The organism is Niveibacterium umoris (genome assembly GCF_014197015.1).
Classification (GTDB): domain Bacteria; phylum Pseudomonadota; class Gammaproteobacteria; order Burkholderiales; family Rhodocyclaceae; genus Niveibacterium; species Niveibacterium umoris.
In genome coordinates this window covers 682,492-794,432 of the sequence record NZ_JACIET010000002.1, presented here as the reverse complement: position 1 = coordinate 794,432, position 111,941 = coordinate 682,492, and the positions used below count along the sequence as shown (strand labels likewise).

Annotated in this window: 107 protein-coding genes and 1 tRNA gene (2 of these 108 only partly in view); 43 read left to right on the top strand and 65 right to left on the bottom strand. The window is 67.0% G+C overall.

Going from position 1 to position 111,941, the window contains the following annotated elements:
• Positions 1-419 carry the 5' end (the start) of a DUF3422 family protein gene (locus tag GGR36_RS15615; RefSeq protein ID WP_183635717.1) on the bottom strand. 880 nt of this gene lie to the left of the window's left edge, so 419 of the gene's 1,299 nt are visible here — the first part of the coding sequence; the start codon lies at positions 417-419; its stop codon lies off the left edge, out of view.
• Between the two features lie 225 nt (positions 420-644).
• Between GGR36_RS15615 and GGR36_RS15610 the strand changes: the two genes are divergently transcribed.
• Together GGR36_RS15610 and GGR36_RS15605 are read left to right on the top strand one after the other, a co-directional pair.
• Positions 645-1,199 (top strand): hypothetical protein, encoded by a 555-nt coding sequence (locus tag GGR36_RS15610; RefSeq protein WP_183635716.1) that lies wholly within the window; start codon positions 645-647, stop codon positions 1,197-1,199.
• Between the two features lie 81 nt (positions 1,200-1,280).
• Positions 1,281-1,706 (top strand): flagellar basal body-associated FliL family protein, encoded by a 426-nt coding sequence (locus GGR36_RS15605; RefSeq protein ID WP_183635715.1) that lies wholly within the window; start codon positions 1,281-1,283, stop codon positions 1,704-1,706.
• Positions 1,707-1,716: 10 nt separating this feature from the next.
• Here GGR36_RS15605 and GGR36_RS15600 read toward each other — a convergent pair whose 3' ends face one another.
• From GGR36_RS15600 to GGR36_RS15590, 3 genes are all read right to left on the bottom strand, one after another.
• A complete protein-coding gene (locus GGR36_RS15600; protein WP_183635714.1) occupies positions 1,717-3,000 on the bottom strand; it encodes a sensor domain-containing protein in 1,284 nt (427 codons plus the stop codon).
• A 63-nt stretch (positions 3,001-3,063) separates the two neighbouring features.
• The gene (locus GGR36_RS15595) at positions 3,064-3,600 is read right to left on the bottom strand and encodes a M48 family metallopeptidase (RefSeq protein WP_183635713.1); all 537 of its coding nucleotides are present in this window, start codon (positions 3,598-3,600) and stop codon (positions 3,064-3,066) included.
• A gap of 9 nt (positions 3,601-3,609) precedes the next feature.
• Positions 3,610-4,296: a DNA alkylation repair protein gene (locus GGR36_RS15590; protein WP_183635712.1), complete on the bottom strand. Its 687-nt coding sequence runs from the start codon at positions 4,294-4,296 to the stop codon at positions 3,610-3,612.
• Between the two features lie 191 nt (positions 4,297-4,487).
• On the opposite strand from GGR36_RS15590, the gene GGR36_RS15585 reads away from it, so the two are divergent.
• The 4 genes from GGR36_RS15585 to sbcB all read left to right on the top strand — a co-directional run bounded on the left by GGR36_RS15585 (position 4,488) and on the right by sbcB (position 9,032).
• On the top strand, positions 4,488-5,240 hold the full coding sequence (locus tag GGR36_RS15585; RefSeq protein WP_183635711.1) for a ParA family protein: 753 nt from the start codon (positions 4,488-4,490) through the stop codon (positions 5,238-5,240).
• Between the two features lie 117 nt (positions 5,241-5,357).
• On the top strand, positions 5,358-6,479 hold the full coding sequence (locus tag GGR36_RS15580; protein WP_183635710.1) for a metallophosphoesterase: 1,122 nt from the start codon (positions 5,358-5,360) through the stop codon (positions 6,477-6,479).
• Between the two features lie 170 nt (positions 6,480-6,649).
• Positions 6,650-7,549, top strand: a complete 900-nt coding sequence (locus tag GGR36_RS15575; protein ID WP_276510019.1) for an alpha/beta hydrolase — start codon at positions 6,650-6,652, stop codon at positions 7,547-7,549.
• A gap of 49 nt (positions 7,550-7,598) precedes the next feature.
• Complete coding sequence (sbcB, locus tag GGR36_RS15570; protein WP_183635708.1) at positions 7,599-9,032, top strand: exodeoxyribonuclease I; 1,434 nt, start codon at positions 7,599-7,601, stop codon at positions 9,030-9,032.
• A gap of 3 nt (positions 9,033-9,035) precedes the next feature.
• On the opposite strand, the gene GGR36_RS15565 is transcribed toward sbcB, so the two are convergent.
• The 4 genes from GGR36_RS15565 to GGR36_RS15550 all read right to left on the bottom strand — a co-directional run bounded on the left by GGR36_RS15565 (position 9,036) and on the right by GGR36_RS15550 (position 10,600).
• Positions 9,036-9,377, bottom strand: a complete 342-nt coding sequence (locus GGR36_RS15565; protein WP_183635707.1) for a hypothetical protein — start codon at positions 9,375-9,377, stop codon at positions 9,036-9,038.
• 165 nt (positions 9,378-9,542) lie between these two features.
• Positions 9,543-9,833 (bottom strand): hypothetical protein, encoded by a 291-nt coding sequence (locus GGR36_RS15560; RefSeq protein ID WP_183635706.1) that lies wholly within the window; start codon positions 9,831-9,833, stop codon positions 9,543-9,545.
• A 166-nt stretch (positions 9,834-9,999) separates the two neighbouring features.
• A complete protein-coding gene (infA, locus tag GGR36_RS15555) occupies positions 10,000-10,254 on the bottom strand; it encodes a translation initiation factor IF-1 (RefSeq protein ID WP_183635705.1) in 255 nt (84 codons plus the stop codon).
• A 142-nt stretch (positions 10,255-10,396) separates the two neighbouring features.
• Positions 10,397-10,600: a cold-shock protein gene (locus GGR36_RS15550; RefSeq protein ID WP_172202366.1), complete on the bottom strand. Its 204-nt coding sequence runs from the start codon at positions 10,598-10,600 to the stop codon at positions 10,397-10,399.
• A gap of 240 nt (positions 10,601-10,840) precedes the next feature.
• Between GGR36_RS15550 and dbpA the strand changes: the two genes are divergently transcribed.
• The 6 genes from dbpA to GGR36_RS15520 all read left to right on the top strand — a co-directional run bounded on the left by dbpA (position 10,841) and on the right by GGR36_RS15520 (position 17,215).
• Positions 10,841-12,256 carry an ATP-dependent RNA helicase DbpA gene (gene dbpA, locus GGR36_RS15545; protein WP_183635704.1) on the top strand — a complete coding sequence of 472 codons (1,416 nt, stop codon included), beginning with the start codon at positions 10,841-10,843 and terminating at the stop codon, positions 12,254-12,256.
• Between the two features lie 36 nt (positions 12,257-12,292).
• On the top strand, positions 12,293-13,180 hold the full coding sequence (locus GGR36_RS15540; protein WP_183635703.1) for a spermine/spermidine synthase domain-containing protein: 888 nt from the start codon (positions 12,293-12,295) through the stop codon (positions 13,178-13,180).
• A 113-nt stretch (positions 13,181-13,293) separates the two neighbouring features.
• Complete coding sequence (locus tag GGR36_RS15535) at positions 13,294-14,400, top strand: OmpA family protein (protein WP_183635702.1); 1,107 nt, start codon at positions 13,294-13,296, stop codon at positions 14,398-14,400.
• 126 nt (positions 14,401-14,526) lie between these two features.
• On the top strand, positions 14,527-15,558 hold the full coding sequence (locus GGR36_RS15530) for a M14 family zinc carboxypeptidase (protein ID WP_183635701.1): 1,032 nt from the start codon (positions 14,527-14,529) through the stop codon (positions 15,556-15,558).
• Positions 15,555-16,322 carry an alpha/beta fold hydrolase gene (locus tag GGR36_RS15525; protein WP_183635700.1) on the top strand — a complete coding sequence of 256 codons (768 nt, stop codon included), beginning with the start codon at positions 15,555-15,557 and terminating at the stop codon, positions 16,320-16,322. The genes GGR36_RS15530 and GGR36_RS15525 overlap by 4 nt, the downstream gene beginning before the upstream one ends.
• 83 nt (positions 16,323-16,405) lie before the next feature.
• Positions 16,406-17,215 carry a substrate-binding periplasmic protein gene (locus GGR36_RS15520; RefSeq protein WP_183635699.1) on the top strand — a complete coding sequence of 270 codons (810 nt, stop codon included), beginning with the start codon at positions 16,406-16,408 and terminating at the stop codon, positions 17,213-17,215.
• Between the two features lie 18 nt (positions 17,216-17,233).
• On the opposite strand, the gene GGR36_RS15515 is transcribed toward GGR36_RS15520, so the two are convergent.
• Positions 17,234-18,844: a protein adenylyltransferase SelO gene (locus GGR36_RS15515; RefSeq protein ID WP_183635698.1), complete on the bottom strand. Its 1,611-nt coding sequence runs from the start codon at positions 18,842-18,844 to the stop codon at positions 17,234-17,236.
• 211 nt (positions 18,845-19,055) lie between these two features.
• Here GGR36_RS15515 and GGR36_RS15510 point away from each other — a divergent pair, with 211 nt between their 5' ends.
• Entirely contained in the window at positions 19,056-19,331 is a 276-nt protein-coding gene (locus GGR36_RS15510) for a DUF1653 domain-containing protein (protein ID WP_242533274.1), read from the top strand.
• Here the strand turns inward: GGR36_RS15510 and GGR36_RS15505 are convergent.
• Together GGR36_RS15505 and GGR36_RS15500 are read right to left on the bottom strand one after the other, a co-directional pair.
• Positions 19,282-20,778, bottom strand: a complete 1,497-nt coding sequence (locus tag GGR36_RS15505) for a sensor histidine kinase (RefSeq protein ID WP_183635697.1) — start codon at positions 20,776-20,778, stop codon at positions 19,282-19,284. The two genes, GGR36_RS15510 and GGR36_RS15505, sit on opposite strands and share 50 nt — an antisense overlap.
• Before the next feature lie 144 nt (positions 20,779-20,922).
• The gene (locus GGR36_RS15500; protein WP_183635696.1) at positions 20,923-21,423 is read right to left on the bottom strand and encodes a flavin reductase family protein; all 501 of its coding nucleotides are present in this window, start codon (positions 21,421-21,423) and stop codon (positions 20,923-20,925) included.
• A gap of 330 nt (positions 21,424-21,753) precedes the next feature.
• Here GGR36_RS15500 and GGR36_RS15495 point away from each other — a divergent pair, with 330 nt between their 5' ends.
• Entirely contained in the window at positions 21,754-22,467 is a 714-nt protein-coding gene (locus GGR36_RS15495; protein WP_183635695.1) for a pirin family protein, read from the top strand.
• A 50-nt stretch (positions 22,468-22,517) separates the two neighbouring features.
• On the opposite strand, the gene GGR36_RS15490 is transcribed toward GGR36_RS15495, so the two are convergent.
• A complete protein-coding gene (locus tag GGR36_RS15490; protein WP_183635694.1) occupies positions 22,518-22,946 on the bottom strand; it encodes a c-type cytochrome in 429 nt (142 codons plus the stop codon).
• A 139-nt stretch (positions 22,947-23,085) separates the two neighbouring features.
• Between GGR36_RS15490 and GGR36_RS15485 the strand changes: the two genes are divergently transcribed.
• A tRNA-Arg gene (locus GGR36_RS15485) sits at positions 23,086-23,162 on the top strand.
• A 92-nt stretch (positions 23,163-23,254) separates the two neighbouring features.
• On the opposite strand, the gene GGR36_RS15480 is transcribed toward GGR36_RS15485, so the two are convergent.
• Positions 23,255-25,456, bottom strand: coding sequence for a putative bifunctional diguanylate cyclase/phosphodiesterase (locus GGR36_RS15480; protein ID WP_183635693.1), 2,202 nt, complete (start codon positions 25,454-25,456; stop codon positions 23,255-23,257).
• 238 nt (positions 25,457-25,694) lie between these two features.
• Between GGR36_RS15480 and GGR36_RS15475 the strand changes: the two genes are divergently transcribed.
• Positions 25,695-26,333 carry an MBL fold metallo-hydrolase gene (locus GGR36_RS15475; RefSeq protein ID WP_183635692.1) on the top strand — a complete coding sequence of 213 codons (639 nt, stop codon included), beginning with the start codon at positions 25,695-25,697 and terminating at the stop codon, positions 26,331-26,333.
• A gap of 9 nt (positions 26,334-26,342) precedes the next feature.
• Complete coding sequence (locus GGR36_RS15470) at positions 26,343-27,032, top strand: response regulator transcription factor (RefSeq protein ID WP_207064462.1); 690 nt, start codon at positions 26,343-26,345, stop codon at positions 27,030-27,032.
• 59 nt (positions 27,033-27,091) lie between these two features.
• Here GGR36_RS15470 and mscL read toward each other — a convergent pair whose 3' ends face one another.
• Positions 27,092-27,511, bottom strand: coding sequence for a large conductance mechanosensitive channel protein MscL (gene mscL / locus GGR36_RS15465; protein ID WP_183635691.1), 420 nt, complete (start codon positions 27,509-27,511; stop codon positions 27,092-27,094).
• Positions 27,512-27,565: 54 nt separating this feature from the next.
• On the opposite strand from mscL, the gene GGR36_RS15460 reads away from it, so the two are divergent.
• Entirely contained in the window at positions 27,566-28,534 is a 969-nt protein-coding gene (locus GGR36_RS15460) for a sensor histidine kinase (protein WP_183635690.1), read from the top strand.
• 16 nt (positions 28,535-28,550) lie between these two features.
• Positions 28,551-30,722: an AsmA family protein gene (locus GGR36_RS15455; RefSeq protein WP_207064461.1), complete on the top strand. Its 2,172-nt coding sequence runs from the start codon at positions 28,551-28,553 to the stop codon at positions 30,720-30,722.
• Positions 30,723-30,766: 44 nt separating this feature from the next.
• On the opposite strand, the gene GGR36_RS15450 is transcribed toward GGR36_RS15455, so the two are convergent.
• Positions 30,767-32,506 (bottom strand): ABC transporter transmembrane domain-containing protein, encoded by a 1,740-nt coding sequence (locus GGR36_RS15450; protein ID WP_207064460.1) that lies wholly within the window; start codon positions 32,504-32,506, stop codon positions 30,767-30,769.
• Positions 32,507-32,585: 79 nt separating this feature from the next.
• A complete protein-coding gene (locus GGR36_RS15445; protein ID WP_183635688.1) occupies positions 32,586-33,125 on the bottom strand; it encodes a hypothetical protein in 540 nt (179 codons plus the stop codon).
• Positions 33,126-33,250: 125 nt separating this feature from the next.
• On the opposite strand from GGR36_RS15445, the gene GGR36_RS15440 reads away from it, so the two are divergent.
• The 5 genes from GGR36_RS15440 to GGR36_RS15420 all read left to right on the top strand — a co-directional run bounded on the left by GGR36_RS15440 (position 33,251) and on the right by GGR36_RS15420 (position 38,126).
• Positions 33,251-34,753 carry a YifB family Mg chelatase-like AAA ATPase gene (locus GGR36_RS15440; protein ID WP_183635687.1) on the top strand — a complete coding sequence of 501 codons (1,503 nt, stop codon included), beginning with the start codon at positions 33,251-33,253 and terminating at the stop codon, positions 34,751-34,753.
• Positions 34,754-34,809: 56 nt separating this feature from the next.
• The gene (locus tag GGR36_RS15435) at positions 34,810-35,211 is read left to right on the top strand and encodes a hypothetical protein (RefSeq protein ID WP_207064459.1); all 402 of its coding nucleotides are present in this window, start codon (positions 34,810-34,812) and stop codon (positions 35,209-35,211) included.
• A 100-nt stretch (positions 35,212-35,311) separates the two neighbouring features.
• A complete protein-coding gene (locus tag GGR36_RS15430; RefSeq protein ID WP_183635686.1) occupies positions 35,312-35,929 on the top strand; it encodes a DJ-1/PfpI family protein in 618 nt (205 codons plus the stop codon).
• Positions 35,930-35,964: 35 nt separating this feature from the next.
• Positions 35,965-37,137 carry a class I SAM-dependent methyltransferase gene (locus GGR36_RS15425; protein WP_183635685.1) on the top strand — a complete coding sequence of 391 codons (1,173 nt, stop codon included), beginning with the start codon at positions 35,965-35,967 and terminating at the stop codon, positions 37,135-37,137.
• 8 nt (positions 37,138-37,145) lie between these two features.
• Positions 37,146-38,126 (top strand): DUF2804 family protein, encoded by a 981-nt coding sequence (locus tag GGR36_RS15420; protein WP_183635684.1) that lies wholly within the window; start codon positions 37,146-37,148, stop codon positions 38,124-38,126.
• A gap of 7 nt (positions 38,127-38,133) precedes the next feature.
• Here GGR36_RS15420 and GGR36_RS15415 read toward each other — a convergent pair whose 3' ends face one another.
• The 4 genes from GGR36_RS15415 to GGR36_RS15400 form a co-directional block, all read right to left on the bottom strand.
• Positions 38,134-38,475 (bottom strand): hypothetical protein, encoded by a 342-nt coding sequence (locus GGR36_RS15415; protein WP_183635683.1) that lies wholly within the window; start codon positions 38,473-38,475, stop codon positions 38,134-38,136.
• 33 nt (positions 38,476-38,508) lie between these two features.
• On the bottom strand, positions 38,509-38,706 hold the full coding sequence (locus GGR36_RS15410) for a hypothetical protein (protein ID WP_183635682.1): 198 nt from the start codon (positions 38,704-38,706) through the stop codon (positions 38,509-38,511).
• A gap of 286 nt (positions 38,707-38,992) precedes the next feature.
• Complete coding sequence (locus tag GGR36_RS15405) at positions 38,993-39,796, bottom strand: alpha/beta hydrolase (protein ID WP_183635681.1); 804 nt, start codon at positions 39,794-39,796, stop codon at positions 38,993-38,995.
• Positions 39,793-40,413 (bottom strand): glutathione S-transferase family protein, encoded by a 621-nt coding sequence (locus tag GGR36_RS15400; protein ID WP_183635680.1) that lies wholly within the window; start codon positions 40,411-40,413, stop codon positions 39,793-39,795. The genes GGR36_RS15405 and GGR36_RS15400 overlap by 4 nt, the downstream gene beginning before the upstream one ends.
• A gap of 57 nt (positions 40,414-40,470) precedes the next feature.
• On the opposite strand from GGR36_RS15400, the gene GGR36_RS15395 reads away from it, so the two are divergent.
• The 3 genes from GGR36_RS15395 to hemE all read left to right on the top strand — a co-directional run bounded on the left by GGR36_RS15395 (position 40,471) and on the right by hemE (position 42,236).
• Positions 40,471-40,686 (top strand): DUF2905 family protein, encoded by a 216-nt coding sequence (locus tag GGR36_RS15395; protein ID WP_338086709.1) that lies wholly within the window; start codon positions 40,471-40,473, stop codon positions 40,684-40,686.
• Positions 40,686-41,093 carry an STY0301 family protein gene (locus GGR36_RS15390; RefSeq protein WP_183635679.1) on the top strand — a complete coding sequence of 136 codons (408 nt, stop codon included), beginning with the start codon at positions 40,686-40,688 and terminating at the stop codon, positions 41,091-41,093. Before GGR36_RS15395 ends, GGR36_RS15390 begins: the two co-directional genes overlap by 1 nt.
• 75 nt (positions 41,094-41,168) lie before the next feature.
• Positions 41,169-42,236: a uroporphyrinogen decarboxylase gene (hemE, locus tag GGR36_RS15385; RefSeq protein ID WP_183635678.1), complete on the top strand. Its 1,068-nt coding sequence runs from the start codon at positions 41,169-41,171 to the stop codon at positions 42,234-42,236.
• A 67-nt stretch (positions 42,237-42,303) separates the two neighbouring features.
• Here hemE and GGR36_RS15380 read toward each other — a convergent pair whose 3' ends face one another.
• The 16 genes from GGR36_RS15380 to GGR36_RS15305 form a co-directional block, all read right to left on the bottom strand.
• Positions 42,304-43,203, bottom strand: coding sequence for an adenylate/guanylate cyclase domain-containing protein (locus GGR36_RS15380; protein ID WP_207064458.1), 900 nt, complete (start codon positions 43,201-43,203; stop codon positions 42,304-42,306).
• A 42-nt stretch (positions 43,204-43,245) separates the two neighbouring features.
• On the bottom strand, positions 43,246-44,211 hold the full coding sequence (gene ttcA / locus GGR36_RS15375; RefSeq protein WP_183635676.1) for a tRNA 2-thiocytidine(32) synthetase TtcA: 966 nt from the start codon (positions 44,209-44,211) through the stop codon (positions 43,246-43,248).
• A 247-nt stretch (positions 44,212-44,458) separates the two neighbouring features.
• Positions 44,459-45,199: a pteridine reductase gene (locus GGR36_RS15370; protein ID WP_183635675.1), complete on the bottom strand. Its 741-nt coding sequence runs from the start codon at positions 45,197-45,199 to the stop codon at positions 44,459-44,461.
• Between the two features lie 23 nt (positions 45,200-45,222).
• Positions 45,223-46,239 (bottom strand): tRNA dihydrouridine(20/20a) synthase DusA, encoded by a 1,017-nt coding sequence (gene dusA, locus GGR36_RS15365; RefSeq protein ID WP_183635674.1) that lies wholly within the window; start codon positions 46,237-46,239, stop codon positions 45,223-45,225.
• A 37-nt stretch (positions 46,240-46,276) separates the two neighbouring features.
• The gene (locus GGR36_RS15360) at positions 46,277-47,059 is read right to left on the bottom strand and encodes a DUF2145 domain-containing protein (protein ID WP_207064457.1); all 783 of its coding nucleotides are present in this window, start codon (positions 47,057-47,059) and stop codon (positions 46,277-46,279) included.
• Entirely contained in the window at positions 47,056-47,496 is a 441-nt protein-coding gene (locus GGR36_RS22135; RefSeq protein WP_183635673.1) for a hypothetical protein, read from the bottom strand. Before GGR36_RS22135 ends, GGR36_RS15360 begins: the two co-directional genes overlap by 4 nt.
• A gap of 310 nt (positions 47,497-47,806) precedes the next feature.
• On the bottom strand, positions 47,807-50,227 hold the full coding sequence (locus GGR36_RS15350) for a two-component system response regulator (RefSeq protein WP_183635672.1): 2,421 nt from the start codon (positions 50,225-50,227) through the stop codon (positions 47,807-47,809).
• Positions 50,224-51,645, bottom strand: coding sequence for a sensor histidine kinase (locus tag GGR36_RS15345; RefSeq protein ID WP_183635671.1), 1,422 nt, complete (start codon positions 51,643-51,645; stop codon positions 50,224-50,226). The genes GGR36_RS15350 and GGR36_RS15345 overlap by 4 nt, the downstream gene beginning before the upstream one ends.
• 130 nt (positions 51,646-51,775) lie before the next feature.
• Entirely contained in the window at positions 51,776-52,216 is a 441-nt protein-coding gene (locus GGR36_RS15340) for a hypothetical protein (RefSeq protein WP_183635670.1), read from the bottom strand.
• Positions 52,216-53,385, bottom strand: coding sequence for a hypothetical protein (locus tag GGR36_RS15335; RefSeq protein ID WP_183635669.1), 1,170 nt, complete (start codon positions 53,383-53,385; stop codon positions 52,216-52,218). Before GGR36_RS15335 ends, GGR36_RS15340 begins: the two co-directional genes overlap by 1 nt.
• A 301-nt stretch (positions 53,386-53,686) precedes the next feature.
• Positions 53,687-54,520, bottom strand: a complete 834-nt coding sequence (locus GGR36_RS15330; protein ID WP_183635668.1) for an ABC transporter ATP-binding protein — start codon at positions 54,518-54,520, stop codon at positions 53,687-53,689.
• Positions 54,521-54,584: 64 nt separating this feature from the next.
• The gene (locus GGR36_RS15325; RefSeq protein WP_183635667.1) at positions 54,585-55,904 is read right to left on the bottom strand and encodes an ABC transporter substrate-binding protein; all 1,320 of its coding nucleotides are present in this window, start codon (positions 55,902-55,904) and stop codon (positions 54,585-54,587) included.
• A 57-nt stretch (positions 55,905-55,961) separates the two neighbouring features.
• Positions 55,962-57,038, bottom strand: a complete 1,077-nt coding sequence (locus GGR36_RS15320) for a branched-chain amino acid ABC transporter permease (RefSeq protein WP_183635666.1) — start codon at positions 57,036-57,038, stop codon at positions 55,962-55,964.
• Positions 57,039-57,171: 133 nt separating this feature from the next.
• Positions 57,172-58,086, bottom strand: a complete 915-nt coding sequence (locus GGR36_RS15315; RefSeq protein ID WP_183635665.1) for a branched-chain amino acid ABC transporter permease — start codon at positions 58,084-58,086, stop codon at positions 57,172-57,174.
• A 12-nt stretch (positions 58,087-58,098) separates the two neighbouring features.
• Positions 58,099-58,932: an ABC transporter ATP-binding protein gene (locus tag GGR36_RS15310; RefSeq protein ID WP_183635664.1), complete on the bottom strand. Its 834-nt coding sequence runs from the start codon at positions 58,930-58,932 to the stop codon at positions 58,099-58,101.
• Positions 58,932-60,905, bottom strand: a complete 1,974-nt coding sequence (locus tag GGR36_RS15305) for an AMP-binding protein (RefSeq protein WP_183635663.1) — start codon at positions 60,903-60,905, stop codon at positions 58,932-58,934. Before GGR36_RS15305 ends, GGR36_RS15310 begins: the two co-directional genes overlap by 1 nt.
• 296 nt (positions 60,906-61,201) lie before the next feature.
• Between GGR36_RS15305 and GGR36_RS15300 the strand changes: the two genes are divergently transcribed.
• Positions 61,202-61,876: a Crp/Fnr family transcriptional regulator gene (locus GGR36_RS15300; protein ID WP_183635662.1), complete on the top strand. Its 675-nt coding sequence runs from the start codon at positions 61,202-61,204 to the stop codon at positions 61,874-61,876.
• A 60-nt stretch (positions 61,877-61,936) separates the two neighbouring features.
• Here the strand turns inward: GGR36_RS15300 and GGR36_RS22295 are convergent, their stop codons facing one another.
• A complete protein-coding gene (locus tag GGR36_RS22295) occupies positions 61,937-62,977 on the bottom strand; it encodes an OmpA family protein (RefSeq protein WP_183635661.1) in 1,041 nt (346 codons plus the stop codon).
• A gap of 280 nt (positions 62,978-63,257) precedes the next feature.
• On the opposite strand from GGR36_RS22295, the gene GGR36_RS15290 reads away from it, so the two are divergent.
• From GGR36_RS15290 to GGR36_RS15275, 4 genes are all read left to right on the top strand, one after another.
• Complete coding sequence (locus GGR36_RS15290; protein WP_183635660.1) at positions 63,258-63,779, top strand: PEP-CTERM sorting domain-containing protein; 522 nt, start codon at positions 63,258-63,260, stop codon at positions 63,777-63,779.
• A gap of 10 nt (positions 63,780-63,789) precedes the next feature.
• Entirely contained in the window at positions 63,790-65,784 is a 1,995-nt protein-coding gene (locus GGR36_RS15285; protein ID WP_183635659.1) for a bifunctional metallophosphatase/5'-nucleotidase, read from the top strand.
• A 14-nt stretch (positions 65,785-65,798) separates the two neighbouring features.
• Positions 65,799-66,212, top strand: coding sequence for a hypothetical protein (locus tag GGR36_RS15280; protein ID WP_183635658.1), 414 nt, complete (start codon positions 65,799-65,801; stop codon positions 66,210-66,212).
• A 115-nt stretch (positions 66,213-66,327) separates the two neighbouring features.
• Entirely contained in the window at positions 66,328-66,513 is a 186-nt protein-coding gene (locus GGR36_RS15275; protein ID WP_183635657.1) for a hypothetical protein, read from the top strand.
• Here the strand turns inward: GGR36_RS15275 and GGR36_RS15270 are convergent.
• Positions 66,510-67,565, bottom strand: coding sequence for a Leu/Phe/Val dehydrogenase (locus GGR36_RS15270; protein ID WP_183635656.1), 1,056 nt, complete (start codon positions 67,563-67,565; stop codon positions 66,510-66,512). The two genes, GGR36_RS15275 and GGR36_RS15270, sit on opposite strands and share 4 nt — an antisense overlap.
• Positions 67,566-67,789: 224 nt before the next feature.
• Here GGR36_RS15270 and GGR36_RS15265 point away from each other — a divergent pair, with 224 nt between their 5' ends.
• Together GGR36_RS15265 and GGR36_RS15260 are read left to right on the top strand one after the other, a co-directional pair.
• Positions 67,790-68,218 carry a hypothetical protein gene (locus tag GGR36_RS15265; protein ID WP_183635655.1) on the top strand — a complete coding sequence of 143 codons (429 nt, stop codon included), beginning with the start codon at positions 67,790-67,792 and terminating at the stop codon, positions 68,216-68,218.
• Between the two features lie 97 nt (positions 68,219-68,315).
• The gene (locus GGR36_RS15260; RefSeq protein ID WP_183635654.1) at positions 68,316-68,867 is read left to right on the top strand and encodes a flavodoxin family protein; all 552 of its coding nucleotides are present in this window, start codon (positions 68,316-68,318) and stop codon (positions 68,865-68,867) included.
• A 61-nt stretch (positions 68,868-68,928) separates the two neighbouring features.
• Here the strand turns inward: GGR36_RS15260 and GGR36_RS15255 are convergent, their stop codons facing one another.
• On the bottom strand, positions 68,929-69,366 hold the full coding sequence (locus GGR36_RS15255; protein WP_183635653.1) for a MaoC family dehydratase: 438 nt from the start codon (positions 69,364-69,366) through the stop codon (positions 68,929-68,931).
• 41 nt (positions 69,367-69,407) lie between these two features.
• Positions 69,408-70,403, bottom strand: a complete 996-nt coding sequence (locus GGR36_RS15250) for an Lnb N-terminal periplasmic domain-containing protein (protein WP_183635652.1) — start codon at positions 70,401-70,403, stop codon at positions 69,408-69,410.
• A 139-nt stretch (positions 70,404-70,542) separates the two neighbouring features.
• Between GGR36_RS15250 and GGR36_RS15245 the strand changes: the two genes are divergently transcribed.
• Positions 70,543-73,008, top strand: coding sequence for a mechanosensitive ion channel domain-containing protein (locus tag GGR36_RS15245; protein ID WP_183635651.1), 2,466 nt, complete (start codon positions 70,543-70,545; stop codon positions 73,006-73,008).
• A 147-nt stretch (positions 73,009-73,155) separates the two neighbouring features.
• The gene (locus tag GGR36_RS15240) at positions 73,156-75,276 is read left to right on the top strand and encodes an acetyl-CoA hydrolase/transferase C-terminal domain-containing protein (protein ID WP_183635650.1); all 2,121 of its coding nucleotides are present in this window, start codon (positions 73,156-73,158) and stop codon (positions 75,274-75,276) included.
• Between the two features lie 899 nt (positions 75,277-76,175).
• Here the strand turns inward: GGR36_RS15240 and GGR36_RS15235 are convergent.
• From GGR36_RS15235 to GGR36_RS15225, 3 genes are all read right to left on the bottom strand, one after another.
• A complete protein-coding gene (locus tag GGR36_RS15235; protein ID WP_183635649.1) occupies positions 76,176-76,814 on the bottom strand; it encodes a hypothetical protein in 639 nt (212 codons plus the stop codon).
• 174 nt (positions 76,815-76,988) lie between these two features.
• Complete coding sequence (locus tag GGR36_RS15230) at positions 76,989-77,852, bottom strand: N-acetylmuramoyl-L-alanine amidase (RefSeq protein ID WP_183635648.1); 864 nt, start codon at positions 77,850-77,852, stop codon at positions 76,989-76,991.
• Between the two features lie 149 nt (positions 77,853-78,001).
• A complete protein-coding gene (locus GGR36_RS15225) occupies positions 78,002-79,519 on the bottom strand; it encodes a DegQ family serine endoprotease (protein WP_183635647.1) in 1,518 nt (505 codons plus the stop codon).
• A gap of 169 nt (positions 79,520-79,688) precedes the next feature.
• Between GGR36_RS15225 and GGR36_RS15220 the strand changes: the two genes are divergently transcribed.
• A complete protein-coding gene (locus GGR36_RS15220) occupies positions 79,689-80,612 on the top strand; it encodes a LysR substrate-binding domain-containing protein (protein ID WP_183635646.1) in 924 nt (307 codons plus the stop codon).
• Between the two features lie 24 nt (positions 80,613-80,636).
• On the opposite strand, the gene GGR36_RS15215 is transcribed toward GGR36_RS15220, so the two are convergent.
• From GGR36_RS15215 to GGR36_RS15165, 11 genes are all read right to left on the bottom strand, one after another.
• Positions 80,637-85,370 (bottom strand): PAS domain S-box protein, encoded by a 4,734-nt coding sequence (locus tag GGR36_RS15215; protein WP_183635645.1) that lies wholly within the window; start codon positions 85,368-85,370, stop codon positions 80,637-80,639.
• A gap of 27 nt (positions 85,371-85,397) precedes the next feature.
• The gene (locus tag GGR36_RS15210; RefSeq protein WP_183635644.1) at positions 85,398-86,444 is read right to left on the bottom strand and encodes an HD-GYP domain-containing protein; all 1,047 of its coding nucleotides are present in this window, start codon (positions 86,442-86,444) and stop codon (positions 85,398-85,400) included.
• 16 nt (positions 86,445-86,460) lie between these two features.
• Complete coding sequence (locus GGR36_RS15205) at positions 86,461-87,600, bottom strand: response regulator transcription factor (RefSeq protein WP_183635643.1); 1,140 nt, start codon at positions 87,598-87,600, stop codon at positions 86,461-86,463.
• Positions 87,601-87,864: 264 nt separating this feature from the next.
• On the bottom strand, positions 87,865-89,820 hold the full coding sequence (locus GGR36_RS15200; RefSeq protein WP_207064456.1) for a S9 family peptidase: 1,956 nt from the start codon (positions 89,818-89,820) through the stop codon (positions 87,865-87,867).
• A gap of 156 nt (positions 89,821-89,976) precedes the next feature.
• The gene (locus tag GGR36_RS15195; RefSeq protein WP_183635642.1) at positions 89,977-90,432 is read right to left on the bottom strand and encodes a bactofilin family protein; all 456 of its coding nucleotides are present in this window, start codon (positions 90,430-90,432) and stop codon (positions 89,977-89,979) included.
• Positions 90,433-90,533: 101 nt separating this feature from the next.
• Positions 90,534-90,899, bottom strand: a complete 366-nt coding sequence (locus GGR36_RS15190; protein ID WP_183635641.1) for a guided entry of tail-anchored proteins factor 1 — start codon at positions 90,897-90,899, stop codon at positions 90,534-90,536.
• Between the two features lies 1 nt (position 90,900).
• Complete coding sequence (locus GGR36_RS15185; RefSeq protein WP_183635640.1) at positions 90,901-91,752, bottom strand: M23 family metallopeptidase; 852 nt, start codon at positions 91,750-91,752, stop codon at positions 90,901-90,903.
• A gap of 276 nt (positions 91,753-92,028) precedes the next feature.
• On the bottom strand, positions 92,029-92,631 hold the full coding sequence (locus GGR36_RS15180; RefSeq protein ID WP_183635639.1) for a ubiquinone biosynthesis accessory factor UbiJ: 603 nt from the start codon (positions 92,629-92,631) through the stop codon (positions 92,029-92,031).
• A 5-nt stretch (positions 92,632-92,636) separates the two neighbouring features.
• Positions 92,637-93,530, bottom strand: coding sequence for a Tim44 domain-containing protein (locus GGR36_RS15175; RefSeq protein WP_183635638.1), 894 nt, complete (start codon positions 93,528-93,530; stop codon positions 92,637-92,639).
• A 110-nt stretch (positions 93,531-93,640) separates the two neighbouring features.
• Positions 93,641-94,378, bottom strand: a complete 738-nt coding sequence (gene ubiE / locus GGR36_RS15170; RefSeq protein ID WP_183635637.1) for a bifunctional demethylmenaquinone methyltransferase/2-methoxy-6-polyprenyl-1,4-benzoquinol methylase UbiE — start codon at positions 94,376-94,378, stop codon at positions 93,641-93,643.
• Between the two features lie 9 nt (positions 94,379-94,387).
• On the bottom strand, positions 94,388-94,816 hold the full coding sequence (locus tag GGR36_RS15165) for a gamma-butyrobetaine hydroxylase family protein (protein WP_183635636.1): 429 nt from the start codon (positions 94,814-94,816) through the stop codon (positions 94,388-94,390).
• Positions 94,817-94,988: 172 nt separating this feature from the next.
• Here GGR36_RS15165 and GGR36_RS15160 point away from each other — a divergent pair, with 172 nt between their 5' ends.
• From GGR36_RS15160 to GGR36_RS15150, 3 genes are all read left to right on the top strand, one after another.
• A complete protein-coding gene (locus GGR36_RS15160; protein ID WP_183635635.1) occupies positions 94,989-96,293 on the top strand; it encodes a ferredoxin reductase family protein in 1,305 nt (434 codons plus the stop codon).
• Between the two features lie 93 nt (positions 96,294-96,386).
• Complete coding sequence (locus GGR36_RS15155; protein ID WP_183635634.1) at positions 96,387-98,738, top strand: fatty acid cis/trans isomerase; 2,352 nt, start codon at positions 96,387-96,389, stop codon at positions 98,736-98,738.
• A 75-nt stretch (positions 98,739-98,813) separates the two neighbouring features.
• Positions 98,814-100,040 carry an MFS transporter gene (locus tag GGR36_RS15150; RefSeq protein WP_207064455.1) on the top strand — a complete coding sequence of 409 codons (1,227 nt, stop codon included), beginning with the start codon at positions 98,814-98,816 and terminating at the stop codon, positions 100,038-100,040.
• A gap of 10 nt (positions 100,041-100,050) precedes the next feature.
• Here GGR36_RS15150 and GGR36_RS15145 read toward each other — a convergent pair whose 3' ends face one another.
• A complete protein-coding gene (locus GGR36_RS15145; RefSeq protein WP_183635633.1) occupies positions 100,051-101,664 on the bottom strand; it encodes a GGDEF domain-containing protein in 1,614 nt (537 codons plus the stop codon).
• Between the two features lie 264 nt (positions 101,665-101,928).
• Between GGR36_RS15145 and GGR36_RS15140 the strand changes: the two genes are divergently transcribed.
• The gene (locus GGR36_RS15140; protein ID WP_183635632.1) at positions 101,929-102,261 is read left to right on the top strand and encodes a hypothetical protein; all 333 of its coding nucleotides are present in this window, start codon (positions 101,929-101,931) and stop codon (positions 102,259-102,261) included.
• Positions 102,262-102,277: 16 nt separating this feature from the next.
• Here GGR36_RS15140 and GGR36_RS15135 read toward each other — a convergent pair whose 3' ends face one another.
• The 7 genes from GGR36_RS15135 to GGR36_RS15105 all read right to left on the bottom strand — a co-directional run bounded on the left by GGR36_RS15135 (position 102,278) and on the right by GGR36_RS15105 (position 107,775).
• Positions 102,278-103,051: a metal ABC transporter permease gene (locus GGR36_RS15135; protein ID WP_183635631.1), complete on the bottom strand. Its 774-nt coding sequence runs from the start codon at positions 103,049-103,051 to the stop codon at positions 102,278-102,280.
• The gene (locus GGR36_RS15130; protein ID WP_183635630.1) at positions 103,051-103,962 is read right to left on the bottom strand and encodes a metal ABC transporter substrate-binding protein; all 912 of its coding nucleotides are present in this window, start codon (positions 103,960-103,962) and stop codon (positions 103,051-103,053) included. Before GGR36_RS15130 ends, GGR36_RS15135 begins: the two co-directional genes overlap by 1 nt.
• Positions 103,963-104,016: 54 nt before the next feature.
• Positions 104,017-105,438: a TonB-dependent receptor gene (locus tag GGR36_RS15125; RefSeq protein ID WP_183635629.1), complete on the bottom strand. Its 1,422-nt coding sequence runs from the start codon at positions 105,436-105,438 to the stop codon at positions 104,017-104,019.
• 66 nt (positions 105,439-105,504) lie between these two features.
• A complete protein-coding gene (locus tag GGR36_RS15120; RefSeq protein ID WP_183635628.1) occupies positions 105,505-105,903 on the bottom strand; it encodes a hypothetical protein in 399 nt (132 codons plus the stop codon).
• A gap of 37 nt (positions 105,904-105,940) precedes the next feature.
• Positions 105,941-106,360 (bottom strand): MerC domain-containing protein, encoded by a 420-nt coding sequence (locus GGR36_RS15115; RefSeq protein WP_183635627.1) that lies wholly within the window; start codon positions 106,358-106,360, stop codon positions 105,941-105,943.
• On the bottom strand, positions 106,357-106,797 hold the full coding sequence (locus GGR36_RS15110) for a Fur family transcriptional regulator (protein ID WP_183635626.1): 441 nt from the start codon (positions 106,795-106,797) through the stop codon (positions 106,357-106,359). Before GGR36_RS15110 ends, GGR36_RS15115 begins: the two co-directional genes overlap by 4 nt.
• A 114-nt stretch (positions 106,798-106,911) precedes the next feature.
• A complete protein-coding gene (locus tag GGR36_RS15105; RefSeq protein ID WP_183635625.1) occupies positions 106,912-107,775 on the bottom strand; it encodes an SDR family oxidoreductase in 864 nt (287 codons plus the stop codon).
• Positions 107,776-107,911: 136 nt separating this feature from the next.
• On the opposite strand from GGR36_RS15105, the gene GGR36_RS15100 reads away from it, so the two are divergent.
• Positions 107,912-108,820 (top strand): LysR family transcriptional regulator, encoded by a 909-nt coding sequence (locus GGR36_RS15100; protein ID WP_183635624.1) that lies wholly within the window; start codon positions 107,912-107,914, stop codon positions 108,818-108,820.
• 11 nt (positions 108,821-108,831) lie between these two features.
• Here the strand turns inward: GGR36_RS15100 and GGR36_RS15095 are convergent, their stop codons facing one another.
• Positions 108,832-109,113 carry a hypothetical protein gene (locus GGR36_RS15095; RefSeq protein WP_183635623.1) on the bottom strand — a complete coding sequence of 94 codons (282 nt, stop codon included), beginning with the start codon at positions 109,111-109,113 and terminating at the stop codon, positions 108,832-108,834.
• Positions 109,114-109,624: 511 nt separating this feature from the next.
• A complete protein-coding gene (locus GGR36_RS15090; protein WP_183635622.1) occupies positions 109,625-109,900 on the bottom strand; it encodes a hypothetical protein in 276 nt (91 codons plus the stop codon).
• Positions 109,901-109,995: 95 nt separating this feature from the next.
• Here GGR36_RS15090 and GGR36_RS15085 point away from each other — a divergent pair, with 95 nt between their 5' ends.
• Positions 109,996-110,676, top strand: a complete 681-nt coding sequence (locus GGR36_RS15085) for an Lcl C-terminal domain-containing protein (RefSeq protein WP_183635621.1) — start codon at positions 109,996-109,998, stop codon at positions 110,674-110,676.
• Between the two features lie 501 nt (positions 110,677-111,177).
• Here GGR36_RS15085 and GGR36_RS15080 read toward each other — a convergent pair.
• Positions 111,178-111,941: the 3' portion of an AraC family transcriptional regulator gene (locus tag GGR36_RS15080; RefSeq protein ID WP_183635620.1), read on the bottom strand. 304 nt of this gene lie beyond the right edge of the window; only the last 764 of its 1,068 coding nucleotides appear in the window; its start codon lies beyond the right edge, outside the window; the stop codon is at positions 111,178-111,180.

The window sequence follows — 111,941 nt, the reverse complement described above, 5'->3', positions numbered from 1 at the left end:
GAGTTATCCACCGGATCATCGCGCAACAGCACTGCATGCAGCGCCACCAGCAACTGGCCAGGCAGGCTGCGCAGCCAGTCGGCCGGGATGCGGTCGAGCACCGTGCGCGAGAAGTCGGGTTCGTCTTCAGCGGGCTCGATGAAGGTGTAGCGCACGAACTCGGTATGCAGGGACCAGCGGATCATCAGATCGCCGGCGACACCGGTGTAGTAGGCACGCGCGGCCTCCGGTTCCGGGCTGCCCATCAGGCGCGCGAGGCGGATCAGCGCATCGAGCTGGCCGTTGCTGTCGCGCTCGAAGAACAGCGTCAGCGAACTGAGCCGCGCGGGTGCCGCGATCGGCGCCGGCGGGCGCGCATGGGCCTCGTCGTTGAGCAGTTGTCGAAGCGGGTGAGCCAGTAGCAATTCGGTGTTGTGCATGACCAGAGCGATCCTGTCGCGCCGCATTCCGCGGCCTCGTTGCCATACTGCACCGTATGTCGAAGAAGCCCGCATCCGGATTAACCCGCATCGAATCGGACGCGGGCAGGGCGGCAGCGCCGGACTTGACCAGGCTCATACGCTGCACGCAAGGCCCGGCGAGGAACTGGCGGAGTCGGGCAAGATCGCCTCTCTTCCGCACACTTTCCGTTCTCCACGCGCCCCATGTCAGACACCTTCAATCCCTATTCCCCGCCCCGGTCCGCAATCGAGGAGACCCTCGGCCATGACAACGACGTCGTCTGGCGGCAAGGCAAGGTCGTGATCCTCCGCCAACGCGAGCACCTTCCCCATCGCTGCATCAAGTGCAATGCGGACGCCCCGCTCGGCGCCAAACCGGTACGCCTGTACTGGCATGCGCCGGGCTGGTACGTGTTGTTGCTGATAAACGTGCTGATCTATCTCGTTGCTGCGATGCTCGTCCGCAAGCGCGCAAGCGTGCACATCGCCCTGTGCGAGCGCCATCTCAAGCGCCGGTTTGTTGGCCGCCTGATCGGCTGGGGCGGGTCACTGTCCATGCTGCTCGGCATGGTGCTCGGCATCAGCGAGGATGTGCCCTCGGCTATCGTCGTCTGCGCGATTGGCTTCTTTGCCAGCCTCGTCGCGGGCGTGACCCTGGCGCGCACCGTTTACCCGGTGCGCATCAATGACCTGTATGTGAAGGTGAAGGGTTGCGGCAGCGCATTTGTCGCGAGCCTGCCCGCCTTCCCGGACGCGTAGCACAACGGGGGGCTGGCAGGCGCCGCGCCGGCGCGTATCATCGTGTTCCCCGTCAGCCCCTGTACGCCTCCGGGAGCCGCCATGTCCTGCACGACCCGCCTTTCGTCGCTTTCCGCCATGGCCTTGGTTGCCGTGGTCCTGCTTCTGCCGGTGACCGGGGCAGACGCCAACGATCACGGTGGCGGTGGCGCCGCCGGCCCGGCACCGATGCCCTTTGTCGTTAACGTCGGCAAGACCGGCCGCGGCGGCACGGTGCTGCAGACGCAGATCGTGCTCGAAGGCGCCAACGCCGAGGCGAACCACGCGATCGACGCCTACAAGCCCCAGCTGCAGCACGACATCATCAAGATCATCGCCGGGCAGGAACCGGAGAAGCTGCGCACCGCGGAAGGCAAGACCGAACTGGCCGAGCAGATCCTCGCCTCGGTCAACAAGACGCTCGGCACCACCCGCAAGAACGGCGTGAAGGAAGTGTTCTTCACCCAGTTCATGCTGCAGCAGCCCTGAACCGGCTGCGCTAGACCCCGCGCACCCCGGGCGGCGCCGCGACCGCGTGCATCACGCGGTTCTTGCCCATGCGCTTGGCGGCGTACATCGCTTCGTCGGCGCGTTGCAGCAGGCGCATCGGCTGGGTGGCGTCGGCGGGCGCCAGCGCATAGCCGATGCTGGCGCTGACGCGGCCGGCGAGGGGGCCCAAGGCGGTCGCGTCTCGGATCGCCGCGAGCAGATGTTGCGCGAGCTGCTCCGCCCCGGCGGCGTCGCGCACTTCGGCGAGCACCAGGAATTCGTCACCACCAAAGCGGCCGACCGCGTCGACCGCGCGCACGCCGGCCTGCAAGGCCGCGCCCACGCGCACCAGCAGTTCGTCGCCGACGCCGTGGCCAAACTCGTCGTTCACCGACTTGAAGCCGTCGAGGTCGACGAAGAACAGCGCGACCGGCACCGTTGAAGGCGCCGCCAGCGCGAGATCGATGCGCGCCATCATCGTGCGGCGGCTCAGCACGTCGGTCAGCGCGTCGCGCTCGACACTGCGGCGTAGCTGTTCCTGCGCGACGGTGAGGTCGTGCACGTCGATCGTCACGGTGTAGAGCCCAAGTACCGTGCCGTCATGGTCAAAGTCCGGCACGAAGCTGGTACGCAGCCAGCGCGGGCCGTGCGTCAACCCTTCGACCAGGCGCGAGTAGTGAACCGTCTCGCCCGACAGGGCGCGTTCGATGTACGGCCGGTGTTCAAGCCAGACTGCCTCGCCGCGCACGGTACGCAGGTGATGGTCGATGATCGCCTCGGCCGGTTTGCCGCAGGCCTCGCGGTAGGCCTTGTTGGCGAAGCGCAGCACACCTTCGCGGTCGAGGTAGATGAGCGGATTCGGGATGTTCTCGGTGAAGCGGTCGAGCCGCACCCGCGCAGCGATCAGCGCCTCGCGCGCGATCACGTCTTCATGGATGTCGGTGGCGATCGTGAACACCGATACCACCACGCCGTCTTCGATATCCGGAAAGACCTGCATGCGTGCCCAGCGCGGCGTGTGCGGCGCATGCGTCAGGAGGCGTTCGTAGCTGGTCGTCTCGCCACGCGCGAAGGCGCGCTCGAACGCCGGCCTCGCGGCGTTCCAGGCAACTTCGCCGAAGAGCTCGGCCAGCGTATGGCCAAGCAGCACTTCGCGCGGCCGGCCGGCCCACTGCACATAGGGCGTGTTGCAGAACACCAGACGCCCGGAGGCATCCCAACGCCCGATCGGCAACGCGACCACCTCGGCGAGGCGTTCGATGTGCGTGGTGTGGGGCGAGGCGTTATCCGACATGGCGCCGATTGTAGGGGCGGCGCTTTATCAAAGTAAGACGCCCCTGCTTGGGCCGCCTCGCGCTCAGGGCGCCCCGTCGGCTGGTGCCCACGGCCGCTCACCGGTCGCTTCGAGCAAGACGAGGTAGCTGCGCAGGTCGAATTCGAGCTGGTGATAGGCCGGCTCCATATGCGTGCACAGCTGGTAGAAGGCCTTGTCGTGACCGCGTTCCTTCAGGTGGGCCAGTTCGTGCACCACGATCATGCGCAGGAAGGCCTCCGGCGCTTCGCGGAACAGCGCGGCGATGCGGATCTCCCGCTTGGCCTTGAGCTTCTGACCCTGCACCCGCGACACCGCGGTGTGCATGCCCAGGGCGTGCTGGATCACATGCAGGCGATTGTCGTAGGCGACCTTGCTCAGAGGCTCGGCACTGCGCAGGTAGCGCGCCTTGAGCGCACCGACGTAGTCGTACAGCGCGCGGTCGGTGCGCACGGTATGGGCGGTCGGATAGCGCGCCAGCAGGCGTGCGCCGAGCGTGCCGGCGGCAATCATCTCGCGCAGCGGCGCTGTGAGCCGTTCCGGGTAACCGGCGAGGTAACGGTAGGGGGAGCGCGGCTGCATGGCGCGATGCTAGCCGATGTGCTTGGTCGCCTCGCGGCGGCTCAGTGGCGACAGCGCCGTGCCCATCGATGCGACGAACGCGCGCACCGGCGCCGGGTCGTGCCACGCGTAATCGCGCAGCGCCCAGCCGATCGCCTTGCGGATGAAGAACTCGGATTCCGGCGCAAGCCGGCGCGCGTAAGCAAACAGCCGATCGCGATCGGTGTCGGCACGCCAGCCGAGCTGGTGCAGCATGGCGATGCGGCGCACCCAGAAGTCTGCGTCGGCCACGGCATCGTCCATGCAGGCCTGCGGGTCCGGCGCATCGCGCCGCGCCGCACGGACTACATCGCCGACCACCCCGGCAAGGCCATCCACCGAATCCCACCAGGTCTTCTCGCGCGCCAGCGCGAGCAGGGCGGGCACATCCGCGCGCCCGAGGCGCCTGTGATGCCGCGCCAGCAGGTCGACCGCGACATACTGGAATTCGCGCGCTGGCATCTGCCACAGCGCTCCAGCAGTCGCGAGCAGATCGGCGGCGGTGGGTGCCTTAAGGGCGCGGATCAGCGGCATCGTCGCGGCGCGGCGTGCCGGCGTCGCGACCCCGAGGAAGGCAAAACGGTCCTTCATGTAGGCCTGCATCGGCGCTTGCCGCTCGGGCGATGCAAGCGGCAGCAGGGCTTCAGAAACGCTCGAACAGAAGCGGGTCGTATCCATGGCGGGGGTGTGACTGACGGCGTAGCCTCTTTCTACACTGGCGCGTGACCTTGCGCACGAACCACGCAGCGCCGCGAGGCTGAACTACACTGTCCAGTATCAGCTTCTCGAATCTGACGGATGACGGCACTTTCCGTTCGCACGCCACGCGCCGCGTGGCTCCGGTTTGCCAACGCGCACTGGCGACAGCGATGAGCGTGATCGCCATCGTCAACCGCAAGGGCGGTTCGGGCAAATCGACGCTCGCGACGCATGTCGCGGGTTACCTCGCTTCGCTCGGATACAGCGTGATGCTGGGCGATGTGGACCGCCAACAATCCTCGCGATACTGGCTCGGCCTGCGCGCCGCCGAACGCACGCCGATCCGCGGCTGGACCATCGACGAACGCAATTTCGCGCGACCACCCGCCGGCACCCAGCATGTGGTGCTCGACACCCCCGGCGGCTTCCACGGGGTCGGGCTGATGAAGGTCTCTCTGTACGCCGATGCGGTGCTGCTGCCGGCGACCAACTCCGTTTTCGATCGCATTGCGGCGGAAGAATCCCTCGCCGAATTGCGCACCCAACCGCGCATCGCCGGGGGCAAGTGCCGCATCGCCTGCCTCGGCATGCGCATCGACGCGCGCACCCGCAATGCCGCCGCACTGGCGGAGTGGGCGGCGGCGCATGCGGTGGACTACCTCGGCACGATCCGCGCGACGCAGACCTATTGCCGCCTGCTCGAACAAGGGCTGTCCTTGTTCGACTTCGCACCGGAACGCGTGACGGCTTACCGCCCCGATTGGGATGGCGTCACGCGCTGGCTCGACTCGGTGCTGCACGGCGAGATCGCCGCCCCGCGGCTGGTGCGGCCGGTGGACGCGCTGCATGAGGCCGCGGAGCCCGGCAGCGTTCCCGGCTTCCTCCGTCGCGATGCGCCCGCAGGCGGGCCGTTGCAAGGCTGAGCGACCGCGCTTACAGCTTGCAACATCTGCGCGCTTGAACCACGGATGCACTGCCCGATCTAAGGGCAGACGAGGGGCGCATCCGCCTCGCCTCGACCGCCACGCACCGGGAACCCAATGCCGCTCTTCCTGCTCATCGCCACCAGCCTGCTCGGGCTGCTGCACCTGTACATCGGCCAGCGCCTGTTTCCGGTGCTCGCACTTGGCGACTTGGGACTCGCGCTCGCATGGAGCCTGATGGCGCTGTCGGTCGTGTTGATTCCGGCGACGCTGGTGGCACGCCGGGTCGCGCGCCCGCCGCTGGCAGACCGCCTCGCCTGGGCCGGCTCGATCGCGATGGGGCTGTTTTCGTCATTGCTGGTCGCGACCGTCTTGCGCGACCTCACACTCTTACTCGCCGGTGACCGCTGGGCGGGCTTCGCAACCCTCACCGCGCAGGCTGCGCTGTTGCTCGCCGTGCTGGTGACGCTGGTCGGCTTCATCAATGCGCGTCGCACCGCACAGGTGGTGACGGTCGACGTGCCGCTGCGCGATCTGCCCGAAGCCCTGCACGGTTTCACGATTGCACAGATCAGCGACATCCATGTCGGCCCGACGATCAAACGGGGCTACCTCGACCGTATCGTTGACCGGGTCAATACCCTGCAGCCGGATCTGATCGCCGTCACCGGTGATCTCGTCGACGGCAGCGTGCACGACCTTGCCGCCCACACCGACCCGCTCAAACGACTGGCGGCGCGCTACGGCGCCTACTTCGTCACCGGCAACCATGAGTACTACTCCAACGCCCATGCATGGATCGCCGAGGTGGAACGCCTGGGGGTGAAGGTGCTGATGAACGAGCATGTGGTGCTCGACCACGGCGGCGCGAAACTCGTCGTTGCGGGTGTCACCGACTACACCGCGCACCACTTCGACCCACGCCACCGCAGCGATCCGCTCGCCGCGCTCGCCGGCGCACCTGCCAACGCCGCCGCAAAGGTGCTGCTCGCGCACCAGCCCCGCAGCGCCGAAGCCGCTGCCGACGCTGGCTTCGATCTGCAGCTCTCCGGCCACACCCACGGCGGCCAGTTTTTCCCCTGGAACCTTTTCGTCCCCCTGCAGCAACCCTTCACCGCCGGCCTGCACAAGCTGCGCGACCTGTGGGTCTACACCAGCCGCGGCACCGGCTACTGGGGCCCACCCAAGCGCTTCGGCGCACCGTCCGAGATCACCCGGCTGCGGCTGGTGCGCGCCTGAGCCAAACAAGCCGCAACAATTCGTTGCACCCCCGATGGCATGCAAGCGGCATGATGGCGTCCACCTGATAAGCGGGACGAGACTTCATGAACCAGGCAAAACTGGCATCGGCACTTCTCTTGTTCGCGTTGACGGCCTGTGGCGGTGGAGGTGATGGCGGCGGCGCGCCCATGCCACCCCCCAGGCCAACCCCGCTGCCGCCGCCCGAAACCGGGATGTACGTCAGCCCACAGTATGCGGATGCGCAGATCACGCCGTCGCTGAACGTTGTGTACTCGCGCCGCCCCAACGAAGGGGGCATCCAGTACACCTCGAATCTCACCAAGGCGAGCGAAATCGGCACCAGTGAACTGGTGCTCAAGCTCGATGTCGCGGTGCCGCCGAATGCGACGGCGGGCACCCCGCAGCCCCTTGTGATCTGGATCCACGGCGGCAGCTTCGTCGGCGGCAGCAAGGAAGACCACCGCGAGGATGCGATGACGTACGCCCGCGCCGGCTATGTCGCGGCGACGATCAACTACCGCCTGACCCCCGACAATGAAGCCAATCCCGCGATCCGCGTGCGCGCGATCCAGCAGGCTACGGAAGACGCGATGAACGCGATCCGCTACCTGCGCGCGAACGCGGCGACCTACCACATCGACCCGAACCGCGTTGCGACGATCGGCACTTCGGCTGGCGGAGGGATTTCGCTGATCAACGCGATCGAGGCCGATACGCTCGCCGGCTCTGTCTCTGACTTCCCCGGCGTCAGCGCACATGTGCAGGGCGCCATCGCCACCGGGGCCACACTGGTCGAAGCCGGCATCGACACCAGCAGCCTGTTTCACTTTGACGCGACCGACAGCCCGGTGCTGATGTTCAACGCCAACCCGACCGACAGCAATACCGGCGCAACCTGGAACGACAACGTGCTGCCGACGCAGAAGGCGATCACCGATGCAGGCGGCCGCTGCACGGTGGTTGCCCAACCGGATATGACCCACACCGTCAACCTCGCGCTGGGCGGCCGTTGGTGGCCCCAGCTCAAGCCCTTCCTGTGGGAGACGCTGAAACTCGGGTCGAAGTAGTCGGCGCGGCCCGTGCGAAAATCCGGTACCGCACCCGGAACCTGCACCCATGGCCGACCACAGCTTCTACTGGCACGACTACGAGACCTTTGGCGTGATGCCGCGGCGCGACCGCCCGGCGCAATTTGCCGGTGTGCGCACCGATGCCGAACTGAACGAGATTGGCGCGCCGCAGATGATCTACTGCCAGCCGGCGCCGGATTACCTGCCGGATCCGGAGAGCTGCCTGCTCACTGGCATCCTGCCGCAGACCTGCCTTGAACGCGGCCTGCCGGAACACGCATTCGCTGCGGCGATCGAGCACGAGCTGGCGCGCTCGGGCACCGTCGGTGTCGGCTACAACACGCTGCGCTTCGACGACGAAGTCACCCGCCACCTGTTCTGGCGCAACCTCATCGACCCCTACGCCCGCGAGTGGCAGAACGACTGCGGCCGATGGGATCTGCTCGACGTGGTGCGCTGCATGTACGCACTGCGGCCGGAGGGCATCGAATGGCCGCGCCATGAAGATGGCCGTCCCTCGTTCAAGCTCGAACACCTGACCGCCGCGAACGGGCTGGCACATGAGGCGGCGCATGATGCGCTCTCCGACGTGCGTGCCACGATCGCGCTGGCGCGACTGATCCGCGGCCTGCAGCCGCGCCTGTGGGAGTTCTGCCTGAAACTGCGCAAAAAAGACGCGGTGCTGGCCGAGATCGACCTCGCCCACCCGCGCCCCTTCCTGCATGTGTCCGGGATGTTCGGCCCGGAGCGCGGCTGCATCGCGGTCGTCTGGCCGCTCGGCCCGCACCCGACGAACAAGAACGAAATCATCGTGTGGGACCTCGCGCAGGATCCGCGCGAACTCGCCACCCTTGACGCAGCCACCGTGCGCGAACGCATGTTCACCCGCGCCGACGCACTGCCCGACGGCGTGACGCGGCTGCCGATCAAGACCATCCACATCAACAAATCACCGGTGGTGATCGGCAACCTGAAGACCTTGAGCCCGGCGATGGCCGACAAATGGGCAATCGATCTGGGGCAGGCGCTGCGACACGCCGAGGCTGCGCAAACCCTGCCGCCTCTGGCCGGGCTGTGGCGCGACGTGTTCGCGCGGCCCGAAACCGACACGCCGGTCGATGTCGATGAGGACCTCTACGGCGGCTTTGTCGGCAATGGCGACCGACGCCTGCTGAACCAGTTGCGCGTACTCGACCCTTCCGCGCTGGCCAGCGAAACAGTGAGCTTCGCCGACCACCGGCTGGAGGAATTGCTGTTCCGCTACCGCGCGCGCAATTTCCCCGACAGCCTCAACGAGGGCGAGCTGGCACGTTGGGAAATGCACCGCGTCGCGCAGTTGCATCAGGGCGCCGGCGGAGCGCGATCGCTGCCGGCCTTCTTCGACCGCATCGACGCACTCAGCGAAACCGCCGACGAGCGTGGCGAAGCGATTCTTGGCGCGCTCTACGACTACGCGGAAGCGATCGCACCGCCAGCGTAAGGCTCAGTGCAGCGGAATCACGATCGGCGGGATGCCGATGGTGATGGCGGCGCGGGGATACACCGGCACCGGAACGGGAACCGGGTAGTAGGGGCGATACGCCGGCGCATACACCGGATACCAGCCGCGATGGTCGTCGTGCCAGCGTTCCCGCTCGCGCCATTCATGCTCCCGCCATTCGTGCTCGCGCCAAGCCCGCTCGCGCCACTCGTGTTCATGCCGCTCACGTTCATGGTGCTCATGCCAGTCGCGGTAGTGGTCGCGGTCATACCCGTCATGCGCACAAGCGCCGAAGCTTGCGAGCAGTCCGAAGGTCAGCGCAGCCGCACCAATCAAGCGTTTCATTCTGGTCTCCACCCGGGCGCGACAAAATGGCGCCCATGCAGACCTCAACGCGCAGCCATGTCGCGGGGCTGAATCTCAAAATGTAAATGTCGTAAGCAGAGGTTTCACGCCCGCTTCGGGCGCAAGCGGGTGACGACACACCGTCGCGGCAGGCGGTGGCCTGCGCTACTTCACCGTGACAAGGAAGCTGCCCAGCGAGGCCGCACGGATGTAGTCGATCTGTGCGCGCTTGACGGGATCTCGCGGCAACATCGAGCGATTGACGTAATGCACGCGGGCACTGCCCGGTGCCTTCGCCACCAGTGTCAAATCGGCCGCGCCCATGCCGTGCTCGCGCACTTCGATCGCCACGATTGCGGGGTTTTCGCTGGCCAGTCGGAGATCCGCGCCAGCGCCAGACGGCGTGCTGAGCGCAAGGCGCTGCTCGCCGGCCGCGAGGCGAACCGGTACCGACATGTGTTCGGCGGAGTGCTCGGGCAGGTGGAAAGCGACACCACCGCAGGCACAGAGGAGACTGATGAGGATGGCCGCGACAAGCCGCTGTGTCGCGCGCCGAAGTAGGGCGTCCGAGGTCATCGCGCGACTATCCGACGCCGCGCGGCGTGACGTCAAGACGGGTCGATCAGAAGCGGCGGCGTTGCGGCGCCGGACCGCGATCTTCGATCACGCGGAAGGTAATGCGACCCTTGCTCAGGTCGTAGGCCGACATTTCAAGCGTGACCTTGTCGCCAGTGAGGATGCGGATGCGGTGCTTGCGCATCTTGCCCGCGGTGTAGGCGACCAATTCGTGCCCGTTATCGAGCGTGACACGGAAGCGTGCATCGGGCAGCACTTCGGTGACTTGACCGTTCATGACGATCGGTTCTTCCTTGGACATGTGTGGACTCCTCAGGCAATTCGAAAACAAAAAAGCCCGGCAAAGTGCCGGGCTTTTCCGGGGGCATCGCACACCACCGGGGTGGCACGCGATGCCGGAGCATGCGGTGCGTTGGCGGGTGGAAAACCCGCCAGCGTCACGCTTACTCCGGGCGGATGTTCGAAGCCTGATCGCCCTTCGGGCCCTTGGTCACGTCAAACGTGACGCGCTGGTTTTCCTGCAGCGTCTTGAAACCACCACCTTGAATGGCGGAAAAGTGCGCGAACAGATCTTGACCACCGCCATCCGGGGTGATGAAACCGAAGCCCTTGGAATCGTTGAACCACTTCACAGTACCTGCAGCCATGATGAATCTCCTGAATAGAAATAATGAACAGGGTCTTGCCCTGGTTGGGCGGTCGTCAAGGCGGCGGAACGATGAAAGCAGGAATACCGGAGGTATGAGCGAACAACAGAGACACTGCTTGATTAACGCGAGGCGAACGGTGCGCCCATTCCGGGAATAAAGCAACAAGTATTTTCCGGCGACTGAAATCCGACTGCGTATTTTCCGGCCACGCCCCACCTGCGCGGCGGATAATTGCGCATGACCCAGACCACCCCGACACCGGAATCCCGCGCCGCGACCGGCGGCCCGCCCTTCAGCGAATTGCCGCTGCCCGAGACGGTGCTCGCCAATCTTTCGCAGCTTGGCTATCACACGATGACGCCGATCCAGGCCGCAAGCCTGCCGCTCGCGCTCGCCGGTCGCGACCTGATCGCGCAGGCGAAGACCGGATCGGGCAAGACCGCCGCTTTCGCGCTGCCACTGCTGATGCGCCTCGACACCGCGCGCTTCGACGTACAGGCGCTGGTGCTATGCCCCACCCGCGAGCTGGCCGAGCAGGTCAGCGGCGAGATCCGCCGCCTTGCGCGTGCCGCCGACAACATCAAGGTGCTCACGCTGTGCGGCGGCTCGCCGGCGCGGCCTCAGCGCGAGAGCCTCGCCCATGGTGCGCATGTCGTCGTCGGCACGCCTGGCCGCGTGCTCGATCACCTCGACACCGGTGCGCTGCAACTCGATGCACTGGCGACGCTGGTACTCGACGAGGCCGACCGCATGCTCGACATGGGCTTTCATGACGACATGGTCGACGTCGCCAGCGCCTGCCCTGCGGACCGTCAAACCCTGCTGTTTTCCGCGACCTATCCCGAGGGCATTGCCCGCATCGCGGCGCGTTTCCTGCGCCAGCCGCAGACGGTGAAACTGGCCGAGCAGCACGCCGCAAGCAAGATCCGCCAGCGCTTCTACGAAGTCACCCCCGAAACGCGACTCGACGCCGTGGTGCACTTGCTGCGCCACTACCGCCCGGGCAGCACGCTGGCCTTCTGCAACACGCGCCAACAGTGCCGCGACCTGACCGACGCGCTGCAAGCCGCGGGCATCGTTGCGCTCGCGCTGCATGGTGAGCTGGAGCAGCGCGAACGCGATCAGGTGCTGGTGCAGTTCGCGCAGCGCAGTTGTTCGGTGCTGGTCGCCACCGACGTGGCCGCGCGCGGCCTCGACATCGCGCAGCTCGAAGCAGTGATCAACGTCGACGTCACGCCTGACCCGGAAGTGCACCTGCACCGCATCGGCCGCACCGGCCGTGGCGATGCCGATGGCTGGGCATTCAGCGTGGTCAGCCCGAACGAGAAACGCCGCATCGCGATCATCGCCGAGGCGCAGCAGTTCGAGCCCGAATGGCACGCGCTCGCTGAGCTCGAAGCCGATACCGCGCCGCTGTTGCCGCCGATGGCGACGCTGCAGATCCTTGGTGGACGTAAGGAAAAAATGCGGCCCGGCGACGTGCTCGGCGCGCTCACCGGCGAAGCCGGCTTCACTCGCGAGCAGGTCGGCAAGATCAGCGTGATGGAGCTGTCGACCTATGTGGCGGTGGCGCGCGATATCGCCGACAAGGCGGTGCGCCGCCTGTCGGAGGGAAAGATCAAGGGCAAGCGCGTCAAGGTACGGCGGCTCTGATTCAACGCTGCGCAACACCTCATCGCCACCCTTCACATGAGCCGCCCCGCTTCAATCGAAGCACGCGTTACCGCCGATGGCCTGCTGGAATTCCCCGCGAACTTCCTGCAGGAACGTGGCGTGGTGCGCGTGCTCGAAGCCGCTGACACCGACCTCCACCACCTGATCCGCCTTCTACGCGACGGCGAGTACCCGCGCCCCTTCGTGATTGACGACGGCAAGCTGCGGCGCTTGCACTTCACGCTGGCGCTGGTGCAAAGCGAGATGGAGATCGCCGAACCCTTTGCGCTGCACGCTGCCTACACGCGCAAGATGATGGCTTTCCTGCTGTTCCAGCCACGACCCAAGCATCTGGTGATCATCGGCATGGGCGGCGGCTCCCTGACCAAGTTCTGCCATCGCCACCTGCTGCGATCGCGCATAACAACGGTGGAGATCAGCGCCGATGTGATCGCGCTGCGCGAGCAGTTTGCAGTGCCGCCAGACGACGCGCGGCTCGCCGTGCTGTGCGCCGACGCAGTCGAGTATTTCGCCAGCACCGAGGATCGCGCCGACGTAGTGCTGCTCGATGGTTACGACGAGAACGGCATCGTGCCCGCCTTCTGCGACGAGCGCTTCTACCTGAATATCCGCGCCCGCCTCAAGCCCGCCGGCATGCTGGTCTGCAACCTCGCGGTAAAGGGCGAAGACAGCGCCGCCCATATCGACCTGCTGCGCGAGGTATTCCACGAGCGCCTGATCGTTCAGGAAGTGGCGGGCGACGGCAACCGTATCGCCTTCGCCTTCAACGACGAGGGCTATCCGCCGGACTGGGCCGCCGTTGAACGCGAAGCGCGCGTCTTGTCTCAGAAACTCGGCCTCGATTTTGGCGGCTTCACGCAAAAACTCGCGAAGAGCGCGCAGCGCGCCCAGCGGCGACGCTGACGCGGAGATTTACATCCCGTGTGAATTCAATGCTGGAATTGCCGTTACCCATTCGGCATCATGCGCGGCGACCCCAACACACATGAGGCAAAACAATGCTGCCCGCGTACTCCATGCGCCTTTCTTTCCGCCTGCTCGGCATCGGCTTCGTCCTGTTCGGTTTGGGTGCCACCCCGGCCATTGGCGCCTCAGGTCCGGATCACCCGGAAGTTCCGCCCTACCCGGGCGCCAAGATGGATCATTACGACTTCAAGGAATACGAAGAATTCCAGCTGATCCTCAGCAAGCCCTACCTGCGCGGCAGTGAATACGTCGCCGACAAGCTGATGCCGCTCGAAGGCGCGGTCACCTACATCCACTACAACCGGCCCGAGTCCGCCTCGGCGCTGCAGATCTTCCGCAACTACCAGTCGGCGCTGCGCCGTTCGGGCTTCACGGAGCTTTTTACCTGCGAACGCCCCTGCACCGAATCCAACCTCGGCGATTTCCAGAAGCTGATGAAGGCGCGCGATCTGTACCTGAACTACAGCCGCGACAATCAGTACCTCGCCGCGCAGCGCGGCAACACCTATGTCTCGATGTGGGTAAACGACGGCGGCATCTGGCAGTTCGTCGTCGAGAAGGGCCAACTCGATGACGGGCGTATCGCCGTCAGCGGCAACAGCCCGATCGCCAAGTCGCTGAGCGAAAACGGCAAGGTGGACCTCTACGGCTTCCAGTTCGATACCGGCAAGGCCACGCTCACCGCCGCCTCTGCCGCCACCTTGAAGGAACTGGGCAAGGTGCTGCAGGACAACCCGACACTGAAGCTGGACATCATCGGCCACACCGACGATGTGGGCGGCGCCGACGCCAACCAGCAGCTGTCGGAAGCGCGCGCCAGCGCCGTCGCGATGGCGCTGGCGACCCAGCAGGGCATCGACATGGGGCGCCTGAACGCGAGTGGCCGTGGCATGACGCAGCCGGTGGCCCCCAACACCACCGACGCGGGTCGCGCCAAGAACCGGCGGGTCGAGATCGTCGCGCGCAGCGCCACGGCCGCCAGCCCGGGCGGCACAACCACGGCCAGCGCCCCGCGCGCCACGCCTGCCGCACGCCAGACGCAGCAGCAAGCACCAGCCCAGGGCAACAGCCAGGAGGCGAGCAAGGGCATCACGATCAACGACGCGGTCAACGCCATCGACGCCGCGGCCAAGCTCAAGGGCCTGTTCGGCCTCTGAGCCACCCGCGCTGCGCCCACCCCCAAGGCCGCCCCGCACATGCCGGGCGGCCTTGTCACATGACAGGCTCGAATTGCTGCAATCGGGCTGGGCTATGCTGCGGTTCCCGCCCCGAACCCGAAGCCGATGCCACCCGCTGAACTTGCGCTGCAGATCGAACTGGAACGCGTGATTCGCCAGGGCGAAGGCCACCTCGATGCCCAGGTACTGTGCGAAGTCGCAAGCGGCCGCCTGCGCTTCCCGGTGTATGCGATCAGCCTCGGCAACCCCGCGCCGGAGGCCCCCGCGATAGGCTTCTTCGGCGGCATTCACGGGCTGGAGCGGATCGGCGCCGAGGTGGTGATCGAGTTCCTCCGCAGTCTGGTGGTGCGGCTGCGCTGGGACGCGCTGCTGCACCGCCAGCTCGAAACCTTGCGCATTGTGTTCATGCCGCTGGTGAACCCGGCCGGCGTGTGGCGTAACACGCGTGCCAACCCCAACGGCGTCGACCTGATGCGCAACGCGCCGGTGGACGCACTCGAACAGGTGCCGTTTCTGCTCGGGGGGCAGCGGCTGACACGCTGGCTGCCCTGGTTTCGCGGCCCCAGCAATGCCCCGATGGAGGCCGAAAGCCAGGCCTTGTGCGACCTGGTCGATCGGGAACTGCTGTCGCGCAGCTTCAGCATAGCGGTGGACTGCCACTCCGGCTTCGGCCTGCGCGATCGCATCTGGTTCCCCTTCGCGCACACCTCGGAACCGATCCGGCACCTGCCCGAAGTGCACGCGCTCAAGGAAATCTTCGACCAGACGCACGCCCAGCACAGCTACGTCTTCGAACCGCAAAGCCTGAGCTACCTCACGCACGGCGATCTCTGGGACTACCTCTACCTGCGCGCCACGCAAGCCTCGACGCGCATCTTCCTGCCGCTCACGCTGGAGATGGGGTCCTGGCTGTGGGTGAAGAAAAACCCGCGCCAGCTCTTCTCGCGCCACGGCATGTTCAACCCTGGCATCGCGCACCGTCAGCAACGGGTACTGCGGCGGCACATGCAATGGCTCGATTTCATGGCACGTGCGGCCAGCAGCCACAGTCGCTGGTTGCCAGCGCCGCAGGAACGCTCGCGCCACTACGAACTGGCGATGCGCGACTGGTACGGCTCGGGTACAGGGGCCACATGAACCGCCCGACACCCTGGATACTGCTGCGCGGTCTCACGCGTGAGCAAGGCCACTGGGGCTGCTTCCCCGAGCGCCTGCAAGCGGCGCAGGCGGGCTGCGCAGTGCATTGCATCGACCTGCCCGGCAATGGAGTGCTCAACCATGTCGCGAGCCCGACACGTGTCGAAGTCATGGTCGATGCGGCGCGCGCAGAGTTGATGCGGCAAGGCATCGCCCCGCCCTACCGCATTGTCGCAATGTCGCTCGGCGCGATGCTCACCGTTTGCTGGGCGCATGCCCATCCGCTTGAAATCGAGCGCGCCGTGCTGATCAACACCAGCCTGCGCCCGTTCAGCCCGTTCTGGCAGCGGCTGCGACCGCGCAACTACGCGGCGCTGCTGCGTCTGGCGGTGTTCGGCGGCAGCGCCGCTGCGTGGGAGCGAACGATCTTCCGCGCCACCACGCGCTGCGTCAGCGATGAAACCGCCTGCATCAATGAGTGGATCGCGACCCGCCAGGCACGCCCGGTATCACGCCGGAATGCGCTGTGCCAGTTGCTGGCGGCAATGCGCTATCGCGCCCCGCTTGCACCACCGCGCGTGCCGCTGCTGATCCTGTCGGGTGCGCGTGACGCGCTGGTCGACCCACGCTGCTCGGCGCAACTGGCGGCACGGTGGGGCGCACCGCTTGTCACCCATCCGGCCGCCGGTCATGATTTGCCTCGCGACGACGGCGATTGGGTGATCGCGCAGATCCGGCGCTGGCAATCGCCGCAGCCGGTGTGACGGCCCTGGCGTAGCGTGCGCCGGGTGTCGGCCGCACCGCTGAGCCCAATGGTTCGTCCCTGACCGGAGATGGAGAGCTCGCCATGCTGCAGCAGTTCCGCGGGGCAATGCCTAAAGCCCTGGCGCTGGCCGCCATGGTGCTGTGCTGCCCTGCGACTGACGCAGCCCCAACGGCTCCGCTGGTGATCGATGTCGAGGATGCCGCTGCGCCCTGGTCGCAGGCCGACGGCAGCGGCGCCGCCAACGAAATCGTGCAGACCGCCTTCGCGCACGCGGGCAGGAAGATCTTGCTGCGGGTGGTGCCGTATGCCCGCTGCAAGGCAGAGCTGCTGGCCGGCAGCGTGGTCGGGTGCGTCGCGGTGGGCGGTGACGAAGCCATGGGTCGGCAAGTCCGTTTGCCAAAGACGCCGCTGTATCGCGTGACGACCGTATTGGTCAGCTTCAGGAAGGTCGACAGCTGTGACGCCGCGGCGTGGCAGGGTGCCACCATCGGCCGCGTCAACGGCTATGAGTACGCACCGCGCTTCGAACAGCTTGTTCGCCAGCCGCATATCGACGTCAGCGTCGCGCTCAGCGAAACGCTCGCGCTGCGGATGCTCGCGGCCGGTCGGATGGACGCGGTGGCGCTGCAACTCGACCCGTTGAAGACACTCGACTTCGTGGTGCGGGATGCGGGCCTCGCGAGCCCGCCGCGCGTCGCCTGCGAGCTCGGCCCGCTGGACAGCCACATCGGCTTCAGCCTGCAACACCCTGATGGCGCACGCGCGCTTGCGGACTTCGAGCGCGGCCATGCCGCGGCCATGGCCGACGGCTCGGTTGCGCGCATCCTGTCGCGCTGGCGCGAGCGTCTGCTCGAGCAAACAGCACCCGAGAAAAACGACAAACCCCGTTAGGCCCGCAGACGCCGCGCCTCAGGAACTGCAGGACAAGGCCGAGCAGCCCGGCCGCTGGCGTGCCCACTCGGGGCGTTTTGCGAACAGGTCGGCGTGCTCTGGCTGTTCGTCGTAGGGGCGCTGCAGCACCTGCAGCAGGCGTTCGATCGGCGCGGTATCGCCCTCGCTCGCTGCATCGATGGCCTGCTGGGCGATCCAGTTGCGCAGCACGTATTTCGGATTGGTGCGGTTCATGCGCGCGACGCGCAATTCTGTCGGCTCGCCGAGCTGGCGCACCCGCGCGGCATAGCGGTCGAGCCATTCGGCCACCGCATGGCCATGCGTGCCATCAAGCAGGTTCGGCGCGTAGAAGGCTTCGCGCAGCGTGGCGAGGCGCGCCTCCGGCGAGGCACTGTCGCCCACCGGCACCGCGGCGAGCAAACGGAAGAACAGCGTCATGTCGGTCTCGGCCTGCTGCAGCAGCGCGAACAGATCGATGATCAGCGGGTCGTCCGCGTCGCCTTCGATCGCATCGATGCCCAATTTGTCGGCGAGCGCGCGCGACCATTGCTGGCCGAAACGTTGGCGGTAGGTTTCGAGGCCCGCGCGCAACGCGTCGTCGTCGGCAGCCAGATCGCTCAGGGCGCCTGCCAGCCGCGTCAGGTTCCAGTAGGCAATCTGCGGCTGCTGGCCGTAGCAGTAGCGCCGGCCCTGGGCGTCGGTGGTGTTGGGCGTCCAGCGCAGGTCGAAATCCTCGAGCCAGCCGTAGGGGCCGTAGTCGATCGTGAGGCCAAGGATGGACATGTTGTCGGTGTTCATCACCCCGTGCACGAAGCCCACCCGCATCCAGTGCACCACCATGTCGGCGGTGCGACGGCAGATTTCGGCGAACCACGCCGCATAGGTCGCGGGGCCCGGCTCGCCAAGCTGCGGGTAGTGATGGCGGATGATCCAGTCGGCGAGGCCACGCAGATTGTTCGCTTCGTTCTCGGCGGCAAAGATCTCGAAGTTGCCGAAACGCACGAAGGAGGGCGCGACGCGGCACACGACGGCGCCCGGTTCGGTCTGCGGATTGCCGTCGTAGAACATGTCGCGCACCACGCCTTCGCCGGTCGCCACCAGCGACAGGGCTCGCGTCGTGGGAATCCCGAGGTGGTGCATCGCCTCGCTGCAGAGAAATTCACGCACCGAAGAACGCAACACCGCGCGGCCATCGGCATGGCGCGAGTAAGGCGTGCGGCCGGCGCCCTTGAGCTGCAGCTCTTGCCGCGCGCCATGCGTATCCAGGATCTCGCCCAGGGTGATCGCGCGCCCGTCGCCGAGCTGGCCAGCCCACTGCCCGAACTGATGGCCGCCGTAACGCGCCGCGTATGGCTGCATGCCGGGCAGCACCCGGTTGCCGCCCAGCACCTGGGCCTCGATGCCGTCCGGTCGTTGCGGGCGGGCGATGCCGAGCGACTCGCCCAGCCGGTCCGACCACGCCAGCAGGCGGGGCGCGACCACCGGCGTCGGCGCCAGGCGACTGTAGGCCGCGCCGGGCACCTGCCGGGGCTGGTTGTGCGTCCCCGGATCGGCCGTATGGGAGCGCACGAACAGGTCGTCGAAGGCGAGTTCGTCGAACGGGCGCAGCAGGGTATCGATTGCGTTCATCGGTGCTTTCTCTGAGTGGCTGCGGTGTCAGACCGCGACGCGGGGCGCCGGTTCGCCGTCTGGTTCGCACCACCCGGGCGGCACAAACCGGTGACGGATGGTAGACGGATCAGCGCGGGTCGCCGACGTTCGCCACTCCGATTACGATGTGCCACCCGCAGCGCCAAGCGCCGGCACCGGTTGCGCACCCTGCCCGCCACGGCATAACACGATGCCCACCCCGAGAGACACGATGCCCGAGCCCGAACTCACCCCGCTCCCGACCCTTCGCGCCGGCCGTTACCGCCATTACAAAGGCGGCGAATACGAAGTGCTGGGCGTCGTGCGCCACAGCGAGACGCTCGAAGCGCTGGTGCTGTATCGACCGCTCTACAACGCCAGCGGCCTGTGGGTCCGGCCCTACGAGATGTTCGTCGGCAGCGTAAGCATCGCTGGCGTCACGCAGCCGCGCTTCGCGCCCCTGGACTTGCCGGGTCCGACGGAATAGGCGCGCTGCGGGGCAGGCGCACGAACACGGTCGTGCCCTCCGCCGGCGTGCTCTCGATCCGGATCGTGCCGCCCAGGGCGCCGCGCACCACGTTGTGCGCCACATGCAGGCCGAGCCCGCTGCTGCCTTGCGCGAGTCGTGTCGTGAAGAAGGGGTCGAACACCTTGGCGAGATCGTCCGCCGGGATTCCGGCACCGTTGTCACCAACCGCGATCTCGATGCTCGTGGTGTCGACCGTGCGGGCGCGCAGGCTCAACACCGGGAGCGCCTGCGCCGGCAGGCCATGCAGCAGCGCGTTTTCCACCAGCGCGCACAGGACCTGCTGCAGCGCGGCGGGATAGCTGTCGAGGATCAGATCTTCGGCGGCTTCGAGCCTGACGGTACATGCGATCTCGCGAAGTTCCGGCGCAAAGAGATGCGAGACGTAAAGCAGGGTGTCGGCCACCGCGAAGCTGGCGCGTGCGGCGGCGGGCTGCTCCACCGCCACCGCCTTGAAGCTGCCGACGCTGCCGACCGCGGTTGCGATCGCTTGCTCCAGCAAGCTGGCGGCCTCGACGACGTCCGCCACGAAATGGTCGACATCAGAGCGGCGCAGCGGCCCCGAGCGCAGGGCATTGAATTCGTCACAGCGCGACTGCAGCGTGGTGGCCAGCACACGCGCGTTACCGAGCGGCGTGTTGAGTTCGTGGGCGATACCGGCAACCAGCCGCGCCAGGCTGGCGAGCCGGCGCACTTCGACCAGTTCGCCCTGGGTCCGCTGCAGTTCGTCGAAGGCGCGCGCCAGTTCGGCATTGCGTTGATCAAGGTCGCGCGTGCGCGCGGCGACGCGTTGCTCCAGCGTGCGGTTGAGCAGTTCGATGCGCGCATTGCTGTCGGCGAGCTGTTCGAGGCGCTGGTGCTCGGCGTCGTCCATGCGCGCGCGCTCGATTGCGATCGCGGCGAGCTGGGTAGAGGCCTTGACCGCGTCGCGGTGGAAACCGGCGCTGCCGCGGATCTGCCCGTAGTACAGCGCGAAGGTGCCAAGGATGCTGCCATCGCGCGCGCGGATCGGCGTGGACCAGCAGGCCAGCAGCTGATGCGGCAGCGCGACGTGCTTGTAAAGGGCCCACAGTGGGTCGTTGGCGATGTCTGTCACCTCGACCGCTTCGCCACGATAGGCCGCAGTGCCGCAAGAACCCACCGAGGGGCCGATCTCCACGCCGTCAATGGCGTCGGTATAGGCCTTGGGCAGACTCGGTGCAGCGCCGTGCCGCAGGTAGCGTCCATCGAGCAGCAGCACCGAGCAGCGCACATCCGGCGCAAGGGTCTCGACCCGCCGGCACAGCAGATCGAGGGTCTGGTGCAACGGCGCGCCAACCGCCACCGCTTCGAGGACTTCGTTCTGCAGGGTCAGCAGATCGGCAGCGCGGTCGGGGCATTCGACTTGTGTCAGGACGGCAGAGCGCATGACCGGACTCCGTGAGAGCACATCAACGCAAGCGGACCGGTCGCCCGGCGGTCGGTTCGCCATCATGGGCCCGGAATTCGCGCCGCGACAAGGCGTCGCGTCAACCTTGATGCACTGGATCAGGCAGATCCGGGCGGCATCGGGTCAGTCGACCGACAGGTAGCGATACCGTCCGGCGTGGTAGATCAGGGGTTCGCCGCCGCCGCGCTCAAAACGCTCCACCTCACCAATGAAGATCACATGATCGCCACCGTCGTGGCGGATGCCGTTGCGGCACTCGAACCAGGCGCAGCAACCATGCAGCAGCGGGGCGCCGCCTATCCCCTCGCCGACATCCAGATCGACGAACTTGTCTTCGGAACGTGTCGCAAATCGCTGCGACAAGGGGTGTTGGTGCGAGGCCAGCACGTTGATCGCGTAGTGCGAGCAGCGCAGGAAGTCGTCCATCACCGGCAGGTGGCGCGCGAGACTCCACAGCACCAGTGGCGGGCTGAGGGACACCGAGTTGAAAGAGTTGACCGTCAGACCGACGCGCCGCCCCTCCGGCGTGCGCGCGGTGACCACCGTGATGCCGGTGGCGAACTCGCCAAGTGCGCGGCGAAAGGCCAGGGTGTCGAATTCGGGCTGGTCGTCGGGATCAGGCATTGCGCACTTCTCGGTCTGCTTCGGGAGGGCAGGATTATGGGGCCGGGTGCCGACGGCGTCGACCCGACTGCCAGCAGGGTCAAATTAGCATTCAAGGCTGCTCGTCAGCAGCCGTAATCAACTCTGCGAGCGGCCGCGCAGAGGCGAGTCTCGGCGGCGAACCAGCCTGCTTCTGCGCTTTGTGCCGCTCGCACCTCCTGCCGCGACTTTTTTGTTGAGCCTGTTTCATGAAAAGTGCGAGAAACGATCGCTTTTTGTGAAGCACGAGCTTTTCTATGCTTGCCTTACACGCTGATCGAAATTCATCGGTCCGCCAGGCAGGAGCCCCTCATGATCCAGATCCGACCCGCAGCGGCACGTGGCCACGCCAATCACGGCTGGCTCGACAGCCATCACACCTTCTCGTTCGCCGACTATTACGACCCGCAGCAGATGGGCTGGAGCGTGCTGCGGGTGATCAACGACGACCGCGTGGCCCCTGGCATGGGTTTCGGCACGCACGGGCACCGCGATATGGAAATCGTCAGCTACGTGCTCGACGGTACCCTGCAACACCGCGACAGCATGGGCAACGGCACGCTGATCGAACCGGGCGACGTGCAGCGCATGAGCGCCGGACGCGGCGTGATGCACAGCGAATTCAATCCGTCGCAGCGCGAGCCGGTGCATTTTCTGCAGATCTGGATTCTGCCGGCCGAGCGTGGCATCGATCCGGGTTACGAACAGATCCGCTTCAGCGCGGACGACAAGCGCGGCCGCTTCCGGCTCGTGGCTTCACCCGACGGTCGCGAGGGCAGCGTCACGCTGCATCAGGACGCGACGATCCACGCCGGCCTGTTCGATCAGGGCGAAACGGCCGAGGTGAAGCTTGGCGCCGATCGCCTGGCCTACCTGCATGTCGCCCGCGGCAGCGTCAGGCTCAATGGCGTCCCGCTCGGTGCCGGCGATGGCGCCCGCATCCGCGACGAGACGCTGCTGACGGTCGATGGGGTCGAGCAGGGCGAAGTGCTGCTGTTCGATCTGCCGCCTGTCGCGGACGCCTGAAAAACAAACGGGCCGCCCGCGGGCAGCCCGTTATGCACGACCCCGGATGCTTACTTGGGTTCGGGTGCCTTGAACGACGCGCCGGACTTGTTGGCCATGAAGGCGATCGCGCGTGCGATTTCTTCATCGGTCAGGTCCGGGTTGCCACCGCGAGCGGGCATCGAGTTCTTGCCGGCGATGGCCGACTTGGTCAGACCTTCGAGACCAGCGCCGATGCGCGGCGCCCAGGCGGCGTTGTCGCCGATCTTCGGTGCGTTCAACGCGCCGGAACCGTGGCAGGCGCTGCACACGGCCGTCACGACCTGCTCGCCGGTGCGGCTGCCCTTGGCGGCGCCTGCGTCGGCGGCTGCCAACGCCACCTTGGCGACCGGCTGGATCAGCGTGGCGGTCTCTTCCTCATTGACCGGCTGCGACTTGTTGCAGCCCGCAATCAGGATGGCCGAAAGGAGTGCGAGCGGAAGCGTTGAGCGGATCGACATGGTGGCCTGCGTGGTGTCCTGGACGTTGAGCTGCGTGGCCCCCTGCCACGCAAGACGCTGATTATAGCGGGACTTTTCGCCGCGCTGCAGCACCCTGCATGGACGCTGGAGGGGCTTTGCGCTATCATTGCCCGGCTGTGCGACCGTAGCTCAGCTGGATAGAGTACTGGCCTCCGAAGCCAGGGGTCGTGGGTTCGAATCCCGCCGGTCGCGCCAGTCCCGCCCTTTACGCTCCCCAATTCATTTGCTGCCCAAGCTTGTGGCGCCGGTGTCGTCGCGCCGCAAGGAGCCACTTCATCAGGCCTTCCCTAGAGGAGCCCGCCGTCCTTGTCGCCAAGCAAGGCCTCGGCCGGGGTGATCGGGCTCGACAGCCACGCCGTCAGTGCGGCTTCGGACATCGGCCGCGCCAGCAGATAGCCTTGCACATAGTCGCAGCCGGAACGCCGCAGCTGGGTCAGTTGCGCCCGTGTCTCGACCCCCTCCGCGACGACCTTGTGCCGCAGCGCATGCGACAGGGCGACGATCGAGCGCACGATGGTGCGCGCGCTTTCGTCTTCGGTAGTGCGCATCACGAAGGCACGATCGATCTTCACCAGGTCGATCGGCATGCGCGACAAGTAGGCCAGGCTGGAATAGCCGGTGCCGAAATCGTCCAGCGCGATCGAAACACCCAGCTCCTTGAGCCGCGCCATCGCGCGCAGGGCCGCATCGGCGTCACGCACGATCACGCTCTCGGTGAGTTCAAGTTCGATACGGTCGGCCGGCACATTGAATTCGGCGAGCGCGGCGGCGACGGTTTCTCCGAACTTGCGGCTTTCAAACTGCGGCGCTGCGATATTCACCGCCACCCGCGGCATCGGCAGGCCGGCTGCGCGCCAGCGCGCAAGCGCGGCGCAGGCGCTGCGCAGCACCTTCTCGCCGATCGGCACGATCAGGCCCGTCTCCTCGGCGATCGGGATGAAGCGCCCGGGCGGGATGACGGTGCCCTCGGGCGTGCGCCAGCGCAGCAGCGCCTCGGCAGCGATCATGCGGCCGCCGGCCAGTTCCACCTGCGGCTGGAATTCGAGGAACAGCTCTGTGTCGTTGTCCAGCGCGCGGCGCAAGCCGTTCTCGATATTCAGTCGCTCCATCGCGTGCTGGTTGAGATCCGGCGTGTAGAAGCGGTAACCGCCGCGGCCCGCTTCCTTGCTCGCATACATCGCCAGATCAGCGTTTTTCAGCAAGGTCTGCGCGTCGTTGCCATGATCGGGGCAGATGCTGATGCCGATCGAGAACCCAACCTTGAAGGCATGCCCGGCCAGTTCCACCGGCGCATGAAATGCATTCAGCACCCGCCGGGCAATGCCGCTGACCTGGTCGGTGCTGCGCACGTCGCGGGCGAGGATGACAAACTCGTCACCGCCGAGTCGCGCCACCAGATCGCCGTCGCGCAGGGCACCGCGCAGCGCGTTGGCGATGTACTGGAGCAGGCTGTCGCCGGTCTGGTGCCCGAGGGTGTCGTTGATGCGCTTGAACAGATCGAGATCAAGGAACAGCACGGCGATGCGTTCGCCGCTGCCGGCATGGGCGGCGAGCGCCTGCTCGAGCATGGCGGTGAAATGCGCGCGGTTCGGCAAGCCGGTCAGCGTATCGCGCTGAGCCAGATCGAGGGCCTGCGCCGTCGCCTGTTCAAGTTCGCGGGTGCGCGACTGCACCCGGTCTTCGAGCAGGTTCTGGTATTCCATCAGGCGTGCACGCGATACCCCGAGGCTATCCACCATGTGCTGGAACGCGCGGCCCAGATCCGCCAGTTCATCGGACGAGGCGATCTGCACCGTCTGCCCGAGCCGCCCTTCGGCCACTTCCCGCGCGGTGCGTGACAGATCCCGCAGCGGCTGCACCAGGCGCCGGGTGAACAAGGTGGTCAGCACGATTGCCAGTGCCGTCACGACGATCGCGAAACGCGCCGTCTCGTTGATGAAGAACACCGCCTCGCCGGTCGCACGGGCGTTCGACAAGCCCAGGCGCACGTAGCCGAGGGTCTCGCTGCGGGGAATCCCGACCGTTTCGCTGCTGGCCACTTCCTCGCCACGCGCACGCACGGCTGCGAGAAACTCGGTGACATCGGCACCCACGTTGCGCACCGCGACGCCTGTTTCGGGCCAATCGGAGGCTGGCACCACTGCCTGCGGTGCTGCACTTAAGCGCCGTTCGACCAGCAGTGTGTGATCCGCCGCGTAGAACGCGGCGTAGGCCACATCCTTGTTGCCCATCAGGCTTTCCAGCAATTGCGTGAGCGCCGCGCGGTTGGCGCTGTAGAGCGGGAACTCGCCGCTCTGCGCCAGCATCGCCGTGACCGCAGCGCCGTGTTCGCGCAGTGCCTCATGGGCGAGCTTCGACTGGGTCCGTACCACCGCGATGCCGATCGCCACGGCGGTCAACAGGATCGTAGACACCGCCAGCAAGCTCAGCTTGGCTGCGATGCCCATCGGACTCGCGATCAGTGGAAGACGCAGCAGCGGTTTGGCCATTTGTGGATTCGCGTTCGGCGTCCGAGTTTAGCGTCACTTGGCGCCACCGCGACGCTTCGTCGTGGCGGCTTGGCCCGCGCAGGGCGCCACGATACGAGGCCTGCCCCTGCCGGCGGCATGCCCCTACTAACGGACACCGCGCGCTGCAACTTGAGCGCGCTCGGCCGCCCAGCGTGACCGGCGCAACTACAAGGCAGCATTGGCGGCGCTAGAATGGGCGCTTTCGGAGGCCAGCCCCTTGCAATACCGGATCCTCACCGTCACGCCCTTCCAGCAGAATTGCACCTTGCTCTGGTGTCCACAGACACGCAAGGCGGCACTGGTCGACCCCGGCGGCGAGGCCGACCGCTTGCTGGCCGAAGTCGCGCGCGAAGGGCTTGAGCTTGAAAAGATCCTGCTGACCCACGGCCACATCGATCACGCCGGCGGCACCGCCGAGATCGCGCGCCGCGCAGGCGTCCCGATCGAAGGGCCGCAGCCCGAGGAGCGTTTCTGGATCGAGGCGCTGCCCCAGCAGTCACGCATGTTCGGTTTCCCGCAGGTCGAGCAGTTCGAGCCGGATCGCTGGCTCGAAGACGGCGACACCGTCACCATCGGCCAGCAGACGTTGCAGGTCTTGCATACCCCCGGCCACACCCCCGGCCATGTCGTGTTCTTCCATGCCGCAAGCCAGCTCGCACTGGTCGGCGACGTGCTGTTTGCCGGCTCGATCGGCCGCACCGACTTCCCGCGCGGCGACTTCAACACGCTCGTCACGTCGATCCGCACCAAACTGTGGGCGCTCGGCGACGACGTCAGCTTCATTCCAGGCCACGGTCCGATGTCGACCATCGGGCGCGAGCGCCGCACCAACCCCTTTGTTGCAGAAGGACTCTGAGGAGCCGACATGCGCCTGGCAATGCTCGAGGATGACCGTAACCAATCCAGCACCGTCGAGGGCTGGCTGCGCGATGCCGGTCACGATGTGCATGCCTTCGCGCATCCGCGCGAATTGATGAAGGTGGCGAGCCGCGAGAGCTTCGACCTGTTCCTCATCGACTGGATGGTGCCCGAGATCTCGGGTGCCGAAGTCCTGCGCTGGCTGCGCGAAGATCGCGCCGACCCGACGCCGGTGATCTTCGTGACGGCCCGCGACGCGGAAGAAGACATCGTCGCGGCACTCAGCGCCGGCGCCGACGACTACATCGTCAAACCCGTCCGTCGCCTGGAGCTCCTGTCACGCATCGACGCGGTGCTGCGGCGCGTGCGACCGAAGGAACCGGAGCGCGAACTGAGTGCGCCGCCCTACCGCTTCGATCTTGCGAACAAGGCGTGCAGCCTTGGCGACACCTTGATCGAGCTGACCGACAAGGAATTCGAACTCGCGCTGTTCCTGTTCCGCAATGTCGGGCGGCTCTATTCGCGGGGTCACCTGCTTGAAGCCGTGTGGGGGCGCAATCCCAATGTCGCCACCCGTACCATCGACACCCACGTCTCCCGCCTGCGCACCAAGCTCGCGTTGCGCCCGGAAAACGGCTACCGGCTGACGCCGACCTATAACTACGGCTACCGGCTCGAACGCCTGACCGAAGAATGACAAACGGCCGCCGGGGCAAGCCCCGCGGCCGTAGTGTTGCGCGCAGTGTGGGCTGACGCTTACTTCTTCAGTGCATCGCGGATCTCGCGCAGCAGCAGCACGTCTTCCGGTGTGGCCGGCGCTTCGGCGGGGGCCGCAGGCTGTTCGCGCTTGAGTTTGTTGATCGCCTTCATGGCGACGAAAATCGCCAGTGCAATGATCAGGAAGTCCACCGAGGCGTTGATGAACACGCCGTACTTCACCAGCGGGGCGCCGGCCTTTTCGGCGGCCTCGAGCGACTCGAAGGTCTTGTCGCCGAGGTTGATGTACAAGTGCTTGAAGTCGACACCACCGATCAATCGACCGAGAATCGGCATGACGACGTCCTTTACCAGCGACTCGACAATCTTTCCGAAGGCGCCGCCGATGATCACGCCGACCGCGAGGTCCACGACATTGCCCTTGAGCGCGAACTCCTTGAACTCCGACAGAAAACTCATGAACCGATCTCCTCGTTGGCCGCCCCCGGTCGGGCGCGCGGGTGGGGCGACCGGATGGCCGCCGTGCAGGCGGGAGTGTCCATGAACACGGCAAGCACGCGCAATACCATTTGCCTTCCGCTGGAGGTGCTCGACACGTTCGGCTGTGGCTGCGTCGTGGTCGACGCTGCGGGCGGGCTCGTGCATGCAACCCCCGGTGTGGCCGCATGGCTGGGCGCCGACGACGATGCCGGCTTGCACGCGCGGCTGCTCGAAGGCACGCATGACATGAGCGCCGGGCGGCGCGTACGCATCACCCGCAGCGCCCTGCCGGATGGCGGGGCGCTGTTCCGCGTCGAAGACATCACGGCACAGGTGCGCGCGCGCGTGCTGCGCGACGACGCGCTGCGGGCAATGTCGCACGACCTGCGTTCGCCTCTGGGCGCCGTCCTCACGCTCGCCGAGAGCGCCGCCGACGGCACCCTGCCGGCGACGACCGAGACCTTTGGCCAGATTGCCCGCAGCGCCGAGCTGGCGCTCGCGCGCGCCGATGCTGTGCTACGCCTGTTGCGCGCCGACGCCGCAGACCCGGCGCGCTTCGAGGCTGTCGACCTGACGCAGATCGCGGCCGAAGCGGCCGACGAATGCTGGCAAGCTGCACGATCGCGCGATGTGAAGATCGTCGTCGACATCGGTGATCCCGACGCAGAGGCGCTGGTCATCGGCGATGGCGACCTGCTGCGCGGCGCCCTGACGAAGCTGCTGCAGAACGCGGTCATGCACGGCCCCCGCGACGCGGCGGTGACGCTCGGTATCGATGACGACGGCGATGCCTGGACGATTGCCGTTCGTGACACCGGCGCCGGGCCCGACGCGCTCGCCCGCTCGGTGCTGCTCGACGCCGAGCCTGCCGGACGCCCGCGCGGGCTCGGGCTCGCGTTCGTCCGCCGTGTCTGCGATGGCCACGGCATCGGCATTACGTGCAGCCGTGATGAGGCCGGCAGCGAGATCCGGTTGACGGTGCCCAAGGCCGCAGCCACCTGACCGGAACTTGCCCGCGATGATGTCCCGCCTGCCCAAGATCTTCGGTTTCCTGCTCGGCGCGATCAGCGCGCTGGCGCTGGTGCTCGCGCTCTACCTGCACACCACCTGGGACGGTAACCGCGTGCGCCACGAACTCGCGCAACAGGTGCGCGAGCGAACAGCACGGCAGATCGCCATGGAACGCGCGCCAAAGCTCGCCTTCCGCCCGCTGCCGACCGTCGTGATCGAAGGCTTCGCGCTCGGCGAGCGCGATGGCCCCGGCATTCCGCTGCGCATTGGCCGGGTCGAGGCCGGCGTCGCCCTGCTGCCCCTGCTGCGCGGTCGCATCGAGATCCGCACCTTGCGCCTGCTCGACCTCGACGCCACGCTGGTGCGCAATCGTGCAGACTGGAGTCTGTCGGACGTGATGCGCGGGGCGCGCCTCGAATCGCCATGGCCGTTCAAGCTTGGTCTCGAATCGTTCACGCTCGAACGGGCGCGGCTGCGCCTGCGTGACGACACGCTCGGCCATGCGCTCACCGTGGAGCGCATCCACCTCAGCACCGGTTCGCTGCAAGCCGGCGCGCACGGCCGCATTGCCGGCGAGGGCACGCTGACCGAAGGGCCAGGCGCGGCCGCGGGCGGCATTTCGTTCGACATCGCCTACCTGCTCGACGCCGAAGGCTACGACATCGAGGCGGCGAACCTCGGCTTCCGGGGTGATGCCTGGGGGGCCACCGGCCTCGACTGCGAACTGACCGTGCGCAGCGGGCGCGGCGACCACGGCAACGCGCTCGCGCTGCAAGGCCTTGCCTTGCGGGCGAAGGGGCGGGTCGGCACCGGCAGCGTGACGCTCAACGCCACCGGCGAGCGCCTCGCCAGCCAGAACGAAGCGCTCGCGCTGCAGACCCTCAAGGCGAACCTGTTGATCACCGACGGCGCCGAACGCACCGAAGCGAGTTTCGATACCGCCTCGATCGCGCCGCGCACCGCCGACTTTCCGGGCGAACCGCTGCATGCGGCCTTCCGTAGCCAGAACGGCGAGCGCCAGACCAGCGGCCAGCTCACCGCGCGCATCGCCTACCGCCCACAACGCGCACGGGTCGAGCTCGAGGCGATCGATGCGCGCTGGCGCACTGCGGCCAAGGGAACACCGGACGGGCGCTGGATCGCGACGGTCAGCGGCAAGGCCTCGACGACGCTGCTCGGCGGCCGCGTCGACCTGGATCTGCTGGCGCGCGTCGACGCATCGGAGATGCGACTCAACGCCGCCTACGAACAGTCGCGCGACATTCCCTGGCTGTTCTCGTTCGACGGCGCACGGCTCGACGCCCCGGCCGCCGCGAGCGCGCTGAAACTGGATGGTGCCGGCGCGCTGCTGGCGCCGCTGGCACGCCTGCACGGCACCGGACAGGTCCGCATCGGCAGCCTGAAGCTCGGCCCGCTGCACGGCACGGCGCTGAGCGCGCAGCTCGATAGCGGCAAGGGCGGTGTGGCGCTGACCGATCTCGCCGTGCAGGCCTACGGCGGCCGTATCGAGGGCGGCGCCCGCTACGAGCCGGCGAGCGGCAGCCTTACCCTCGACAACCGCTTGAGCGGCATCGATCTCGACGCCCTGCGGCAGGCTCTGCGCCGTACCTGGCCGCTACGCGGCACGCTGGCCGGGCGCTGGAACCTGCGCGGACACGGGGCGAACTGGCCGGAGATCGCACGCGCGCTGGACGGGGACATTCAGCTCAGCGTGGCACCGGCGCACTGGAGCGGCATGGCGCTCGACGACTTCCTGCGCGCGGTGCGCCCCGCGCTGAAGGACCGTTCCGAGGCACGCCGCCCGAACGTGCCGCGCGAACAGCAGGGCTTCGAATCGCTCAGCGCCCGCTGCACGCTGGTTGGCGGGCGTGCCGAATGTGGCGAGTTCACCGGCAAGGCGGCTTGGGTGCGAGTGGGCGGCAGCGGCACGTTGCAACTGACCGACGGGGCGCTGGACTGGCTGACACGGATCGCGGTGCAGTCGGCCGGGCCGATCCCGCGCGATCTGGTCGGCCTGCGCGGCGTCACCGTGCCGGTGCGGCTGCGCGGCCCGCTCGCGCGACCGACGTATTCGCTCGACTGGCAGGCCGCGCCGCCACGCCCCGTGCCGACGCGGCCCAAACCCGGTGAGGCCATTCCCGCCAACGAAACGCCTGCCCCCGCGAGTGCCGCCGGCTGAGCCTGCCATGCGCAGGGCGGCGGGTTGTGCGACTGCGCCGCGCCTCAGGCGGTGAACTGCAGGCGGGCGAGCCGCGCGTACAGCCCGTCAGCGGCCATCAGTGCAGCGTGGGTGCCGACTTCGACGATACGGCCGTGCTCCATCACCACGATGCGGTCTGCTTCCTGCACCGTTGCCAGCCGGTGCGCAATTACCAGCGTGGTGCGCCCGCGCATCAGGTGTTCCAGCGCCGCCTGGACGACCCGTTCGCTTTCCGCGTCGAGCGCCGAAGTGGCCTCGTCCAGCAGCAGCAGCGGACGATCGGCAAGAATCGCCCGCGCGATGGCGATCCGCTGGCGCTGGCCGCCCGACAGCTTGACGCCGCGCTCGCCGAGGTCGGTGTCGTAGCCTTGCGGCAGCTTGTCGATGAATTCGTCCGCGAACGCCGCGGCGCAGGCCGCTTTCACGTCCGCAAGACTCGCCTGCGGGCGCCCGTAGCGCACGTTTTCGAGCACGCTTGCCGCGAAGATCACCGGCTCTTGCGGCACCAGCGCGATGCGTTCGCGCACGGCCTGCGGGTCGGCCGCATCGAGTGCGACGCCGTCGATGCGAATGCGGCCGGCCTGCGGATCGTAGAAACGCAGCAGCAACTGGAACACGGTGGTCTTGCCGGCGCCGGAGGGCCCCACCAGCGCCACTGTCTCGCCCGGTGCGACATCCAGGCTGAAGTCGTCGAGCGCCGGGGTGTCCGGGCGGGTCGGGTAGCGGAAGCCGACGCCTTCGAATCGCACGTCACCGCGCGCGGTGGGCAGGGTTGCCGGATTGGACGGCGCCGCGATCGCCGGTTGCGTCGCGAGCAGCTCCATCAGCCGCTCGGTCGCTCCGCGCGCGCGCTGCAGATCGCCCCACACCTCCGACAGCGCACCGACGCTGCCGGCGACCATCGCGGCGTAGAAGACGAAGGCAGAGAGCTGGCCTGCGCTGAGGCGCCCGGCGAGCACGTCGTGGCCGCCGATCCACAGGATGAAGGCGATCGCGCCGAACACCAGCACCATCACCGCGACAATCAGTGCGGAGCGCGCGGCGATGCGGCGCCGCGCGGTGCCGAACCCGCGCTCGACGCGATCGGCAAAGTCGGCGCGGTCGGCCGCTTCATGGCCGTAGGCCTGCACGATGCGGATTTCGTGGATCGTCTCGTCGATGCGGTTGCCCAGTTCGGCGACACGGTCCTGGCTCTCCTTCGCCAGCGATCGCACGCGGCGGCCGAACAGCACGATCGGAGCGACGACGAGCGGCACGCCGGCAATCACGAGCAGCGTGAGCTTGGTGCTGGTGGTGAACAGCATCGCGAGGCCGCCGATCAGCAGCAGCGCGTTGCGCAGCGCGATCGAGACGCTCGAACCGATGACGTTTTCGAGCTGCGTGGTGTCGGAGGTGAGGCGCGAGATCACGTCGCCGGTGCGACCACTTTCGAACCACGACGGCGGCAAGGTCAGCAGGTGATCGAAGACCTTGCGCCGCAAATCGGCGGTGACGCGTTCGCCGAGCCAGCTGACGTTGTAGAAGCGCAGCCAGGTGGCCGCCGCGAGCAGCGCGATGACGCCAAACATGGCCGCGAGCGCGCGATCCAGCCAGGCCGGGTCGCCGGCCGAGAAGCCGCGGTCGATCACGGCGCGCAAGCCTTGCCCGACCCCGAGCATCGCGCTCGCCGCGAGCACCAGCGCCACCGCGGCAATCGCGATGCGGCCGCGGTAGGGGCGCAGCAGGTCGATCAGGATGGAACGCACGGTCGGGGCTTGGGACATGGCAGGGGCTCGGTCTCGATGTCAGACCGGCATGCTCTCATGCCGAGATTCAAATCTGGCGCCGGCAGCGCGCGGCCGCTCAGAAACGCAAGCGCGTGCCCAATGTGATGCGTCCCTGATCCACCGGGTCGAAGCGCAGCTCGTTGCCGTCGCGATGCACGCGATAGGCCGCGGAGATCGACCATGCCGTGTTCAGGTCGTAGGACAGGCGCATGCCGGCATCGAGCCCGCGTCCCTGCGTGCCGCCCAGCGCGTCGATGTCGCCGGCGAGACGGAAACCGCGCCAGAAGCGGTATTCGCCGAAGGCATGCAGCAGCGGCACATAGCCGCGGTCGGCGAACAGCAGCGTGGGGTGCAGCGTGGTTTCCCAGTTGCTGACGCCGACCCCGGCCTTCAGGTCCGGTTGCGCCAGCAGCGCATAGCGCACGCTGCTGCGACCGATAGTCAGCACATCGCCATCATTGCCACTGGGCAATCGCGCTAGGTCGAAATCCGGTGCCGCCACGCCGAAGGCGCTTCCGGCCACGCGCAGCCCTTCGGCCGACGCTGGCTGCGACAGCATGAGCCCGGCCGCGACCCCCACGACAGCGACGAGCTTGCAGATGTATTCACGATGCATTGCGCAGCCCCCCTCACGACACGCTTCGCGCACGCGGCGTGATTGGTGACGCGCCGCGCAGAGTTTCATTATGGACGCTGTCGCGCGAAGCGCTAGAGTCGACGCAGTTCTATGCCGGAGTCATCATGAGCCTTGCCTGTGTCGTCAGCCGCGCGCTGGACGGCATTGCCGCCCCCGAAGTCGTCGCTGAGGTCCATCTGGCCAATGGCCTGCCCGGCTTTTCGCTGGTCGGCCTGCCGGAAGCCGAAGTGCGCGAATCGCGCGACCGCGTGCGTGCCGCGCTGCAAACCTGTCAGTTCGAGTTCCCGCAACGGCGGATCACCGCAAATCTTGCCCCGGCCGACCTGCCCAAAGAGGGTGGCCGCTTCGACCTGCCGATCGCGCTCGGCATCCTTGCCGCGTCGGGGCAGATCCGCGGTGGCGCCCTGGAGGGCATCGAGTTCGCCGGCGAATTGTCGCTGGACGGCCGTCTGCGCCCGGTGCGCGGCGCGCTGGCGATGGCACTCGCCGCCACACGTGCCGGGCGCCGGCTGGTGCTGCCCGAAGCCAATGCCGGCGAGGCGGCGCTGGTGGACGGGGCCGGCGTGTTCGCCGCGCGCAGCCTGCTGGAAGTGGTCGCCCACCTGAATGGGCAGACCTTGCTGGACCCGGTTTCGGCGTCCGACGCGGTACGCACCACGCCAAACTACCCGGATCTGGCCGACGTGCGCGGCCAGCAAAGCGCCAAGCGCGCGCTCGAAATCGCGGCCGCCGGTCGACACTCGCTGCTGTTCTTCGGGCCACCCGGCAGTGGCAAGTCGATGCTGGCACACCGCCTGCCGGGCGTTTTGCCGCCGATGACCGATGCCGAAGCACTCGAAGCCGCCGCGGTGCAATCCATCGATGGCGGCTTCGACCCGGCCCGGTGGGGCGTGCGGCCGGTGCGCTCGCCGCATCACTCGGCGTCGGCCGCGGCGCTGGTCGGCGGCGGTGCTTCGCCGCGCCCAGGCGAGATTTCGCTGGCGCACCACGGCATTCTCTTTCTCGACGAATTGCCTGAATTCGATCGTAGAGTTTTGGAGTCCCTGCGCGAACCACTCGAGACCGGCCACATCACCGTGTCGCGCGCGGCGCGACGCGCCGATTTCCCGGCCCGCTTCCAACTCGTCGCGGCGATGAACCCTTGCCCTTGCGGCCACTACGGCAGCGCGAGCGGTCGCTGCCGCTGCACGCCCGACCAAGTGGCACGCTACCGCGGGCGCCTTTCCGGCCCGCTGCTCGATCGCATCGACATGGTGCTGGAGGTCGCAGCAGTACCGGCCGCCGACCTGCAGGCGGCGAAACCGGGCGAGCCGAGTGCAGAGGTGCGGCGCCGCGTCGCGCACGCCGACACCCGGCAACAGCATCGTCAGGGCAAACCGAACGCTGCACTCGCGGCCGCCGAGGTGGAACGCCATTGCACGCCGGATGAAGCCGGCGCGCGCCTGCTGGCCGGCGCCATTGCACGGCTGGGCCTGTCTGCGCGCGGCACCCACCGTGTGCTGCGGGTCGCGCGCACGATCGCCGATCTGGCGGGCAGCGACGGTATCGGGGCTGGCCACGTCGCCGAGGCGGTACAGCTGCGGCGCAGTCTGCCGGTACCGGTGTAACGATCGCCTGCTATGCTTGCCGCTACCCTCCATCCGCCGGAACTGCCTGAAACATCATGGACACCTCCCGCCTTCCGAGCCGCGACGTCGCGCTCCGCACGATGAAGAAGTGGATTGCGATCCTGCTGATTGCCGCGATCGGCGGCGCCGCGTTGTACACCTACGCGACCTTGACCTTCGCCTATTCGGATGGCGAGCGCGCCGGCTTCGTGCTGAAGCTCTCGCGCAAGGGCTGGCTGTGCAAGACCTGGGAGGGCGAGCTGCAGATGCTCGCGATCCCCGGCGCGCTGCCTGAGAAGTTCCACTTCACCGTGCCCGACAGCGCGATTGCCGAGAAGATCAATGGTGTTCTCGGCAAGCAGGTGACGCTGCACTACGAGGAACACATCGGCATTCCCTCGACCTGCTTCGGCGATACCGGCTATTTCGTCAAGGACGTCGAGGTGATCAAGCAGTGACATCGCGGCCCCGCGATTTGTGTTCGCGGGGTGTCGCAGCGCAACAGAACATGTGACAATCGCCTCCGCCGTACTCCCCCATACGGCTGGAGAGTGGGTGATGACACTGTGCATCGGGCTCTACCTGTTCGACGATGTCGAGATCCTCGACTTCGCCGGTCCGCTTGAGGTCTTCACCACCGCAAGCCGCGTCTTCGAACGCCTCCACCCGGGCGCACCGCCCCCCTTCAGCACCGCCCTCATCGCCCGCCAGACAAAGATCCGCACCCGCGGCGGGATGATCGTCGAGGTGCCCTGCTCGCTCGACACGCACCCCGCGCTGGACGTGATCGTGGTGCCCGGCGGGGTTGTCGACGGCGAGCTCGAACGCAATGAGGTCGTCACCTGGCTGGCGGCACAGGCAAGCCGGGTGCGCCGCGTCGCGTCGGTATGTACCGGCGCCTTCCTGCTCGGCGAAGCCGGTCTGCTGGAAGGGCGCCGCTGCACCACCCACTGGGAAGACATCGCCGCCCTGCGCAGCCGCTATCCGAACGCCCATGTCGTCAGCGACGCCCGCTTCGTCGATGACGGCACGGTGATCACCTCCGCCGGCATCTCGGCCGGGCTTGACATGAGCCTCTACCTGGTCGCGCGCCTCGCGGACCGATCGCTCGCGGTGCGCACCGCCCGGCAGATGGACTACGCCTGGCACGGCGCGCCCGAGCCTGCGACCCAATAGTCGGAAGCCGTCAAGCGGGGCGTTAGAATCGGGCGATGACTGCAGAACGCCCCGACCAGCTCCCACCCCCCTCGCCTGACGCGCTGGCTGCCAGCCAGGCCCTGACCGACAAGATCCGCGCCGCGATCGACGATGCCGGCGGGTGGATCCCGTTTTCCGGCTACATGGCACTGGCGCTGTACAGCCCCGGCCTGGGTTACTACAGCGGCGGTGCGCGCAAGTTCGGCCCCGGCGGCGACTTCATTACCGCACCCGAACTGACCCCTCTTTTCGGACAAGCGCTTGCCGCGCAGCTCAGCGATCTGCTGCAGCAAACCGCGCCGGTGGTGCTGGAAGTCGGCGCCGGCACCGGACTGCTCGCCGCCGATCTGCTCGCCGCGCTGGCGCTTGCCGGCCACCTGCCGGAGCACTACCAGATCCTCGAACTGTCCGGCGAGCTGCGGGCGCGCCAGCAAGAAACCTTGCAGCAGAAGGTGCCCACGCTGGCGAGCCGTGTGAAATGGATCGACACGCTGCCGGAGGCCTTCGACGGTGTCGTAGTCGCCAACGAAGTGCTCGACGTGATGCCGGTGGAGCTGGCGGTCTGGCGCGATGGCGGCATCTACCAGCGCGGTGTCACCTGGCAGGGCCGCTTGTGCTGGGCCGACCGGCCGGCCAGCGGCGAGTTGCTGACGGCCGCCATGGCCCTGCCAGCGCCGATGTCTGAACGCGGTGAATACGTCAGCGAAATCTGCCTCGCCTCGCGTGCGTGGATCCGCGAATGGTCGCGTCGCCTCTCGCGCGGGGCGCTGCTGCTCGTCGACTATGGCTATCCTCGCCACGAGTACTACCTGCCGTCACGCAGCACCGGTACGCTGATCTGCTACTACCGCCACCGCGCGCACCCCGACCCGTTCCTGTGGCCGGGGCTGACCGACATCACCAGCTTCGTCGATTTCACCGCCGTCGCCGAGACCGCATTCGACGCTGGCCTCGATGTACACGGTTACATCGATCAGGGCGCCTTCCTGCTCAACTGCGGGCTGCTGGAGCGCCTCGCCGAGCGGGGCCCCACCGAACACGCGGACTACATCCGAGCCGCCCGGGCCGCACAGCGCCTGATTGCCCCGCACGAGATGGGCGAATTGTTCAAGGTGCTGGCCCTTGGCCACGGCATCGCCGGGCCGCTGCGCGGCTTTGTGCGCGGCGATCGCCTGCACACGCTTTGAGCCACGCCGTGAGCCGCCTTCAAGCACCGCCGCCGACCCTGCTCGATGCTCAGGGCGCGCCCAACTTTGGCGCATCGGCGGGCGTGCTGGATGCGGTGGACTGGACGGCGCTCAAACGCCCCCGAGCCCCTGGCTGGTTCGACAGGCGCTTGCGCCACAAGCGCTGGCAGTACCTGGCCCTGGCCCACCCACAGGTCTTCGTCGGCCTCGCCGTCGTCGACCTCGGCTGGGCGGCGCATGGATTCGCCTACGCCTTCCGGCGCGGCGAGGGCCGCCCGGTCTCCGTCGCGCGGGACGGCCTGCCGGCAGCATGCCGGGTGTCGTCGCGCCCGTTCGGCGATGCCGACGCGCGCCTGCCCGGACTGCGGCTGAACTTCATGCGCAGCGGCGACACGCTCGCGGTGCGCCTGCGCAGCCGGGTGCTGTCACTTGAAGCCGCGCTCGACCTGGCGCACATGGCGCCGCCGGCCTGCGTGATCGCCCCCGCAAACCTTCTCGCCCATTGCACGCACAAGAGTGCTGCGATCGACGTGACAGGCAGCCTCGAGATCGGCGGAGATCGGCTGGTGCTCGATGGCGCCTGCGCCAGCCTCGACCATTCCGACGGCCTGCTGGCGCATGACACGCGCTGGAACTGGGCCTCCGCCCATGCCAGCGGATTCGGCTTCAACCTGCAGGCCGGCTACATGGGGGACGCCGAGAACATCGTCTGGCTCGAAGGCCAGCCGTACAAGCTGGGCCCGGTGCACTTCGATTACAACGCTGCCGACCCCCTTGCGCCCTGGCGCATACGCTCGGCATGCGGCAATACCGATTTGCGCTTCGCGCCGGAAGGTCTGCATCGCGGAAACAAGAACCTCGGGCTGGTCGCCAGCCGTTTCGTGCAGGCAATCGGCTGTTTCAGCGGTCGCATCGGTGCCCCCGGCACGGCGACGCTGGAAATCCGCGAGCTGCTCGGCGTCACGGAGGATCACGCATCGCGCTGGTAAGCGACCGTCAGGCCCGCAAGCTGTTGAGGCGCGCGAGCCGCTCGGCGTCGAGCAGGCTGGGTTTGCCGCTGAGCGGGTCGGAGATCACGTAGGTGAGCGAAATGCGTACCGCCGGCCGCGGGTCGTTGCGCTCGGCGAGGTAGGCGGCGACACGCAAGCCTGCGCGACCGGATTCGGAGATCGTCCAGTGATGCTCGACATCACCCCCCCGCGGCAGGCTGCGTTCGATCTGGATCTGGGCATCGCCAAGGCGCAGGCAATCGGGCGCCACTGCTGCACGCAGGGCGCCCAGTGCCGACTCGACCTGGTCGAGCAACCAGGCCGCTTCACCGGAAAACGCTTGTGACATGCCCGTCGGCAGGCCCCCGCCTGCCTTGCGCACTCATTCCTGGTAGCGGTAGATCTGCTGCAGGAAGGTTTCGGGGTCGCCCGCAGGCGCGCCACCGGCCCGATTGCGCCGCGTCTCGACCTGCTGCAGGCCCAGCTGTTCCACCAGTGCCTGCGGCAAACCGCTGGCATTGAGCACTTCTTCCGCAAATTGCCCGAACTCGTCGAGCACCTTCCCCGTCGCCATTTCCATGATCACCACCGCTTTCGCCCTCTGTCCGGGGTTTCCCCAAACCCCCGCCGGTCCCAATCCGCCGGCTGACTCCTGCCCCCTTCGACCCCGAACACGGGCTCGTAAGTACAGTGAACGTTCAATCGCGGAAAAAGTTTAGGGCTCTTGTTGCTTTGTCGCGATTTTTTTCACGGACACGGTCCGTCAAGGGCATTCAAACCCCCAACGGACAAGGCTTGCACGGATTTTTGGCGTTGTTGCGGATTTGCGACAGTCGCAACCGGACGTGATCGCCGGTTGCACCCGGTCACAAGGCGAGGCTGTCGAGCCAGTGCAGGATCGGTTCGGCCGCGGCGCGCCAGCCGGGCTCAAGCATCATGCCGTGGCCGATGCCCGGCACGATCAGCGGCTCGACACCCCATGACGACGCGGTCTGACGCACGCCGGCGGTGGCAATCAACGCATCTTCCGCAGCCCCCATCACCATCACATGCTTGCAGTGCTCGCGACGCGGATGCGGCAACGCGAAACCCAGCATGTCCCAGATCGCGCGCTGCGATTCGCCATGCATGCGCCGGAAGTAGCGTTCCAGCAAGTCCGGCGGCAAAGGCTGGTGGAACATGGCCTCGACCAGTTCATGCACGCCGATCTGCCCGCCGCCGGCGAGCCGGTTGAGGCCGAAGACCAGTCCGGGGCGGCGGATCGCGAGACCCAGCGCGGAGGTCCACATGCCGCCCGGAGGCACCGCACACATCAGCACCAGGGCCGGCGCCGCCTGCTTCTCAAGCAGCTTCTGCACGACGAAACCACCCATCGAATGACCGATCAGCACTGGGGGCGCAGGAAGGGTCGCAATCGCCTCACGCAGGTCGCGCACATAGTCGTCGATCGACAAGGCATCGAGATACTCGCGACCGGGACTTGCACCATGGCCCGACAGAGACAGCGCATGCGCCGCCCAGCCGTGCTCCGCAAAGAAGGGCAGGAAGTGTTCTTGCCAGCACCACGCGCCGGCATGGGCGCCATGCACGAAGAGCAGCGGCGTAGCGTGCGCCTTGCCTTGCGGCAGCGCGCTGAGGAGTTCGAGGCCAAGCGGTGATCGGGCGTTCATGCGGGTACCTTCATGCCACGCTGGACAGCGGGACGGGCGGAAATACGGTCGTGCCAGAGTTGCACGTTCGGGTAATGGGCGAGGTCGATCTGCTGGTAGTCGTGGCGATCGACCCATGGATAGGCGGCAATGTCGGCGATGGTGTATTGATCCGCCGCCAGCCAGTCGTGGTGTTCCAGGTGCCCCTCGAGCACGCCATACAGGCGCCGGGTTTCGTCGGAATAGCGCTTCATGGCGTAGGGCACGGCCTCCGGTGCGAAGCGCAGGAAGTGGTGCGCCTGGCCCAGCATCGGCCCCAGGCTGCCCATCTGGAACATCAGCCACTGCAGGGTTTCGAAACGGCCGGGGTCGTCGCTCGGCAGGAATTTGCCGGTCCTGGCCGCAAGGTAAACAAGGATCGCGCCGGACTCGAACAGCGTGATCGGCGCGCCGCCCGGCCCCTCTTCGTCCACCAACACCGGGATCTTGTTGTTGGGGTTGAGCGCCAGAAAGGCCGGGTCGAACTGGGCGCCGGCGCCGATGTCGATCGGCTTGACCGAGTAGCGAAGCCCGCACTCTTCGAGCATGATCGAGACCTTGCGGCCGTTCGGCGTCCCCCAGGTGTACAGCGTGAGCATTCAGAATCCCCCTGTTGCAGGTGCACATCATCCCACCGTTCGTGCGGGTGATGTGGCGTGCGGACGACGGTCGACACGATGATCAAGTGGCTGCTGGTCGTCGTCCTTGTCGCGCTGGCATCCGGCCTGTTTGACGGCTGGTTGCGCGCCCGCTTCCCGCGTGGGCTGCCGGGCGACCTGCGTTTGCGACTGGGCGGGCGTGAAGTCCGCGTTGCGCTGGGCATGACGGTGCTGTTGTCGCTGCTGGCAACGCTGCTGCTGAGGCGCCTGTAATGCGTGCCGCTCGGCTCGCGATGCTGCTCAGCGTTTCTGCCAATGCCGGGGCCGCAACGATCTGCCCGCCACAGCTCGACAGCAACGAAACGCTGCCGCAGGCACCCCAGGCCTGGTCCGTCGAGCGCTCGACCACCCCCCGGTGGCTCAAGGGCATTACCGTATTCGACGGCCCGCCAGGCGAACTCGCGTCACTGCGGCCAGAGGAGCAGGCGGGCGGGCGCCGGCTCTTGTGGCGCTTCGACTCACCAAGCCCGCGCGGCATCTGGATCGCCTGTCAGTACGATGGCAGCCGCCTGATGCTGACACGCCGACTGGAGCCTGCGCCCCGCCTCTGCGAACTGATCACCGATGGGCGCGTCACGGTGGGTGGGCAAGCGCCGCCGCTCTCATTCAACTGCCGCTAGCCCGCTGAGGCAAGACAACGACGGCGCGCGGCTGCGGCGCGTTAGAATCGCAGCCTTTGCTTCCCGGCCCGCACCATGTCCCGTCCTCGCAACGACACCTTCCTGCGCGCATTGATGCGCCAACCGACCGACTACACGCCGACCTGGCTGATGCGGCAAGCCGGCCGCTACCTGCCGGAATACTGCGAGACGCGCCGCCGCGCGGGCAACTTCCTGGCGCTGTGCAAAAGCCCGCAACTGGCCTGCGAAGTGACCCTGCAGCCACTCGCGCGCTTTCCGCTCGACGCCGCGATCCTGTTTTCCGACATCCTCACCGTGCCGGACGCGATGGGCCTCGGGCTCTATTTCGCCGAGGGCGAGGGGCCGCGCTTCGAACGTCCGCTGCGCGAGGAATGGGCGATCCGCGACCTGTCAGCGCCGGATCCGCACGACAAGCTGCGCTATGTGATCGACGCAGTTGCCGAGATCCGCCGTGCGCTCGACAACTCGGTGCCGCTGATCGGCTTTTCGGGCAGCCCCTTCACGCTGGCCTGCTACATGGTCGAGGGCAGCGGTTCGAGCGACTACCGCCACCTCAAGAGCATGCTCTACGCGCGGCCGGACCTGCTGCACCACATCCTCGGTGTCACCGCCGATGCGGTGACCCAGTACCTCAACGCGCAGATCGAGGCCGGCGCTCAGGCGGTGCAGATCTTCGACACCTGGGGTGGCACGCTGACGCCGCATGCCTACCGCGAATTCTCGCTGGCCTACATGCAGCGCGTGATCGCCGGACTCAAGCGCGAGCAGGACGGCGAGCGCGTTCCGGTCATCGTGTTCACAAAGGGCGGCGGGCAGTGGCTGGAGGATATCGCGGCGATCGGCTGCGACGCGGTCGGGCTGGACTGGACCACCGACATCGCGCAGGCCCGCGCGCGTGTTGGCGCCAAGGTTGCGCTGCAAGGCAACCTCGACCCGTCGGCGCTGTTCGGCACGCCGGAATCGGTCAGCGCCGAGGCGCGCCGCGTGCTCGATGCCTTCGGCAATCACCCTGGCCATGTCTTCAACCTCGGCCACGGCATCTCGCAATTCACCGATCCGGAGAACGTCACCGCGCTGGTGGAAACGGTGCGTAGCCACAGCCGGGCCATCCGCGTAGGCTGATCCGAGCCCGGGTCAACAAGAAAGGGCCGCGACGCGGCCCTTTTTCATTGCAAGCAGTGCCCGGCTCTCAGGCTTCGCGAACCTCGAAGGTCACCAGTTCGCCCTGCGTATCCTCGTCGCAGGAAAAGCCACAACCAACCCGCCCGTTGGCCGGCAGCGCACATTCTTCGCGCTTGAGCATGATTTCGGCCTCGTCTTCCGGCGCAACGAACGTGCCGTTCGAACTCTGGTCGACGATGTAGAAGCGACCGCCGCGCCATTCAATGCGGGCATGGTGACGCGAGGCACGGCGATCGAGGACGACGATGTCGTTGCCTTCCTCACGACCCATCAGCAGGATCGGGCGCGATTCGGTCACGATGTGGGCAATGCCGCGGTGGCGTAATACCAGGCGCGAGCGGGTCGGCGACGGGCCGCCCTCGCTCATCGGCCCGTTGGCGGCCGGACTCACGATGTCGCCGTCGCCCAGTTCATACAAGGGCACCTCGACTTCGCCGTAATGCAGCCCGCGCCCCGGCACCGCAGTAGCCAGCGCGCGCACCCCATCGGTCAGGTGCAGGGCGAGTTCGCCGGTGAGCAGGGTCTGCCCGGGGCTGGCGGCGCCAGCCAGGCGGCTCGCCAGTTCCACGGCCTCGCCGGCAGGCTCTTCGCCCAGCCGGAGCTCGCCGCAGTGCAGACCGATCTTCAGTTCAAGGTTGATACCGGAAACCGGCGGCAAGCGGCGCACCTTTTCCTGCATTTCGGCCGCGGATTGCACCGCATCGTCGGCGCGCTTGAACGCCGCGATCACGCGATGCGCGCGATCGAGCAGGGCACGGCCATGATTTCCGTCCACGGCACGCATGATGCGATTACGCGCGCGATCGAGCGCGCGCTGCGCCTCGGCGCTGCCCAGCTTGTCTGCAACCTTGGTGTCGCCGAGCAGCTCGGCGAACAACACGCAATTCATATCGTTCCGGTTCGACATCTGGTTACGTCCCGCGGGAAACGGAGGCATTCGGAATCATCATTAACGGCTCGGAAGCATAGAACCTGAGAGCACCGGCACACCACCGAAACTATCACGATCAACCTGATCCATCGCAACGAAATCCACGACCTGTGCCGGCTGCGAGAGTTCCGGCGTGTCAAAGGCAACGTCGCCCTCTGCAACCGCCGCACCGCGCTGCACGCCCTTGAAATCAAAAAGCGCCTGATCCTGCAAATGGGACGGCACCACATTGGCGAGCGACGTCGTCAGCGACTGTATGCGACCGGGGTAGCGCTGCTCCCATTCCTGAAGCATAGCCTTGACATGCTTGCGTTGCGCGTTCTCCTGCGAGCCGCACAGGTTGCAAGGGATGATCGGAAAGTCCATGCCGCGCGCGAAACGGCTCAGGTCGCGTTCGCTGCAGTAGGCGAGCGGCCGGATCACGATGTGCTGGCCGTCGTCGCTGGTCAGCTTGGGCGGCATCGACTTGATGCGACCACCGAAGAACATGTTCAGGAACAGGGTCTCGAGCATGTCGTCGCGATGGTGGCCGAGCGCGATCTTGGTGGCCCCCAACTCGCGCGCGACCCGGTAGATGATGCCGCGGCGCAGGCGCGAGCACAGCGAGCAGGTTGTCTTGCCTTCCGGGATCTTGGCCTTGACGATCGCGTAGGTGTCTTCCGTGACGACGCGGTACTCGACCCCCAGCTTCTCGAAGTAGGCCGGTAGCACCTCGGCCGGGAAGCCGGGCTGCTTCTGGTCGAGGTTCATCGCGATGATGCGGAAGTTGATCGGGGCCCGTTCGCGCAGCGACAGCAGCAGCGAGAGCAGCGAGTAGGAATCCTTGCCCCCGGAACAGCAGACCATCACGACGTCACCGTCCTCGATCATGCTGAAATCGCCAATGGCGCGGCCGACCTGGCGTTCGAGGTGTTTCCTCAAGCGCAGGAAGGTGTTCGAAAGCGGGGTTTCGCCCTGGTGCTCAGGGGCGGCGTGCGGGTTCACGGATGGCGCGGCGATACAGGGGAAACGCGCGATTATAGCTGGCGGGCCTTGCTTTCCGAAGTGCTTTGAAGGCGCCACAAGGGGCTGTTGTGCCACTTGGCGTTACGGCTGTAGGTCACTGTTTTAGATATCTATTATTGGACCCATCAAAGCGTCACGAATTGGCGCAAAGCGTGACCATCGCGCCGGGCACTTCCTGTGATGGGAAAAATGCCCATCGCAAGGGAAGGACGCGGCGCTACGGCCGTCACAGATGCGCAGAGCGCCCGCCATCCACGGCCAGTATCTGGCCGGTCACATAAGGCGCCTCGAGCAGCAGGAAGCGCACCGCGCCAGCAATGTCTTGCGGCGAGCCGGTGCGCTTGAGCAGGGTATGGCGGACGATCGCCTCACGCTCGCCGGGCGGAAACTGCCCGTCTTCCGGCCACTCGATCGCGCCGGGCGCGACGCCATTGACCCGCACCTGCGGCGCCAGCTCGATCGCCAGCGCGCGAGTCAGGCCTTGCAGGCCGGCCTTGGCGGCGGAATAGACCGGGTATCCGGCGAGCGGGCGCTCGGCATGCACATCGACGATATTCACGATCGCACCGCCGGCGGCGCGCAAATGTGGCGCCGCAGCCTGAGACAGGAACAGCGGGGCCTTGAGATTGGTGCCGGTCAGATCCGCCCAGGCCGCCTCGCCGATCTCGCCGATCGCCGTCGGGAAGAAACTCGACGCGTTGTTGACCAGCCCATCGAGCCGCCCGAAGCGCGCCACCACCCGCGCCACCAGCGCCGGTAGCGCGGCCGCATCGAGCAGGTCGGCCTGCAACAGCAAGGTGCTCCCGGCGCGCAGCGCTTCCAGCTCGCAGGCGAGGTTCTCGGCGTCGGCAAGCGACCCGCGGTGGTGGATCGCGACGCTGCAGCCGGCCGCGTGCAGCGTACGCGCGATGCTCGCCCCCACGCGTCGCGCGGCACCGGTAACCAGGACGACCTTTTCGTGATGCATCACCACGCTCCTTGAACTTCGCCTCAGGCCGCCGCCGCTTCGTCGCGGTCCGCCGGCTTGCCGATGCAAGCCCAGGCCTCCCACAACAATTGGGGATCGTCGTTGCGCAAGCGCTGCGGATCGGAGAGCAGACGGCGAAAGCCGCGCGCGCCCGGCAGGCCATTGGCCAGACCCAGCACATGCCGCACGATGGCACGCACCGGCGTACCGTGCGCCGCCTTTTCGCGCTCGCAATACGCCACCAGCGCCGCGATCACATGTTCGCGCGACGGCGCCCAGTCCGGCACGAACAGCGTGCGTTCCCATTCGGCAAGCGCCCAAGGGTTCTGATACGCCTCGCGGCCGATCATCACGCCGTCGACATGGCGCAACTGCACCTCGATCTGCTCGGTCGTCGTCAGCCCGCCGTTCACCAGGATCTCGAAGGCGGGAAATTCCTGTTTCAGCCGGTGCGCGAATTCGTAGCGCAGCGGCGGCACCTCGCGGTTTTCCTTCGGCGAAAGCCCCTTGAGCCAGGCATTGCGGGCGTGCACGATGAAGGTTGTGACGCCGGACTCGGCCACCGTGCCAATGAAATCGCGCACGAAGCTGTAGTCCTCGATGCGGTCGATGCCGATGCGATGCTTCACCGTCACCGGAATCGCCACCGCGTCGCGCATCGCGCGGCAGCCGTCGCGCACCAGCGCCGGCTCGGCCATCAGGCAGGCACCAAAGGCGCCGTTCTGCACCCGTTCCGAAGGGCAACCGCAGTTCAGGTTGATTTCGTCGTAGCCCCAGTCCTCGCCCAGCTTCGCCGCGTGCGCCAACGCCACGGGGTCGGAGCCGCCCAGTTGCAACGCAACCGGGTGCTCTTCGCCGTGAAAGCGCAGGTGGCGTTCCACATCGCCATACTGCAGCGCACCGGTGGTCACCATCTCGGTGTACAGCCAGGCATGCGGCGCCAGCAGGCGGTGGAAGTAACGGCAATGGCGGTCGGTCCAGTCGAGCATCGGCGCGACGGACAGACGGCGAGGCGGCAGCGGATTTGCGGCGTGAGTCATCCGCCCGATTCTAGCGGATCGCTGTCGCCTTCCTGCCCTACAGCCTCACCAGCACCCGCCTTGCGGCCGGGGCGTAGCGGGTGAGCCAGGCGTACACCGACTCCACCGTCACCGTATCGATCTGCCCCGCCATGCGCCGATCGAAAGGTTGGTCGTCAAATGCGACGTTGGCACGGAAAATCCGCGCGCCGAGCCGGGTCGGCGCATCGATCTTCACCGTGCTCGCCTGGTATCCGGCGCCTTTGAGCCACCGCTGCGCCTCGCCACGGCCCGTGAAGGGGCCCGCTTCCGCGTCGGCAAGCACCTCGATCGCCCACTGGTTGGAATTCTGATACCGCGCATCGAAAGGGTAGGCGAGCATGTTGTAGTGCGGCTCGTGCATCGCCTGGTAAGCGCCCGAGCGGAAGGACTCGGCGAGGCGCTTCTGGATTTCCGGCGGAGGGATCAGGATCAAACCCTCCCACCGGAACAGATCGTCGGCGTAGAAGTTGGCGAGCCCTTCGGCATACAGGGCCGAGCTGGCGCTGCCGCACTGATTGAGTTCGTGCACCACGGTCCAGCGCCCGGACGGCGCATCGCGCCAGACGTAGCCGAGGTGGGTGTAACGCAGCCCCCACTTCGAAAGATCCTGCCCGACCCGCGCCAACATCACGACTTCGGCACCGCTCTGGTCGAGCGCCCCGCGGGTCTTGAGCGCCAACCCGAAGGCCTTGCTCAGCGATTCGGGCCCGATCGGCTGCTCGGTACAGACCTGGCCTGCATGCGCCCGCGGCATCGCCAGCAGCACAAGCAGCAGCGCCGCCCTGCGCAGCGCAGTCACAGTGCGGCCCCAGTCAGGCGGGTGTGCTGCAGCAGGCTTTTGCCGATCTCGTTCGGAACAAAGGCGATCGCCTTGCCGGCACTGGTAAGGACATAGCCGGCGGCTTCGCCGATCACCTGCACGGTGGTGCCCACCGCCACCGACATGCCGCCCGCCGCCTGGCCCGCCACCTTCACCGACACTTCGACGCCGCTGCTGATGTTTCTCAGCACCAGGACCGTCGCCTCGCTGCCGTGTTCGACCGCCACCACCGACAGTTCCCCACCCGCCGACAGGGCCTCGGCGGTACCGCCGACCACTGCCGCAACCGCCGACGACACAGCCGCCGAAGATTGGCCGGACGCCTGCGAGGCATCGCGCGCCGCATGGGTGAGCGGTGTGATCAGCAGCGATGCAAGTAAAAGGCTGAAACGCAGACGCTTGCTTGTTGTAGTCATCACGATGCGTACTCCAGATGCGGCACATGCCGCACCCGGAGTCTAGGCAGCGCGAGGGTATGACCCCCAAGCGCGCACTCGTAAGCAGGCGTGTCGCCGGCGCGCCGGCTGCAACACGTCACCGGACGGCACGACAAGGCACACGGCAAGCGTGCCGGCGCGTCGTTGCACGCGCGTGGCGGCGATATGCAACAGGCACCGCGGATGAAACGTTTGCTAACCCACGCTCACCGAAGGGATACACCGCAGTGCCCGGCAACACCACTGCACCCTGCGCACGGCTACCGATCTGCACGGCGGCAGCTGGCGGCTAGCTCACCGCTTGTTCGCCGGTGCCGGCGCCGAACAACTCGGCCGCCGGGGCGGGGCGCGCGAACAGGTAGCCCTGCCCGCACTGGCAACCGAGCTCGCGAAGGAAGCCCAGTTGTTCAGCGGTCTCGATGCCCTCCGCAGTCATTTGCAGTTCGAGCGTATGGCTCAAGGCGACGATCGCACGGGTGATCGCGACATCGTTCACGTCGTGCGGCAGATCCGTGACAAATGAGCGGTCGATCTTCAGCCGATCAATCGGCAAGTGTTTGAGTAGCGATAAGGACGAAAACCCGGTGCCGAAATCGTCCACCGCGATCCGGATGCCGATCACCTTTAGTGCGTCCAGCACAAACTGGCTGTGGCCGATTTCCTGCAACGTGCTTTCGGTGATCTCCAGTTCGAGTTGTTCGGGCGGGAAGCCTGTATCAGCCAGCAGTGTTCGAACGGTATCGATGAAATCCTCGGCACCGAACTGCCGCGCCGACACATTCACAGCCATCACGCAGGGCGCATGCCCCTGCGCGAGCCACTGCGCACCTTGCTGGCACGCCGCGCGCAACACCCAACGCCCGATCGGCTCGATCAAGCCGCACTCTTCGGCGACCGGAATGAAACGCTCCGGTCCAATCAGCCCGCGCTCCGGATGCTGCCAGCGCAGCAGAGCCTCGAAGGCCACCACGCGCTGGTCGCTCAGCGACACGACAGGCTGGTAATGCAGTTCGAAGTGCCCATGTTCCAGCGCACGTCGCAGCCCTTGCTCGATCGTCATGCGTTCCAGCGCGCGCGCCGCCATGTCCGGCGCATAGAAGCAGTAGCGGTTGCGGCCGCGCGCCTTGGCGTCGTACATCGCGCTGTCAGCAGCGCGGATCAGGAAGTCGCCGTCTTCGCCATTGGCCGGGAAGATCGCGATGCCGATCGAGCCCGACACGATCAGGTGCTCGCCGCCGGCCTGGATCGGCGCGGCGATCGCCTGCAGGATCTTCTCGGCCAGCGACGCGGCGTCTTCCACCCGTGCCACGTCAGGTGCAATGACGAAGAATTCATCGCCACCCAGCCGCACTGCGGTATCACTGCGACGGATCGTCTTGCGCAGCCGTTCCGCGATTTCCTTGAGCAGGGCATCGCCAATCGCGTGCCCGAGCGTGTCGTTGATGGTCTTGAATCCGTCCAGGTCGATGAACAGCAGTACCAGCGGCATGCCGCTGCGGCGCGCCCGCTCGATTTCGGTCTCGAGGCTGTCGGCGAGCAGGTGCCGGTTACCCAGCCCGGTCAGCGCGTCGTGATAGGCAAGATGATTGAGCTGTGCCTCGGCCTCGCGGATCGCGCTGATGTCCGAAAACGCAAGCACGAACTGCACCGCGGAGCCTGCTTCGTCGCGCACGGCACACACATGTTCCCAGGCCGGAAACATGCCGCCGTTCTTCTTCCGGCAGCTGATCTCACCGTTCCAGTAGCCCTGCTCCGAGGCTTCGAGCCGCGCATAGAAGGAATCGCTGTGCCGGCGCGCGTGCAGGAACTCGTCAGGATTGCAGCCGAGCACGTCGGTAAGTGAAAAACCGGTGAGCGAGCTGAAGGCCGGGTTCACCGAGACTATGCGCCGCTCCGCGTCCATGATAGCGATACCTTCGGCGGTGGTGCGAAACACGACGCTCGCCTGACGCAGCTTGTCTTCCATCTCGCGCCGCTCGGTCACGTCCGAGACCACGCCAATCAATCGGCAGGGGCTCAATGGCGAACTTCGGAAGGCCTTGGCATGCACTTCCGCCCAGATGAAACGACCGTCTTCGCGCCGCATGCGCACGATGGCGTGGGCGCCCTCCGGTCTGTCAATTGCTTCGAGCAACTGCGCCCTGTCGCTCTCGTGCACCCGCTCGATGAACGCTTGCGGGCCTTCATTGAAGACGCTCGGCGCAGAACCAAGAAGGCGCAGGAAATGGCCACCCACCTTGATGCTGTCGTCGGACGCATCCCACTCCCACACCCCGAGTTCTGCCGCATCCACCGCCAGCCGCAACTGCTCTTCCGCACGTTCGGTCGCCAGTTCCGCCCGCCGCCGCGTGACCGCCATGCGCACGGTGGCGCGTAGTTCGCGCAGCTCGTAGGGTTTGAGCAGATAGCCGTAGGGCACGCTTGCCGCCGCGCGATTGAGGGTTTCGTCCTCTGCGTACGCGGTAAGGAAGACGACCGGAATGTGCAATCTCTGGTGGATCTCGCGCGCGGCTTCAGTGCCATCCATGACCCCTTCGAGGTGGATGTCCATCAGCACCAGATCCGGGTGATGACGCTCCGCCTGGCCGATCGCCTCGTCGCCGCGCGCGGCGATGCCGGTGACCTCGTAACCCAAGGTCTCAAGACTCTGTTTGAGATCGAGCGCAACGATGCGTTCGTCCTCGACGATCTGCACCCGTGTGCCTTTCATGTCGCACCCCTTTCGGCTTTGAGGACAATGTCGAAGCGCGTGCCGTGCCCGCGTTGCAAGGTGAATTTCCCCTGCAGCTGGTCGACCAGCAAGGGCACAAGCTGGAACCCGATCGAGCTCGCCGCCCCGGGTTCGATGTGCGCCGGTACGCCGACGCCGTCGTCCGCCACCACCAGGTGCGCCGCCCCGTCCGCGTCCGCGTGCAGTGCAATCGCCACCGTACCGGTACGCCCATCCGGAAAGGCGTGCTTGATGGCATTGGTGACCAGTTCGTTGACCAGCAGTCCGCATGGCACGGCGCGCTGCAGATCGAGCACCACTGCGGTGTCGCAGTCGACATGCAGGGTCAGGCCGGCACGGCCGCGCATCATTGATTCACGCAGCAGGGCCGCGAGCCGCTGCAGATAGGCCGCGAGGTCGACCTCGCTGAAGTCGCGCCGCTCGTATAGCAACTGGTGGATCAGCGCCATCGCGCGAACCCGCCGCTGGCTTTCGATCAGCAAGGCCTGCGCCTCGGGCGGAGCGTTGCGTGTTTGCAGGTTGAGCAGGCTCGATACCACTTGCAGGTTGTTCTTGACGCGGTGGTGCACCTCGTCGAGCAATGCGATCTTCTCGGCCAGCGCACGTTCGATCTGCGCTTGTGCCGCCTTGCGCGCGGTGACATCTGCAATCGAAGCGAGCACCAGTTGTCCCTGACTGGCGGGAATCGGGTTGAGCCCGATTTCGACCGGGAACTCGCTGCCATCCTTGCGCCGTGCGAAGAGTTCGCGACGGTTCGCCATGTCACGCACGCTGGGGTTGGCAAAGAATCCGCGCATCAATCCCGGATGCCGCGCTCGCGAACGCTCGGGCATCAACATGTCGATCGGCTGGCCGAGCATGTCGGCGCGGCCGTAGCCGAACAGCACTTCCATCTTGCTGTTCACCAATTGCATGCAGCCCTGTGCGTCGACCATCGCCAGGCCATCGGGCGCCGCTTCCACCACCAGCCTGAAACGCGCCTCGCTCTCCCTGAGCGCATCGCGATGTGCGGTGACGTCGCGCACGATCGCCAGGATGCCGGCGACCGAGCCATCCGCATCGAGGCGTGGATGGTAGGACGCGAGCCAGCTTCGCTGACGTCCCGAAGGGTCTGACAGATCGTCGCTGACGGGTTCGTCGACCACCGCCGCGCCGGTCATCACGACGCAGTGCATAAGCGGTTCGATCGTGTCGGCCGCCGCGGGGAGCACTTCGCGCACACTGCGGCCGATGTGCGCATCGACCGGCAGGCCGTTGCTCGCCGCGAGCGCCCGGTTCACATGCAGATAGCGCAACCCGCGGTCGAGCACCGCAATGCCGACCGGCAAGGCATCACCCAGTTCGTCCAGAAAGGCCGCACTGTCGATCTCTGCCTTGCGATGAGCGGGATGGCGCATGCCCGACCCCCGGCCCTGGACGCGACCTCATTTCCGCCGCAACAGTTCAGTATTGGTCAGCAGGCTCCTTACCGAAAGGCATGCTTCGAGCAGGGTTTTTGGTGATATCGAGGCGCCGGGCGCGACAGCCTCAGAGCGTAAACAGCGGTTTGAGCTTCGCTGCGGCGGCCTTGTCGGCGGGCAGGAAGACAATTACCGAAGCACTCGATTCAAGTTCCCGCAAGGCCTCGTCTGCATTGGCCACGATGCGTGGCGGACGGCCCTTTCCGCTGAACACCAGCCGCGCCCAGAGCGCCCGCATCTGTACTTCCGAGCGGCCCAGCAGTCGGCTGTAGAAGGCGCCGCGCGCCCACGGGGGTAGGTCCAGTTCCAGCGCCTTGAGCTGGCTCTTGTCGCCGTCGAGTCGTTCGCCCAGGTAAAGGCGCGTCACCTCTTCGCGCGTGAGCGTCGACAGTGTACTGGCGCGGCCGGCGACGACGACCAGATCACCGGGCTCCTCCGCGGCCGCCACGCCCGTAGCCAGCGCGATGCTGGCGCAGATCGACATGAGGAAGGCCCGGATCGGTCGCATCAGAATATGTAGTGCGCAGCGACGCTGAACACGTCGGAATGGTCGTGCCCGGCGGGCAGCGGCGCGCTGAACGCGCCCTTGCCACCCGCGCTTGGCTGCACCCGATCCAGCTGCAGCTTGAGCGCGAGGTTCAGTACCACATCCCAACGCAGGCCGAGCGTCACGGTGCGCTGGCTATAGTCCTGCGCTGCAAGGACCTTGGAAACGACAGCGTTCGCCACCGGATCGGTAATGCGGGGGTCAGCGCCGGGATTATGGCTGCGTCGCTCGGCGAAACCGGCAAAGGGCATCCAGTCCCCGATGCGGCGCCCGACAGTGAAGTAGGCCCCGGTATCGCTGACCAGGAATTTTGTGTCGCCCACCCGAGTGTCCGCGATCTCGGCCAGCACAATCCAGTCTTCTGCCTCGTAGCGCAATCCGGCGCTCATGTAGCCGGTGTTCTTCAGTTCGGAAAACGCATAATCGGCGGCAACGTCCGGCGCGCGCCGCTGCAAGAGCGCGAGCACGCCGTCGAGTCGTGGCGACTGCAAATGCGTGGTGCCGTTCTGCGCCATCACCCTGAACGTCCAGTTGCTGTCGTAGAGGCTGAAGGCCATGCCATAGTAGGTGCCACTGAGCGCAGACCGGGCATTTTCGACGCGGTTGGCGCCGATGAACGCTTCGGTCGCCAGCGACCACCGCCCCACTGGCGTCAGATGCCGAAGGTAGGCCCCGTCGAAATACTCGGTATTGCCAATCAGTGCATACACCTCGGCCGGCGGCCGGACCCAGGGTTGCGCGTAGCGAACGTGGCGGGTATCGGTAAACAGGAAGAAGGGCATCATGTAACGGCCCAGCTTCACCTCGGTACGCGGCGTCAGCTGGATGCCTGCATAGGCCCAGGCGAGCTTGAGCGGCGAACCCTCGGTCGGCGGATCGCGCAGCAATACCTGCGCGGTGGCATTCACGGTGTCGCTGAAGCTATACCGCAGTTGCAAACCGGCCTGCGTATCGACACGCGGCGTCAGGTCGGTGCCGATCTCGGTATCCGCGGTCGGGATGTATCTGTAACGCGCCTCGTCGAAACTCGAACGCGCCAGCCCGGCGTTGACGAAGCCATTGAACTGGAAGGCTCTGTCTTCATCGGCACAGGCGATGCCGGCCCAGCCTGCAAGCAAGAAAGCGCCCAACCGAGCGCTCACCTTCAGCCCGGGCGAACGCGACAAACGTTGCAGATGGAGGCATCGATCCAGTAACGACATCACGTAGGCGCGATCAGGAGTGCTGCTGGCAAGGTCGAGACTCGCTTCTACGGCACCTCAGCCAAGAACTTGAGCGCAGCGCGCAAGGTTTGAGGTTCTGCATTTGGCCGCACAGCGACACGCCGTGATCAGGCCATTGCGGCCGCGGGGCAAGGCGCGGATTCGCGCCGTGGGCGGGTCACCCGCAAGCACGCCCGCAACGCAGCCATGTGGCCGAACTGCCCGATCGCTAGAGCCAGCGCTTGCGACGGCGGTAATGCTTCACGTCGCGGAAGCTCTTGCGCCCGGTGCTCGACAGCCCAAGGTAGAACTCCTTCACATCCTCGTTATTGCGCAGCGTCTCGGCGTCGCCTTCCATCACCACGCGGCCGGATTCAAGGATGTAGCCGAAGTGCGCGTAGCGTAGCGCGACCATGGTGTTCTGCTCGGCGAGCAGGAAGCTCACACCTTCTTTCTGGTTGAGGTCGCGCACAATCTCGAAGATCTCTTCGACGATCTGGGGTGCGAGGCCCATCGAAGGCTCGTCGAGCAGGATCATCTCGGGTTCGGCCATCAGCGCACGGCCGATCGCGCACATCTGCTGTTCGCCGCCCGAGGTGTAGCCGGCCTGCGAGGCGCGCCGCTGCTTGAGGCGCGGGAAGTAGGTGTAGACCTTGTCGAGCTTGTCGGCGAGTTGACGGCGGGTGCCGTTGCGCGTGAAGGCACCGGTGAGCAGGTTCTCTTCAATCGTCAGATGGCCGAAGCAGTGGCGCCCTTCCATCACCTGGATCACACCACGACGCACCAGTTCGGCCGGCGTGAGGCGGTCGATGCGGGTGCCGGCGAACTCGATGCTGCCTTTGGTGACATCGCCCCGCTCGGCACCGAGCAGGTTCGAGATGGCTTTGAGCGTGGTGCTCTTTCCCGCGCCGTTGGCACCCAGCAACGCGACGATGCGGCCCTTGGGCACTTCGAGCGAGACGCCCTTGAGCACCAGGATCACATGGTCGTAGATGACCTCGATGTTGTTCACAGAGAGGTAGCGCTCGGTGGCAGGTGCGGCGGCGGGCAGGGCGTTGGACATACGGCGGTTCCGGTGGGCAGGGCAGGATGACGGGCGACGCGAACGCCGCCCGTCGCCGGGGTACTTACATCGCCTTCTTGCAGTCGCGCGGCGTGATGCCCTTGTCCTTGGCGAACTGCGCCGCGCTCGCCTTGAACAGCGGGTGCACCAGCTGGCGGTTACCGTCGATCCAGTCCGTCTTCACCACCCACTTGGTGCCGTCCCACTGCTGAAGCTTGATCTTGCCGGAGCCCTCATGGTCCTCACACGAGGTCTTGATCGGCGGCAGCAGGCCGGTGGCGCCCAGGGCCTTGAGCTTGGCGTCGTTGAGGTCGAGGTTCTCCATCGCCCAGGCGATCTGCTCGCCGCTCATGGTCTTGCCCTTGCCGTACTTTTCCTGCGCCTTGCGGATCGCTTCGACGGCGAGAATCCCGTACGACACACCGCGGTTATAGAGGATCGAACCCAGCTTTGATTTGTCGCTGAGGTTGCCCTTGCCGGCGCCGTACACCACCTTCTCGATGTCGGCGACTAGCGGCACATCCTTGCCGGCGACGTTCCAGGTCGCGCTCATGTAGCCCTTGGCGGCGTCGCCCGCCGGCACGGTGTCTTCTTCCGACCCGGCCCACCAGGATCCGATCATCTTCTCGCGCGGGAAGCCGACTTTCTGCGCGGCCTTCAGCGCGGTCTGGTTCATCACGCCCCAGCCCCAGAAGATCACGTAGTCCGGCCGCTCCTGCCGCACCTTCAACCACTGAGCACCCTGCTCGTTGCCCGGATGCGCGACCGGAATCTGTACCAGCTCGAACTTGTTCACCCGCGACTCGGCTTCGAGCGCGACGATCGGCTCCTTGCCGTAGGCGGAGTCGTGATACATGTAGGCGATCTTCTTGCCGGCAAGGCTGCCATTGTTCTGGTCCTTCAGGTATTTGACGATCGCGGTGGCCTGCATCTGGTAGGTGCCGACCATCGTGAAGGCAAACGGGAACACCGAGCCATCGACCGCATCGGTGCGGCCGTAGCCCACCATCGCGAGCGGAATCTTGTCGGCGGCAGACTTGTCGATCAGCGCGTAGGAAATGCCGGTGGAGAGCGGAAACACCGGCGCCGAGTTCGCACCCGCCTTGCCCTTGAGCCGCTCGTAGCACTCAACGCCCTTGGCGTTGTTGTACTCGGTCTCGCATTCCTCCCAGGTCATCATGACCCCGTTCACACCGCCCTTCATGTTCACGTATTGCAGGTAGTCGATCATGCCGCCGAACAGCGACTGGCCGTTCGCGCCGTAAGGCCCGACGCGGTACGACAGGATCGGGAAGAACTGTTCCTTCGCCTGTGCATGGGCGGTGCCGATGCTGCCCAGTGCCAGGGTCGCGGCAGCCGCGACGGCGAGTGCGATGCGTTTCATGCGATGTCTCCTCCGGGTGTTTCTCGTTGTGTTGTGCATGTCGCAGTGATCCCCCGATCAATGCGGGAAAGGCCAAAGCCTGAGCTTCTCCTTGGTGATCTGCCACAGCCGCGCCAGCCCATGCGGCTCGACGATCAGGAAGAACATGATCAGCGCGCCGAACACCATGGTCTGGATGTGCGACACGGTGGCATTCGAAAACGGCAGGCCGAGCGCATGCGCGGTCGGCAACAACGTGGTGTCGAGCAGGATCGGCAACAGCAGGATGAAGGCCGCGCCGAGGAAGGACCCGAGCACCGTGCCGACGCCGCCGATGATGACCATGAAAAGGATGCGGAAGGAGAGGTCGAGACTGAAGCCATCCGGTTCGACCGAGCCGAGGTAACAGAACGCATACAGCGCACCGGCCACGCCGCAGTAGAAGGAGCTCACCGCAAACGCAGTGAGCTTGGTGTGCATCAGCGGGATACCGATGACCTGCGCGGCGACATCCATGTCGCGCACCGCCATCCACGCGCGACCGGTGGTACTGCGGGCGAGATTCTTGGCCGCCAGCGCCATCAGCGTGACGATCGTCAGCACCAGCAGGTACTTCGCGGCCGGTGAGTCGAACGCGATGCCCAGGATGCGGATCTTCTGCGTCGAGATCACGCCCGACGACGAATTGTTCGACAACCACGGAAACTTGGTCAGGCACCACACGATGAAGAATTGCGCCGCAAGCGTCGCCACGGCAAGGTAGAAACCCTTGATACGCAGGCTCGGCAGGCCGAACAGCACGCCCACCGCCGCAGCGGTGAAACCCGCCAGCGCGAAGGACACGAGGATCGGGATGCCCTCGACCCGCAACTGGAAGTTGTACGCTGCATACGCGCCCACCGCCATGAAGGCAGCCGTCCCCAGCGAAAGCTGGCCGCAATAACCGGTCAGGATGTTGAGGCCCAGCGAGGCGAGCGCGAAGATCAGGAAGGGGATCAGGATCGCCGAGAACCAGTACTCGCTCGCGAACAGCGGCACGCCGAGGAAGGCAAAAGCCAGCAGCAGGACCATAGCGATGCGGTCCTGCCGGATCGGGAAGATCTGCATGTCCTCGGCGAACGAGGCTTTGAACTGACCGGCTTCACGGTAGAGCATGCGTTACTCCTTCTTGAGTCCGTGCGGCGTCGTAGCGAGCGCGCCCACGCCGTGCCGAGAAGCGCAGCCGTACAGGTAGTACGGCGAGCATCGCAGGTGCGGGATCGGCGGGCGCAGCAGACGCATCGCGGGCTCAGACACGATCGATGTGCTTCTCACCGAACAGCCCTTCGGGCCGCACCAGCAGGAACAGCAGCGCCAGCACATACGGAAACCAGCCCTCGATCCCGCCGAAGTTGCCGCCAAAGCCGGCCTGCATCAGCGGCGGCAGGTAGATCTCGGCGAGCTTTTCCGACGCGCCGATGATCAGGCCGCCGACGATCGCGCCGGCAACCGAATCGAAGCCCCCCAGCACCAATACCGGCAGCGCCTTGAGCGCGGTGAAGGTGAGCGCGAACTGCACGCCGTTGCGCGAGCCCCACAAGAGGCCGGCGACCAGCGCGACGAAGCCTGCCACTGCCCAGACGATCGCCCAGATGCGTTCAAGCGGAATACCGATCGACAGCGCTGCCTGGTGATCGTCCGCCACCGCGCGCAGCGCACGGCCGATGCGGGTCTTCTGGAAGAAGATCGCGAGCACCGCCACCAGCGCCGCAGCGATGCCGGACGCGACCAGATCGAATCGGCTGACGACGATGTCGAAGCGTTCCAGCAGCCAGGGGATAGGCTCATCCTGGATGCCCAGCTCGATCGGGCGCACCTCGCTGCCCCACAGCATCGGCGCGAGGCCTTCGATGAAGAAAGCGAGGCCGATGGTCGCCATGAAAAGCGAGATCGGCGGCTGGCCGACCAGCTTGCGCAGCACGAAGCGTTCGGTCGCCAGCCCCAGCAGCACCATCGCGCCAAAAGCCAGCACGATCGCGAGCGGCAGCGGCACGCCCTTGCCGATGAAGCCCACGACGGTCAGCGCCGCGAAGAAGACCATCGCACCCTGCGCGAAGTTGAACACGCCGGAGGCCTTGAAGATCAGCACGAAGCCAAGCGCGACCAGCGAGTACATCACGCCCGAGAGCAGCCCGCCGATCAGCGCTTCAAAGAAGAATTGCATGCGTCGCTCCCCTCAGTGCCCGGCGCCAAGGTAGGCCTTGATCACGTCGGGATTGGCCTTGACTTCATCCGGCACACCGTCGCCGATCTTCTTGCCATAGTCGAGCACCACGACGCGATCCGAGATGTCCATCACCACGCCCATGTCGTGTTCGATCAGCACGATCGTCGTGCCCATCTGGTCGTTCACATCGAGGATGAAGCGGCACATGTCCTCCTTCTCCTCGACGTTCATGCCCGCCATCGGTTCGTCGAGCAGCAGCAGGCTTGGCTCGGCCGCGAGGGCGCGACCCAGTTCGACGCGTTTCTGCAAGCCGTAGGGCAGGCGGCCGACCGGCGTCTTGCGGATGTGCTGGATTTCGAGGAAGTCGATCACTTCCTCCACCTTCTGGCGGTGTGCGAGCTCTTCGCGGCGCCCGGGGCCGAAACCGAGCATGTGCGCGAACAGGCCGTGGTGCATCTTGGTGACGCGGCCGGTCATCAGGTTGTCGAGCACGCTCATGCCCTTGAACAGCGCGATGTTCTGGAAGGTGCGCGCGATGCCCTGGCGCGCCGCCTTGTGCGGCTCCATCGCGCGACGCTCCTTGCCATGAAACACGATGCGGCCTTGCTGCGGGTGGTAGACACCGTTGATGACGTTGAGCATCGAACTCTTGCCCGCGCCATTGGGGCCGATGATCGCGCGCACCTCGCCTTCACGCACATCGAAGCTGATGTCGGTGAGCGCCTTGACGCCACCGAAGGCGAGCGAGATGTGCTCCAGACTGAGGATCACGTCGCCGATCTTGCGCCCTGCGCTTTCCGCCACCGCACCCCCCGCGCCCTGCGCGATCTCGTTCATGTTCATCAGGCCGCCCGCTTTGCGCCACCGGGGGCGAATACCTTCGCCGCTTCGATCTTCAGGTCCGCAGAAATCACGCCGCTGCGGCCATCCTCGTACTTCACCTGGGTCTCGATAAAGCAGCTGGTCTTGGCTTCATCGTAGAGCGCGGCGATCAACGTGCCGTACTTTTCCTCGATGAAGCGGCGGCGCACCTTGCGGGTGCGGGTCAGCTCGCCATCGTCGGCATCGAGTTCCTTGTGCAGGATCAGGAAGCGATGGATCTGGCAGGCAGCCATCTTCTCGTCCGCAGCGAGATCGGCGTTCACCTGTTCGACGCATTCGCAGATCAGCCCATACACCTCGGGTCGGCCAGCGAGATCGGTGTAGCCCGCGTAGGCGAGGTTGCGCCGCTCGGCCCAGTTGCCGACCGCGCTGATGTCGATGTTGATGAAGGCGCACACCTGCCCGCGGCCGTCGCCGAAGGCTACCGCTTCCTTGATGTTGGGGAAGAATTTGAGCTTGTTCTCGATGTACTTCGGCGCGAACAGGTTGCCGTCGGTCAGGCGGCCGACATCCTTGGCGCGATCGATGATCTTGAGGTGGCCGCGCGCATCGAAGTAGCCCGCATCGCCGGTATGCACCCAGCCGTCCGGCGTCTTGGTGCTGGCAGTGGATTCCGGATTCTTGAAATAGGCCTGGAACACGCCGGGGCCGCGGTAGAGCACCTCGCCGTTGTCGGCAATCCTGATTTCGACGCCGGGTGCTGCCGGGCCAACGGTGTCGGCGAAGACCTCGTTGTGCGGCTGCATGCAGATGAACACGCAGCCCTCGGTCTGGCCATAGAGCTGTTTGAGGTTGATGCCAAGGGAACGGTAGAAGCTGAAGATTTCCGGCCCGATCGCCTCGCCAGCGGTGTAGCCGACGCGCACGCGTGAAAAGCCGAGCACGTTGCGCAAAGGGCCATATACGAGCAGTTGTCCGAGGCCGTAGTGCAGGCGGTCGAGCAGACCGACTTTCAGGCCATCAAGAATCTGCGGCCCGACGCGCTTTGCCACCGCCATGAAGTGATGGAACAGCCTGCGCTTGATCGCACCGGCATCCTCCATCCGGATCATCACGCTGGTGAGCAGGTTCTCGAACACCCGCGGCGGTGCAAAGTAGTAGGTGGGGCCGATCTCGCGCAGATCGGTCATCACGGTCTCGGACGATTCCGGGCAGTTGATGCAGAAGCCGGTGACATAGGCCTGCGCGCACGAGAATATGTTGTCGCCCACCCAGGCCATCGGCAGGTAGGAGAGGATTTCTTCGTGTTCGGTGAGGCCATCGAACTCGGCCGCGTTCTTCGCGGTGAGCAGCAGGTTGGCGTGCGAGAGCATCACGCCCTTGGGCGTGCCGGTGGTGCCGGAGGTGTACAGCATGATCGCGGTGTCGGCCGCCGCGCCCTTGGCCACTTCGAGCTCGTAAAACTGCGGTTCGCGCTGGTGACGCGCGTGGCCGTGGCGCTGCAATTCGTCGAGCGACATCAGGCCGGCTTGCGCGTAATGGCGCATGCCGCGGGTGTCGTCGTAGAGGATGTGGCGCAGCACCGGCACCGTCGCCTGCACGTCGAGCAGTTTGTCGACCTGCTCCTGATCCTCGGCGAGGGCGAAGCGGATTTCGGCATCGGCCATTACGAAGGCCATTTCCTGCGCCACTGCGTCCTGGTACATCGGCACCGGGATGCCGCCCAGTGCTTGCGCCGCGCAGATCGCCCAGTACAGGCGCGGCCGGTTGTCGCCGACGATGGCGAGGCGATCGCCGCGTTTGAAGCCGAGCTCCGCCAGACCGCAGGCGAGCGCGCGTACATTGTCCGCCGCATCCGCCCAGGTGTAGGTCTGCCAGATGCCGAATTCCTTCTCGCGCACCGCCGCTTTCGCGGGCCGCACCGTCGCGTGATGCCGCAGCAGCCGCGGAAAGGTATCCAGCGGGTCTGCCTGCGCCAAGCCGGGATTCGACATCCCCACCCTCCTCGATTCGTCGCACTGCGTGGCAGCGCGGGCACCGGTCGCGCCCCCGCGACTTGTGCCAGAATTCCCCTTTGGTTCGCGTAGCCGGTCATCGCCGCTACGTCGGAGTGCCGAGCGCAGAAGCGTGCTGAATCCCCCGCAGCACGCTTCTTCCCCTGCGCCTTGCACTTTTTACTTGGTCCCGGCTTCGGGCTCAATCGTGCAGTGCCGCACGGGGGTCGATGCCGGAATGGCTTTCACCTTAGCCAAGCGCGCTTACAGCGTGCTGTCACCATACGGACAATCGAATGAGCACGCTTGCCGACCTGCTGCGCGACAGCCTCTGGATCCAGGACCTCACCGATGCGCAACGCATGCGCGTCGAGCGCGAAGTGCAGGTGCGCTTCTACGCCGCCGGCAGCACCGTAGTGCGCAAGGGCGATCCGGTCGAGCACTGGCTGGGTATCGTCGACGGCCTGGTCAAAATCAACGCCTTCTCGGCCGATGGGCGCTCCACCACCTTCACCGGCGTGCCGCGCGGCGGCTGGTTCGGCGAGGGCTCGCTGCTGAAGAACGAGATCCGCAAATACGACGTGATCGCGCTGCGCGATTCGCATGTCGCGCTGATGCCGCGCGCCACCTTCATCTGGCTGCTCGACACCAGCATCCCCTTCAACCGCTTCCTGCTCACGCAGATCAACGAGCGCCTCGGCCAGATCATCGGCATGCTCGAATACGACCGCCTGCTCGAACCGGACGGTCGTGTCGCGCGCTGCCTTGCAGGCCTCTTCAACCCGGTGCTGTATCCGGGCATCGGCCTGCAGTTGCAGATCTCGCAGGAAGAAATCGGCTACCTCGCCGGCGTCTCGCGTCAGCGGGTGAACCAGGCCCTCAAGGTGCTGGAGCAGGCCGGTTTGCTGCATGTGGAATACGGCGGCCTGACGATCAAGGACCTGCAGGGCCTGCGCAGCTTCGGCAACTGACCGACAAAGAAAAAGCCCCGCCGTTGCGGGCGGGGCTCTGTGGGCCTTGCGGCGACGCCGTTACGGCATGCGCGTACCAATCACTTCGATTTCGACGCGGCGGTTGGTCTGCAGGCACTCGACCAGCACCTTGTTGCGGTTCGATTCCGCGCCCAGCCCGGTACAAGGCGCGATCGGCTTGGCCTTGCCCTTGCCCTCGGTCGCGATGCGGTTGGCATCGATACCCTGCTCGACGAGGAAGTTCTTCACCGCCGCCGCACGTTGCTCGGAGAGCGTCTGGTTGTAGGCGTCCTTGCCGAGACGGTCGGTATAGCCGACCGCGGTGATCACTTCGAGCGTGCTCAGCTTCTTCGCCGCACCAGCGAATTCGGTGAGCTTGGCCTTGCCGTCGTCGCGCAGGACGGCCTTGTCGAAGTCGAACAAGGCATCCGCAGCCAGCGTCACCTTCTCGGCTGAAGGCTTGGGTGCCGGCGCCGGGGCTGGTGCTGGAGCGGTCGGCTTGGGCGCCTCGGCCCGCGCGACGACCGGCGCCGGTGCCGGTGCCGGCGGCTGCGAGAAGACCCAGCCGAGCCCGAGCCGGTAGAAACCGTTGCCGCTGGAGCCCAGCTTCTCGCCCCAGTATTCCTTGTCGGTGAAGCCATACACATAGCGCGCATCGGCCTGCAGGAAGAACTGCGGCGTCATGAACCACTGGATGCCGCCGCCGCCGTTCACATAGCCGGCGTTCTTGCTCTCGCCGCTGTTGATCTTGTCCACCTCGACGCCGGCGCCGGCGAGCAGGAAGGGGCGCAGCTTGCTGCGCGAGAACAGCCACAGCACATCGCCGCCGAACAGGTTCTGGCGGTAGAAGGTGGCGTTGTCCTGGCTCTTGGAGTGGTTGCCGTAGCCGCCGAACTGCACGTCGAAGGACTGCGACAGCGGCCCGCCGATCGCCAGCCCGCCACCGGCGCGCGAGTTATCCGCGTTCCAGTCGGTATCCGCCGTCATTGATGTAAAGCTGGGCAGCAGGTACCAGGACGGGTTGTAGGTTTCCTGTGCCGAGACGCTGCCTGCAAGAGCCAGCATGCTGAAAGCGGCAACACGCAAACGTGGCGCAATCATGTTCATCTCCTGTTCAAGTCGGGTTGCACTGCGGTAGATCACCCTACGCCTGCAAGGGAAAGTGGCGAACGTATTGACGCGCAACAATTGATGCAACGCAAAGTGGTGCCTGCATCAGAAGCCGACACGGCAACCCGCTGCGTCATCGGGCACCGCAGCTTGTGGTCCCCTGTTCATGATTCGGTCACCTGCCGTTCACGCAGCCATCATCGCTGACCGCTACGGTTCTCGTCCCGTCCGGCGACCCGCCCGACCTCCATCAACGAACCGGGATTCCACGATGATCCGAACGCTCACGCTTGCGGGCCTGATCGCCCTGCTGCCGGCCACCAGCTTCGCCGCGCCCATCACGTCGGCCGACGGCTGGCAGACCTTCTACTTCGGCGATACCGGCAGCAGCTGGCTCGACGCACCGGCCTTCGACGACACCGCATTGCCCTCACACTTCGAACTGACGCTCGACCACGCCGCGCTGCTGCAGGTCACCGACGGCGGTTTCGCCGGCGACCGCTTCGATGTGCAGGTCAACGGCAAGCACCTCGGCTTCACGTCGACGGTTGCCGCCGGCACGGACGACCTCGGACTCGACTTCGACGCGGCCTACGCCTCGACCACGCATAGCCACGGCAGCTGGTTGCTCGCCGCCGGCAGCTACACGATCACCGGCACGGCCGCTGACTCGGCCTTCGGCGCAGGTATCGGCGCGCTGCGCGTGGCCGAAGTGCCGGAACCAAGCTCGCTGGCCATGCTGCTGGGCGGCCTCGGCCTGCTTGGCGCCACCCGCTTTGCACGCAAGCGCTGAGGAACCCGCCATGATCCGCACGACCCTCGCCATCGCCCTTGCAGCCCTGGGTGCACCGGCCCTTGCTGCCACCTGCGCGACCCCCGACACCCGCCCGACGGTCATCATCGGCAACGCCGACACCCTGGTGCCCAATCGCGACGCCGACGGCGCCGGCCCGGGCAACTGCACGCTGAACGACCTGATCGTCGGCGGACTGCCCAACATGACCTGGGGCAGCCGCGCCCAGTTCGTCACCAACGCCCAGCGCGTGATCGCGGCCGCACCGGCCGACGTGCTCAGCGACGCCGAGCGCAAGACCCTGCTCGACGCAGTTGCCGCCTCCGACGTAGGCAGCAAACTCGCGGTGAAGCTGATCGCGTTCAACGATTTTCACGGCAACATCAACCCGGTATCCGGCAACTACTTTGGCGTCACCGGCCCGACCGGCGGCGTCGCCTACATGGCCAGCGCGGTGGCCGCGCTGAAAGCGCAGAACCCCAACAACGTGGTGGTCTCAGCGGGCGACCTGATCGGCGCCAGCCCGCTCGCGTCCGCACTGTTCCACGACGAGCCGGCGATCGAGGCGATGAACCGCCTCGGTCTGGAGTTCAACGCCGTCGGCAACCATGAATTCGACGAAGGCCGCGACGAACTGGTACGCATGCAGAACGGCGGCTGCCACCCCGATCCGGCCGAAGTCGCTGCCGGCCATACCTGCCGCGGCGCCGAAGTCGGCACGCCGGTACCTTTCGAGGGCGCGAAGTTCAAGTTCCTCGCCGCCAACGTGGTCGACCGCGCGACCGGCAAGACGCTCTTCCCGGCATACAAGGTCAAGACCTTCAAGGGCATTCCGGTGGCCTTCATCGGCATGACGCTGAAAGGCACGCCCGGCATCGTCACTCCCTCGGGCGTGGCGAGCCTGGATTTCCGTGACGAAGCCGACACCGTGAATGCGCTGGTGCCGCAGTTGAAGAACCAGGGCATTCGCGCCATCGCGGTGGTGGTGCATGAAGGCGGCTTCACCACTGGCGGCAAGGACGACTGCAACGGCGCCTCCGGCGCGATCCTCGACATCGCCAACCGGCTCGATCCGGAAGTCGACGTCATCGTCAGCGGCCACACCCACTGGGCCTACAACTGCGTCTACAACGGCCGCCGTCTCACCAGCGCTGGCGCGTTCAGCCGCATGCTCACCGACATCGACCTGACACTGGATACCGCGACCCGCAACATCGTCGCCACCAGCGCCAGCAACCGCGTGGTCGCCAACAGCGGCGTGACGCCGGCCGCCGACGTCAAGGCGATCATCGACCGCTACAACGCGCTGTCGGCGCCGCTGGCCAACAGCAAGGTCGGTTACATCACCGCCGACGTGAACAAGGCGCAGAACGCCGCGGGCGAGTCGACCGCCGGCAACCTGGTCGCCGACGCGCAGCTCGAAGCGACCAAGCCGGCTGCCAAGGGTGGCGCGGTCGCCGCCTTCATGAACCCGGGCGGCCTGCGCGGCACCGACCCGGTGCTCGGCTACACCTCGAGCGCCGCCGGCGAGGGCAACGGCGTCGTCACCTACGGCGAGGCCTTCACCTTCCAGCCCTTCGGCAACAGCCTGGTGGTGATGACGCTGAGCGGCGCGCAGATCAAGCAGATGCTCGAACAGCAGTTCGTGCCGTCGGCATCGGCCTCTGCATCCTGCCTCGCCTACAACCCGCAGAAGACGCAACGCATCCTGCAGCCCTCGGCCAGCGTCAGCTACAGCTGGAGCGCGGCGCGCGCCGATTGTGACAAGGTCGACGGCGCGACGCTGAAGATCAACGGCGTGGTGGTCGATGCGGCGGCGAGCTACCGCGTCACGGTGAACAGCTTCCTCGCCACCGGCGGTGATGGTTTTGCCGTGCTGGCCAGCGGTACCGACCGCGTCGGCGGCGACGTCGACCTCGACGCCTTGGTCGCCTACCTCGGCAAGGTCTCGTCGCCCGCTTCGCCACTGGTACCGCCGGCGCTCGGCCGCATCACCCGCTACTGAGTGACGCAGACCCCGTGCGCAGCGCCTTCGTCCTGATCGCCAGCCTGCTGGTGCACACGGGCATCGCGTTCGCGCACGGCGATCATGCCGTACCCCCGCCGGCCATCAAGGCCGGCGGGCCGCTTTCACGCGGCGCCAGCGAAGCCTTCGCCTGCGACATCGCGATCCATGAAGTGCTGTTCGAGTACGACAACTGCCTCAACGCCCGACGCAGTGCGGTGGCACAAGACGGGCCGGCGCGCGTCGGCTTCTGGCTGGTCGCGACACTGCGCGCGCAAGGCGCGCGCGACAACGGCTACGCCGACGCCGATGACTACCTGCTGCGCTACCGCGCTGCCCTTGCCGCCGCGCAAGCCGCGCTGCCGCGCCCGATCGCGGCACCGTGCAGCCAACTCGGGCTGGCCTGCCCTGCAACACTGACGCGGTAGTCGGCCGGCAGAATCGGATGTGCGCCACACCAGCGCGATCACCCTGAGCTTTTCCGGGGATATCCGTCCAATCGGCTGGACGCATGTGCGCCCGCCACGCGCGATGGAACGATGCATGAACACTCGCCGCAATCACCGCCCGACGGTCCGGCACATCCTCGACACGCGACCCGGCACGCCACGCCCGCGCGAGTGCGAGCCGCAGGCCGATGCCGAGACGATCTATGTGCGGCCGCCGGAGCCGGGCTGGGAAAGCTCGACCCAGACCCTGCCCGGCGTGCTGCGGCCGCCCGCCGACTAGCGTCGCGACGCGGCTGGCACGGCGCGACCGATCGCCTCGCAGGCCATGGTGTCGGCCACCGCGGCGGTGTCGGCGTCTTCACGCAGCGCACGCAGCAACACCTCGCCAGTGCGTTCGCGGATCGCGCGCACGCGGCGCTCGGCCTCTTCAATCGGGAAGCCGAGGTATTCACCGGCGACCTTGATCAAGCCGCCGGCATTGATCAGATAGTCCGGCGCGTACAGGATGCCGCGCGCCTTGAGTTGCGGCCCGATGCCCGCGTGCGCGAGCTGGTTGTTGGCGGCCCCGGCGACGATGCTGCAGGCGAGTTGCGGCAGCGTCGCATCGTTGAGGCCGGCGCCCAGCGCGCAGGGCGCGAACACGTCGGCTTCCACCGCATGGATCACGTCGACCCCGACGCCCACCGCGCCGAAGGCCTGCACCGCGCGTTCGACCCGCTCCGCCGCTATGTCAGCGACGATCAGGCGCGCGCCGCGTTCGTGCAGCAGGCGGCACAGCTCGAAGCCGACGCTGCCCAGTCCCTGCACCGCGACGCGGCGACCGGCCAGCGTGTCGCTGTCGAAGCGCAATTCCAGTGCCCCCAACATGCCCATCAGCACGCCCAGCGCTGTGGCGGGCGAGGGGTCACCGCGACCACCCTCGTCGGGCGCGACGCCGCTGACGTGGCGGGTGTGGCGGCGGATCGCCGACATGTCGCCCGTGGTGGTGCCGACGTCTTCCGCGGTGATGTAGCGACCGCCAAGGCATTCGACCGCGCGGCCGAAGGCTTCGAACATCGCGCCGCGGTCGGCGGCCGGATTGGCGAGGATCACCGATTTGCCGCCACCGAGCGGCAGCCCGGCCAGTGCAGCCTTGTAGCTCATGCCGCGCGAGAGGCGCAGCGCATCGGTCAGCGCATCGGCTTCGCTCGCGTAAGACCAGTGGCGGCAACCGCCCAGTGCGGGGCCGAGTGCGGTGTCGTGGACCGCGATGATGGCGCGCAGGCCGGCGGCCGGATCGGTGCAGTAGACGACCTGTTCGTGGTGGTCGAAGTCCTTGTGGGTGAAGACCATGGTGAAGCTCCCTGTGGGTGTCGGGATGGGCGCCGTGCCCGTTCCGGGCCGCGACAAGGCGGTCGCGCGGCGGTTTGTGACCGCGGGCGACCCTCATCGGTGAAAAGAGCGAGCGCGCACCCTAGCGGCGTGCCCGCGCGGCGTCAATCCGGACTGTCCACGGCGCGCGGCGGCGTCACGAAGCGGCTTGCGGCGCCGCCGCCCGCGTGCAGGAAGGATGCGCCATGCGCCGCTTCATGACGGCAAGCTTCATCGCCTTGCTCGGTCTGGCCGCGACGCCCGTGGCGCTGGCCAGTGACTGCCCGGCTTTCGTCGTGTTGCTGGCCGCCGACGGACAGACCGTGCTGGCGAGCCTGAACCGCTGCGAGGTGACGCCCGCCGCGGCCTGGCCGTCGCCCTGGCAGGCGCGCGCCTGGGCGCTGACGCCCGCGGCGCAAGCGCGCTGGCACGAGACGCTGACCCACGCGACGGTGCGCGGCGACATGCTCGCAGCGCGGCTGCAACTGCTGCCGGCCGACCCGGCGCTGCATGGTGGCCCCCTGCTCTTGCGCATCTCGGCCCGTCTGACGCGGCCGGCGGACTGGCGCTGGGACGATGCACGCGGCCAACTCGCCTACTTGCCGCAACCCGCGCGCGACGCCACTGAACGCTGATGCCTGCAAAGGGTTGCGCCCGCCTGCGTGCTACTGTCGCGCCAACGGCCGCCCACGGCGGCGCCTCTCCATCCACCCGTAGCCCCTTGTTCAAGCCATGCAGAGTTTCCTCTTCCTGACCGCCAGCACCCGCGAGCCGGGCCACACCGGCAATACCGAGACCCTGGCACGCGCCGCCGCCGCCGCACTGCCCGCCGACATGCCGCAACGCTGGATCGCGCTCGCGCAGTGCGATCTGCCCGCCTTCGTGGACCTGCGCCACACCACCGGCAGCTATCCGCCGCCCGCAGGCGATGCCGCGACGCTGCTGGACGCCACGCTCACCGCCAGCGACATCGTCTTCGTCTCGCCGGTGTACTGGTTCTCGGTGCCCTCGCCGCTGAAGACCTATCTCGACCAGTGGAGCGCCTGGATGCGGGTGCCGGGGGTGGACTTCAAAGCGCGCATGGCCGGCAAACGCCTGTGGGTGGTCGCGACCAGCGGCGATCGCGCGAAAGCGCAACCGATGTTCGACAGCTACCGGCTGTGCGCGGAATTCCTCGGCATGCAGTGGATGGGCGCGCTGTGGGGCAAGGGCGGCGCGCCGGAGGCGGTGCTGGAAGATGCCACCGCACTCGAAGCGGCAATCAGCTACTTCAAGGCGGGGTAAGGGAAGGTCTGAATTTCAGACCTGCCGGCAGGGGCGATTGCCGCCCCTGCAAGTGCGCCAATCAGGCCGGGCGGGTCGGCGCCATCACCAGCGCGTCGCCCATCAGCACCGGCTTGCCGCCGACGCTGCACACGCAATCGAGCTCGACGCGGTTCTTTTCACGATCCACCGTTTTCACGGTGACGCTGGCCTCGACCGTGTCGCCGAGCTTGACCGGGCGGCGAAAGCGCAGCGACTGGCCGAGATAAACCGTGCCCGGCCCCGGCAGGTGATTGCCGAGCAACGCCGAGAACAGGCTGGCGGTCAGCATGCCGTGCACGATGCGGGTGCCGAACTGCGTGCTCGCCGCGTAGGCCTCGTCGAGGTGCACCGGGTTGGTGTCGGTGGACACCTCGGCGAAGGCGCGCACTTCCGCCTCGTTGAAAGTCTTGGTCAGGGTGGCAGACTGGCCGACCTCGATCGCGTCGAGGTAGTGCGGGGCAGATGGGGATGCGGACATGCTGGGGCTCCGTACGGATGATGAATGCGGCGCGGTGCGCCTCAGGGGCGCGGCCAGTCGGGCAGGCCGACGCGGATGCGCTGCGAGAAGTCGCGCGCGTCGCCAGCCGCCTTGGCACGTTCGGTGATATCGCTGCGACGGCGCAGCTCGTCGAGCGGCATCGTCGTATTGACCACCTTTTCCTCGTAGGCGAGTTCGTCGAGGTGGCCGTTGGCAAGAATGCGCCAGTCGGTCAGCTTGCTGATGCCGAAGACGTGCTTGACGTTCTTGAAGATGACAGTCGTGCAGTTGGTGGTCACGGCGTTGTACCAGCCGGGGTGCTTCGCCAGCGCGTTGAATTCCGCGACATAGCCTTCCAGCAGCTCGCGCGCCGCTGCCGGTGAGGTGGACAGCCGGTAGAGCCGGATCTGTTCGCCGCGGTGGTTGGTGCGCACGCCCAGCACGTCGCGCTCGTCGGCGACGACGTAGTACAGCTCGAACTGGCGGAAGAAGCCGAGCAGGGCCGAATACTGCTCGCCCTTTTCCTTGCGCGTCTCGATCGAGATCGCCAGCGGCGGCGCGTCTTCGAATTCCCAGCTCATGATCGTGTGGCCGTACTGGGTCGGCCCCCAGAAACTGATCGCCAGATCGAGCCCGCGCACCTTGCTCAGGTCGTAGCGGCGGGTTTCCCAACGCGGTTCGAAATCGGTGTCGCTGCCGCGGTAGGCGAAGTTGCGCACGTTGTGGATCGTGAGGATGTCGCCTTCGATGCGCGCGGTGGGCGGGTGCGCCACATCGAGCAGCCAGTCGCGCTGGTTGCTGGCCGGTAGCGCGAGCCACCACAACAGCACCACGCCGAAGCAGGCAATCGCAGCCAGCGCGCCGCGCCGGAAAGGTTTGACGCGGAACAGCAGGGCGATGATTGCGCCCGCGTAGAGTCCGCTGACCAACGCCGCCAGGGCGCGCGAAGCGGGGCCGTCAATCCACAGGGCGGCAACAGCCCACAGGTTGACGAGCAGGGCGAGCAAGCCCAACAGGGAACGCGCGAAAAGACGCATGCGGAATCTCCAACAGGACACCCGGCAGGTTAACGGGTCAAAGCCGCCTTGTCTCGCACCGCGTGTCGGTGACAGCGCAGGGCAGCTTGCCCAGAATGATGGCTGGCGCGGGATTCGCCGCGACTTTCGAGGAATCAGCATGCACAGGATCTGGACGCTGGCAGTGACGGCCCTTCTGGCCTTGCCGGCCGCCGCCGCCACCTTGCCGGGGCTGCCGCTTCCCGGCGACAGCAAGAAGGAAGTCGCGGCACCGGCGGCACCCGCAGCCGACGATGCAGCCAGCATCGAAGCGCGCCTGAAGGCCGCCGAAGCGGCGCTGTCGCGCGCGGACAACCCCGAAAGCGCCACCGAAGCGCCGCCCGCGGGCACCCCGCAAGAAGAGGTTGCCACCCGCAAGTTCCTGCTGCAGGCACTGGTCTCCGCGTACAACTTTCAGCTCGACATGCTGCGCATGGCCGACGTGTATCGCGCCCGGGCAGCGGCGGTGACGCCGACAGACGCCGCGAACGGCAACGCCGCGCTCGGCGAGCCACCCTACTCGGTGGTCCTCGTCGACCAGCTTCGACAGCAGTTGCAGACCGTCGCGCTTGCGATCGATTCGGTCGAGACACAGCAGGCGCTGACGGCGAAGGAGCTTGAGCTCGCCACACGCGAACATGACGCGGCCGAGCTGGCGGTGCGACAAAGTGTCGACGCCATCGAAGCGAATCGTAACCCCGCCGCGGCCGCACGCCTGAGCTGGCTGCGCCGCCTGGCGCTGCTCAAGGCACAGAGCATCGGCGCACGGCTGCACGCGTTGCAGATGCGGCAAAGCATCCTCGCCGAAGAACGCTCGCAATCGAACGCGCTGTTCCGGGAACTCGAAGCGCGCGTGGCGCAGACCGACCACAAGCTGCGCTTCAACCAGCAGGATCGCGAGGACTTGCTCGCGCGCCAGAGCGCGCGGCGCGCGGCACTGGACGAGGAACTGGCCACCGCGCGCAAGGAAGCGGCGGCGCAGGCGGCCACGGTGCAGGAACGGGTGCGCATCCGCAACACCCTGCGCGAAGCGCTCGAGCACGCGCGCGACACGCTCGACGCGGCGCAGGCCGATACCGCGCCTGAAGCGGGCGCACCAGACAAGAAGGCGCGGCGGCGGCACGAAGCCGGTGTGGCCGAGCACGAAGCCGCCGTCGCGCGGAACAAGGATGCGCTCGACCATGCCCAGCGCCTGCTCGAACTTGAACAGGTGCGACTGATCACCGCCACGGACAAGATCGATGTCCTGACCCGCCTGGTGGAATCGAACGGTTTCCAGCGCACCTTCTGGGAGTTGCGTTATGCCGCCGCGCAACCCGGCGCATCCCCCGACACGACCGCCGCGCTGCGCACCGGCGTGAAGGCGCTCACCGATCGCCTTTCGGAGCCTTCAAAAGCACTGCGACACGAATTGCAACTGACGCTCGACCAGATTGCCGGACTGCAGGAACGCATGAGCAGCGCCGACGCGGACGAGAGCACGAGCTTGCGCGCAACCATCGAGACCCTGCAGGATCGCGTCCGCCTGACGCTGCGTGGCCTCTCGGAAGTGGGCCAGTTGCTGCTGATGGCAAGTCGCTGGAGCGAGGAGTTCGATCAGGAAGCTGCCAACCGCAGCGCCGACGCGCGCCTTGCGGCAATGCGGGAACGGGTGGTCGACGCGCTGACCGGTGTCTGGCGCTACGAATTCACCACCGTCACCGACACTGCGGTGGTCGATGGCCAGACGATCCCGACCCAGCGCGGCGTGACCGTCGGCAAGGTGTGCATCGCGCTGCTCACACTGTTCGTCGGCTTCTGGGCAGCACGGCGCACGGCACGCCTCATCAACCGCCACGTCCATCAGCGCCTCGGCATTCCGATGCAGACCCTCAACACCGCCAGCAACTGGCTGCTGTCGGGGGTGTTCGTGCTGCTGTTCGTGACCAGTCTTGCGATCGTGCGGATTCCGCTCACGGTGTTCGCCTTCCTCGGCGGCGCGATCGCGATCGGCGCCGGCTTCGGCATGCAGACGCTGCTCAAGAACCTGATGAGCGGCCTCATGCTGCTGGCCGAGCGCCCCTTCAAGCTGGGCGACACCGTCGAGGTGGCGGGCAAGCGCGGCACGGTGACCGACATCGGCGTGCGCGCGAGCACCATCCGCAACATCGACGGCATCGAGACGCTCATCCCGAACGCGAGCTTCATCGAGCAGGAAGTGACGAACTGGACCTACACCTCCGGCAAGGTCCGTTTTTCAGTGAAGATCGGCGTGGCCTACGGCTCGCCGACGCGACAGGTGGCCGACCTGCTGCTCGATGTCGCACACCGTCACGGCAAGATCCTCAAGGAGCCCGAACCCGAAGTGCTGTTCGAGGATTTCGGCGCCGATGCGCTGAACTTCGGCCTGTACTTCTGGCTCGATCTGGACGCCGGCACGGTCGGCCGTGTCGTGACCAGCGATGTGCGTTTCATGATCGACAAGGCCTTTGCCGACGCGGGGATCGTGATCGCATTCCCGCAGCGCGACGTGCATGTCGACGCCGCAAAGCCGATCGAAGTCCGCGTGCTGCCTGCCGCGCCGCCCCCGCCGCTTGCCACGACTTGACAGGCCTCAATCAGTGCGACGGAGTGCCGTGACAAGGCGGCACCGGCCGCCGCAGAATGAATCCGTTGCCTGCGCCTGAACGCCGGCGCCAAGTCCATCGAGACCATGCTGTACGACCGGCAGAGACCGGAACCGGGGGAGAAAACCATGACTGCGCCACTGCGCTGCGAACGCATCGAGGATTCGATCGATGCGCTGATCGACCGTGTCGGCAAGAACATCGTGATGGCACTGCCGCTGGGTATCGGCAAGCCGAATGCCTGGATCAACGCGCTCTACCGGCGTGCCAAGGCCGATCCGACCCTCAAGCTGAAGATCTTCACCGCGCTCTCGCTGGATCGCCCGCGCGGCAAGAGCCTGCTCGAACAACGCTTCCTCGAACCCTTCGTCAAACGCGTGTTCGGCAACTACCCGGACATGGACTATTCGCTCGACGTCAAGCGCGGCACCTTGCCGCCCAACGTCGAGATCTGCGAATTCTTCCTGAAGACCGGTGAATACCTGGGCAATGCCTCAGCCCAGTCGCATTACGTGTACTCGAATTACACCCACGCGGTGCGCGACGCGCTGGCGCAGGGGGTGAATGTCTTCGCCCAGGCGATCGCCATCGAAGAGACGCCGGAAGGGCCGCGTTATTCGCTGTCATCGAACACCGACCTCACCATCGACGCGCTGCATCTGGCCAATGCCGACGGCGTGACACGGCTGCACATGGTCGGCGTGGTCAACCGCGAGATGCCGTTCATGCCCAACGACGCGATCATCTCGGAAGAAGACATCGCGATCCTGGTGGACGACCCGGCCTCGACCCACACCATCTTCGCGCCGCCCAACATGAAGGTGGACGACCAGGACTATGGCATCGCGCTGTATTCCAGCACTACCGTGAAAGACGGTGGCACCCTGCAGATCGGCATCGGCTCGCTGGGCGACGGCATCGCCCACACGCTGATCCTGCGCGATCGCGACAACGCCACCTACAAGGCGATGCTCAAGGCGCTCGGTGGCCCGCTGCACGCCGGCCACACCTACCTCGAACCGTTCAAGCAAGGCCTCTACGGCTGCAGCGAAATGTTCGTCAACGGCTTCATGGAGCTGATCGACGCCGGCATCATCCGCCGCGAAGTGTTCGACAACATCGCGCTGCAGACGCTGCTCAACTCCGGTCGCATCGGGCTGATTCCCGACGAAACCATGCTTGCCGCGCTGGTCGATTCGCGCACCATCGGCTCGCCGATCTCGCTCGCCGATTTCAACTTCATGCGTCACTTCGGCATCCTGCAGCCGGACGTGCGCTTCGAGGACGGCGCGCTGGTGCGCGGCGTCGAGCACTTGCCGGCCACCCCCGCCGACCCGGCGGTGCGCAAGGAAATCGCCGCCAAGATGCTGGGCCCGCGGCTGACGAACGGCCGCCTCATGCACGGCGGCTTCTTCATCGGCCCGACGCATTTCTACCACCGCCTGCGCACCATGCCGCGCGAGTTGCTCGGCAAGATCAACATGACGCGCATCAGCTTCATCAACCAGGTCATGGGGCAAGAACAGCTGGCGGCTACGCACCGTCGCGACGCGCGCTTCATCAACACCACGATGATGGTGACCCTGCTCGGTGCCGCGGTGTCGGACGGGCTCGACACCGGCAACCTCGTCTCCGGCGTCGGCGGCCAGTACAACTTCGTCGCCATGGGGCACACCCTGCCCGACGCGCTGTCGATCCTGATGCTGCGCTCCTGGCGCATCGGCAAGGACGGCCAACCGACCTCGAACATCGTCTGGAACTACGGCCACGTCACCATTCCGCGCCATCTGCGCGACGTCTACATCACCGAGTACGGCGTCGCCGACGTGCGCGGCCAGTCCGACGCCGAAGTCATCAAGCGCCTGCTCGCGATCACCGACTCGCGCTTCCAGGACGAGCTGCTCGCGCGCGCCAAGGCCAACGGCAAGATCGAAGCGGACTATCAGATCCCCGACTCGCAAAGGCAGAACCTGCCGGAAGTCCTGTCGCAACGCCTCGCCGAATTCCGCCAGCGCGGCGTGCTGCCGGACTACCCCTTCGGCACCGACCTCGACGACACCGAACTGGCCGTCGCCAAGGCGCTGATGAAGCTCAAGGCACAACAGAAGACGCCACTCGCGCTGGTCGGCTCACTGGTGCGCGGCCTCAGTGCCACGCCGCGGCCAGAGCTGCTCAAGCGCCTCGGGCTCGATGATCCGAAGAATCTGAAGGAGAAGGTGATGCGGGCGATGGTGGCGGGAAATTTGTAACGCACTCCGGGGCGCGTGGCCTTGGAGTGGGCCGCGCCTCGCCTGATCGCCTCGTGCATTGAGTGGCCGACACGTCATCTGTCACAGCCGCGCCTGCACGGCGCGTTGGGGCTGGTGTCGAAGCGCACCGCGATGCGGCGCTTGCAGCTTGCGGCTTGCGGGGAAGGTTTTGATTGGCCGACGTGGCACCGCTGAAGCCGGGTCCCGCCCCGGCGGGCGGGTTTCTTTCTTGTGCCGACAAGAAAGAAACCAAAGAAACGGCCCCCGCTTCAACGCCGCGCGCTTTGCGCTCGGTCCCCTGCGCTGCTCGAATCATCGGGTGGCTGCGGAACTCGCCCTCGCTGCGCTCGGAGCTCGGACAGTCCTCGCCACCGCCGCTACGCGTCGGAACCCGATGCTTCTGCGCTGCTCGGCGTTTCAGAGGGGGAGGAAAAGGCGCCGACGTTCAGCTGCAGGCGCGTTTTCGCAGCCCGGAAGAGGTAGGCGGGATCTCGAAATTACGCGTGATCGTCTGGCGCCGTATGTTAGAGATTCCGCGCGTTCCATCCAGGCTAAGCAAATCCGACGTCCGTTGGATTCGCGTTGGTTTTGACGTTGGGGTCCCGTCGAGAGCGCCGAGTAGCGGAGCGCGACCGGGAAGAAGGCCGAGGACTGTTTGAGCTCCGAGCGAAGCGAGGGCGAGTTCCGCAGGCCCCCGGTCGTGCGAGCAACGCCGGGAAGTCAGGCGCAAAGCGCCTGACCGCGAACGCCGGGTCGCCTTTTCTTGGTTACTTCTTTTGGCGAAGCAAAAGAAGTAACCCGCCCGCCGGGGCGGGACCCGGCTTCAGCGGGAAAGCCACGCCAAACGGTCAGCGCCAGCCGCAAGCCAGAAGCAACACGCAGCGCGACTGCGCGTGGTCTCAGCGCCCCTTGCGCGTCTCTCGCTGATGAATCTCGCGCAGCGTCCGCTCCATCTCGCCATTACAGAGTTGCTTGTAACGCTGCGATTCCTCGACGGAGTCGATCTTGGCGTGCTCGCGGTCGACCTCGTGGAACTTGGTTTCGATCTGGCTCATCCAGCCAGCGCGCGCGCGTTCCATGACCGCGTCGCGCAAGGCATCGGGTTCGCCGAGCCAGGGAGGGGCGTCGCCTTCCTGTTCGCGCAGGCTGTCTTCGACGAAACGGGCGGTGCGTTCGAACTGCGCCAGATTCGCCGCCACATGGCGTTGCTCATGGGCGATCACTTCGTCGTAACCGCAACTGCCTGGCGCGAATTCGCTGGCGACGTAGACCTGCTGGGTCAGGTGCAGCGTGACCTCGATGCGCGAGCGCAAGCAGCTGCGGCCCGTCTCGCGCTGCTTGAGGCCGCGGTAGCTCCAGCGAAAGTCGTAGGTCTGGCGCACCGAGGTAAGGCCGACGACGATCTCGCCCGGCTGCAGTGGCTGCTTGCGTAGCAGGGCCAATTCGGCGGCCGGTCGCGCATTGTCGACCGGCGGCGCGTCAAGCGCGGTGAGGACGCGGATCTCGGTCGGCGGCAGGCGGGTCGCACAGACTGCCATAAGCGCATCCGGCCCGCGCTGGAGCACTTCCGCACCCGCGGCACCAGGTGGCACGCAGAGCAGAAGCGCGAGGGCGAAGCATGCAAGGGCGGGTTGCGAACAAGGGCGCATGAAGGGTCGGACCGGGCAGGTCCGGCCATTCTGGCAGCCCCACGGACTTGGCGCGAGCGTGCCTCAGCCGGACTTCTTGCGCTTGGCCTCGGTTTTCTTCGGTTCGAGCACCCGCGGGGCGGCCACGGTGAGCAGTTCGATGTACTGGTTGTTCACCCACCCCTCGATGTCGGTGTTGCCCACCACTTCGACGCGGTTCCAGCGATCGCCCGCTTCGAGCAGCACCAGTTCGGTCCCCTTCTTCAGCGGCGGCGCCACCGGCGCGAACTCCGCCCCGGCGCCGGCACGGATGTTGAGCGTGCTGGCGGTGACCCGATAGCGCGGCAGGCTGTCGTCGGCGCGGCCCTTGACCCGGCTGCGCAGCGCTTCGAGCGGAAAGGCGGGGCCGGGGTCGGTCTTGCGGCCACGCGCGATGTCTTCATGACCGAGGATGTCTTCCAGCCCGTAGTGGGCGACGAGCAACTCGGCGAGTTCGAAGGCGCGTTCGATCTGCACCGCGGTGTAGGCCTGCCAGGGCATCACCGGGCCGCCGTACTTGTGTGCCGCGATCACGACATCCGCCTTGTCGACCAGTTTGCCGAAGCTGGTCTGGAAGGTGTCACCCACCTGCCGTAGGCCGCCCGCGTTGTCCATCTCGATGCCGATCGAATGCTGGTTGAGGCCGACGATGCCGTTCCACTGGCTGACGCCGGCGTGCCAGGTGACCACGTTGAAGGGCGCGAGCTGGATGATGCTGCCGTCGCGCGCCAGCACCAGGTGTGCCGAGGCCTTGGCGGCGGGGTTGCAGAGCCAGTCGGCCGAGCTCTGCGCCGATGCGCCGCCGGTGAAGTGCATGATCAGGAAGCGCGCCGCAAGAGCGCCGCCGCGGTTGGGAGTCTTCTGTTGGCGGATACCGTCGCCGACCAGCCAGTCGTTCTTGATGTCCATGGTTCGCCTCGTTCGCTGCACGGCCGGTGCCGCGCTTCTAACCTAGGGTTAGACGTCGCCGTGGCAAGAGTCAAAGGGCTTGTTGGCACCCGGAAGAAAAAAGGGCGATGCCGCAGCATCGCCCTTCCTGAAACCACACGCCGAGGCGCTTACTTCAGGCGGATCGGCACAAACACCCGCTGGTTGCCACGCAGGATCAACAGCGCAAAGCGGTCGCCCGCGCTATCGACGATCGAAGACATTTCCTGCACGGTGGTGACGCGGCGGTTATTCACCGAGATGATCACGTCGCCAGGGCGAACACCCGCTTCCGCGGCTGGCCCGGCCACATCCTCGACCACCAGCCCGCCGCCGGTGAGGCCGACGCGGTTGGCTTCGGACGCGGTGAGCTGACGCAGCGCGAGGCCGACCTTGCCACTAGGCTTTTCGGCGCCCTTGCCGGCCTTGGCGGTCTTCGTGCCTTCGCCGGGCATCTCGGCCAGCGTCGCAGTCAGCTCCTTGCTCGACTTGTTGCGCCAGACCTTCAGCGTGACCTTGTCGCCGGGCTTCTGGTCGCCGATCAGGCGCGGCAGGTCGCCGGAATCCTTCACCTCCTGGCCGTTGACCGCGAGGATCACGTCGCCGGCCTCGACACCGGCCTTGGCGGCGGGGCCGTCGGCATCGACCTGCGCGACCAGCGCGCCCTTGGCCTTGTCGAGCCCGAAGGTCTGCGCGAGATCGTCATCCATGCCCTGGATCAGCACGCCGAGGCGGCCACGCTGCACCTTGCCGTATTTCTGCAGCTGGTCGCGCACCTTCATCGCCGTGTCGATCGGGATCGCGAACGAGATGCCCATGAAGCCGCCCGAGCGCGAGTAGATCTGCGAGTTGATGCCGATCACCTCGCCGTTCAGGTTGAACAGCGGGCCGCCGGAGTTACCCGGATTGATCGCGACGTCGGTCTGGATGAAGGGCACGTAGGTTTCATCCGGCAGGCGGCGCGCCTTCGCCGAGATGATGCCGGCGGTCACGGTGTTGTCGAAGCCGAAGGGCGAACCGACTGCGACCACCCATTCGCCAACCTTGGCATGCTCGGCATCGCCGATCTTCACCGTCGGCAGGTTCTTCGCGTCGATCTTGATCAGCGCCACGTCGGTGCGCTTGTCCGAGCCGACCACCTTGGCCTTGAACTCGCGCTTGTCGGTCAGGCGCACGGTCACGTCGGTGGCGCCATCCACCACATGGGCGTTGGTCAGCACATAGCCGTCGGCGCTGACGATGAAGCCGGAGCCGACGCCCTGTTGCACGCGCGGCTGGCCGCCTTGCCCACCGGGCTGGCCCGGGGTCGGCACGCCGAAGCGGCGCAGGAAGTCGTAGAACGGATCATCAGCGAAGGGGTTTTCGCCGGCGGTCTCGCCGCCGCTGCTGCGCACGCTGGATACCGCGATATTCACAACGGCCGGGCCGACCTGTTCGACCAGCGTCGAGAAGTCGGGCAGTCCGGCGCGCATCGCGGGCGTCGCCGCGGTGGCACCAGCCCCTGCGACGAGCGGCGCGGCGGACGACTGGGTGGCGGCGACATTGCTGGCGTGCGAGGTCGACAGACCGGGACCTTCCTGCAAGCAACCGGCAAACGCCACCGCAGCCACACCGGCGAGTGCAAGCGAACGGGGTAGCGTCAATTTCATTGGTGAATCTCCGTAACGGGTGGGAGCGGGAATTATCGGCGTGGTCGGCGCCACAGCGGGGCGACCGCTTACACCGGCTTACAAACTAAGGATGCCTGTTGCAATTTTCAAGCGTCCCGCATGACGGGGATACAATCGGTTTCCCTTTCATGGCTCCGGAAAACCGCCCGTGACGCTGACCGATCTGCGCTACATCGTCGCCCTGGCCCGCGAACGGCATTTCGGCCGCGCCGCGGAGAAGTGCCATGTCAGCCAGCCGACGCTCTCGGTGGCGGTGAAGAAACTCGAAGACCAGCTCGGCGTGACGCTGTTCGAGCGCAGCGCCGCCGACGTCAAGCTCACCGAAATCGGCGCGCGCATCGTCGCGCAGGCCGAGCGGGTGCTGCTCGAAGCGCAGCAGGTGCGCGAGATCGCCGAAGCCGGCAAGGATCCGCTCGCCGGCCCGCTGCGCCTGGGCGTGATCTACACCATCGCGCCCTACCTGCTGCCCAAACTGATTCCGTTGATGCGCGAACGCGCCCCGCGGGTGCCGCTGATCATCCAGGAGAACTACACCGCGCGGCTCGCCGAATCGCTCAAACGTGGCGAGCTGGACGTCATCGTGATCGCGCTGCCCTTCGTCGAGAACGGCATCGTCGCGCAGCCGGTGTATGAAGAACCCTTCCGCGTCGTGATGCCGCTCGGTCACCCGTGGGCGGCCAAGGAAGAAGTCGCCGCCAGCCATCTGGTGGAGGAACCGCTGCTGCTGCTGGGCGCCGGCAACTGCTTCCGCGACCAGGTGCTCGAAGCCTGCCCGCGCTGCGCCAACCCGTCGGGGCTGCAGGGGCTGCAAAAGACGCTCGAAGGCAGTTCGCTGGAAACCATCCGCCACATGGTGGCGACCGGCGTGGGCGTCACTGTGCTGCCCAGCGCCGCGGCCGATGGCTTGAATCCGTCGCAGGGCATAGTGGAAGTGCGCCCCTTTGCCGACCCGCAGCCGCATCGCGTGGTGGCGCTCGCCTGGCGGGTGACCTACCCGCGCAACGGCGTGATCGATGTGCTGCGCCGCGCGATGCTCGATACCGCGCTGCCCGGCACGCGACCGATCCGCTGATCCGCTGATCCGGCACTGCGGCGGCTAAACCCCGGCCGCGTCCAGCGCCACCAGCAGCGGGTCGAGCCGCTCGCACAGGGTCGCGTACAGCGCATCGCGCCGCGCATCCTCACAGCCCTCGCGCAACGCGGTCTCGAGCGCGAGGGCGGCGGATTCGACGCCGAAAGCGCCGATGCTCGCGGCGCCGCTCTTGAGCGTGTGCGCCAGACGCTGCGCCAGCGCCGCATCGCCGGCCGCGACGGCCGATGCAAAATTGCTCGCAAAGGAAACGTGCGTCTTGCGGAAGATGCCGAGGTACTTGCGGTAGGTCGCCGGCTTGTTCATCGCGCGCGCCAGACCGACGTCGAGATCGACGCCCGGTAGCACCGGCACCCCCTCGGGTGTCGCTGTCGCAACGGGGGTGGCAGGCGCTACCGACGCTGCCGTAGCGGGCGCCTTGGGCGCGATCCAGCGCGACAGCGTGTCGAACAGGCGCTCCGGGTCCACCGGCTTGGAAATGAAGTCGCTCATGCCGGCGGCCAGCACCCGTTCGCGCTCGCCTGTCAGCGCGTTGGCGGTGAGGGCGATCACCGGCAGATGCTCGAATCCCGGCCGGCTGCGCAGTTCGCGGGTGGCGGCATAGCCGTCCATCACCGGCATCTGGCAATCCATCAGCACCGCGTCGAAGGACTCGCGCGCCAGCACGTCGAGCGCGAGCGCGCCGTCGCTGGCGGTGCTGACCTGCACGCCAATGCTCTGAAGGTATTCGCGCGCAACCTCCAGGTTCAGCTCCGCGTCGTCGACCACCAGCACACGGGCGCCGGCGAGCGCGTGCGCGGGACGCGGCGCGGCCGCCGGCGTCGCACCACTGCTGCCGCTGTCGCTGCCGTTCAAGGCCCGCATCAGCGCGTGCTGCAGCGCCGCCCGGGTGACCGGTCGATCGAGGTGCCCGCTCACCACCAGGCCAATACTGGCAAGGCGCGCCTCGCATTCGGCGATGCCGGTGCCCCCGCTGAGCGCCAGAACCGGTACACGGCTGGCATTGCGCCAGCCGTGCAAGTCGCCCACCGGCATCGCGCAATCGACCACGATCGCCTGGTAGGGTGCGCCAGCGTGCTGCGCCTCGTCGAGCACCACCGCCATGTCGCCCAGCGACGCGGCGTGCCACACGTCGAGGCCGAGTTCGACGCAGCGCAGGCGCAGCACTTCGGTCGCCCCGCCCGGCATTGCTACCAGCAGCAGACGATGGCCGACGAGCGAGGGCGCGAGCGCGAACTCGTGCGTCGTGCCGGCACGGCCGAGGCGGGCGGTGAAGCTGAAGGTACTGCCCTCGCCGGGCGCGCTGCGCACGCTGATCTCGCCGCCCATCAGCTGCACCAGCTGGCGGCAGATCGCCAGCCCGAGGCCGGAGCCACCGAAGCGCCGTGCGATCGAGGCTTCCGCCTGCGCAAACGCGTCGAACAGATGCGGCAGACGATCGGCCGGAATGCCGTCGCCGGTGTCTTCGATTTCGAAACGCAGCGTCACCGAACCCGGCGTCGTCGCCACACTGCTCACGCGCACTGAGATCGAACCGCTGCGAGTGAATTTCGTCGCGTTGCCGCACAGATTGACCAGCACCTGCCCCAAGCGCAGCGGATCGCCCACCAGCCGGGCCGGCACCTCGGGAGGCGTGTCGAAAAACAGCTCGACGCCCTCGTGCAGGCGCGTGTGGACGAGGTCGGCCAGATGCTGCAGCACGTCGTCGAGCGCGAACTCCACCGTTTCCAGTTCCAGCTTGCCGGCCTCGATGCGCGAGAAGTCGAGCACATCGTTGATGATGCCCAGCAGCGATTGCGCCGAGCGGTTCACCTTGGTCACGAAGTCGCGTTCGCGCGGCGGCATCGTGCCCTGCAGCGCGAGATCAGAGAGCCCGATGATGGCGTTCATCGGCGTGCGGATCTCGTGACTCATGCGGGCGAGAAATTCGCTCTTTGCGCGCGCGGCAGTCTCCGCCACCTCGCGCGCCTGCATCAGTTCGTCCTCGATCGCCTTGCGTTCGGTGATGTCTTCATGGATGCCGATGAAGTGCGTCGGCTTGCCGTCGGCGTCGCGCAGGGACGCGATGGCGGCCGCCACCCAGCGGCCCTGGCCATCCTTGCGCAGGTTCATGAACTCGCCGTGCCATTCGCCGCCGTCGAGCACTGCGCGCCACAGGCCCTGGTACTCCGCCGCCGTGGTGTGGCCGGATTTGAGCACCCGCGGCGTATGCCCGATCACCTCGGCGGGAACGTAGCCGTAGAGCTCGCAGAACTTCGGATTCACGTACTCGATATGGCCGCTGCGATCGGTGATGATGACGGCCGAGGCGCTCTGTTCCACCGCGCTGGACATCAGCTGCAGCCGCAGCTGCTGGCGCTCGCGTTCGGTGACGTCGCGGAACACCAGCACCGCGCCAACGCCCGCGGCGGCATCGAGCGGCCGGATGTAGTAGGCGACACGCATCTCGGTGCCGTCCTGCCGCCGCACAGCGACGCCCTCGCCCGACACCGGTTCGCCGGTGCGCAGCACGCGGGTGAGCGGCCAATCGGCGTCAGCATCAGCGAGTGGCAACAGATCGCGCGGCGGGCGGCCGAGCAGCGCATCGAGTTCAACGCCAAGACTGCTGAGCGCCGCCTTGTTGGCGTAGACCACCAGGCCTTCATCGCCGTCGACCTCGATCACGCCTTCTTCAACCGTGTCGAGGATCGCCTCGGCCCGCGCCTCGGCCCGCCGCGCACGGGATTCGACCAGCTCCTGTTCGAGCCGCGCACGTTCGGCCTCGGCCGCACGCAGTTCGGTAACGTCGGTGAAGAACCCGAACATCGCCGGCTGGTCGGCATAGCGGATCTCGGACGCGAAGACATCCACCACGAAGGGGGTGCCGTCACTGCGCATCGCCGGCAGATTGGTGGCGCGACCGCCCTGGCTGCGCACCAGTGTGGCGAATTCGGCCTCGATCCGGGCGCGTGCCGATTCCGGGTAGAGCATCGCGATGGTCTGGCCCAGCATCTCCTGGCTGGTACGGCCGAACATGCGCTCGGCGGCCGGATTGGCATACAGGATCGTGCGCCGCGCGCGGCTGATGATGACGATGCCTTCCTGCGCGGCTTCCAGCACAGAGCGGGCATTGGCTTCCGAGCGCCGCAAGGCAAGTTCCGCCTCTTGTCGTTCGGTGATGTCGAGCAGCATGCCGACGCTCTTTGCGGGCTTGCCGTCGGCGCCCAGCGTGGTCTCACCCTCTTCGCGAAGCCAGCGCTCGTGGCCTTCATCGAGGGTGACGCGGAACTCGAGCGAGAAGCGCGTGCCGGTGGAGACCGAGCGCGCCATTTCGACGGCGACGCGCTCGCGGTCCGCCGGGTGAATGCGCTGCTGGAACGCCACCGGATCGGGGATGCCCGGCCGCATCTGCAGCAGGCGGTACACCTGCGGTGACCAGTAGCGGGCACCGCTGACCCAGTCCGTTTCCCAGTGGCCCAGGTTCGCGACACGCTCGGCTTCCTCCAGGCTGCGCGCCTTGGCGGTGAGCTCCGCGGTGCGTTCGGCGACCCGCACTTCGAGCATCGCCTTGGCGCGCTGCAGCGAGGCATTGGAATCGGCGAGTCGCGTGGACATCTGGTTGAGCGTGCTGGCCAGCTCACCGAGTTCGTCATGGCCGGCGTAGCCGACCTGATGGCCGAGCTGGCCCGCCGCCAGTTCGCGGCTGAACGCGGTGAACAGCTTGAGCGGTCGCACCAGGCGCCAGCCGAGCAGCAGCGCGAGTGCCGTGGTTGCGAGCAAGAGCCCGGCGACCAGCGGCAGCAGCGCGAGCCGTATCGCCTGCACCGGCGCCAGGGCCTCGTCGGCGGTGATGCGGGCGACAAGGCCCCAGCCGAATTCGGGCAGCGGGCGCCAGGCGGCGAACACCGCTTCGCCGTGGTCGCCAATTGCAGGGCCGTGGCCCGCCGGCCCTGCGAGTGCGGCCTGCAGCGTCACGCCGCGCGCACCTTCGAGCTGGTAGCGCTGCTTGAACGCACGCTCCGGATGACCCCGCGGCGGTGTGAGTACCAGCGCGCTGTCCGTCGACTCGCGACGCAGCAGCATCAATTCGCCGCTGTGCGTGTCGGCAAGCGCCGATTCGAGCAGCGCCAGCATGTCGCGATTGTTGAGCTGCAGCACCAGCGCGCCGATGGTCTGCGCATCGCGCACGATGGGCACCACGACAAACGCCGTCTCGATGCCCGACGGCGGGTACATCTCGTGCGGCACGAAGGCTGCAACATTGCCCTGCAGGGCGCGACGGACACCGTGCGCGAGGCGGGTGTCCATGAGTGGCGCGGCGAGGATCTGCTGCCCGGCGGGCGTCTCCTGCTGCACGCTGAACACCACCCGACCAGCGGTGTCGAGCAGCATTACGTCGTACAGGAAGGACAGCCCCGCGTAGTTGAGGCTCGCGATGCACTCGCGGTCCTTGCGGTGATAGTCGTCGCGTTGCGGGTCAGGCTTGTCCAGCACCTTGGCGAGCGTCTGCAGGCAGTCACTGGTCGCCGGCAGGGCAGCAAAGACGCGACCGTCGTTGAGCAGCTGCTCGATCCAGGCGTGCAGATCGCGTTCGCGTTCCTGCGCCACGTCGTCCATGCGCTGGCTCGCGGCGCGGCCGACCTGCTCCTCCAGCCCGGACAGCACGACGTAGGCGGTCAGCACGATCGGCACCAGGCTGGCCAGCAGCAGCCAGCCGACCAGGCGGGCGCGAATCGACTTCAATCGCAGCGCGCTGAACATGGTGCCCGTCCGGACGCCCGGTGCGGCTCAGACGCCGCCGCGCCCCAATACTGCAATGTCGTCGAAGACCTCGCGGCCGAGATCGCCGGCCTCCGGCGCGGCAGAAGAAAAGGAAGCCGGATCCCGCGCGACGAGATCGAGAAACACCTTCAGCAGCGCCGGATCGCGCCACTGCCGATCCCCCTCTTCGCGCAGGATGCGCAGCACCTCGACCTGCGGCAGCGCTGCCTTGTAGGGCCGCGCATAGGCCAACGCATCGTAGATGTCGACGAGCTGGAACACCCGCGCCAGCAAGGGAATGGCCTCACCGGCCAGCCCTTCCGGGTAGCCGCTGCCGTCCCAGCGTTCGTGGTGCGAACGGATGATCGGCACCGTCAGCGCCATTGACTTGAGCGGCGAGCACAAGCGGGCGCCGATCAGGGTGTGCTGGCGCATCACCTTCCACTCGTCGTCGGTGAGCTTGCCCGGCTTCATCAGGATTGCATCGGGAATGCCGAGCTTGCCGATGTCGTGCAGCACGCCGCCGCGACGCAGCGCGTGCTGTTCGGTTTCGCTGAGGCCGAGCGCGCGCCCGAACATCACCGCATTGTGCGCGAGGCGGCTGCAGTGATCGCCGGTGTTCTCGTCTTTCGCCTCGACCATGCGCGCAAGCGCGAAGAGCATGGTTTCGGCATTGTCGAGCTGGTCGGTGATGCGCTTGTGTTCGACCGCAGCCCGCACCCGCGCATGCAGTTCGACCGGATCGAAGGGCTTGCGGATGAAGTCGGTGGCGCCGGCTTCGAGCGCGCTGGCGAGATCGCTGCTCGCTGAATCGCCGGTCAGCATGAGGATCGGCAGCATCGCCTCACCCAGCTCACCCCGGATACGCCGACACACTTCGTCGCCTGACAGGCCCGGCATGTGGCGGTCGAGCAGCACGGCATCGAAGCGCCGCACGCGCAGCACATCGAGCGCCTCGAAACCATTGACGCACTCGGTGGTTTCGATGCCGACCTCGTGCAGCGTGTCGCAGGCGACGGTGCGCGCCAGCATGTCGTCGTCGACGACAAGCAGGTGGTAACTGGATTCCGGCATGGACTGCCCTCCCGCCTTACCCGGCGCTGACGTCGTCCGCAAGCCGGCGTGCCACCTCGCGCAGGCCGGCGCTGGCATCGTCCGCATGGTCGTAGATATTGAGCACTTCGTAGCTGGCGTTGCGCAGCAGCGCGGCGACGCGGTCTTCCTGCGATTCGCTCAGCCCGAGGTGCACGAATTCCCGCTCGGTGCCCTGCAGCATGGCTTCCAGCGCCACCACCACCTGGTTGCGCTGCGCGCTGCGTTGCGACTCTATGCTGGTGATCGCCGCGCGGGTGGCGGCGAGCACTTCGCGCATCTGCTGCTCGCGGGTACGCAGCACCGCCTCGGCGTCGAGCGCGCGCACACGCGCCGCCGCCGCCTCGGCGAGGATCGCGAGATGGTCGCGCAAGCGCCCGACGCGCTCCGGGTCTTCCATCGGCATGTTCTTCACCAGCAGGGTGACGCCGGGATAGTTGAAGGCGGCGCGCTTGCCGAAGCTGACGATGCGGTCCTGCCCGCTCATCAGCGCCAGTACGCCCGATTCCATCGCGGACGGCTCGCCGAACGGCGTGCGCACCAGTTCGCCGGCGCTGCCACGCAAACGCACCGCACCATCCAGGCCGTACTGCGCGAGCGCGGCAAGCGCGGCGCCAGCCAGCGCCGCATAGTCTTGGCAGGCATAGCCGCTGCGCATGAACTCGATCACCACGCCCAGTTCGCCCGCACTGGTCATGGCCGAAAAGGCGGTCGTGAAGGCATTCTGCGCGCTCGCGGCAAGGCGTTTGCGCTCGTCAAGATGGCGCAACAGGCCGCGCAGGCGGGCATTGAGCTCCACCGCGTCGAAGGGCTTGGCGATGAAGTCCTCTGCGCCGGCTTCGAGCCCGGCAATGCGGTCTTCCAGGGTGTTCAGGCCCGACAGGAAGAGCACCGGAATGTCGGACGTGGCGAAATCGTCCTTGAGTCGACGACAGGCTTCAAAGCCGTCGATGCCGGGCATCTGCACATCGAGCAGGATCAGGGTTGGCGCTGCTTCGGCGGCCATGTCCAGGCCGAGGCTGGCGTTCTCCGCCTCAAGCACGCGCCAGGCCGGTTCCAGCGCGTCCTTCACCATTTCGCGGATCAGTGCGTCGTCATCGATGACGAGCACCGTACCGTTCGGATTCTCCGCTTGCATGCGTCCCCCTTGTGACAGCGCTGACCCTGGCCAACTGTGTGTCCTGCCGGGGTTATCGGATGATTCGGCGCAGCCTTGAGGGGTATCTGTCGCTTGGCGGGTCACGATCACGCATCACCACCACCGCGATTCGGCGCGCACATGCAGGCGCCGCCCGGAATTGGCTATCTGCCCTCAGTTTAGACGCTTGCGGCGCGCCGTACAGCCATCCGTGCGGCGGGCCGTTGCCCGCCGGCATGTCCGGCATGCCGACGGGCGGGCAGCTCAATGCGCCAGCAGGTGCTGCTGGAAGAAGCGCAGGATGTGGCCCCACTCGAGCGCCTGGTTCTCGCGCCTGGAGGTGCCGTGACCCTCATCGGCGAAGATCATCAGCTCGACCGGGGTGCCGCGCGCCTTTGCGGCTTCGTACATCTGCAGCGCCTCGCCCACCGGTACGCGGGGGTCGGAAGCGCCCTGGCTGATCAGCAGCGGCGCCTTGAGGCGGTCGATGTAGCTGGTGGCCGACAGCTTCACCAGCGCATCGTGGTCGCGCTCCGGATCGCCGTATTCGGAGATGCGCAGCGCGCGGCGATAGGGCGCGGTGTTCTTCAGGAAGGTGTTCAGGTTGGCAATGCCCACCGCCGACGCGCCGGCGTCGTAGGCGCCGGCGAACATGGTCATCGCGATCAGCGTGGAATACCCGCCATAGCTGCCGCCGAACACGCCCACCTTGGGTACCACGCCGTTCTTCGCCCAGGCCTTGCGGATGTAGATCGACGCGTCCTCGATGTCGGTGATCACGTCGAGCCGTCTGGGCCCGTTGTCGGCATCGAGCCAGGCGCGGCCGTACCCGTCGGACCCGCGCACATTCGGGTCGACGACGATGAAGCCGGCATCGACGAACATCTGCCACAGCGGCGAGAAGCCTGGCCGAGACTGCGCCTCCGGCCCGCCGTGGAAGTGCACCAGCACCGGGCAGACGGGTGCATCGGCGCCTTCGCACTGCGCCGGGCGACGCACGAACATCGGGATCGGCGTGCCGTCGCGCGCCGGGTAGCTTTCCAGCTTCGCGGCGGCGTAACGCGTGGTGTCTTCTTCCGGCGTCGAGGGCGTGACCCAGCGCGTCAGCTTGCGCGTCTTCCAGTCCCACACCAGGCTCTGGCGCGGCGCCTTGGCGGTACCGACCGAGAGCACCACATAACGGCCGTCGTAGGTCTGCGAGCCGATGTTCTGGTGGTCGGCACCGGCCGGCCATGGCAGCGAGAGCGGCTTGCCGCTGACCAGATCAAGCGCATGGCTGCGGCTGTAACCGGCTTCGTTGACGGTGTAGTACAGCCGGCGGCGGGCATCGTCGGTGCCGAAGGCCTCGACGTTCCATTTGAGCGCGCCGGTGAGCGGCTCGAACTTGCCGGCCTTCCAGCGATAGAGGCGGCGGAAGTCGCTGAACTTGGTCGTGCTCACCAGCAACTCGCCGGGCGCGTGGCCGAACTTCGCCTCGTAGCTCTCCTGTTCGCCCTGGCCGAGCAACGGCTTGAGCGCACCGTCGCGGTCGAGCAACGAATATTCACGCGACTGGGAGCCGGTTTCCTTCACCAGCAGCAGGCGGCCGTCGCTGGCATGGTCGGCGATGTCCCACAGGCCGGGCTGATCGAAAACGGTGGTCTTGGCGCCGGTGGCGATCTCGTAGCGGTAGATCGCGTAGCTGTCGGGCTTCTGGTCGTTGGCGCTGAAGTAGATGAAACGGCTGTCGTCGCTGACGAAGGCGAAGCGCGTCTGCACCTTGGGCAGGTGCTGCACCGCCTTGAGGGTACCGCCAGCGACCGGCTGCAGGTAGATGCCAGGGTTCTCTTCACCCTTGCGGTCGCGCGAAACGACCAGCCATTTGCTGTCCGGCGTCACCGCCAACGGCAGCGTGCGATCTTCGCCGCCAGTCATCTGCAGCGGGAAGCGGTCGGGGCCGTCGAGCCGCCAGACCTGGTCGCTGCCACTGACCCGCCATGAGAAGTAAAGGTGCTTGCCGTCGGGCGAGAGCAGGCCGCTACCCGGCGCACGCAGATCCAGCACCGACTGGATGCGGCGCGAAATATCGGCCGGCAGGGGCTTGGGGCGAAACTGTTCGAGCGTCGCCGCGCTGACCGACTCGGCACCGTGGCCGGAGTAGGCGGTCTGCGCCAAGGCGGACGACGCGACGAACGCTGCGCCGAGTGATGCAAGGATGAAGCGCGGGGAAAGGCGAGGCATGCGGATCGGGCTCCGTTCGGTTGTGCCGGGGGAGGGAAGGGTGTCGCCGATGTGGCGAGCGTCGATTGTAGGGGCGATGCCGGTCGCACAAAAGCGATCGGGGCAGCTGCGACGTGTGCCGCAGAGCTGCCCCGATCGTTCGGCGTCGAGAGTCTGTCAGGCGCTGCGCGCCTTGTCAGCCTTGTCGGATTTGTCGACGGCGAGTTCCACCACGTTGTCGACCTGGCGATCGCCGCCGACCTGCTGGATCGTGCCTTGCACGCCGGCACCGACTTCCATCTGCAGCTTGTGATAGCGGATCGAACCGGAAATCATCGCCTTGGGCTGCAATTCGAGGAAATGCTCGACTTCCAGATCGCCGATCACGGTGCCGTTGATCACCGCGTCGTAGCAGCGCACGCTGCCTTCGATGCGCCCCTTGTCGGAAAGCACCAGCAGGCTCTTGTCCTTCTTGGCCTCGCCGTCCTTGCCGATGGCGTTGCCCTTGAGCGCGCCATCGATACGCAATCCGGACCCGAACACGATGTCGCCGGTGATTTCGACGTCTTCGGCAATCAGGCTGGAGAGCTTGCTGACCTCGATCAGGTGGGGTTTCTTCTGTTTTCCGAACATGACTACTTCTCCTGGATGCGGGGCGCTGGGGCGCGTCCGGCTGTCGCGGCACACGGCGCACAGCCGGGTGGGGGTTCTGGTGGCGTTCGCGCGCAGGCGCGTCAGCGTTTGCCTTCCTGCGCCTTGCGGAAGAAGGTCACTTCGTCCTGCAGGGCACGGATGCGTTCGTTGAGGGTGTCGACCTGACGCTCGAGTTCGGCCGCACGCGCTTCGCTCATGCGTGCATGCAGCGTGCGTTCCTCCAGCGTCTTCTGCAGCGTGCGCATTTCGCTGCGCGCACTCGCCAGCTCGCGCACGCTCTCGCTTTCCGGTGCGAACAGGAAGAAGCCGGCGATCAGCAGCAGCGCAACGAACACGCCGGCCGCGGCACCCAGAAGCAGATGCGTCGCCGGCCACTTGCGCCGCGTCAGCACGAGGCCGGCATGGGTCAGCTGGCGCGTGCGACCGGCGCGGAACGGGATCGCCATGTCAGAGCCCGGCGAGGTAATCGCGCGGATCGACATACTCGCCGTCGCGGATCACTTCGAAATGCAGATGCGGTCCGGTGGAGCGGCCCGTCGAGCCAACCCGTGAAATCTCCTGCCCCGGCTCGATCACCTGCCCGGTCTTGACCAGCAGCTTCGAGGCGTGGGCGTAGCGCGTCATCAGGCCGTTGCCGTGATCGAGTTCGACCACCCAGCCGAAGTCCGAATTCCAGCCCGCGAAGGCGACGACGCCGCCGGCAGCCGCGTGGATCGAGGTGCCCGGGTCGGCGGTGAAGTCGAGCCCGGCGTGAAAGGCCAGCCGTCGCGTAATGGGGTCGACGCGGTTGCCGAAAGTCGAGCCGATCTCCACGCCCTCGATCGGTCGGCGACTCGGAAAGGTCATCAGGCCCAGGTTGCGCTGTGCAGTGACCTGGCCGACTTCTGACAGCTGGTTCTCGACACGCGCCAACGCGGCTTCGAGTTCTGCCATCGGATCGCGGCTGGTGATCACGCGCGGCGGCAGCATCGGGCCACCGCTGCCGCCCTTGCCCTTGGCCTTGTGTTCGTAGTCTTCCAGCACGCCGATCTTGCGACCCAGATGGGCCGCTTCGTTTTCGAGCCTGAACACGCGCCCGGCGATCGCGCCAAGCTGTTCGACGGTGTAGGGGTTCTGGCGCAGCAGCGGGATCTTCGGCAAGGCGGCCGGCGAGCCGCCCGCAAGCAGGTAGCCGAACGCTGCCCCGGTGAGCAGCAGGGTCAGCGCAAACACGATGCCGCCCAGCAGCAGGGTGCGGGTCGAAAGCGTACGCACCCCAGCGGCGGTCAGTCCGCCGGTGGATAGCATGACAAACGCCATGAGTTGTCTCCCTCCCTTGATCTACTTATGGTGTCTCGCGCCCGGGCCGGGATGACCGGAGGGGCCGGGGCCGACCGTATCGCGTTGCCTGGCGCGGGCAAGCGTCGTGCGGTCGAGCGGGTGGAAAACCGGACTTTAAGTGTAAAACCCTCCGACGCGCAATGCCGTCGTCAAGCGAAAACCTGAACTGGATCAAGCGACTGGATCGCGCGAACCAAGAAAAACGCCCCACGATCGGGGGCGTTCAATCTTCAATGCTTTGGTGATTCGGCGCCGTCAGGCAGGGCCGCGCGTGAGTCGATCCACCCGCTTGCCCAGCCGCGCGAGGTCATCGCGCAAGGTCGCGACGTCGCGGCCGAAGGCATCAAGTTCGTCGCGCGAGGGCGTGATGCGTGCTTCTTCCACCGCGTACTCCCGCAGGTTCTCGACCAGGTTCTGCGCCGCCTGCCGGCCCCACCCGGCGAACTGCGTTGCCCCCTGATGCAAGCGGTGCGCGAGCGGGTCGCCGAAGACGCGCGCGAGGTCCTCTTCGGCATCCCATTCGAGATTGCGGAGCACGAAGCCCAGCGTTTCGGCGAAATGAGCGTCGCCGGAAATACGCGCCTGCCGGAACAGCGCCTCGGGCCCCTCGGGTAGCTTCGCCAGCGCCTCCGCGGGAAGTTCGAGGCGCACGTCGGCATCGTCCGACGCAGCGCAGGCGGCAATCTGCCCGGTCTCGCCGACGACGAAATCGACCGCCACCGCGCCGAAGGCGAGGCGCGCGCGGCGCCCGCAGAACGGCGCAAGGCGCTCGCACGCCCATGCGTTGCGCGCGAGCAGGTGCCCCAGCGCGCGCGCAAAGCCGGCGCTGGCGATGGACGGGCGCGCGGTCTCGCTCATCGCGTTCAGGCCACCTGCTGGATGCCGGCGAGCACCCAGCCACCGTTGCCGGCAACCGGCTTGGTGAGGTGCCAGACCTCGTTGAATCCGGCCGGCGGTGCGTCCTTGGCCTCGCGCAGCAGGCCGTGGAAGCGCACGCTCGCAATGTAACGGCTGCCTTCCTCGACCACTTCGAGTACGTCGGCGTCGAGCTGGATCACGTCGGTCTGGTTTGCGGCGCCACGGCGCTCATCGATGTCCAGCTTGAACTCGGCGAACATTTCCGGCGTCGTGAATTCGCGGATGTCTTCGAGGTTGCCGGCATCGTTGGCGGCCTGCAGCCGCACGAACTGCACCTTGGCATTGCGCGCGAAGCCTTCGGCATCGAAACCGGCCGGCAGCGTGTTGGCGACGGCTTCAGCCGCCTGCGGTGCAACGCCCCCACCGATGGCCGTGACCGTCGGGCGGTCGGATTGCGCGTTATACGGCGCACCGGCGCCTGCGTACTGCATCGACTGTGTCGATTGCGACGCCTTGCCCGCCATGAAACGACGGATCAGCATGAAGACCACGCCGGCGGCAAGCATCGCCAGCAGGATGCCAGCAAAGTCAGCGCCCACACCGAAGTGCGACAGCAGGGCCGCGAGGCCGATACCGGCAGCCAGGCCGGCGAGCGGGCCGGCCCACTTGCGCCAGCCGGAAGGCTGCGCGGCCGGCGGCGTCATGCCCGGCTTGGCGGCCGACGCCGGCGCAGGTTGCGGCGCCGCTTGCGGCGGGGTCGCCGGGCGGGCCGGTGCGGCGGCAGGGGTGCGCTGCATGCCGATCGAACGGCTGCCGCCCAGGCGCTTGGCCTCGGCGTCCGCCACAACCATCGCGCTACCGATGAAGATTGCAAACACCGCGATCATCAGACGTTTCATTCGTGCGACTGCTTTCGTGTCAGTGGAGTCGGGCTGTTAGATGCGAGCGAGCACGACAAGTTCAAGGGCTGGCTGCGAAAGCCAAGCCCTTGGCGTCGATATTCCTATGCTCAGAACTTGTAACCGCGGTGCAGCGCCACCGCGCCGGCGGCGAGGTTGAAGTACTGCACGCGCTCGAGGCCGGCGCCGCGCATCATCTCGGCCAGCGTGTCCTGGTCCGGGTGCATGCGGATCGATTCGGCGAGGTAGCGGTAGCTGTCGGCGTCGTTGGCGACCTTCTGGCCCATCCACGGCAGCAGCTTGAAGGAGTAGGCGTCGTAGGCCGGCGCGAGCGGCTTCCAGATCTTCGAGAATTCGAGCACCAGCAGGCGACCGCCGGGGCGCAGCACGCGGCGCATCTCGGCCAGCGCGACGTCCTTGTGCGTCATGTTGCGCAGGCCGAATGCCACCGTCACCAGATCGAAACTGTCCGAGGCGAAGGGCAGCTTCTCCGCATCGCACTGCGCGGTCGGCAGGCTGAAGCCCTTGTCGAGCACGCGGTCGCGGCCGACCGAGAGCATCGCGTGATTGATGTCGGTGAGCCACACCTGGCCGCTGTCGCCGACGCGCTTGGCGAACGCCAGCGAGAGGTCGGCGGTGCCGCCGGCGACGTCGAGCACGCGCTCGCCAGGCCGCACGTTGGCGATGTCGATCGTGAACTTCTTCCACAGCCGGTGCATGCCCATCGACATGAGGTCGTTCATCACGTCGTACTTCTGCGCGACCGAGGTGAAGACGCCGGCGACCTTCTTGGCCTTTTCTTCTTCCTTGACGGTTTCGTAGCCGAAGTGGGTGGTCTTGTCGCTCATGTTCTTTCCTCAGTGGCTGCCACAGGCGCCGGTGCCGCAGCCGCCCTTGGGCGCGGCGGGGGTTTCGCTATCACGGTTGGCGCCGGCATCTTCGAGCCGGCGCAGGTATTCGGCCCACAGCGGCTCGTGCCGCGCGCCCAGCTGGTACAGGTAGTCCCAGGTATAGAGCCCGCTGTCGTGCCCGTCGGTGAACACCAGCTTCACCGCATAGTGGCCGACCGGCTCGATCGCGCTGATGTTCACCTCGCGCTTGCCGGTCTGCAGCACTTCCTGGCCTTCGCCGTGGCCGCGCACTTCGGCCGACGGCGAATAGACGCGCAGGTACTCGCAGGGCAGCTCGAAACGCTCACCGTCGGAGAAGGTGATCTCGAGCAGGCGCGAGCGCTGGTGTAAGCGGATGTCGGTCGGGATGGGGGTGTCGGCGTCGAGTCCGGACATGGTGGGCTCCAGGCCCCGTCAAGGCGTCGGGGCGAAGGCTGCAAGTTTAACGCAGCCGGCCGACGCGTCCGCGCAGTCGCATCCGGTAAGAGTTGCGAGCGCGCGGGTCAAGCGTCGCGCGCGCATGGCGGTCTAGGCTGTGATGCATGCAGATTGCACTGGAGCATCGAAGATGAAACGCATCGTGTCTGGACTCGGCGCGCTGGCGCTGGGTGTGTGGGCGCTGACGCCGGGCGCGGGTGGCCTGGTGGACGGCGCCGGGTTCTGGCAATGGCGCCGCGAGGCGGTGCTGCTGAGCGGACTGGTCGGCCTGCTGGCGATGAGCGCCGCGATCCTGCTGGCAACGCGCCCGCGCTGGCTCGAACGTCCGCTCGGCGGGCTCGACAAGGCTTACGCGCTGCACAAGTGGCTCGGCATCACCGCCGGTGTCGCGCTCGGCCTGCACTGGTTCGCCGAGAACGGCGCGCGCTGGCTGGTACAGCTGGGCTGGGTGATGCGGCGCGCACGCGGCGGCCCGCATGGCCCGGACAGCGCCCTGATCGACTTCGCCAAGGAAAGCGGCGAATGGGCCTTCTACGTGATGCTGGCGCTGCTCGTGGTCGCATTGGTGCAGCGCATTCCGTACCGTTACTTCCGCTGGGTGCACAAGGCCCTGGCGGTGGTGTTCCTGTTCGGCACCTTCCATGCGCTGATGCTGGCGCCGGACGCCTGGTATGCCGGTGCGGCGGGTTGGCTGGTGATCGCGGCAGCGACGGTGGGTGGCGTGGGTGCGCTGTGGTCGCTGACCGGGCGCATCGGCCGGGCGCGCACCCTGCACGGTCGCGTCGCGGCCGTCACGGTGCACGGCGGCGGCCTGGTGGACCTGCGGCTCGAGCTGCCCGCACCGGGCCTGATCGCCAAGGCCGGCCAGTTTGCCTTCCTGCAGTTCGACGCGCGCGAAGGCCCGCACCCCTTCACGATCGCCTCGGCCGACGACCCGTGTCGCCCGCGTTTTGTCATCAAACCGCTCGGCGACTACACCGCCACCCTCGGCCGCAGCCTCGCGGCGGGGCGCATGGCGAAGGTGGAAGGGCCCTACGGCTGCTTCGATTTCGATGCGGCGGGCGAACGCGAACTGTGGATCGCCGGCGGAATCGGCATCACGCCCTTCCTCGCGCGGCTCGACGCACTGATCGCGCAAGGTGGCAGTCGCCGCCCGGTGGACTTCTGGTACTGCACCCGCAACGCCGGCGATGCGGCCTTCCCGGATGGGCTCGAAGCGCGTTGCGCGAAAGCCGGCGTGCGCCTGCACCGTGTCGTGGCCGAACTCGACGGCTTGCTCGATGCAGCGCGTCTGGCGCGGGAAGCCGGCACGTTGCGCGGTGGCCAGGTCTGGTTCTGCGGGCCGGCCGGATTCGCCCGCAGCCTGCGCCGCCAGCTCGAAGGCCTTGGGCTTCCGCGCCAAGCCTTCCACAGCGAACGGTTTGCCATGCGCTGAAAGCCAGCAGTGACGCGCTGAGCACGGATCGCGCTGCGCGTCACCGGGGCAGAGGTACCATCGCCGGCTCTTCTGTCCTTGCCGGAGTGCGCGATGCTGCCCGCCCTGTTCCCCCGCCTGCTGCTGCCAATGCTGATCCTGTTGGCAGGGTGCGCCGTGATCCAGCGCGAAGCCTTCGAACGCGAACACGGCCCGGCCGACCCGACCCGCTACGACCATGCCACCGCGCCGACGGCCGCTCAGGTGAGCTACCGGCGCGAGATCCAGCCCCTGCTCGGCAAGCGCTGCGTCGTGTGCCATGCCTGCTACGACGCCCCCTGCCAGCTCAAGCTCGGCAGCTGGGAAGGCATCGCGCGCGGCATCAGCCCGGAGCTGGTGTACGACGGTACGCGATTGAAGGAGGCGCCGACGACACGCCTGTTTGCCGATGCCTTGCGGGCCTCCGAGTGGCGCGAAAAGGGCTTCGCGCCGGTGCTCAACGAGCGTGAAGCCACGCCCGCCGCCAACCACACCGCGAGCCTGCTCTACCGCGCACTGGCGCTGAAACAGGCGCACCCCTTGCCGCAGGTGGATGTGCTGCCGAAGGACTTCGACTTCGGCCTCGATCGCAAGCAGAGCTGCCCGCGCATCGAGAACTTCGAGGACTACGCCCGCGACAAGCCACTTGCCGGCATGCCCTACGGCCTGCCCGGCCTGACGCAAGCCGAGTTCGATCTGGTCGCCCGCTGGCTCGAACAGGGCGCACCGGACGAAGGCCCGGCGCCAGTACCTGCGGCAGAGCAACGCGAGGTCGACAACTGGGAACGCTTTCTGAACGGCGATTCGAACAAGGAACGGCTGATGAGCCGCTACCTGTACGAACACCTGTTCCTCGGCCATCTGTACGTCAGCGGCGCGAAGGATGCCAACGCCTACAAGCTGGTGCGCAGCGCCACGCCGCCGGGCCAGCCGATCCAGCTCGTCGCGACGCGCCGGCCCTTCGACGACCCCGGCGTGTTGCGCGTCTTCTACCGCCTGCAGCGCGATCAGGAGCCGATCGTCGCGAAGACCCACATGCCCTACCGGCTCGACGCCGAACGGATGACGAAGTATCGCGGCTGGTTCCTGAAGCCGGACTACACCGTCGCTGCGCTGCCCGGCTACACCGCGCAGACGGCCGCGAATCCGCTCGCCACTTTCCACGAGATTCCGGTCAATTCGCGCCATCGCTTCCTGCTCGACGAAGCGCAGTTCTTCGTCATGAACTTCATCAAGGGCCCGGTGTGCCGCGGGCAACTCGCGCTGGACGTGATCGAAGACCGTTTCTGGGTCTTCTTCACCGACCCGGATGAGGGCGCGGTCAGCGATGCCAACGAGCGCGTCCAGCGCGAAGCGGCCAAGCTGAAACTGCCGGCGGCCTGGGGCAGCGATGCCGGCCTCATCAAACCCTGGCGGGCCTACGCCGAACAGGAAGAGCAGTTCGTCCGCGCGCGCACCGCAAGCTTGCGCGAGGTGGCGCAGAAGCGCGGCGGGCCGGCGCTGACCATGATCTGGGACGGCGACGGCCACAACCCCAACGCCGCGCTGACGATCTTCCGCCACTTCGACAGCGCCACCGTGGTCAAAGGCCTCGTCGGCGAGCCGCCGAAAACCGCCTGGGTGATGGGCTACAACCTGTTCGAGCGGGTCTTCTACCTGCTCTCGGCAGGTTTTGATGTCTGGGGCAACATCGGCCACCAGCTTCACAGCCGGCTCTACATGGACTTCCTGCGCATGGAAGGCGAAACCAACTTCGCGATGCTGCTGCCGCAGGCGGTGCGCAAGGACACCCTGTCTTACTGGTACCGCCGCGACGGCGATGCGCTCGAACGGGTGCTGGGCATGGACGCCGGCGTCGAATCCGCGGTGCCTTTCCGCAGCGACGACCCGAAGACCGAACTCTTCACGCTGCTGAAGAAGCGCCTCGGCCCGGCGCTCGACACCCGGCTCGCGCTCGGCACCTACCCCGACGCCGCGCTGCGCCGCCCCCTGCAAGCGCTGGCCGCGGTGCAGGGCGCCAGCCTCGACTGGATGCCGGAGGTCGCCTATCTCGAAGTCGCCGACAGCGCCGGCCACCCGCACTACTTCTCGCTGCTGCGCGACACCGGCCACTTCAACGTGACCCACCTGCTGCGCGAATCCAAGGGGCTGGCACCCGACGAGAACCGCCTCACCGTGGTGCCCGGCTTCGTCGGCGCCTACCCGAACGCGCTCTACCAGCTCAAGGCCGCCGATCTGCCGGCGCTGACCGAGGCGGTGCGCGGGCTCGCCTCGGAAGCGGACTACCGCCGCCTGGCCGACCGCTTCGCGGTGCGCCGCACACGGGCGGATTTCTGGGCCTTCAGCGATGTGCTGCACGCCGCCATGCAGCGCGAAGGCCCGATCGACGGCGGCCTGCTCGACTACAACCGGCTGGAGAACCGCTGAGCGCAAACGGAAGGTGGCAGACCACACGTCACACCGGTCTGCCACAATCGCCGCTTTCCACCACCGGGACGCATCGTGAACACTCCCCCGCGCACCGCCACCGTCGTGTTCATCTTCATCACCGTGGTGCTCGACGTGCTGGCGCTGGGCGTGGTGATCCCGGTGCTGCCCAAGCTGATCGAGGCCTTCCTCGACGGCAACACTGCCCGCGCGGCCGAGATCAACGGCGGTTTCTCGACCGCCTGGGCGCTGATGCAGTTCATCTTCTCCCCGCTGCTCGGCGCGGTGTCGGACCGCTACGGCCGCCGCCCGGTGATCCTGATTTCGTGCCTGGGTCTGGGCCTCGACTACCTGCTGATGGCGATGGCGCCCACGCTCGCCTGGCTGTTCATCGGGCGGGTCATCTCGGGGATTACCGCGGCGAGTTTCTCCACCGCCGGCGCCTACATCGCCGACGTCACGCCGCCGGACAAGCGCGCCGGCGCCTTCGGCATGATCGGTGCGGCCTGGGGCCTGGGCTTCGTGATCGGGCCGGCGGTCGGCGGCTTGCTCGGCGGCATCGAACCAAGGTTGCCGTTCTGGGTGGCCGGCGCGCTGGCGCTGGCCAACTTCACCTACGGGCTCTTCGTGTTACCGGAATCGCTGCCGCGCGAGCGCCGCTCGGCCAGCTTCTCGTGGAAGCGCGCCAACCCGCTCGGCGCACTGACGCTGCTGCGTTCGCACCGCGAGCTGTTCGGCCTCGCCGGCGTCAATGCGCTGTACTGGTTTGCGCACTACGCGCTGCCCTCGACCTTCGTCCTCTACACCAGCCACCGTTACGGCTGGGGCGCCCAGACGGTGGGCCTGACGCTGGCGGCGGTCGGCATCTGCAACGTGCTGGTGCAGGCGGTGCTGGTGCGGCGGGTGGTGCCGCTGATCGGCGAACGTCGCGCGCTCTTGCTGGGTCTGGCCGCCGGCGCCGGCGGCTTTGCGCTGTACGGTCTGGCACCGAGCGGCATCTGGTTCTGGGCCGGCCTGCCGGTGTTCGCGCTGATGGGCTTCTTCGGCCCCGCACTGCAAGCCCTGATGTCGCGCCATGTCAGCCCGCAGGAACAGGGCCAGCTGCAGGGCGCCAACAGCAGCGCATCGGCGCTGGTGGGTCTGCTCGCGCCGGGCACCTTCAGCGTCGTGTTCGCGTGGTCGATCGACCCGGCGGTGGGCTGGCACATGCCGGGCGCGTCGATGCTGCTCGCCGCCGCGGTCACGGTGCTGGCGCTGGCCCTGGGCGCGCGCGTCACGCGCAGGGAAGCGGCCTCGGCCTGAGCGGCAGCGCTCAGACGCTGACGCTGCGGCCGCCGGCTTCCATCAGCACCGGCATGCCTTCGCGGGCCACCGCGACGCGGTTGCGGCCCTCTTCCTTGGCGCGATAGAGCGCGGCATCGGCGCGCTGATACAGGGTTTCACCGCTCTCGCCGTGCTGCAGCACCGCCAGCCCGATGCTCACGGTCAGGCGCCCGTGCGGTGCGGTCTTGTGCGCTATGCCCAGCGCTTCGATCGCGAGGCGCACATGCTGCGCCAGCGTCAGCGCGCCCTCCGGACTGGTGTTCTCGACCAGGATCGCGAATTCCTCGCCGCCCAGGCGCGCGCTCAGATCGCCGACCCGCGCGCCGGCACTCTGCAGGATGGTGCCGACCTGTTCCAGCGCACGGTCGCCAGCTGCATGGCCATAGCGGTCGTTGAAGGCCTTGAAGGCGTCAATGTCGAGCATGATCAGCGCCAGCGCCGCACCGCTGCGCTGCTGACGGCGGATCGCTTGTTCCAGCCGTTCCGAGAAGGCGCGGCGGTTGGCGAGCCCTGTCAGCGAATCGGTGGTGGCGCGCTTCTCCAGATCCTGCACCTGCGCGTCGATCACGCCGAGCAGCGCATTGGTGTGCGCCGCAAGGCGTCCGATCTCGTCGTGCCGCTGCTCGTCCACCCGCAGCGACCAGTTCTTTTCGGTGCGGATGCGGTCGATGTCGGCGGTCAGCCGGCGCAGGCGATAGACCAGGATGCGGTCCACCGCGAAGATCAGCAGCACGCCGATCAGCATCGCCAGCGCAAGCAGCTCGAGCTGCGCCTTGTGCAGGCTGCTGCGGCCGAGCGCACTGATTTCACGCGGCACGTGCAGCACCAGCGCGCCAAAGGGTTTCGCGTTCAGGTCCGAGATGTTCAGGCGCAGTTCGAGGGTATCGGGCAGGGTGCGGATCAAGGGGCTGGCGTGGCCGAAGACCGGCGAGGCGATCGGCGCGCCTGCGACTTCATCCGCGCTCGGTCCGTTCGAGGCCGGCGCGAGGGCGAAGTCCAGCTGACTTTCCTTGCGCACGCGCTGGATCATCCGCGCGTCGAAGCGCCGGCCCAGCACCACCATGCCGCGTGGCGGCTGCATCACCGTGGTATCGCGGATCGGCATGCGGCAGGCCAGGTACTGCACGCCTGCGAGCACGGCGACACCGCAGTGCTGCGCGTCCGCGGCAAGCGGGCCTCGCAGCGCCGCAAACAGGGGGTCGCCCGGTGCCTTGAGGCGGGCCAGATCCGGCAGCCCTTGCGCCGGGCGGACGGCGGCAACGGCATCCAGCAACTCACCGTTCGCGCCGATCACCAGCACCCAGTCCAGATCCGACGGGGCCAGCGTGGCGGGGCTCAGGTTGTCGCGGCGGAACGCGGCGTCGCGGGTGCCGACGTAGGCGTACAGCTCGCTCCAGTGCGCCCAGCCCAGCAGTAACTGGCTGAGCGAACGCGCCTCGATTTCAAGGGCGCTGACCAGGCGCTGCATCTCGTGTTGCGCGGCGTCGCGTTCGATCTGCGCATAGCTCGCACCAAAGCCGCGCTGCAGCAGGTTCGACGCCAGCAGTGCCGCCACGGCGATGAGGCCAACGACGCCCAGGATGAGGCGGACCAGCAGTGACATGGGGCGGCAGTCCTCGCAGCGGAAGGGATTGCGACGGCGGGTGGCGATATCCGGTCAACGACATCCTGCCGCGCAGCTTGAGGGCAGGGGGATGAACGGTGCCGGCATGCCCCTTGCTGGCGAACGATGAAGCAAGCGCGCGATACGTCACGGTATGCATCGCGGCGGCGGTTCCATACTGGCCAAACGCGATGCCGCTGCGTGACAGTCATGCACGCTGCGGTGGCGCGTTGCCCGGATCGACCTTGCGGAAGGGGACACTCGATGGCAAGCATGAAGCGCGAAATCGTGACCGGACTGAACGTCATCTTCGGCCTGCTGCTCATCGGCTGGCCCTTCATGGCGCTGTTCACCGTCAATCTGGCCGAGGACGCACGCGCGCTGCAGAACGGCTACATGCTGGCGGTGCTGCTGACGGTGTGGCCCTACCCCTTCCTCTACCTGGTCGCACTGGCCTGGAGCCGCGCCGCGCTGACTCGCAACCGCTCGCGCCGCCACGCCATCAAGATCGCGCTGCTGCCGGCAATCAACCTCGCGCTGGTGCTGATCGCTACGGTGTCGTACTGGGGGCACTGCGGCGGGCGATTCGGTTGTTGAACCCCCGCCACAGACTTCAGGCCGCTGCGACCTCGCGTGCCGGCGCGGTCGCCAGCGCGAGCACCACGCCGATCACCGCCAGCACCCACACGATCACAGCGCCCGACGGCAGATCCAGCACCGCCGAGGCGGCCAGGCCGAGCGCGTAGCCGACCGCACCCAGCGCCCAGGCAGCAAGCAGGCGACGCGTGCCGGCCAGGTTGCGGGTGGCGAGGGCCGGGATGATCAGGCTGGAGAACACCAGATACACGCCGACCACCTGCACCGACGCGGTGACCGCGATCGAGAACAGGGCGTAGAACACGAAGCTGCCGCGCCGGCTCGCGCCACCGAACCACAGCACCAGCAGCACCGCGGTCAGCACCGCCAGCCACACGATCTGTTTCGGGCTGACCCACAGGATCTGCCCGACCAGCAGGTCCTTCAGATGCTCGCCACCGTGCGGGTTACTCGCCAGCAAGAGCAGGCCGCCGCTGGCGGCGAGCACGAAGAGCACGCCGATCAGTGCCTCCTGATGTCTGCCGGCGCGCCGCTCGGTGAAGGTCAGCAGCAAGGCGCCGGCGAGGGCCGCCGCCACCGCCGCCACCTGCACCAGCATGCCTTGCGGCTCCCAGCCCATGAAGTCGGCGGCGATCACGCCAAGGCCGGCGATCTGCGCGATCGCGAGGTCGATGAAGACGATGCCGCGGTCGAGCACCTGCATGCCCATCGGCACATGGGTGGCGAGCACGAGCAGGCCGGCGATCAGCGCCGGGCCGAGGATGGAGAGGTCGAGGGCGGAGAGGTCCATTATTTGCCGGCTCCCTTGAGCAGACGCGCGAGGGTGTCGTCGTACAGACCGAACAGGTCTTTCGCCGCAGGCGTGCCGCCCACGGTGAACGGGAGCTGCACCGCCGGGATCCTGGCGCGCTCGGCCAGCCAGTCCGCCGAGCGTGCGTCCTGGTAGGCGGCATAGGCGATCAGCCTGGCCGGGTGGTCCTTCTGGCGCGCCAGGATCTCTTGCAGGTGCGAAGCCGTCGGCTCGACGCCCGGCTTGGGTTCGAGCGCATCGACGTACTGCAGGCCGAGCCAGTTTTCCATGTAGCTCCAGGCCTTGTGCTGGACGAGGATGGGCATGCCGCGCAGCGGCGCCGCCTGGGTCGCCCAGCGGGCGAGTGCGGCATCCCAGCGCTTGGCGAAATCCTGGCCACGCTGCGCGTAGAACGCAGCGTTGGCGGCATCGATCTGCGCCAGACGCTGGCTCAGGGCCGCCGCCACCTTGGCGATGTTGCGCGGGTCGGTCTGGATGTGCGGGTTGCCTTCGGGGTGCACGTCGCCGTCGGCGCGATCGACGCGGGTCGGCACGTCGAGCTTCTGCACGAAGTCGGAGGCCGCGAAGTTGCCCGGCTTGCCGGGCTGGATCGCCGGGTTGCCGGACTGCTGGATCAGGATGGGCAGCCAGCCGACTTCCAGCCCGGCGCCGGTGCAGGCGAGCAGTTCGGCGTTGCGCGCACGGGCGATCAGGCTGGGCTTGGCCTGCACATGGTGCGGGTCTTGCAGCGCGGTGGTGGCGACGGTGACGTCGACCTTGTCGCCGCCCAGTTCCTGCGCCAGCGCCCCCCACTCGGGTTCGCAGGCGAGCACCTTGAGGGCCGCCGAAGCGGGGCTGGATACGGCGGCGAGCGATGCGGTCAGCAGCGTCGCGAGAAGGAATCTCTTCATGTCGGGGTTCTCCGGTTCGGACGCAGGCCTTGTGGGCGCCGCGGCCCTTGCCAATCAGTAAAGGTGGGCGCCGTGGGCGCCAAGGCTCATCTGGTACTGCAGGAAGGCCTGGTTGTCGGCAAGGCCTTCGCGCGAACGGTCGCGGGTGAATTGCAGGCGCAAGCGCGAGAACTCGCTCGGGCTGTAATCAAGCATCAGGCTGCCGCGCGTCGGGTTGTAGTCGCTGGCGGCCAGAGAGGCGCTGTTGATGCCGTATTCCGCCGTGCCGTGCTGGAGCTGTTCGCCGCGCAGGCCGATCCGCCAGCCAGGCATGAACTGGTAGATGCCCTGCAGGTAGAAGCCCGACTGGCTGTTGCGATAGGCATCAACGCTGTTCGTCGCCGCTGTGTCGTAGGCCAGATCGCCGCTCTGCGTGCGATGCAGGTACTCGCCCTGCAGCTTGAAGTTGCGCACCGTGGCATTGCCCATCGGCGCCCACTTCCACACGAAGTCGGCGATCCAGAGCTGGGTCTTGCCGGAGAAGGCGTTCGTGACGCTGTTGCCGGCCAGGTCGGTCGCATCCCATGCCTGTGCGTTCGCACGTGCGTGCTGGTACGAGAGCCCGGCGCGCCAGCTATGGCTTTCGCCGACGTCGCCGCCGACATGGCCGTAGGCCGACCAGGCGCCGGCGCCGTTGCCACCACTGTCGCCGCCCGGGTAGTTGGCGCCACGACCGGCTTCGGCGCCGAATTCGAGGTAGGTGTCGGTCGGTGCCAGCCAGCGCACCTGCAGGCCGTCGTCGCCGAACTGGCCACCGACGAAGGCCTGGTAGGCGAGCGGCGCATCGACGAAGTCCCAGGTGTGCGCATGCTGCTCGTTGAGGTAGCCGATGCCCGACAGGAAGCGGCCGAACTTCAGGCCCAGCCCGTGATCGAGCCCGAGCGTCTGCACATAGGCCTCTTCCACCGACACGCTGTTGTCGCCGTGCAGGGCGATGTTGATGGCGCCGCGGAAGCGGTGGTCGATGTTGGCCGACAGGCCCAGTTCCGATTCGCCCAGATTGAAGCCACGCTCGCCGGGGCCGGCTTCGACCCCCTGCGGCAGCGGGAAGCCGGTGATCGCATAGCCGGCCGGGTCCTGCTTCAGGAAGCTGTAGTTGCCGGCGAGGATCAGCGAGATCGCCGGGTTGAAGGCGGCATCGCTCGATTGCGGCGCGGCGGCAACCGGTGCGGCAGCCGGCGGCGCCGCCTCGGCAACGCTAGGCGGTTCGGGCACTGGGCGGGTGGTCAGCGGCGCGGGCGCAACCACCACAGCCGCGGCCGATTGCGCCTCGGCCTTTTCCAGTCGTTTTTCGAGGGCCTGGATGCGCGTTTCGTAGCTCGCGCGCATCGCCTCGATTTCCTTACGCAGTTTCGCCAGCTCGGCGCTTTCGCCGGCGTGGGCAGGGCTCGTCAGCGCGAGCGCAATGCCCGCGGACAGCAGTTTCCTTTGCAGCATGAATGCCTCGGATCAATCGCAATGAACGGGAACGCCGACCCGGTGCGGGTGGCGTTAGAGGGCGGTTCAGGCGATCCGGGCCGGTGGTGCGCGTGAGGCGTAGGGCAGCCGGGCCGGCGCGCGAAACGCGGGCAGGGCGGAAAGCGGGGTGAAGTCGAATGCCGGCGTCAGCGTCGCGGTGGGCGCTGATTCGCCGGCGACACCGCTGGTGACGCCACTGAACGCGAGGCAGGCCTCGCAGGGCGAAACATCCGGATAGCCCGGCAGGTCAACCGCGGACTGCGATTGCAGCGCTTGCGCGGTATGGCCGTAGCCGTGCGCCAGCGCGCCCAGCTGCATCAGCGGCAGCAGGAGCAGGAACCACAAGAGGAGGGCGGCCGGCACGAAGCGCCGGCGCGTCACGGCAATCAAGGCTGTTGGACCATCGAGCAGGGCACGGAACCCTAGATTAACGCAGGCTGCCATTGCAGCAAGATGACTGATCCCGTTTGACGCGTGCCCTTCAGGCCGGACACGCCTGCAGGTCAGTCTGGCTGCGCATGCGGCGCAGATTCACCCAATGCGCGCTGACCAGCAGCAGGCCGCCCGCGACGGTGAAGGGCACGTCCAGCGATTCGATGTGGAACAGCGCCTCGGCACCCACCGCGATGCTGCACAGGCTCACCCCGGCGATTGCCGCGACGCCGACATAGCGCGAACGGTGGCGCCGGTAACCCGGCAGCAGCGCGAGCAGCGACAGCAGCACGACCGGCACCAGCAGCAGCGCATGCACGCCGGTATGCGGGATCAGCGCCAGCGCCGGCAACAAGGGAATCAGCAGCGGCAGCGCGAGGCAATGCACCAGACAGGCGGCCGAGGCGAAGATGCCGAGCTTGTCCCAGGCGCTGCGCGGCGGGTGGTCGTGACCGTGGTGGGCGCTCATCGGGCTTCCTCCACCGGCACGTTGCAGGCGGCGCAGTGGCCGTGCACTTCGAATTCGACCTGCGTGCTGGCGAAGCCGGCGGGCAGGCGCGGCGCGGCGCGCGGCGTGTCTTGCAGGCAGAAGACCTTGCCGCAGTCGTCGCAGACGAAATGCGCATGCGCCTGATGCGGCTCGCCGTCGGTGGTGGCGGCGGAGAAGCGGAACACGCGCTGCTCGTCGGCGGTCTTGTGCGCGAGGCCCTGCTCGACCAGCCAGTCGAGCACGCGATACAGCGTGACGCGGTCGACCGGCGTGCCGTCGTCCAGCGCCTTTTCGACGTCGTGGTGCGAGAGGCCGCGTTCGGCGCCGCGCAACAGCGCCAGCACGCGCAGGCGCGCCGGCGTGACACGGGCGCCGCGTTCGCGCAGCAGGCGGGAGATGTCTTGCGATTCCTTCATGCACGCAATTGTATTTGCAACCGGGTTGCAAGAGCAACCCGGTGCATGAAGGACACTGCCGTTTCGTCGCCCCGCGCGGCCGGCCGAAACCGCCGCTGGCCCGCGCGGAAGCCTTCAGCGGAAGGCGACCAGGTTGTCGCGCACGAAGTCGGCGAAGCTGTGGCCGGGCTTGCCGGTCAGGTGCTCGACCGCCGGGCTGACGAAGGCCGCCTGCCCGGTGGCGAAGAAACCGAACATATTCGCCAGATCGGTTGCCAGCCATTCGGGCATGCCGCCGCCGAGCATCGCCTCGCGCGCCTGATCCGGCGTCACCGCGACGTACTGCACCGGCTTGCCGAGCGCCGCCGACAGCGTGGCCGCCGCCTCCGCAAAGCTCACCGCCGCCGGCCCGGTGATTGCGTAGCGCTGGCCTTCGTGGCCGGGTTCGGTGAGCGCCACCACGGCCGCGGCGGCGATGTCGCGCACATCCACCATGCTCACCGCGGCGTCAGCCAGCGGTGCGTAGAACACGCCCTGATCGCGGATCGAGGCGGCGTGGTTGTGGAAGAACTGCATGAACAGATGCGGCTGCAAGTGCGTCCAGGCGATGCCGGAGGCTTCCAGCTCGCGTTCCGATTCGCCATGCCAGCGGCCGAGGCTGATCGGGCTGTTCACATCGGCACCCAGGCCCGAGTGCCGCACGATGTGCTTCACGCCGGCCGCCTTGGCGGCCTTGAAGAAGGCGCTGTGCAGCGCGACCTGGGCCGGGTCGGGGCTGGTGACGAGGTAGGCGCGCTCGACGCCATCGAGTGCCGCGGCCAGGGTCTCCGGCTTGGCCAGATCGGCCTGGACCAGCGTGACACCCGGCAGCGCGGCGAGCGCGCCCGCCTTGGCGGGGTCGCGCACCAGCGCACGGACCGGCACGCCGCGGGCGGCGAGTTGGCGGACGACTTCGGCGCCGGTGGTACCGGTGGCGCCAGTAACGAGGATCGGTTTCATGCGTGCTCTCCTGAACGGGGTTCGTTGCGCGGGCCCGGTCTCGGGTTCGCGATGGGTGCATTCTGCGAACGACCATTGAACCGGACTAGCCGGCCGGCATTGATTACAGTGTCCAACTCGCTGGACAATCCAGCCGATGAACACCGACCTTAACGATCTGCTGATCTTCACCCGCGTCGCCGCCGTCGGCAGCCTCGCCGGGGCGGCGCGCGGACTCGGCCTGCCCAAATCGACGGTGAGCCACCGCATGCAACAGCTCGAAGCGCGGCTGGGCGCGCGGCTGATCGAGCGCACCACGCGGCGACTGGCACTCACCGAGATCGGCGCGGCCTACCTCGCGCGCTGCCAGCGCATCGTCGCCGAACTGGAAGACGCCGAAGCCTTCGTCGCCGGTTTCAAGGCCGAACCGGCCGGCACGCTGCGCATCTCGGCGCCGCTCGAAATCGGCACCTACTTTCTGGGCGGCATCGTCGCCCGCTTCATGCAGCAGCACCCGCGGGTGCAGGTCGAAATCGACCTGTCGAGCCGCTTTGCCGATCTGGTGGAAGACGGATTCGATCTGGCGATCCGCGCCGGCACGCTGGCCGATTCAAGCCTGATTGCCCGCCCACTGTTCCAGGCGCCGCGGCGGCTGGTGGCGTCACCCGGGTATCTGGCCCAGCACGGCAGCCCGACCTCGCCAAGTGCGCTCGATGAGCATCACGGCGTCGGGCCCGGCAGCGTGCGCGAGCCGCTGCGCTGGGCGCTCAACGGCGCTGGCGGGCGCATCGAAGCCAAGCTGAAATGCAAGCTGGCGGTCGGCAGTCTGTCGGTGCAGCGCGAAGCCGCGATCGCCGGGCTGGGCATCGCGCGCCTGCCGGACTTCGTCTGCCGCGACGCACTCGCCAACGGCGAGCTGGTCGCCGTGTTGCCGGACTGGCAGCCCGATCCGGTGCCGCTGCAGGCGGTGTACCCCAGCCGCCGGCTACTGACACCCAAGGTGTCGGCCTTTCTCGATTTCCTCGAACGCGAGCTGCTCAGGCTGCTGGGCACGCCGGGCGCCTGAGCCGGCCGGACTCAGTAATCGTCGTCCGCGATATGCGGCACATGGTCCTCGGCCGGCAAGCCGGTATCGGGGTCGACCCAGTCGGAAAGCCCGAGCGCGGTTTCCGCCTCGCTGAGCGTGGTCGCGTCCTCGTCGCCGTCCGCGTTCTCGGCATAGGCCAGCGCCGCGTCGTAGGTTTTGAACGGGCCAACCTCGTCGAGTGATTCGGGGTCACGCCAGTAGAAGCCGTCTGCACGTTCCGCGACGCGGATGCGCTCTGGCGCACCGGCTCCGCCCTTGCTGGAGGTACTCATGACAAGACTCCTTGCAGCTTGAACCGGACCGCCGCGCTACCCGTTTCATCGACGTTACCGGCTCACAGGACATGGATCGGGTGGGTTCCCGTTCCCACTATAGGCCTGTCGGGCAAACACCGTGAAGGGGGCCCACGCACCGCGCGGCCGGGGCGCCTCAAGCGGCGCGATGCGGCTTGCGCCGGGCGTGTGGCCCCATGCTGGTCCAGGCCACCAAGGCGCAGTAGAACGCAGAGCCGACGACCACTCGGACCAGAAGCGGGCCACCGAAATCGACGCATCGCTATTGAGCCGTATCGCATTCAGCGTCGCACCACGCCGCTTCTGGCGCGATGCAGCGCAGATCCAGCGCGAAGGCGCCGGCTACTGCAGCATCGCCGGCGAACGGCGGGGCCGGTGCTTTTGCAAAGGCTGAGCGGGAATTGCCGATTGGGTTGGCCAACCCGTTGGATTGCGAATGGCGGCTATGCATCGTCACATTAACGATGGCTGATCCGACGACAGATCGGCCTTAGCTGACCTTCAAGCGCTCGCAACCGCAGAGCAATCGACCGTCAGGTCGCAATTCACTGGCGGTGATGATCCGACCCATATCGGCCTTCGCCATGACCAATTCCGGGCACGCCAGCGACCCCAAACCGCCATTGGCCTCGCTGCCGTGAAGCCGTCTTCGTGCCAGTCCCCAATTGCCGACGCGATGGTTGCGTTGTCCGAGGTCAGGGGCCGGGTGGCCCGAATGGATGTCGGTTTTCTTTGCAGCTTGCCCAAGATGAAAACCGTGAATCACGCTAAGTCATTGCCTTGAAACGGGTTCTGCTGAAACCCCGCGGTGGTGCGACTTCTGCTTGCCTGCACGCTGAGACAAATCAAAGGAGGGAAATGATGAAAGCGTCGAAGAGATGGGCCTCTGCACTTGGTCTGCTGGCCATGGCGGGTATCACGCAAGCGGCGCCAATGACGCTGGTTGACGGCGGCTTGGGGGTGCTCGATAGCGCCACTGGCCTGGAGTGGACCGCCAACATGAATATACGTGGCGCATCGAGCTGGGCCACATCAGCCTATCTTTGGATCGACTCTCTGAACACCAGCCATTACGCCGGTCACAACGACTGGCGTCTGCCGACGTTGAACCCCTTGGATACGAGTTGCAGTGATAGCTTCAGTCCGGGAGGTGGCTTTCCAGACTTTCACTATGGCTACAACTGCACCGGGGGCGAGCTGAGTCATCTGTTCGTCTCGAACCTAGGTAACAAGGCGCACGAGTCAGTGCTGAATGAGACCGGCGATACGGCCGAGCAGATTGCCAACCTGGCCCTTTTCAGCAACGTGCAGTCCTACGACTACTGGTCAGGAACGTTGTATGCGCCGGATCCGACCTTCGTGTGGGTCTTCAGCGCCAGCGACGGCCGCCAGCACCTCGTCAATAAAGGTGGCATTCCGTTGTATGCGGTGGCTGTGCGCACCAGCGATGGGGCGGTCTCATTGCCGGAGCCACAAACGCTGGCACTGGTGTTGCTGGCCTTGACCGCGACGCTGGTGGCCGGACGGCAGCGACCACGTTGAGGCGCTAAGGCTTCAAGCCCTTTGGCTCGCTCGCGGGGTAGCGGGCTGAGCCCCCTGCCGCGGGACGCTCTTGGCTGTAAGTCATGGCTTGCCACCCACATCAGATGATCTACAAGGCGGCGCGGGACGAGACGGTTGAGGTACAGAGGTTGGTGTCGGGCATCTCGGGGTATCTCAAGTACACCTTGGGCGCCGAGTTGCAAGCAGGCGAGAGCATCGCTGCACCGGGCCAATCGCGCCGCAATTCGCGAGCAGCGGACGGCCGAATTGTTGGCTCCGAGCGATCGCAACTGCGCGCCGCTGGTAGCCAAATCGAGCAAGAGCGGTGGTCAAGTTGGTCGCCCTAAACCGGTCATTCAGCTCGGGCCAAGGCGGGATATCCCGACTGCGTCGCGAATGTCAGGTCTTGGCCGGATGACGATGAGTACCTCGGTGCAAGTAGCGCCGTATTGCCCCGACCTTTCAAATTCCCGTCACACCAAGCTCTGTAACTGCGCGCGCTCAACCGGCCTGACGCCCCCGCCGCCACGCACTCGGCGATTGCCCAGTCCACCCGACAAACGCGCGGAAAAACGCCGAGGGTTCGGCGTAGCCGAGTTCGGCGGCGAGCGTGGCGATCGGCACATCGGTCTGCCCCAGGCGCGCGAGGGCGAGGTCGCGGCGCAGGGCTTCGCGGATGGCGCGGAAGCTGGAGGCTTCGGCTTCGAGCCGGCGCGCGAGGGTGCGGGGTGAGAGGTGCAGGCGGGCGGCCACGGTTTCGAGCGTGGGGAGTTCGGGCAGGGCTTCGCGCAGGAGGTCGCGCACGCGGGTGACCATTTCGCGGTCGCGCCGGTAGAGCGTGGTGAGCCGCCCCGGGCCGCCGGCGAGGAAGCGGGCGAGCGCGGCTTCGTCGCGCCGCAGCGGCAGATCGAGCAGGTTGGCGGCGAAATGAGCAACAAGCGGAGCGACCAACGGCGTAGCCGGTGAATCGCCCGGCGCGGCGAAGCGGCTGTGCGCGGTGTAGATCAGCGTGTAGTCGGCGACATGCGCCGGGGGCGGGTAGGGGAAGTCCACCGCGTCGAGTGCGATGCCGCGCCCCACCAGCCAGCACGACAGCCCGTGCAGCAGGCGCAGCAGCCATTCGAAGCTGAACACGCGGTCCACCGCAAAGGGTTGGCGCTCGCTGATCGTGAGCTGCGCATGTTCGCCGCTCCGCGCCACCGTGATCGACACATCGGGCAGCACCAGCCGCAGAAAGCGCGCCGCGCGCGCCAGCGCCTCGCCCA

Excerpts from the sequence above, each read along its gene's own strand:
- GGR36_RS15610 (WP_183635716.1), top strand. The coding sequence starts at position 645 with ATGTCAGACACCTTCAATCCCTATTCCCCGCCCCGGTCCGCAATCGAG.
- GGR36_RS15605 (WP_183635715.1), top strand. The coding sequence starts at position 1,281 with ATGTCCTGCACGACCCGCCTTTCGTCGCTTTCCGCCATGGCCTTGGTT.
- GGR36_RS15600 (WP_183635714.1), bottom strand. The coding sequence starts at position 3,000 with ATGTCGGATAACGCCTCGCCCCACACCACGCACATCGAACGCCTCGCC.
- GGR36_RS15595 (WP_183635713.1), bottom strand. The coding sequence starts at position 3,600 with ATGCAGCCGCGCTCCCCCTACCGTTACCTCGCCGGTTACCCGGAACGG.
- GGR36_RS15590 (WP_183635712.1), bottom strand. The coding sequence starts at position 4,296 with ATGGATACGACCCGCTTCTGTTCGAGCGTTTCTGAAGCCCTGCTGCCG.
- GGR36_RS15585 (WP_183635711.1), top strand. The coding sequence starts at position 4,488 with ATGAGCGTGATCGCCATCGTCAACCGCAAGGGCGGTTCGGGCAAATCG.
- GGR36_RS15580 (WP_183635710.1), top strand. The coding sequence starts at position 5,358 with ATGCCGCTCTTCCTGCTCATCGCCACCAGCCTGCTCGGGCTGCTGCAC.
- GGR36_RS15575 (WP_276510019.1), top strand. The coding sequence starts at position 6,650 with ATGCCACCCCCCAGGCCAACCCCGCTGCCGCCGCCCGAAACCGGGATG.
- sbcB (WP_183635708.1), top strand. The coding sequence starts at position 7,599 with ATGGCCGACCACAGCTTCTACTGGCACGACTACGAGACCTTTGGCGTG.
- GGR36_RS15565 (WP_183635707.1), bottom strand. The coding sequence starts at position 9,377 with ATGAAACGCTTGATTGGTGCGGCTGCGCTGACCTTCGGACTGCTCGCA.
- GGR36_RS15560 (WP_183635706.1), bottom strand. The coding sequence starts at position 9,833 with ATGTCGGTACCGGTTCGCCTCGCGGCCGGCGAGCAGCGCCTTGCGCTC.
- infA (WP_183635705.1), bottom strand. The coding sequence starts at position 10,254 with ATGTCCAAGGAAGAACCGATCGTCATGAACGGTCAAGTCACCGAAGTG.
- GGR36_RS15550 (WP_172202366.1), bottom strand. The coding sequence starts at position 10,600 with ATGGCTGCAGGTACTGTGAAGTGGTTCAACGATTCCAAGGGCTTCGGT.
- dbpA (WP_183635704.1), top strand. The coding sequence starts at position 10,841 with ATGACCCAGACCACCCCGACACCGGAATCCCGCGCCGCGACCGGCGGC.
- GGR36_RS15540 (WP_183635703.1), top strand. The coding sequence starts at position 12,293 with ATGAGCCGCCCCGCTTCAATCGAAGCACGCGTTACCGCCGATGGCCTG.
- GGR36_RS15535 (WP_183635702.1), top strand. The coding sequence starts at position 13,294 with ATGCGCCTTTCTTTCCGCCTGCTCGGCATCGGCTTCGTCCTGTTCGGT.
- GGR36_RS15530 (WP_183635701.1), top strand. The coding sequence starts at position 14,527 with ATGCCACCCGCTGAACTTGCGCTGCAGATCGAACTGGAACGCGTGATT.
- GGR36_RS15525 (WP_183635700.1), top strand. The coding sequence starts at position 15,555 with ATGAACCGCCCGACACCCTGGATACTGCTGCGCGGTCTCACGCGTGAG.
- GGR36_RS15520 (WP_183635699.1), top strand. The coding sequence starts at position 16,406 with ATGCTGCAGCAGTTCCGCGGGGCAATGCCTAAAGCCCTGGCGCTGGCC.
- GGR36_RS15515 (WP_183635698.1), bottom strand. The coding sequence starts at position 18,844 with ATGAACGCAATCGATACCCTGCTGCGCCCGTTCGACGAACTCGCCTTC.
- GGR36_RS15510 (WP_242533274.1), top strand. The coding sequence starts at position 19,056 with ATGCCCACCCCGAGAGACACGATGCCCGAGCCCGAACTCACCCCGCTC.
- GGR36_RS15505 (WP_183635697.1), bottom strand. The coding sequence starts at position 20,778 with ATGCGCTCTGCCGTCCTGACACAAGTCGAATGCCCCGACCGCGCTGCC.
- GGR36_RS15500 (WP_183635696.1), bottom strand. The coding sequence starts at position 21,423 with ATGCCTGATCCCGACGACCAGCCCGAATTCGACACCCTGGCCTTTCGC.
- GGR36_RS15495 (WP_183635695.1), top strand. The coding sequence starts at position 21,754 with ATGATCCAGATCCGACCCGCAGCGGCACGTGGCCACGCCAATCACGGC.
- GGR36_RS15490 (WP_183635694.1), bottom strand. The coding sequence starts at position 22,946 with ATGTCGATCCGCTCAACGCTTCCGCTCGCACTCCTTTCGGCCATCCTG.
- GGR36_RS15480 (WP_183635693.1), bottom strand. The coding sequence starts at position 25,456 with ATGGCCAAACCGCTGCTGCGTCTTCCACTGATCGCGAGTCCGATGGGC.
- GGR36_RS15470 (WP_207064462.1), top strand. The coding sequence starts at position 26,343 with ATGCGCCTGGCAATGCTCGAGGATGACCGTAACCAATCCAGCACCGTC.
- mscL (WP_183635691.1), bottom strand. The coding sequence starts at position 27,511 with ATGAGTTTTCTGTCGGAGTTCAAGGAGTTCGCGCTCAAGGGCAATGTC.
- GGR36_RS15460 (WP_183635690.1), top strand. The coding sequence starts at position 27,566 with ATGGCCGCCGTGCAGGCGGGAGTGTCCATGAACACGGCAAGCACGCGC.
- GGR36_RS15455 (WP_207064461.1), top strand. The coding sequence starts at position 28,551 with ATGATGTCCCGCCTGCCCAAGATCTTCGGTTTCCTGCTCGGCGCGATC.
- GGR36_RS15450 (WP_207064460.1), bottom strand. The coding sequence starts at position 32,506 with ATGTCCCAAGCCCCGACCGTGCGTTCCATCCTGATCGACCTGCTGCGC.
- GGR36_RS15445 (WP_183635688.1), bottom strand. The coding sequence starts at position 33,125 with ATGCATCGTGAATACATCTGCAAGCTCGTCGCTGTCGTGGGGGTCGCG.
- GGR36_RS15440 (WP_183635687.1), top strand. The coding sequence starts at position 33,251 with ATGAGCCTTGCCTGTGTCGTCAGCCGCGCGCTGGACGGCATTGCCGCC.
- GGR36_RS15435 (WP_207064459.1), top strand. The coding sequence starts at position 34,810 with ATGGACACCTCCCGCCTTCCGAGCCGCGACGTCGCGCTCCGCACGATG.
- GGR36_RS15430 (WP_183635686.1), top strand. The coding sequence starts at position 35,312 with ATGACACTGTGCATCGGGCTCTACCTGTTCGACGATGTCGAGATCCTC.
- GGR36_RS15425 (WP_183635685.1), top strand. The coding sequence starts at position 35,965 with ATGACTGCAGAACGCCCCGACCAGCTCCCACCCCCCTCGCCTGACGCG.
- GGR36_RS15415 (WP_183635683.1), bottom strand. The coding sequence starts at position 38,475 with ATGTCACAAGCGTTTTCCGGTGAAGCGGCCTGGTTGCTCGACCAGGTC.
- GGR36_RS15410 (WP_183635682.1), bottom strand. The coding sequence starts at position 38,706 with ATGGAAATGGCGACGGGGAAGGTGCTCGACGAGTTCGGGCAATTTGCG.
- GGR36_RS15405 (WP_183635681.1), bottom strand. The coding sequence starts at position 39,796 with ATGAACGCCCGATCACCGCTTGGCCTCGAACTCCTCAGCGCGCTGCCG.
- GGR36_RS15400 (WP_183635680.1), bottom strand. The coding sequence starts at position 40,413 with ATGCTCACGCTGTACACCTGGGGGACGCCGAACGGCCGCAAGGTCTCG.
- GGR36_RS15390 (WP_183635679.1), top strand. The coding sequence starts at position 40,686 with ATGCGTGCCGCTCGGCTCGCGATGCTGCTCAGCGTTTCTGCCAATGCC.
- hemE (WP_183635678.1), top strand. The coding sequence starts at position 41,169 with ATGTCCCGTCCTCGCAACGACACCTTCCTGCGCGCATTGATGCGCCAA.
- GGR36_RS15380 (WP_207064458.1), bottom strand. The coding sequence starts at position 43,203 with ATGTCGAACCGGAACGATATGAATTGCGTGTTGTTCGCCGAGCTGCTC.
- GGR36_RS15370 (WP_183635675.1), bottom strand. The coding sequence starts at position 45,199 with ATGCATCACGAAAAGGTCGTCCTGGTTACCGGTGCCGCGCGACGCGTG.
- dusA (WP_183635674.1), bottom strand. The coding sequence starts at position 46,239 with ATGACTCACGCCGCAAATCCGCTGCCGCCTCGCCGTCTGTCCGTCGCG.
- GGR36_RS22135 (WP_183635673.1), bottom strand. The coding sequence starts at position 47,496 with ATGACTACAACAAGCAAGCGTCTGCGTTTCAGCCTTTTACTTGCATCG.
- GGR36_RS15350 (WP_183635672.1), bottom strand. The coding sequence starts at position 50,227 with ATGAAAGGCACACGGGTGCAGATCGTCGAGGACGAACGCATCGTTGCG.
- GGR36_RS15345 (WP_183635671.1), bottom strand. The coding sequence starts at position 51,645 with ATGCGCCATCCCGCTCATCGCAAGGCAGAGATCGACAGTGCGGCCTTT.
- GGR36_RS15340 (WP_183635670.1), bottom strand. The coding sequence starts at position 52,216 with ATGCGACCGATCCGGGCCTTCCTCATGTCGATCTGCGCCAGCATCGCG.
- GGR36_RS15330 (WP_183635668.1), bottom strand. The coding sequence starts at position 54,520 with ATGTCCAACGCCCTGCCCGCCGCCGCACCTGCCACCGAGCGCTACCTC.
- GGR36_RS15325 (WP_183635667.1), bottom strand. The coding sequence starts at position 55,904 with ATGAAACGCATCGCACTCGCCGTCGCGGCTGCCGCGACCCTGGCACTG.
- GGR36_RS15320 (WP_183635666.1), bottom strand. The coding sequence starts at position 57,038 with ATGCTCTACCGTGAAGCCGGTCAGTTCAAAGCCTCGTTCGCCGAGGAC.
- GGR36_RS15315 (WP_183635665.1), bottom strand. The coding sequence starts at position 58,086 with ATGCAATTCTTCTTTGAAGCGCTGATCGGCGGGCTGCTCTCGGGCGTG.
- GGR36_RS15310 (WP_183635664.1), bottom strand. The coding sequence starts at position 58,932 with ATGAACATGAACGAGATCGCGCAGGGCGCGGGGGGTGCGGTGGCGGAA.
- GGR36_RS15305 (WP_183635663.1), bottom strand. The coding sequence starts at position 60,905 with ATGTCGAATCCCGGCTTGGCGCAGGCAGACCCGCTGGATACCTTTCCG.
- GGR36_RS15300 (WP_183635662.1), top strand. The coding sequence starts at position 61,202 with ATGAGCACGCTTGCCGACCTGCTGCGCGACAGCCTCTGGATCCAGGAC.
- GGR36_RS22295 (WP_183635661.1), bottom strand. The coding sequence starts at position 62,977 with ATGATTGCGCCACGTTTGCGTGTTGCCGCTTTCAGCATGCTGGCTCTT.
- GGR36_RS15290 (WP_183635660.1), top strand. The coding sequence starts at position 63,258 with ATGATCCGAACGCTCACGCTTGCGGGCCTGATCGCCCTGCTGCCGGCC.
- GGR36_RS15285 (WP_183635659.1), top strand. The coding sequence starts at position 63,790 with ATGATCCGCACGACCCTCGCCATCGCCCTTGCAGCCCTGGGTGCACCG.
- GGR36_RS15275 (WP_183635657.1), top strand. The coding sequence starts at position 66,328 with ATGAACACTCGCCGCAATCACCGCCCGACGGTCCGGCACATCCTCGAC.
- GGR36_RS15270 (WP_183635656.1), bottom strand. The coding sequence starts at position 67,565 with ATGGTCTTCACCCACAAGGACTTCGACCACCACGAACAGGTCGTCTAC.
- GGR36_RS15265 (WP_183635655.1), top strand. The coding sequence starts at position 67,790 with ATGCGCCGCTTCATGACGGCAAGCTTCATCGCCTTGCTCGGTCTGGCC.
- GGR36_RS15260 (WP_183635654.1), top strand. The coding sequence starts at position 68,316 with ATGCAGAGTTTCCTCTTCCTGACCGCCAGCACCCGCGAGCCGGGCCAC.
- GGR36_RS15255 (WP_183635653.1), bottom strand. The coding sequence starts at position 69,366 with ATGTCCGCATCCCCATCTGCCCCGCACTACCTCGACGCGATCGAGGTC.
- GGR36_RS15250 (WP_183635652.1), bottom strand. The coding sequence starts at position 70,403 with ATGCGTCTTTTCGCGCGTTCCCTGTTGGGCTTGCTCGCCCTGCTCGTC.
- GGR36_RS15245 (WP_183635651.1), top strand. The coding sequence starts at position 70,543 with ATGCACAGGATCTGGACGCTGGCAGTGACGGCCCTTCTGGCCTTGCCG.
- GGR36_RS15240 (WP_183635650.1), top strand. The coding sequence starts at position 73,156 with ATGACTGCGCCACTGCGCTGCGAACGCATCGAGGATTCGATCGATGCG.
- GGR36_RS15235 (WP_183635649.1), bottom strand. The coding sequence starts at position 76,814 with ATGGCAGTCTGTGCGACCCGCCTGCCGCCGACCGAGATCCGCGTCCTC.
- GGR36_RS15230 (WP_183635648.1), bottom strand. The coding sequence starts at position 77,852 with ATGGACATCAAGAACGACTGGCTGGTCGGCGACGGTATCCGCCAACAG.
- GGR36_RS15225 (WP_183635647.1), bottom strand. The coding sequence starts at position 79,519 with ATGAAATTGACGCTACCCCGTTCGCTTGCACTCGCCGGTGTGGCTGCG.
- GGR36_RS15215 (WP_183635645.1), bottom strand. The coding sequence starts at position 85,370 with ATGTTCAGCGCGCTGCGATTGAAGTCGATTCGCGCCCGCCTGGTCGGC.
- GGR36_RS15210 (WP_183635644.1), bottom strand. The coding sequence starts at position 86,444 with ATGCCGGAATCCAGTTACCACCTGCTTGTCGTCGACGACGACATGCTG.
- GGR36_RS15205 (WP_183635643.1), bottom strand. The coding sequence starts at position 87,600 with ATGCAAGCGGAGAATCCGAACGGTACGGTGCTCGTCATCGATGACGAC.
- GGR36_RS15200 (WP_207064456.1), bottom strand. The coding sequence starts at position 89,820 with ATGCCTCGCCTTTCCCCGCGCTTCATCCTTGCATCACTCGGCGCAGCG.
- GGR36_RS15195 (WP_183635642.1), bottom strand. The coding sequence starts at position 90,432 with ATGTTCGGAAAACAGAAGAAACCCCACCTGATCGAGGTCAGCAAGCTC.
- GGR36_RS15190 (WP_183635641.1), bottom strand. The coding sequence starts at position 90,899 with ATGGCGATCCCGTTCCGCGCCGGTCGCACGCGCCAGCTGACCCATGCC.
- GGR36_RS15185 (WP_183635640.1), bottom strand. The coding sequence starts at position 91,752 with ATGGCGTTTGTCATGCTATCCACCGGCGGACTGACCGCCGCTGGGGTG.
- GGR36_RS15180 (WP_183635639.1), bottom strand. The coding sequence starts at position 92,631 with ATGAGCGAGACCGCGCGCCCGTCCATCGCCAGCGCCGGCTTTGCGCGC.
- GGR36_RS15175 (WP_183635638.1), bottom strand. The coding sequence starts at position 93,530 with ATGAAACGTCTGATGATCGCGGTGTTTGCAATCTTCATCGGTAGCGCG.
- ubiE (WP_183635637.1), bottom strand. The coding sequence starts at position 94,378 with ATGAGCGACAAGACCACCCACTTCGGCTACGAAACCGTCAAGGAAGAA.
- GGR36_RS15165 (WP_183635636.1), bottom strand. The coding sequence starts at position 94,816 with ATGTCCGGACTCGACGCCGACACCCCCATCCCGACCGACATCCGCTTA.
- GGR36_RS15160 (WP_183635635.1), top strand. The coding sequence starts at position 94,989 with ATGAAACGCATCGTGTCTGGACTCGGCGCGCTGGCGCTGGGTGTGTGG.
- GGR36_RS15155 (WP_183635634.1), top strand. The coding sequence starts at position 96,387 with ATGCTGCCCGCCCTGTTCCCCCGCCTGCTGCTGCCAATGCTGATCCTG.
- GGR36_RS15145 (WP_183635633.1), bottom strand. The coding sequence starts at position 101,664 with ATGTCACTGCTGGTCCGCCTCATCCTGGGCGTCGTTGGCCTCATCGCC.
- GGR36_RS15140 (WP_183635632.1), top strand. The coding sequence starts at position 101,929 with ATGGCAAGCATGAAGCGCGAAATCGTGACCGGACTGAACGTCATCTTC.
- GGR36_RS15135 (WP_183635631.1), bottom strand. The coding sequence starts at position 103,051 with ATGGACCTCTCCGCCCTCGACCTCTCCATCCTCGGCCCGGCGCTGATC.
- GGR36_RS15130 (WP_183635630.1), bottom strand. The coding sequence starts at position 103,962 with ATGAAGAGATTCCTTCTCGCGACGCTGCTGACCGCATCGCTCGCCGCC.
- GGR36_RS15125 (WP_183635629.1), bottom strand. The coding sequence starts at position 105,438 with ATGCTGCAAAGGAAACTGCTGTCCGCGGGCATTGCGCTCGCGCTGACG.
- GGR36_RS15120 (WP_183635628.1), bottom strand. The coding sequence starts at position 105,903 with ATGGCAGCCTGCGTTAATCTAGGGTTCCGTGCCCTGCTCGATGGTCCA.
- GGR36_RS15115 (WP_183635627.1), bottom strand. The coding sequence starts at position 106,360 with ATGAGCGCCCACCACGGTCACGACCACCCGCCGCGCAGCGCCTGGGAC.
- GGR36_RS15110 (WP_183635626.1), bottom strand. The coding sequence starts at position 106,797 with ATGAAGGAATCGCAAGACATCTCCCGCCTGCTGCGCGAACGCGGCGCC.
- GGR36_RS15105 (WP_183635625.1), bottom strand. The coding sequence starts at position 107,775 with ATGAAACCGATCCTCGTTACTGGCGCCACCGGTACCACCGGCGCCGAA.
- GGR36_RS15100 (WP_183635624.1), top strand. The coding sequence starts at position 107,912 with ATGAACACCGACCTTAACGATCTGCTGATCTTCACCCGCGTCGCCGCC.
- GGR36_RS15095 (WP_183635623.1), bottom strand. The coding sequence starts at position 109,113 with ATGAGTACCTCCAGCAAGGGCGGAGCCGGTGCGCCAGAGCGCATCCGC.
- GGR36_RS15085 (WP_183635621.1), top strand. The coding sequence starts at position 109,996 with ATGAAAGCGTCGAAGAGATGGGCCTCTGCACTTGGTCTGCTGGCCATG.